This window comes from Rhodococcus sp. IEGM 1307 (assembly GCF_030056915.1).
GTDB lineage: Bacteria > Actinomycetota > Actinomycetes > Mycobacteriales > Mycobacteriaceae > Rhodococcus_F > Rhodococcus_F opacus_D.
The window spans coordinates 57,163-160,948 of the sequence record NZ_JASHKW010000025.1; the positions used below are offsets into that span (position 1 = coordinate 57,163).

86 protein-coding genes and 7 pseudogenes (1 of these 93 cut by a window edge) are annotated in these 103,786 nt (G+C 62.8%); 51 read left to right on the top strand and 42 right to left on the bottom strand.

The features are described from left to right. On the bottom strand, positions 1-734 hold the 5' portion of the coding sequence (locus QM841_RS35685; protein ID WP_283335603.1) for an SRPBCC family protein. 70 nt of this gene lie to the left of the window's left edge; 734 of the gene's 804 nt are visible here — the first part of the coding sequence; it begins with the start codon at positions 732-734; its stop codon lies off the left edge, out of view. Positions 735-937: 203 nt separating this feature from the next. On the opposite strand from QM841_RS35685, the gene QM841_RS35690 reads away from it, so the two are divergent. Then, positions 938-1,402 (top strand): acyl-CoA thioesterase, encoded by a 465-nt coding sequence (locus QM841_RS35690; RefSeq protein WP_283335604.1) that lies wholly within the window; start codon positions 938-940, stop codon positions 1,400-1,402. Positions 1,403-1,463: 61 nt separating this feature from the next. Here QM841_RS35690 and QM841_RS35695 read toward each other — a convergent pair whose 3' ends face one another. Next, positions 1,464-3,011 carry a solute symporter family protein gene (locus tag QM841_RS35695; protein ID WP_283335605.1) on the bottom strand — a complete coding sequence of 516 codons (1,548 nt, stop codon included), beginning with the start codon at positions 3,009-3,011 and terminating at the stop codon, positions 1,464-1,466. Between the two features lie 8 nt (positions 3,012-3,019). Beyond that, positions 3,020-3,370 carry a DUF485 domain-containing protein gene (locus QM841_RS35700; protein WP_283335606.1) on the bottom strand — a complete coding sequence of 117 codons (351 nt, stop codon included), beginning with the start codon at positions 3,368-3,370 and terminating at the stop codon, positions 3,020-3,022. Between the two features lie 109 nt (positions 3,371-3,479). Between QM841_RS35700 and QM841_RS35705 the strand changes: the two are divergent. From QM841_RS35705 to moaC, 7 genes and pseudogenes are all read left to right on the top strand, one after another. Then, a pseudogene (locus QM841_RS35705) lies at positions 3,480-3,942 on the top strand (primary-amine oxidase); the annotation flags it as partial. Positions 3,943-4,368: 426 nt separating this feature from the next. Then, entirely contained in the window at positions 4,369-5,037 is a 669-nt protein-coding gene (locus QM841_RS35715) for a TetR/AcrR family transcriptional regulator (protein ID WP_283335607.1), read from the top strand. Between the two features lie 95 nt (positions 5,038-5,132). After that, the gene (locus QM841_RS35720; RefSeq protein ID WP_283335692.1) at positions 5,133-6,683 is read left to right on the top strand and encodes a class I adenylate-forming enzyme family protein; all 1,551 of its coding nucleotides are present in this window, start codon (positions 5,133-5,135) and stop codon (positions 6,681-6,683) included. Positions 6,684-6,759: 76 nt separating this feature from the next. Continuing rightward, positions 6,760-7,872 carry an alcohol dehydrogenase catalytic domain-containing protein gene (locus QM841_RS35725; protein ID WP_283335608.1) on the top strand — a complete coding sequence of 371 codons (1,113 nt, stop codon included), beginning with the start codon at positions 6,760-6,762 and terminating at the stop codon, positions 7,870-7,872. 7 nt (positions 7,873-7,879) lie between these two features. Next, positions 7,880-9,358 carry an NAD-dependent succinate-semialdehyde dehydrogenase gene (locus QM841_RS35730; protein ID WP_283335609.1) on the top strand — a complete coding sequence of 493 codons (1,479 nt, stop codon included), beginning with the start codon at positions 7,880-7,882 and terminating at the stop codon, positions 9,356-9,358. Positions 9,359-9,531: 173 nt separating this feature from the next. Then, entirely contained in the window at positions 9,532-10,662 is a 1,131-nt protein-coding gene (locus QM841_RS35735; protein WP_283335610.1) for an XdhC family protein, read from the top strand. A gap of 458 nt (positions 10,663-11,120) precedes the next feature. Next, positions 11,121-11,600 (top strand): annotated as a pseudogene (gene moaC / locus QM841_RS35740) (cyclic pyranopterin monophosphate synthase MoaC); the annotation flags it as partial. A 366-nt stretch (positions 11,601-11,966) separates the two neighbouring features. Here the strand turns inward: moaC and QM841_RS35745 are convergent. Next, positions 11,967-12,554 carry a TetR/AcrR family transcriptional regulator gene (locus QM841_RS35745; protein ID WP_283335611.1) on the bottom strand — a complete coding sequence of 196 codons (588 nt, stop codon included), beginning with the start codon at positions 12,552-12,554 and terminating at the stop codon, positions 11,967-11,969. A gap of 288 nt (positions 12,555-12,842) precedes the next feature. Next, on the bottom strand, positions 12,843-13,388 hold the full coding sequence (locus QM841_RS35750) for an adenylate kinase (protein WP_283335612.1): 546 nt from the start codon (positions 13,386-13,388) through the stop codon (positions 12,843-12,845). Positions 13,389-13,991: 603 nt separating this feature from the next. On the opposite strand from QM841_RS35750, the gene QM841_RS35755 reads away from it, so the two are divergent. Beyond that, the gene (locus QM841_RS35755; RefSeq protein ID WP_283335613.1) at positions 13,992-14,579 is read left to right on the top strand and encodes a hypothetical protein; all 588 of its coding nucleotides are present in this window, start codon (positions 13,992-13,994) and stop codon (positions 14,577-14,579) included. A gap of 276 nt (positions 14,580-14,855) precedes the next feature. Here QM841_RS35755 and QM841_RS35760 read toward each other — a convergent pair. From QM841_RS35760 to QM841_RS35785, 6 genes and pseudogenes are all read right to left on the bottom strand, one after another. After that, a pseudogene (locus QM841_RS35760) lies at positions 14,856-15,014 on the bottom strand (IS256 family transposase); the annotation flags it as partial. 869 nt (positions 15,015-15,883) lie between these two features. Next, positions 15,884-16,960 (bottom strand): maleylacetate reductase, encoded by a 1,077-nt coding sequence (locus QM841_RS35765; protein ID WP_283335614.1) that lies wholly within the window; start codon positions 16,958-16,960, stop codon positions 15,884-15,886. Next, positions 16,957-17,847: a dioxygenase family protein gene (locus QM841_RS35770; protein ID WP_283335615.1), complete on the bottom strand. Its 891-nt coding sequence runs from the start codon at positions 17,845-17,847 to the stop codon at positions 16,957-16,959. The genes QM841_RS35765 and QM841_RS35770 overlap by 4 nt, the downstream gene beginning before the upstream one ends. A gap of 106 nt (positions 17,848-17,953) precedes the next feature. After that, a complete protein-coding gene (locus QM841_RS35775; protein ID WP_283335616.1) occupies positions 17,954-18,565 on the bottom strand; it encodes a nuclear transport factor 2 family protein in 612 nt (203 codons plus the stop codon). A 175-nt stretch (positions 18,566-18,740) separates the two neighbouring features. Continuing rightward, positions 18,741-19,793 carry a Gfo/Idh/MocA family protein gene (locus tag QM841_RS35780; RefSeq protein ID WP_283335617.1) on the bottom strand — a complete coding sequence of 351 codons (1,053 nt, stop codon included), beginning with the start codon at positions 19,791-19,793 and terminating at the stop codon, positions 18,741-18,743. A 129-nt stretch (positions 19,794-19,922) separates the two neighbouring features. Further along, complete coding sequence (locus QM841_RS35785) at positions 19,923-20,780, bottom strand: sugar phosphate isomerase/epimerase family protein (protein WP_283335618.1); 858 nt, start codon at positions 20,778-20,780, stop codon at positions 19,923-19,925. Between the two features lie 165 nt (positions 20,781-20,945). Between QM841_RS35785 and QM841_RS35790 the strand changes: the two genes are divergently transcribed. Then, positions 20,946-21,740 carry an IclR family transcriptional regulator gene (locus tag QM841_RS35790; RefSeq protein ID WP_283335619.1) on the top strand — a complete coding sequence of 265 codons (795 nt, stop codon included), beginning with the start codon at positions 20,946-20,948 and terminating at the stop codon, positions 21,738-21,740. Positions 21,741-21,816: 76 nt separating this feature from the next. On the opposite strand, the gene QM841_RS35795 is transcribed toward QM841_RS35790, so the two are convergent. Next, complete coding sequence (locus QM841_RS35795; protein ID WP_283335620.1) at positions 21,817-22,737, bottom strand: sugar phosphate isomerase/epimerase family protein; 921 nt, start codon at positions 22,735-22,737, stop codon at positions 21,817-21,819. Positions 22,738-22,870: 133 nt separating this feature from the next. Between QM841_RS35795 and QM841_RS35800 the strand changes: the two genes are divergently transcribed. Both QM841_RS35800 and QM841_RS35805 read left to right on the top strand, forming a co-directional pair. Further along, entirely contained in the window at positions 22,871-24,298 is a 1,428-nt protein-coding gene (locus QM841_RS35800; RefSeq protein ID WP_283335621.1) for an MFS transporter, read from the top strand. Next, positions 24,291-25,148: an alpha/beta fold hydrolase gene (locus QM841_RS35805; protein ID WP_283335622.1), complete on the top strand. Its 858-nt coding sequence runs from the start codon at positions 24,291-24,293 to the stop codon at positions 25,146-25,148. The genes QM841_RS35800 and QM841_RS35805 overlap by 8 nt, the downstream gene beginning before the upstream one ends. A gap of 204 nt (positions 25,149-25,352) precedes the next feature. On the opposite strand, the gene QM841_RS35810 is transcribed toward QM841_RS35805, so the two are convergent. Next, positions 25,353-26,249: an alpha/beta fold hydrolase gene (locus QM841_RS35810; protein WP_283335624.1), complete on the bottom strand. Its 897-nt coding sequence runs from the start codon at positions 26,247-26,249 to the stop codon at positions 25,353-25,355. 150 nt (positions 26,250-26,399) lie between these two features. Then, entirely contained in the window at positions 26,400-27,233 is an 834-nt protein-coding gene (locus QM841_RS35815) for a shikimate dehydrogenase family protein (protein ID WP_283335625.1), read from the bottom strand. A 205-nt stretch (positions 27,234-27,438) separates the two neighbouring features. Between QM841_RS35815 and QM841_RS35820 the strand changes: the two genes are divergently transcribed. After that, positions 27,439-28,308 (top strand): alpha/beta fold hydrolase, encoded by an 870-nt coding sequence (locus QM841_RS35820; protein ID WP_283335627.1) that lies wholly within the window; start codon positions 27,439-27,441, stop codon positions 28,306-28,308. On the opposite strand, the gene QM841_RS35825 is transcribed toward QM841_RS35820, so the two are convergent. From QM841_RS35825 to QM841_RS35850, 6 genes are all read right to left on the bottom strand, one after another. Further along, on the bottom strand, positions 28,295-28,510 hold the full coding sequence (locus QM841_RS35825) for a hypothetical protein (protein WP_283335628.1): 216 nt from the start codon (positions 28,508-28,510) through the stop codon (positions 28,295-28,297). The two genes, QM841_RS35820 and QM841_RS35825, sit on opposite strands and share 14 nt — an antisense overlap. Before the next feature lie 856 nt (positions 28,511-29,366). Then, on the bottom strand, positions 29,367-30,122 hold the full coding sequence (locus tag QM841_RS35830; protein WP_241031749.1) for a GntR family transcriptional regulator: 756 nt from the start codon (positions 30,120-30,122) through the stop codon (positions 29,367-29,369). 349 nt (positions 30,123-30,471) lie between these two features. Beyond that, entirely contained in the window at positions 30,472-31,638 is a 1,167-nt protein-coding gene (locus QM841_RS35835; RefSeq protein ID WP_283335629.1) for a CaiB/BaiF CoA transferase family protein, read from the bottom strand. Between the two features lies 1 nt (position 31,639). Then, positions 31,640-32,791 (bottom strand): zinc-binding dehydrogenase, encoded by a 1,152-nt coding sequence (locus tag QM841_RS35840; protein WP_095869774.1) that lies wholly within the window; start codon positions 32,789-32,791, stop codon positions 31,640-31,642. Between the two features lie 21 nt (positions 32,792-32,812). After that, entirely contained in the window at positions 32,813-34,330 is a 1,518-nt protein-coding gene (locus QM841_RS35845) for an aldehyde dehydrogenase (protein ID WP_167117959.1), read from the bottom strand. A 111-nt stretch (positions 34,331-34,441) separates the two neighbouring features. Continuing rightward, the gene (locus tag QM841_RS35850; RefSeq protein ID WP_283335630.1) at positions 34,442-35,812 is read right to left on the bottom strand and encodes an MmgE/PrpD family protein; all 1,371 of its coding nucleotides are present in this window, start codon (positions 35,810-35,812) and stop codon (positions 34,442-34,444) included. A 548-nt stretch (positions 35,813-36,360) separates the two neighbouring features. On the opposite strand from QM841_RS35850, the gene QM841_RS35855 reads away from it, so the two are divergent. The 3 genes from QM841_RS35855 (at position 36,361) to QM841_RS35865 (ending at position 39,765) form a co-directional block, all read left to right on the top strand. Continuing rightward, positions 36,361-37,647, top strand: a complete 1,287-nt coding sequence (locus QM841_RS35855) for an MFS transporter (protein ID WP_095869771.1) — start codon at positions 36,361-36,363, stop codon at positions 37,645-37,647. 15 nt (positions 37,648-37,662) lie between these two features. Next, the gene (locus tag QM841_RS35860; protein ID WP_283335693.1) at positions 37,663-38,403 is read left to right on the top strand and encodes a GntR family transcriptional regulator; all 741 of its coding nucleotides are present in this window, start codon (positions 37,663-37,665) and stop codon (positions 38,401-38,403) included. Between the two features lie 102 nt (positions 38,404-38,505). Beyond that, on the top strand, positions 38,506-39,765 hold the full coding sequence (locus tag QM841_RS35865) for an MFS transporter (protein WP_283335631.1): 1,260 nt from the start codon (positions 38,506-38,508) through the stop codon (positions 39,763-39,765). 5 nt (positions 39,766-39,770) lie between these two features. Here the strand turns inward: QM841_RS35865 and QM841_RS35870 are convergent, their stop codons facing one another. Further along, a complete protein-coding gene (locus QM841_RS35870; protein WP_283335632.1) occupies positions 39,771-43,247 on the bottom strand; it encodes a serine/threonine-protein kinase in 3,477 nt (1,158 codons plus the stop codon). A 238-nt stretch (positions 43,248-43,485) separates the two neighbouring features. Here QM841_RS35870 and alr point away from each other — a divergent pair, with 238 nt between their 5' ends. After that, a complete protein-coding gene (gene alr / locus QM841_RS35875; protein WP_283335633.1) occupies positions 43,486-44,679 on the top strand; it encodes an alanine racemase in 1,194 nt (397 codons plus the stop codon). A gap of 43 nt (positions 44,680-44,722) precedes the next feature. Here the strand turns inward: alr and QM841_RS35880 are convergent, their stop codons facing one another. From QM841_RS35880 to QM841_RS35890, 3 genes are all read right to left on the bottom strand, one after another. After that, entirely contained in the window at positions 44,723-46,165 is a 1,443-nt protein-coding gene (locus tag QM841_RS35880; protein WP_283335634.1) for an MFS transporter, read from the bottom strand. Between the two features lie 105 nt (positions 46,166-46,270). Next, positions 46,271-47,050 (bottom strand): alpha/beta fold hydrolase, encoded by a 780-nt coding sequence (locus QM841_RS35885; protein ID WP_283335635.1) that lies wholly within the window; start codon positions 47,048-47,050, stop codon positions 46,271-46,273. A 126-nt stretch (positions 47,051-47,176) separates the two neighbouring features. Beyond that, the gene (locus tag QM841_RS35890; protein WP_283335636.1) at positions 47,177-48,496 is read right to left on the bottom strand and encodes an MFS transporter; all 1,320 of its coding nucleotides are present in this window, start codon (positions 48,494-48,496) and stop codon (positions 47,177-47,179) included. Positions 48,497-48,844: 348 nt separating this feature from the next. On the opposite strand from QM841_RS35890, the gene QM841_RS35895 reads away from it, so the two are divergent. Next, entirely contained in the window at positions 48,845-49,174 is a 330-nt protein-coding gene (locus QM841_RS35895; protein WP_283335637.1) for a helix-turn-helix domain-containing protein, read from the top strand. Between the two features lie 94 nt (positions 49,175-49,268). Here the strand turns inward: QM841_RS35895 and QM841_RS35900 are convergent, their stop codons facing one another. Then, positions 49,269-49,904, bottom strand: a complete 636-nt coding sequence (locus tag QM841_RS35900) for a GntR family transcriptional regulator (protein ID WP_283335638.1) — start codon at positions 49,902-49,904, stop codon at positions 49,269-49,271. Positions 49,905-50,270: 366 nt separating this feature from the next. Here QM841_RS35900 and QM841_RS35905 point away from each other — a divergent pair, with 366 nt between their 5' ends. From QM841_RS35905 to QM841_RS35980, 16 genes are all read left to right on the top strand, one after another. Beyond that, the gene (locus QM841_RS35905) at positions 50,271-51,773 is read left to right on the top strand and encodes an aldehyde dehydrogenase family protein (protein ID WP_283335640.1); all 1,503 of its coding nucleotides are present in this window, start codon (positions 50,271-50,273) and stop codon (positions 51,771-51,773) included. Between the two features lie 26 nt (positions 51,774-51,799). Continuing rightward, positions 51,800-52,912 carry an NDMA-dependent alcohol dehydrogenase gene (locus tag QM841_RS35910; protein ID WP_283335641.1) on the top strand — a complete coding sequence of 371 codons (1,113 nt, stop codon included), beginning with the start codon at positions 51,800-51,802 and terminating at the stop codon, positions 52,910-52,912. A gap of 322 nt (positions 52,913-53,234) precedes the next feature. Further along, the gene (locus QM841_RS35915) at positions 53,235-54,299 is read left to right on the top strand and encodes a thiolase family protein (RefSeq protein WP_283335642.1); all 1,065 of its coding nucleotides are present in this window, start codon (positions 53,235-53,237) and stop codon (positions 54,297-54,299) included. After that, positions 54,296-54,700 (top strand): Zn-ribbon domain-containing OB-fold protein, encoded by a 405-nt coding sequence (locus QM841_RS35920; protein ID WP_283335644.1) that lies wholly within the window; start codon positions 54,296-54,298, stop codon positions 54,698-54,700. Before QM841_RS35915 ends, QM841_RS35920 begins: the two co-directional genes overlap by 4 nt. Then, positions 54,697-55,830 carry a CaiB/BaiF CoA transferase family protein gene (locus tag QM841_RS35925; protein ID WP_283335645.1) on the top strand — a complete coding sequence of 378 codons (1,134 nt, stop codon included), beginning with the start codon at positions 54,697-54,699 and terminating at the stop codon, positions 55,828-55,830. The genes QM841_RS35920 and QM841_RS35925 overlap by 4 nt, the downstream gene beginning before the upstream one ends. Further along, positions 55,830-56,765 (top strand): SMP-30/gluconolactonase/LRE family protein, encoded by a 936-nt coding sequence (locus tag QM841_RS35930; protein WP_283335646.1) that lies wholly within the window; start codon positions 55,830-55,832, stop codon positions 56,763-56,765. The genes QM841_RS35925 and QM841_RS35930 overlap by 1 nt, the downstream gene beginning before the upstream one ends. Then, positions 56,762-58,438, top strand: a complete 1,677-nt coding sequence (locus QM841_RS35935; RefSeq protein ID WP_283335647.1) for an AMP-binding protein — start codon at positions 56,762-56,764, stop codon at positions 58,436-58,438. The genes QM841_RS35930 and QM841_RS35935 overlap by 4 nt, the downstream gene beginning before the upstream one ends. Positions 58,439-58,443: 5 nt before the next feature. Continuing rightward, a complete protein-coding gene (locus QM841_RS35940) occupies positions 58,444-59,610 on the top strand; it encodes an acyl-CoA dehydrogenase family protein (RefSeq protein ID WP_283335648.1) in 1,167 nt (388 codons plus the stop codon). Between the two features lie 3 nt (positions 59,611-59,613). Beyond that, a complete protein-coding gene (locus QM841_RS35945; protein ID WP_283335650.1) occupies positions 59,614-60,006 on the top strand; it encodes a Zn-ribbon domain-containing OB-fold protein in 393 nt (130 codons plus the stop codon). Then, positions 60,003-61,148: a thiolase family protein gene (locus tag QM841_RS35950; protein ID WP_283335651.1), complete on the top strand. Its 1,146-nt coding sequence runs from the start codon at positions 60,003-60,005 to the stop codon at positions 61,146-61,148. Before QM841_RS35945 ends, QM841_RS35950 begins: the two co-directional genes overlap by 4 nt. After that, a complete protein-coding gene (locus QM841_RS35955) occupies positions 61,145-61,642 on the top strand; it encodes a hypothetical protein (RefSeq protein ID WP_283335652.1) in 498 nt (165 codons plus the stop codon). The genes QM841_RS35950 and QM841_RS35955 overlap by 4 nt, the downstream gene beginning before the upstream one ends. Next, positions 61,639-62,433 carry an SDR family oxidoreductase gene (locus QM841_RS35960; protein WP_283335653.1) on the top strand — a complete coding sequence of 265 codons (795 nt, stop codon included), beginning with the start codon at positions 61,639-61,641 and terminating at the stop codon, positions 62,431-62,433. Before QM841_RS35955 ends, QM841_RS35960 begins: the two co-directional genes overlap by 4 nt. 216 nt (positions 62,434-62,649) lie before the next feature. Continuing rightward, positions 62,650-63,144 carry a nuclear transport factor 2 family protein gene (locus QM841_RS35965; protein ID WP_283335654.1) on the top strand — a complete coding sequence of 165 codons (495 nt, stop codon included), beginning with the start codon at positions 62,650-62,652 and terminating at the stop codon, positions 63,142-63,144. A gap of 26 nt (positions 63,145-63,170) precedes the next feature. Then, complete coding sequence (locus QM841_RS35970; protein WP_283335655.1) at positions 63,171-63,929, top strand: SDR family NAD(P)-dependent oxidoreductase; 759 nt, start codon at positions 63,171-63,173, stop codon at positions 63,927-63,929. A 303-nt stretch (positions 63,930-64,232) separates the two neighbouring features. Beyond that, positions 64,233-65,000 carry an SDR family NAD(P)-dependent oxidoreductase gene (locus QM841_RS35975; RefSeq protein WP_157951383.1) on the top strand — a complete coding sequence of 256 codons (768 nt, stop codon included), beginning with the start codon at positions 64,233-64,235 and terminating at the stop codon, positions 64,998-65,000. A gap of 334 nt (positions 65,001-65,334) precedes the next feature. Then, entirely contained in the window at positions 65,335-66,042 is a 708-nt protein-coding gene (locus QM841_RS35980) for an IS5 family transposase (RefSeq protein ID WP_198602132.1), read from the top strand. On the opposite strand, the gene QM841_RS35985 is transcribed toward QM841_RS35980, so the two are convergent. The 6 genes from QM841_RS35985 to QM841_RS36010 all read right to left on the bottom strand — a co-directional run bounded on the left by QM841_RS35985 (position 65,994) and on the right by QM841_RS36010 (position 77,807). Beyond that, the gene (locus QM841_RS35985) at positions 65,994-66,329 is read right to left on the bottom strand and encodes an amidase family protein (RefSeq protein ID WP_502943311.1); all 336 of its coding nucleotides are present in this window, start codon (positions 66,327-66,329) and stop codon (positions 65,994-65,996) included. The two genes, QM841_RS35980 and QM841_RS35985, sit on opposite strands and share 49 nt — an antisense overlap. A gap of 550 nt (positions 66,330-66,879) precedes the next feature. Beyond that, positions 66,880-70,167 carry a protein kinase domain-containing protein gene (locus QM841_RS35990; protein ID WP_283335656.1) on the bottom strand — a complete coding sequence of 1,096 codons (3,288 nt, stop codon included), beginning with the start codon at positions 70,165-70,167 and terminating at the stop codon, positions 66,880-66,882. A gap of 1,964 nt (positions 70,168-72,131) precedes the next feature. Continuing rightward, a complete protein-coding gene (locus tag QM841_RS35995; protein WP_283335657.1) occupies positions 72,132-74,450 on the bottom strand; it encodes a hydantoinase B/oxoprolinase family protein in 2,319 nt (772 codons plus the stop codon). A gap of 21 nt (positions 74,451-74,471) precedes the next feature. Further along, entirely contained in the window at positions 74,472-76,574 is a 2,103-nt protein-coding gene (locus QM841_RS36000; RefSeq protein ID WP_283335658.1) for a hydantoinase/oxoprolinase family protein, read from the bottom strand. Between the two features lie 398 nt (positions 76,575-76,972). Next, positions 76,973-77,116: a hypothetical protein gene (locus QM841_RS36005; RefSeq protein WP_283335659.1), complete on the bottom strand. Its 144-nt coding sequence runs from the start codon at positions 77,114-77,116 to the stop codon at positions 76,973-76,975. Between the two features lie 223 nt (positions 77,117-77,339). Next, a complete protein-coding gene (locus QM841_RS36010; RefSeq protein ID WP_105417721.1) occupies positions 77,340-77,807 on the bottom strand; it encodes a MaoC/PaaZ C-terminal domain-containing protein in 468 nt (155 codons plus the stop codon). Positions 77,808-78,050: 243 nt separating this feature from the next. Here QM841_RS36010 and QM841_RS36015 point away from each other — a divergent pair, with 243 nt between their 5' ends. After that, the gene (locus QM841_RS36015; protein WP_283335660.1) at positions 78,051-79,709 is read left to right on the top strand and encodes a (2,3-dihydroxybenzoyl)adenylate synthase; all 1,659 of its coding nucleotides are present in this window, start codon (positions 78,051-78,053) and stop codon (positions 79,707-79,709) included. Positions 79,710-79,793: 84 nt separating this feature from the next. Here QM841_RS36015 and QM841_RS36020 read toward each other — a convergent pair whose 3' ends face one another. Continuing rightward, entirely contained in the window at positions 79,794-80,354 is a 561-nt protein-coding gene (locus QM841_RS36020) for a TetR/AcrR family transcriptional regulator (protein WP_105417725.1), read from the bottom strand. A gap of 180 nt (positions 80,355-80,534) precedes the next feature. Between QM841_RS36020 and QM841_RS36025 the strand changes: the two genes are divergently transcribed. The 6 genes from QM841_RS36025 (at position 80,535) to QM841_RS36050 (ending at position 86,933) form a co-directional block, all read left to right on the top strand. After that, a complete protein-coding gene (locus tag QM841_RS36025) occupies positions 80,535-81,728 on the top strand; it encodes a cytochrome P450 (protein WP_283335661.1) in 1,194 nt (397 codons plus the stop codon). A 1-nt stretch (position 81,729) separates the two neighbouring features. After that, positions 81,730-81,966 carry a ferredoxin gene (locus tag QM841_RS36030; RefSeq protein WP_283335662.1) on the top strand — a complete coding sequence of 79 codons (237 nt, stop codon included), beginning with the start codon at positions 81,730-81,732 and terminating at the stop codon, positions 81,964-81,966. After that, entirely contained in the window at positions 81,956-83,161 is a 1,206-nt protein-coding gene (locus QM841_RS36035; protein WP_283335663.1) for an NAD(P)/FAD-dependent oxidoreductase, read from the top strand. Before QM841_RS36030 ends, QM841_RS36035 begins: the two co-directional genes overlap by 11 nt. Before the next feature lie 208 nt (positions 83,162-83,369). Then, entirely contained in the window at positions 83,370-84,167 is a 798-nt protein-coding gene (locus QM841_RS36040) for an SDR family NAD(P)-dependent oxidoreductase (RefSeq protein ID WP_283335665.1), read from the top strand. 34 nt (positions 84,168-84,201) lie between these two features. Further along, complete coding sequence (locus QM841_RS36045; RefSeq protein WP_283335667.1) at positions 84,202-85,659, top strand: aldehyde dehydrogenase; 1,458 nt, start codon at positions 84,202-84,204, stop codon at positions 85,657-85,659. Positions 85,660-85,688: 29 nt separating this feature from the next. After that, complete coding sequence (locus QM841_RS36050) at positions 85,689-86,933, top strand: flavin-dependent oxidoreductase (protein WP_283335669.1); 1,245 nt, start codon at positions 85,689-85,691, stop codon at positions 86,931-86,933. Between the two features lie 803 nt (positions 86,934-87,736). Here the strand turns inward: QM841_RS36050 and QM841_RS36055 are convergent. Both QM841_RS36055 and QM841_RS36060 read right to left on the bottom strand, forming a co-directional pair. Then, complete coding sequence (locus QM841_RS36055) at positions 87,737-88,456, bottom strand: TetR/AcrR family transcriptional regulator (protein ID WP_283335670.1); 720 nt, start codon at positions 88,454-88,456, stop codon at positions 87,737-87,739. Positions 88,457-88,465: 9 nt separating this feature from the next. Continuing rightward, positions 88,466-89,791: an MFS transporter gene (locus QM841_RS36060; RefSeq protein WP_283335671.1), complete on the bottom strand. Its 1,326-nt coding sequence runs from the start codon at positions 89,789-89,791 to the stop codon at positions 88,466-88,468. Between the two features lie 190 nt (positions 89,792-89,981). Here QM841_RS36060 and QM841_RS36065 point away from each other — a divergent pair, with 190 nt between their 5' ends. The 5 genes from QM841_RS36065 (at position 89,982) to QM841_RS36085 (ending at position 93,540) form a co-directional block, all read left to right on the top strand. Beyond that, complete coding sequence (locus QM841_RS36065; protein ID WP_283335673.1) at positions 89,982-90,734, top strand: maleate cis-trans isomerase family protein; 753 nt, start codon at positions 89,982-89,984, stop codon at positions 90,732-90,734. A 25-nt stretch (positions 90,735-90,759) separates the two neighbouring features. Then, positions 90,760-91,440 (top strand): VOC family protein, encoded by a 681-nt coding sequence (locus tag QM841_RS36070; protein ID WP_283335675.1) that lies wholly within the window; start codon positions 90,760-90,762, stop codon positions 91,438-91,440. Next, positions 91,437-91,691: a hypothetical protein gene (locus tag QM841_RS36075; protein ID WP_105417745.1), complete on the top strand. Its 255-nt coding sequence runs from the start codon at positions 91,437-91,439 to the stop codon at positions 91,689-91,691. The genes QM841_RS36070 and QM841_RS36075 overlap by 4 nt, the downstream gene beginning before the upstream one ends. Further along, complete coding sequence (locus QM841_RS36080) at positions 91,688-92,920, top strand: alpha/beta hydrolase (protein ID WP_105417747.1); 1,233 nt, start codon at positions 91,688-91,690, stop codon at positions 92,918-92,920. Before QM841_RS36075 ends, QM841_RS36080 begins: the two co-directional genes overlap by 4 nt. A 479-nt stretch (positions 92,921-93,399) precedes the next feature. Next, positions 93,400-93,540: a hypothetical protein gene (locus QM841_RS36085; protein ID WP_283335678.1), complete on the top strand. Its 141-nt coding sequence runs from the start codon at positions 93,400-93,402 to the stop codon at positions 93,538-93,540. Positions 93,541-94,049: 509 nt separating this feature from the next. Here the strand turns inward: QM841_RS36085 and QM841_RS36090 are convergent. From QM841_RS36090 to QM841_RS36100, 3 genes and pseudogenes are all read right to left on the bottom strand, one after another. Further along, positions 94,050-94,366, bottom strand: a pseudogene (locus tag QM841_RS36090) (MFS transporter); the annotation flags it as partial. Between the two features lie 81 nt (positions 94,367-94,447). Next, on the bottom strand, positions 94,448-95,647 hold the full coding sequence (locus tag QM841_RS36095) for an acetyl-CoA C-acyltransferase (RefSeq protein ID WP_105417749.1): 1,200 nt from the start codon (positions 95,645-95,647) through the stop codon (positions 94,448-94,450). Continuing rightward, entirely contained in the window at positions 95,644-96,570 is a 927-nt protein-coding gene (locus QM841_RS36100; RefSeq protein WP_105417751.1) for an SDR family NAD(P)-dependent oxidoreductase, read from the bottom strand. Before QM841_RS36100 ends, QM841_RS36095 begins: the two co-directional genes overlap by 4 nt. 178 nt (positions 96,571-96,748) lie before the next feature. Here QM841_RS36100 and QM841_RS36105 point away from each other — a divergent pair, with 178 nt between their 5' ends. Both QM841_RS36105 and QM841_RS36110 read left to right on the top strand, forming a co-directional pair. Continuing rightward, positions 96,749-97,384 (top strand): TetR family transcriptional regulator, encoded by a 636-nt coding sequence (locus tag QM841_RS36105; protein ID WP_241962025.1) that lies wholly within the window; start codon positions 96,749-96,751, stop codon positions 97,382-97,384. Between the two features lie 966 nt (positions 97,385-98,350). After that, positions 98,351-98,509 (top strand): annotated as a pseudogene (locus QM841_RS36110) (SDR family oxidoreductase); the annotation flags it as partial. Between the two features lie 466 nt (positions 98,510-98,975). On the opposite strand, the gene QM841_RS36115 reads toward QM841_RS36110, so the two are convergent. The 4 genes from QM841_RS36115 to QM841_RS36130 all read right to left on the bottom strand — a co-directional run bounded on the left by QM841_RS36115 (position 98,976) and on the right by QM841_RS36130 (position 101,774). Further along, the gene (locus QM841_RS36115; RefSeq protein ID WP_283335682.1) at positions 98,976-99,272 is read right to left on the bottom strand and encodes a hypothetical protein; all 297 of its coding nucleotides are present in this window, start codon (positions 99,270-99,272) and stop codon (positions 98,976-98,978) included. A gap of 44 nt (positions 99,273-99,316) precedes the next feature. Continuing rightward, complete coding sequence (locus QM841_RS36120) at positions 99,317-99,739, bottom strand: organic hydroperoxide resistance protein (protein WP_105417757.1); 423 nt, start codon at positions 99,737-99,739, stop codon at positions 99,317-99,319. 77 nt (positions 99,740-99,816) lie between these two features. Then, positions 99,817-101,205, bottom strand: coding sequence for a mycothione reductase (gene mtr, locus QM841_RS36125; RefSeq protein WP_105417759.1), 1,389 nt, complete (start codon positions 101,203-101,205; stop codon positions 99,817-99,819). Then, a complete protein-coding gene (locus QM841_RS36130) occupies positions 101,202-101,774 on the bottom strand; it encodes a DUF308 domain-containing protein (RefSeq protein ID WP_283335684.1) in 573 nt (190 codons plus the stop codon). Before QM841_RS36130 ends, mtr begins: the two co-directional genes overlap by 4 nt. A 134-nt stretch (positions 101,775-101,908) precedes the next feature. Between QM841_RS36130 and QM841_RS36135 the strand changes: the two genes are divergently transcribed. From QM841_RS36135 to QM841_RS36145, 3 genes and pseudogenes are all read left to right on the top strand, one after another. Next, positions 101,909-102,499, top strand: coding sequence for a TetR/AcrR family transcriptional regulator (locus tag QM841_RS36135; protein WP_105417763.1), 591 nt, complete (start codon positions 101,909-101,911; stop codon positions 102,497-102,499). A 223-nt stretch (positions 102,500-102,722) separates the two neighbouring features. Next, positions 102,723-102,905 (top strand): annotated as a pseudogene (locus QM841_RS36140) (IS21 family transposase); the annotation flags it as partial. Continuing rightward, positions 102,881-103,063, top strand: a pseudogene (locus tag QM841_RS36145) (IS3 family transposase); the annotation flags it as partial. The pseudogenes QM841_RS36140 and QM841_RS36145, both read left to right, overlap by 25 nt. 98 nt (positions 103,064-103,161) lie before the next feature. On the opposite strand, the gene cofC reads toward QM841_RS36145, so the two are convergent. Beyond that, the coding region (gene cofC / locus QM841_RS36150; protein ID WP_283335685.1) for a 2-phospho-L-lactate guanylyltransferase at positions 103,162-103,786 on the bottom strand (625 nt) is incomplete at its 5' end.

Consider the following 103,786-nt stretch of genomic DNA (forward strand, 5'->3'; position numbering starts at 1 on the left):
TCGTCCCGACTCGCGGAGGGAGCCGGGAAGACGAGGTTGATCACCAGGGGAACACCCGAACTGATCCCGGTGTATCCGCCGGAATGGGCGGACTGGCCCGTGTAGCGAGCACCTGCCCCGCGTCCCCGCCGTGTGAGCGCGAAGATGAGGGCGAGCACCGCGGCCAGCGCTCCGGCTCCCGGCAGCGCGTATTTCATGACCGTGCTGCCCATGCTCCCCATGACGTCGAGCGGCTCGACATCGTCGATCGAGGTGGGTTTGGTCGGGGTCGCGGCGGTTCCATCCACGCCACTGCGCGCGATCTCCGCTTCGAGGTTCTTCACGAACTGGCCGAGAATCTTGTTCGAGACGTCGGCGATTACACCGCGGCCGAAGTTCGCAGCACGGCCGGACAGGGCCAGGTCGGTCAACACGTGAACTGCGGTGCCGCTCCCCTGCTCGGACAGGGTCGCCGTGATCGTTGCCTTGGCGTTACCTTGCCCACCGACATCCTTGCCCTCGGCCTCGATGACGGCGCGCCGGTTGGTTTGGTCCTTCTCGGCGAATCGACCTGCGCCTTTGTATTGGGCGGAGACCGGGCCCACCTTGATCTTCACAGCTCCCTCGAACGCGTCACCGTCCAGGCTGAGAACGGCTGCGCCAGGAAGGCAGGGAATGACACGGCCGAGGTCGAGGAGGACATCCCATGTCTGCGCTACGGGCAGATCGACCGTGAATGTGTTTGTTAGTTCCACAGAAACCATCCTAACTAATAATCGTTAGTAGTAACGTACGGTTGTAGGAGGCCGCTGTCAATGTCCGATCCGGCTCGGGTCAGAAGTTGTTATACATCAGCGTGCCAACCATCAGATTCGCTGTCGAACAGCGTCTTTCAGAATTCATCTGAGAGAGGATCGCCGGGCATGACAGCCGCGGCGTCCAGCCAAAGGAGGAGAATATGGTGAGCACCGCTTCAGTCGGTATCGCTCGCGGAGCTACTGTCGGCGACTTCGTTGCGCGACGGCCTACCACGACGAGGTGGTCGGACAACGACATGTACGGCCACTTGAACAACGCGGTGTACTACCAGTTGTTCGATGCCGCCATCAACGGGTGGATCATGAACGAGACCTCGATCGACCCCCTTACGGCTGAGGCACTTGGGGTGGTAGTGGAGTCGGGGTGCCAATACTTCAGTCAACTGTCTTTTCCCCAGACGTTGCTCGTGGGCCTTCGTATCAGCAAACTCGGGCGCTCGAGCGTCACCTATGACCTCGCCATTTTCCCCGAGAAGGCAGCCGATACCGATCCAATCGCTGCCCGCGGCCGGTGGGTCCACGTCTACGTCGACCGGTCGTCACGCCGACCGGTCCCCATCCCCGCGCATCTCCGGCAACTCTTTGAGACCGTTACGACCGACTAGCGCATATGTGGGTGGTGCCGCCCCCTGCGGCAGCACCACCCACATATTTCCGCTCCTGCGGTCAGGAGGTCTCGGCGCCGAGGCCCACCTGAGATCGCACCGTCAATTCCGTGAATGCGACGTCTTGCCGCGGGTCCGGCTTGCTGATCATTGCGCCGATCCAACATGCGACGAAGCCGAGCGGAATGGTCACGAGCACGGGGAAGGTCAGAGGGAAGGGTGCTTCCGCGGCTCCCCCTGGCCAGACCTGGGGGCCGAGGACGATCAGGACCACCGACGAAATAAGTCCCACGGTGATGCCGGCGACCGCGCCCCCGGTGTTGAACCGTTTCCACGCCAGGCTGAGGGCCAGGGCGGGGAAGTTCGCGCTGGCAGCGATCGAGAGCGCCAGACCAACCAACAGCGCAACGTTGATGCCGGAGCCGAGAAGGATCGTCAGCACGATCGCCACGGCTCCCACGCCGGCGGCGGCAACTCGTGCGACGATCGTGCCCTCTCGCTCGGTCGGTGTCCGCCGTTTGACCACGTTGAACCATAGGTCGTGCGAGAGTGCGCCCGAGGCCGAGAGAACCAGTCCGGCCACGACTGCGAGGATGGTTGCGAATGCAACGGCACTGACGAGTGCGATGAAGACATCTCCGCCGAAGCTCCCTTCACCACCGCCGAGATGCTGTGCCAGCAGGGGTGCCGTCAGATTCCCTCCGGCAGTGGCCTTCTCCGAACCGAGCGGGAGGATAGCGCGGGCGCCGTAGCCGATGATCGACGTCATGATGAAGAAGACTCCGATTACCCCCACTGCCCAACCCACCGATCGGCGAGCGGCACGGGCGTCCGGGACGGTGAAGAATCGAATGAGAATGTGTGGCAGGGCGGCGGTTCCGATCGCGTAGGCGACGGCCGACGACAAGGTATTCAGCGGATTCGCACTCGATCCACCAGGAGCAAGGTAGGCATCACCGTTCGGGTGGTTGTCGGCAGCGGCCTGAAAGAGGCCAATGGGATTGAAGTTGAATTTCCACAACACGCCCACGCACATCGCCCCACCGACGACGAGCAGCAGTGCCGCCTTGATGATCTGCACCCAGGTCGTGGCAAGCATTCCACCGAAAACCACGTAGACGAGCATCGCGACGCCGGTGATGATGACCGCGGGCGTGAAGCTCAGACCCGTGAGCGCGCGAATGAGAACCCCTGCCCCTACCAACTGGGCAATCAGATAGAACACCACGACGACCAAAGTTGCAGATGACGTGGCCGCGCGCACGGGGCGCTTACTGAAACGGAACGAGAGAACATCGGCGATCGTGAACTGTCCTGCGTTGCGCATCTTCTCGGCGAAGAGCAGCAGAATCAGCAGGAAGGAGAAGATCGCCGCAGTTGCAAGGACCCAGCCGTCGAACCCGGTCAGAAAGATCAGACCGGTGAAGCCCAGGAAGGTCGCGGCGGACATGAGATCGCCGGAAATGGCGAATCCATTCTGCACCCCCGTCACCGATCGCCCCGCGGCATAGAAGTCGGACTGAGTGCTCGTGCGCCGCGACGCCCAGAAGGTGACCGCGACCGTGATGAGCAAGACAGCGGCGAAGAACAGCAATCTTGTGACATTCATGTTGAGTGTCAGTCCTTTCCGGACGAAATCGCCTCGAGCGCACTCGCCTCGAGCGGTGCAAACGTACGGGTGGAGGTCCGCAAGTAGGCGGCGGTCACAATCCACACCATGCCGAACTGCGACAGGCCGAGGACGTAGGCGACGGTCAGGCCCGGCGCGATGAACGTGCCCATGAAGGAGTGGGCATATGCGGTCAGCAGGATAAAGGTTCCAAACCACACCGCCGAGGCGATGAGGGCGTTGCGCACGAACACTGACCTACGCCTGACCAGTTCACCGAAAGCCTGCGAAGCGGCGACCGCTTGGACCTCGGAAGATATGGGTGTCGGCGTCGCAGTGGGGGGATCTTCGACGGTCATCAGCTTCTCTCTCACGGGGGACTTGTCACCAGATAAACTAACTAAAATAAGTTAGTATCTTTTTGTGACCCTCTCACGTCAAGTCCGTTTGCCGGCCGCGACGGTCAGGCCGGTCCTGGACGAGGAGTTCGAACTCGTCGAACAGGTGCTGGCCGCCGACGAACGCTGCCTCGCCGCGCTCGCCGCCCGCGGACTCGACGTCGCCGACGTCCGGGTCGCTCCCCTCTCGGCCGGTGTCCTCGACTACCCCGGCGAGACGGGCACGCGGATCCTCCGGGGGCTCGCGTTCCGCCAGGACCACCCGAAGGATCACGCCTGGGCCCACCCGATCGACGGGCTCGTCGGATTCGTCGACGTCATGAACCGGACCGTCACCGACGTTCTCGACCTCGCGCCGTCCCGATCCCCGAGGAGTCGAACAACTTCGACGACCTCGCCGCCACCGGCCCCTGCGCACCACCCAGAAGCCCATCGAGATCACCCAGCCCGAGGGACCCAGCTTCGTCGTCGACGGCAACCGCGGCGACCGGGAGAAGTGGTCGTTCCGCGTCGGCTTCGACGCCCGCGAGGGTTGGTCGGACCCGAGCCCATGAACAGTTCGGTTCCGATCGCGCCGCCGATGGCGATGAGCTGGATATATGTCGGTTTGATAGGGCGCGTGACAAGTGCTGGGGTTCGTTGTCGACCATGTTGTCGTCGACAACGCCCGTCGGCGGAGGGATCGAAAGTGCCACAAATGTCTCCTTTGATGAGCGGCTGTAGGGCCCGCGGTGAACGCCGTCCGGCTCCGGGTAGCGGTATTGACGACAAGGTCGCCGGTATCCGCATTTGTCTCGCCGCCCAATAAAGGGATCAGGCCCAAGGAAATTCGTGTTGAGCGTCCGTTTCCGAACGGAATCGCATCGACTGCAACCGTTCTCAGGCTGTGCAATCAACGCAGATGGTGTCGGTCACGATCCCCCACACCGAAGCTAACTATTATGAGTTAGTATCGTCAGGTGACCGCCCTCACGTCAAGCCCGTCGCGATCCGACCTGCTCGGCGACCACCTTCGGGATGGCCGTGATGAAGTCACGCCCGGCGGACGACGCGCGAGCCCATTGACCCGCGCTGACATCGTCGATGCGGCGTTGACCCATTTCGCCGACCGCGGTTTCCACGGCACCTCGCTGAAAGACGTCGCCCACTCGCTGCACATCCGTCCCCCGAGTCTCTATCACCACATAGAGTCGAAGGCCTCGCTTCTGGCCGAGATCGTGCTGACCACGCTCGATCATGTCGCGGACGACTTCGAGACTGCAGTTGCAGACACGGAGGATCCAATAGACAAGATTCGGCGCGCCGTAGCTGCCTACGCCCGGCGCCACGCCACACACCCCCGTGAGACACGGGTGGTCAATCAGGAATCCAGACACCTCGAGCCGGGCGACTACGCAGTCGCACGTCTCGCGAGACAGGACCACGAACATCGCTTCCGCAGCATCATCAGTCACGGCGTGGCCACAGGCGCCTTCGATGTCGACTGCCCCAGGCTTGCCTCGTTCGCCATTCGCGAGATGTGCGTGTCGATCGCCCGGTGGTTCCGCCCAGATGGCGAGCTCACCCCCTCGGATGTTGCCGACCTGTACAGCCGCCAGGCCGTCGCTCTTTTGCGCGTTCCCCGGTAGAGGATGCGGCTGCCCCCTTTTGCTATAACGCGATCTGGAATACGCTAACTAACAATAATTAGCCCACTATCGGAGGAATCGTGCTTCACACCGATGTGATCGTCCCCGTACCCCAGCTGTTGGCCAAACATGCTCAGGAACGGCCGGAGAAGGCCGCATTCCGTGACGGGAACCGTACGGTGACGTTCGCCGAACTCGACACACGCACATTCCGGCTTGCCGGCCATCTCCTCGACGAAGGCCTCGAAACCGGGGACCGATTGCTGATGTACCTCGACAACTGCGTGGAAGTCGTGGAGGGCTATCTCGCCGCGCCTCGCGCGGGCACCGTGACAGTCTGCGCGAACCCCAGCGGAACTGCACCCGAGTTCGCCCACATTCTGCGTGACTCGGGGGCCGTTGCCGTTCTCACCGATGCCGCGCGGGTCAACACCGTATTGGAACTGATGGAGCAGTCGACGACCGTGAAGCTGGTCATCGTCGCTGGCGACACACCTCAGGGGCTACCGGCCAGCAGCCGTGCACGAGTGGTTCACTACGACGACCTCATCGATTCCGCACCGCGCACCGGCGCACCGGACAGCGCGGAACTCGATACGTGGTGCTGGATGCTCTACACCTCCGGCACCACGGGGCGGCCGAAAGGGGTCCACCTCACCCAACGCAGCTGCCTGTGGGTAGTAGGCGCCTGCTGGATCCCGATCGCCGGCCTTAGCGCGGATGATGTGGTGTTCTCAGCGCTGCCACTGTTTCATTCGTATGCCCTGAGCCTGTGCGTCCTCGCGGTCGTCGCCACCGGCGCGACCGAACAGATCACGCCCAAGTTCTCCCCAGGTGACACCCTGCGCATCCTCAAAGAGGAGGGGGTCACCTTCTTCCCCGGCGTTCCCACGATGTTCCGGTATCTGATGAACGCCTCGCACGATGCCACGCTCGACGCGCCCTCACTGCGGCTGTGTGTGTCCGCCGGCGCCTTGATGCCGTCCGCCCTGAACGAGTCGTTCGAACACTTCGCATCAGTGCCCCTCCTTGATGGCTACGGCATCACCGAAACATCGACGATGGTCACGATGAATTCATCCACCGGAGGTCGGGTACTCGGCTCGTGTGGTCTTCCCCTTCCCGGCCTGACCGTACGGCTGATCGATCCCGCCACAGAAACGGACGCTGCGCCTTTCGAGGAAGGCGAGATCTGGGTACAGGGTTCCAACGTCATGTTGGGATACCACAATCTCCCCGACGCCACAGCAGAGGTGCTCACGGACGGCTGGTACCACACCGGGGATCTCGCACGCCGCGACGAGAATGGATTCCTTCGCATCAGCGGTCGACTCAAGGAGCTCATCATCCGGGGTGGCGAGAATATCTACCCCTCCGAGATCGAGGACATTCTGATGGAATCCGGTGCGGTCGCCGACGCGGCAGTAGTCGCCAAGCCGCACGACGAGCTCGGCGAAGTCCCGATTGCATTCGTCGTCGCCGCAGAAGGCCACACGATCGACGAAGATGCCCTTCGCGACCGGTGCCGTGCCGCACTGTCCTATTTCAAGGTTCCGGAGGAGTTCATTACCGTAGCGGAAATTCCCCGCACCGGATCAGGAAAGATTCAACGCCACCAGCTGCACAGACCTGAACACGCGATTTGAGAGTCTGCGCCATACGCGTCAATCGGAGCCCTGTATCGATTTACAGGCCCGATCTCGTTTTTCTGGAAGGATTTTCATGAAAATTCGTGGAGCAGTCCTCGAGTCTGCGGGCCGCGAGCGGCCGTACGCCACGTCACGGCCGATCTCGATCGCCGAACTGGATCTCGATCCACCCGGACCAGGTGAGGTCTTGGTCCGCATCGAGGCTGCCGGGATATGTCATTCGGATCTGTCGGTCGTCGACGGGAACCGACCACGCCCCACTCCGATGTTGCTCGGCCACGAGGCCGCCGGCCGGATCGAGCAGGTCGGTACGGGTGTCGACTCCCTCGACGTGGGCCAGCGGGTGGTGATGGCCTTCCTCCCCCGCTGCAACGAGTGCGCCGAATGCAAGACCGATGGCAAGTTGCCCTGCCAGCCCGGCAGCGTCGCCAATAACGCCGGAACTCTCCTCACCGGCGGGATCCGGCTTCATCGAGACGGCCAGGACGTCAACCACCACCTGGGAGTCTCCGGGTTCGCCAGTCACGCCGTCGTCGATCAGCATTCGGTCGTTCCGGTCGGTGACGACGTACCTGCGGAGATCGCCGCCGTCTTGGGGTGCGCGGTCTTGACGGGCGGAGGAGCGGTCATCAACGCGGGAAAGCCCGAGCCGGGAGAGACGGTCATGGTCGTCGGTCTCGGCGGCGTCGGGATGGCAGCCCTGATCACCGCGATCTCCCTCGGCAAGGGCGAGGTGATCGGTGTTGACTCCATGCCTGAAAAATTAGATGTTGCGCGTAGAATCGGCGCCACTGCCACTTATTCACCACAAGAAGTCGCGCAGCTGGGCATACAAGCACCGGTCGTCATCGAGGCCGCCGGACACCCGCGTGCGTTCGAAACCGCGATCGCTGCGACCGCGCCAGGCGGTACAACCGTCACGGTCGGCCTGCCCGCACCGGATGCGAGATCGGAAATCTCGCCGCTGGGTCTGGTTGCAGGCGCCCGCACGGTCATCGGTAGCTACCTAGGCTCAGCAGTTCCCTCACGGGACATCCCGATTTATGCCCAACTATGGCGCGAAGGCAAACTTCCGGTCGAGACGTTGATTTCTTCTCGGATCCCTTTGTCCGACATCAATACCGCTATGGACCAACTCGCGGACGGAAAGGCCATCCGCCAAGTCATCGTCTTCGACGACAAGTGAGGAACCCTTGACCAGCACGCAAACTCTCCACGACAGCCTGCTCGACTCGATCCGGACCGGACTCTACATCGGCGGCCGATGGCGCGAGGCCTCGAATCAGAACACCTTCCCGGTCCACAACCCGGCAACCGGGGAGGTACTAACCTCGGTCGCCGACGCCACCGTGAACGATGGTGCTGACGCACTGAGCGCAGCAGCTGAAGCTCAAAAGTCCTGGGCCCGCACCTCTCCCCGCGACCGAGGAGAACTACTGCGGGCAGCTTTCGCCGCAGTAACCGCACGTGCCGACGATTTCGCACTTCTCATGACACTGGAAATGGGCAAGCCTCTCGCAGAGGCTCGCGGTGAAGTGTCCTACGGTGCGGAATTTCTGCGGTGGTTCTCCGAGGAGGCAGTCCGAATCGCCGGACGATACGCGCCCGCTCCTGACGGAAAGACTCGCCTGTTGGTGCACAAACGCCCCGTCGGGCCATGCTTGTTCATCACCCCGTGGAATTTCCCTCTGGCCATGGCTACACGCAAGATCGCGCCGGCGATCGCCGCTGGCTGCACGATGGTCGTCAAGCCCGCCACCTTGACACCACTGACCACACTGCTGTTCGCGCAAATCCTCGAAGAGGTCGGTCTCCCGGCAGGGGTGCTGAATGTCATCCCGACCTCCAAGGCCGGTTCCGTGACCGGTCCGCTCATCGCGGACCCTCGCCTGCGGAAACTGTCGTTCACCGGATCAACCGAGGTGGGACGCCAGCTCCTGAAAGCGTCCGCGGACCAGGTGCTGAGGACGTCGATGGAGCTCGGCGGCAACGCACCGTTCCTCGTGTTCGAAGACGCCGATGTCGATGCGGCCGTGGACGGAGCTTTGCTTGCGAAATTGCGGAATATGGGCGAAGCGTGCACGGCCGCGAACCGTTTCATCGTTCATCACGCGGTCGCAGAAGAGTTCGCGCGCAAGCTGTCCCAGAAGATGGCGGCGCTGACGGTCGCACCCGGCACAGACCCGGACTCCCAGATTGGCCCTTTGATTGACGAGGAATCGCGAACCAAAGTGCACGAACTCGTACTCGATGCAGTTCATACCGGCGCCTCCATCGAGACCGGCGGGAACGTGCCAGCCGGGTCGGGCTATTTCTACCCCCCGACCGTACTGACAGGTGTCGGTCCTACTGCTCGAATCCTCGACGAAGAGGTATTCGGGCCCGTGGCTCCCATCGTGACCTTCACCGAGGAGCAGGAAGCTGTAGAGCTCGCCAACAGCACCGAGTACGGTTTGGTCGCCTACGTATATACACGGGACACCGCGCGCACTCTCCGGATGAGCGAAGAGATCGAATCCGGAATGCTCGGAATCAATGTCGGTGTGGTCTCCAACCCGGCGGCCCCCTTCGGAGGTGTGAAGCAATCCGGTTTGGGCCGTGAAGGCGGAATCGAGGGTATCGAGGAGTACCTCGAAACACGCTACGTCGGTATCGCCGACCCGTACGCCTGAGTCGACGGCCGGAGCCGACAATCCACAAATCCGAGAAGTACGGATTGTCGGCTCCAACTCGGCTCGTACCATCTGTCCCCATTTCCGCGAGCTGGTGATGGTTCTGTCACACCCCGTTGCCTCGCGATTTCCAGCGTGGATGCTACGTCCCTCGCCAATACACGGAGGTGCTTGTGCGCGACATCATCGATCAGCTGGTTGCCTGGCACACCGAGGGCGTCTCCTACGCCGTGGCGACGGTAATTCGTACCTTCGACAGCGCACCCCGCCAGGCCGGCGCTGCGATGGCCGTGTCGGAGCACGGCGCCATCGTAGGAAGCGTCTCAGGTGGCTGCGTCGAATCGGCGATCGTCGAAATCGCCGGTGAAGTGATCAGCACCGGAGTCCCATCCCACGATCGGTTCGGCGTGTCCGATGACGACGCATTCGCGGTGGGTCTCACATGTGGTGGAACCATCGACGTATTCGTCGTCAAGTACACCCCCACGATGGGTCGAAGGGTTTGTAGCGCACAGGCAGCGCTCCGGAGCGGACAACCTTTCTCGCTGGGCACCATCCTCTCCGATGAGCGCTCGGAGCTACTGTTGTTCGACGGCACCGAACTGGTCGGCAGCACTGGGTCCGCACCGTCTGATCATGGCGCGACGACCCACATGGCCGGGCTTCTCGCGGCCGGCATCGATACCGTCGTTCACGTCGGCGGCCAAATGAATGGGTGCGGAAATGAGGTCGATCTGTTCGTTCACAGCTTCGCCCCACCCCCACGCATGATCGTCTTCGGCGCAATCGACTTCGCACGGGCGCTGGTGCAGGTAGGGAAACTGATGGGCTACCACGTAACCTTGTGCGACGCGCGAGCAGTGTTCGCCACGCGCGAGCGGTTCCCCGAAGCCGACGAGATCGTGGTGCAATGGCCGCATCGCTATCTCGAGAACCAGAGATTGGACAGCCGCTCCGTCCTTTGTGTTCTCACCCACGATTCCAAGTTCGACGTACCGTTACTCCTTCAAGCCCTCCGACTTCCCGTTTCCTACGTGGGGGCGATGGGATCCCGACGCACCTGCACACACCGCGAACTGGAGCTACGCAATGCCGGTCTCACCGACGCCGAACTCGGGCAACTGCACGCTCCAATTGGCCTCGATATCGGCGGCCGAACACCGATGGAGACCGCAATCTCGATTGCCGCCGAGATAGTGGCGTCTCGGGAGAATCGGTCTGGGAGTTCGTTGCGCGGCAATGACTTACCGATTCATGCGATCGGACAAACCACCGATTCGACCCTCACCGCGCCGATCCAGTAGTCGCATAGGCGACAAACAGACTACCTCTCAACGATGCCCAACCTAGCACCTTCGTCCAAACTGAACTGCTGGCCAGGGCCCTTCGCTCCCGGTATGGCATAGCGGAGTGACGCCGGTCTTCCACCTCACGGAGTTTTCAATGACACCACCCCGACTACCCCATCCGGTCAGGGATGACCGTGCCAGTCATGTCCGGTCGGCGGAGAGGTTCGTCGAGCAGTTTCAGCCGATGTGCGCTGCGCGCAGGCCGGCCGATCCGCACGGATGGGCGAGTGTCCCCGTCTCAGCACAGATCTGGGGCAGACTCTCGATGGCGCCGACCACACCGACGCGCTCCTTGGCCCGCATATTCACAGTTACGCTGGGAATGCCCACGCACTCCGCGGGCGCAGCCGAGTGTGGGGTCGTCAGGAACGGCGCTGCGCGTCCCCATCGCCCCCTCGCACGCGGTCGATGCCGTGCATAACCTCAGCCACCTCGACAGTGAGGGTCGCGCCTGCATGGTCGACGTCAGCGCGAAGTCGGGCACCAACCGAATCGCGGTAGCCACAGGGCAATTGGTCACCACACCGGAGGTGGTCGCGCTAGTCCGTGCCGACCACCTTCCCAAGGGCGACGTTCTCGCGACGGCCCGAATCGCCGGCATCTCCGGCGCCAAGAGGACCTCCGAACTGATCCCGCTCTGCCACCAGTTGGCGTTGTCTTCTGTGAAGGTGGAATTCGAGTTCACCGACACGGCGATCACGATCGAGGCGACAGCGAAAACTACGGGACCCACGGGAGTCGAAATGGAGGCGCTCTTTGCCGTCGCCGTCGCAGGCCTGACTCTGCACGATATGGTGAAGGCCGTCGATCCGGCTGCCGCCCTCGAATACGTCCGTCTCGTCGCGAAGGACGGTGGCACGAGCGGCCACTGGACGCGAGAGACTCCAGGCACGCTACACGCCGCTGATCCCGAACAGGAAACAGGCGGTCCCGCACGTGCCCCGCTCCGCGAAATGCGGAGCGGGGCATTTCCATTGCCGCTATGCGGATATCGGCCCGCTAGCAACCGTCAGTGACAGACATTTGACGGCGTAAGCCGCTGCCCGTCGAGCGGCGCTCGCTCGGGCCGGTGCAGCGATTCACCAGGTCTGTTGCTCAGTGGCTGTTGTCGTCAGCGACCGAAGATTTCGATCGAGAGGGCTGCGTCGGTGGTTCCAGGACGATCTCCGCGGCTCTGTGTCGGTTGGCGCGGCGCAGGCGGCGACGTCCCATGTGTCATCGCCCGGAAAGGATCACCTGACGTGTGGTGCGGGAGGCGATCAGTTCGGCCTACCCCGGCCCGAGGTCGCCGCCCCGACAATCTGGAGTGCGTAGTCGCTGTATTGCCGGGCAACATCCTCGGCAGTGAGCGGGCCATCTTCCCTGAACCACCGTGCCACGGATACACACATTTCACGGATCGCGAAGGACGCTACCTTGGCGGACTCAACTGAGAACACACCCTCGTCCAACCCATCGACGATTAGCTGCCGAAATCCGTGTTCATGTTGACGACGAATTCGCTGGGCCACCGATCGGTCCGGTTCATCCAAGTGCACGGTGTCCTGGTTCACAACCAGCGCTTCTCTTCGGTGCGTTGCGTGGCGGAGCGCGTAGACGGTTGTAGCGGCCCGCAGTCTTTCGATCGGCTCGTCATTTTCCGCCATGACCTGGTCGAAGTCGAGGACGACCTGGTCCAGCGTATCGAGGACGATCTGACTGAGCAGTGCTCCCTTGGAATCGATGTGGTTGTACAAACTTGGCGTGCGAATACCCAGCTTCTCGGCAATTTCCTTCAAGGAGGTTCCGTGGTAACCGCGCTGGGCAAACAAGGTCAGAGCGGCATCACGCACGTCTGCCTTCGTCACGGGAGGGACAGCGGCCGAGCGCCTATCTACATGCGTCTTCATGAGCTCACCATCTCGAATCCATTCGCTTCGCTACATACCTACAGAGCCACTTCGTGTGAAGCATCCAATAACGAATCATAGTTAGTTCCCCCGCGAGCTGCCCGCAACTAGTCGTGTCACCTTCGACACGCACGTTCCCGCCATCTCGAATGCAGGCGAACCGGCGGACCGCCAACGGCGCCGCCATTAGGTCGACGATCTTACTAGCTGCCGGTCCGGGCCGCGTCGGCCCGGACCGGAAGCACGCTATCGCCCCAGCGCGTCAAGCACTCGATGATGCACCTCGTCGACTTCCCCTACCGCGTCGATTGGGACGATCTGATCGGCATAGTGGTTGAGCAACGGCGCCGTTTCGGCCTCGTAGACCCGGAGACGATTTGCGATGACCTCCTCCATGTCGTCCGCGCGGCCACGTGCGAGCATCCTGCCGGTCAGAACATCGCCAGCAACGACGAAGGACAGAACTTTGTCGAGCTTCTCGCCGCGTGCGGCCAGGATGACCGAAAGAGCCTCCGCTTGTTCGAGGGTGCGAGGGAAGCCATCTAGCAAAAACCCCTCGGAGGAGTCGGACTCACTCAAACGGTGCTGCACCATTTGGACCGTGAGATCGCTGGGCACCAGCTCCCCTGCATCGAGATAGCTTCGGGTGCGGATCCCCAGTGCCGTGGCCTCCGCGATGTTCGCCCGGAACAGGTCGCCCGTCGAAATATGAGGCACATCTAACTTTTCCGACAAAAGCTTCGCTTGAGTACCCTTACCAGCACCAGGTGGACCAAGCAGGACGAGCTTCATTTCCACACCCTTTCGTGAAGGAACATATTCCGAACGACTCGCTTGAGGACTCGCCTCTCAACTTCGCGACAGAGCAAGGACCAGGCTTACTATCGATAGTTAGTATACCCCAGACGGGGCTGAGGGCCTCCACTCGTGGGTTCTAGGAAGCCGCCGTGAACCATCACCAGCTCCAAAGCTACGACGTTCACCGCTACAGACGGACCATTCTGCAGGCCGCCGACACGGGTGTCGATAGCGACCGCGCTTATTGAAGCGATCCAGAGCTCACGAGAAAGCACCATGCGACCAGAGGTCTCTCAAGCGCGTAGCGGAAATGTCGATTGCTGCCGGGCTGTTGCCGCAGTGGTAATCCAACATAGATCGGGCCGATGAGTGCCGGTAGGCCGAAATGCCGCTCTCTGGTCCTGCTTTTGACGCGGGACGTGGTCGCGGGCGAGCGCAGCCCCGGAACACAGCCGCGTAGGCGGTCGTAAACCTGGTCAATCAGCGGAACCTATTCGTGTTTCAGTGGACCTGCGGCCCTAGAGCGCCGCCTACCCCGTCGGCCGGGCGGAAATGCCCGATGGCCACGGCCCCAACAGAACCCCGCCAGTGGCTGGCATGGCCGCCGCCAGCTACCTGACGACCACTCTCGCTCCGCACGCGGCCGACCTCGCCGACCGCCTTCGTGAGACCGAGTCAGCGGAGCTGATGCGACCGCACCTGGTCGATAACTGCATCGCATCGCTCGAACCCGTGCACCTCTACCAGGACGTTCAATGTCAGCCGTTGCTGCAGCTGTCGTATCACGCGGTGGAACGCCGCTCGCCCGGGGATGCGACCCCGCACAACACTCTGCTGACGATCAACTGGAAAGCCATCGCGCGGCAAGCCGGCTACCGACAGAAGCTGCAGTCATTGTTGACACACTTTCGTCACCCCGCAGACGACACCCCGGCGACGGGCGGAACAGCCAACCCCTGGGCGCGAAACACTGCCCCGGTGAGCAAAGGCCACGCGGTAAGGGGCACGTGCATGGACACTCCCACAGGGCCGAATGGAAGCCAACGCCCTGGTCCGCTTCGTCCGAACGGCCGCGATCACACGGTTGCGGCCATGTCCGTTATGCGGGTCAGTGAGCTGTGTCGGCCACCCGAACACTACGGTGACGGTCTCGTCCACGCTCGCGTGGCCCACTGGAGCGGGTGATGTGTCTGTTCTGGCAGCGCCGTCCGGTCATCGCCAGCGTTGCACTGGAACTCGCCGGACCGGATTCTGAGGCGCCTCTTCACCGCGGCAGCCACCACCAATCATCTCGGCCACTGCGGTAGGGCTTCCGGTCAAGTTCACCTGGTAGGGCTGATGCTGCCCGTCCAAGTCTGTCGGTTCGTTGTTGACGACGCGTGTCTGCTCACCGCGTCAGGTTGACGACGCAGGTGTCGAGAGCCTGGACGACTTCGTCACCCGGGGAGATTTCAGGGGGCGGTGCCGGCCCGCTACCTGGCGTTTCTCATAGCCGAAGTACTCATCCATCTCCGCTCCCAGAGCGGTTTCGAGCACGTTCGCCGCGAGCCGGTTGAGCAGCCCGTTCGGTCCGACCAGTTCCACACCTTCAGCCTTGGCCTGCGCGATCAGGTGCGTCAACGGTTTCTGCCACCATGATCATGGGCCATCGCGCTGCTTCGGATGCAAGGGTCAGGGCGGCACCGGCCCGGGTGGAACCACCGAGCAGCATGCCTGTGTCAACACCATCCTCACAGCGATCCAACACTCGATCCTGCCTTCGCGCTGGCGAGAAGGAAATGCCGACATCTGGTCATTCAGGGCCGGCGAAACTTGATGGGAGCGTGGCAATCTGTTGGGCGCGCAGCGTCGAGTACACCAGGGCGGCGGCCTCCGGGGTTGCATCACCCATGAACGATTCGTGGAATATCTCGGCAGGCGGCGTCACTATGTTGTCGTGCGACGCGGCGGCCAATGTGCTGAACAATTCACCGAATTCCGACGGTACCTCGTCGAGAAGTGAGCACCCCGCGCTTGGGACGAACGCGCTCCAGAAAACGATCTGTTTTCAGCCGGGAGGCCAGACGCGGTGCGACGCCTGCAGCGACGAATCCACCCCAACTATGGGCAATCAGCGTTACACCGCTGCGGTCGGTTCGTTTCAACGTGGTCGACGAGAGAGTCGACGCAGTCGGCGAGGGGTGACGTCGCGGGGGTCGTCGTCGATACCCAGTCCTGGACTTGTCGGCGCACTTGCCCTGTGACCGGCCGCGCGCAGGCGGGCGGCGACCGGTTGCCATGACCATCCTCCGTGCCATGTGCCGTGGACAGGAACCAATTCTTCGGACACAGCCAGTGCGTGGTCCATGTTCGAACCCCTTATCGTCGTGAAATGAGGTGGATGTTGCCCCGCTGGGATGGTGGTAGCACTATTCGCGACGCTCTGAGGACCGATCTGATCCGATGCGTACGAAGATACGCGATTCGAGGATCATCGGATGCGGTTTCCTTTAAGGATTTCTTTTAGGAGGAGTTCCAAAGAATGCGCCCGAGACAATCGACCGAATGGATTCGGCCGTAACTGGTCGCGGATTCGAATATGGATTGGCGGTGGCTTTGGAGACCACCAATTCGATATTGCCACCACTCATTCCCAGGTCCTGGAGTGACGTCGAGGATCCAATCTGTTGGCTGAGCGAATAGATCAGAGCGGCGGGATCGTCCGCGCCCACCGCACGTGACAGAATGTCCCGGGCACGCGGGGCGCCATCGAGATTGTAGGACAGTACATGCGGGAGGACTATCGCGTGTACCTCCGAGTGCGGGAGGTCGAATGTGCCTCCGATTATGTGACAGAGTTTGTGGTGCAATGACATGCTCGTAGCGCCCAAGCAGGCACCCGATAGCCACGCACCGTACAGAAGCTCGGCTCTGGCTGCTTTATCTGTCGGGTTCGTAGCTACCGCTGGCAACGCTTTGGTCAGTGCTCTTGCTGCTTCACCGGCCATCATCTCGATGATTGGTGATCCGTCTGGGGCATACAGCGCTTCTGCGGCGTGTGCCAGGGCGTTGAGCCCGCTCGAGACAGACAGTGACGCCGGGAGTGTAAGGGTCAAATCGGGATCGTAGATGACGGTGCGTGGCAGCACTTTCACATCTCGCCCCGTTGTCTTGTCGCCGTGATCGGTGATCCCCCAGATTGGTGTCATCTCGGATCCGGCGTACGTCGTGGGGATGGCGAGTATGGGAAGTCCCGTTTCCAATGCGAGCGCCTTGCCCAAGCCGACAGAGGAGCCACCACCAACGACGACCGCACCGTCGATCTCATGGGTGTTTACATACTCACAGGCGGCGGCGGCGACTGACCTCGGGACGTGCATCGTCGCATGTGGATACACCGAGTGCGCTCGATGTCCGCACAGATCGGCGACCGCGTTTCCGGTTGCCTGTTGTGGTGGTGTGCAGATTACGATGACGCGAGACAGCTGGAGGCGGTCGAGCTCGGCCGGCAATTCGCTCAAGCGGCCGCTTCCAAATATCACCCGCGACGGTTGAGATGTGTGGACGAAAGCGTCGGGTGTGCTCATGCGGTAACCCGCGCGGTATCGGCGACGGTGTTGAGTACTATGTCGAACTCGATCAGGTCGAAGGGGTTTGCGACCCCGTAGTGCTGCGCCAGTGGGGCATCATCGACCTGTTGCACGGCGCGTACGAGACTTTCCTTCACTCCGAAGACGGTGTCGTCGTCGAGGTAGGGGCTGCCCTCGATGAAGAGATGTGTGGTCACCGGCGAGTAACCCTCAGCCCCGCTGATGAAGTGAATGTGGGCCGGCCGATAGGGATGGCGGTGGCTGGCGCGCAGCAGGTTTCCGACCGGACCGTCCGCCGGAATCGGATAATACTTGGGAATGATGGTGCGAAACCAGAACGCTCCCTCGTCGTCGGCGGTGAAGAGTCCACGAAGGTTGCGCTCGGGTATCAGGTCCGGCAGTTGGATGTCGTAGAACCCTGCGTCGTCTGCTTGCCACACGTCGACCACCGCGCCCGGTATCGTGGACGAGTCCACAGACCGTACTTTCCCTCTGACCACGCACCTCTTGGCGTCGCCGGCCAGAGCGATATCCGACCCCAGCTCTAGTTCGGGTGAGTCAACGACATGGAACGGACCGAGCACCGTCGATTCGGTTGCACCGACGGGTTTCCGATTGTTGATTGCGTCCACCAGCATGGAGACTCCCAGCACGTCGGACAGGAGAATGAACTCTTGCCGTATGCCGTCGCACATGTGCCCGACATCGGTTAAGAAGTCGATACCCTGCTCCCATTCATGTTGCGTCGGTTCGATTTCCCTGACGAAGTTGTGCAGGTGAACGGTCAAACTGGTCAAGACCGCTTTGAGCCGATCATCCGGTGTCTCGGAGAAGCTCCGTACAACCGCATCGGTTGCGGTGGTCTCGGAGAAGTCGGTTGCCATCGGTTGCCTTTCGTATGGGGACAGCAGGATCGACCGTCACCCTTTCAATCGCAGATGACTCGATCAGGTGACTCCATGCTGGGATGAGTCTGTTTACGCGCGATGATCAGAGCGGAACGCCCGGTGTGTCTGCACCCTCCAACCATGCTCGGCCTTCCGCGTACAGGGTGTCCGTGGCTTCACCGGTCAGCCCGGGCAGGCCTTGTTTGACGTCGAATCCGGACGCAGTCTGCAGGTATGCGAGATGCCGATAACCCACGGGGAACGATGTCAGCAGCTCCGTATCGAGTGCGACGGAAGCTGCTGGATCGACCAGATTCAGTCTGTCCGTTTCGTACACAGGCTGACGACGCACAATTTTCCAATCGTGCTCGCGCTTAGCGAAGAAGTCGTAGAACCGGCCAGTGCAGACCACATCTGCCTGGACGCCGTGCACGCTTGCCCGCTGGTTGATTGTCATCTTCGTCTGCGCAATGGCACGGTCCCCCCGAACGTCGATCGACGTGCCGCCGAGGAAGTGGAGAATGCGAACACCGTTCTCGAAGCCCTTGCGGCTCACTGCGATGAAATCCGTTGCCGATCCTTGGAACCATGTGGCGGTCATGTACCCGTCGTCGTCCCACACCGTGGCAAACCTGTCCCAATCGCCGGAATCGCGCCACACAGCCCAATTCTCGATGACATCGCGGATCGCAAGGGCACTGTCTCGATCTGACATAGCAAGACCTTTCACTTCAACTCATCTGGACGTTGTCTCGATGGTGCCGGTGTAGCGGGGGTGCGTCATAGGAACTCGTGCCACTGAGCGGTCAAGTCCGCGAAACACCGGGTCGGTTGGTGCGGTGGAATCTTCAGTCGACTGCGCGACTGTCTGCGGGTGATTCGTCGCAGGGTCAAGGTTGGACTCGGATCAGCTCACCGGTTGCAGCCGACCGATGGGCGGACTCGATAATCTTCAGAGTCGCCGCTGCATCGTCGACTGTCACCATGGGCTCGGACTGGCCTCGTGCAACGTCAATGAAGTGACGAAGTTGTCTGGTGTACGAATCCCCACCCGTCGTGGCGTGAAAGCGGCGCGAAAGCGGGTGAGTCCAATTGGATTCACCATCATGGTAGTAGTGACCCAGCTGCGGGAAGGCCAACGATCCGTCAGTTCCGGCGATGGAATAGCAGGCCGTGTCCGGATTGAAGGGAAACTGTGGATCGTCCTGTGTCGATTGATCCCAGCCCCATGGCGCGACAACCGAGTCCGATGCGATGAAGGTGCCTATCGCCCCATTGTCAAAGCTGACGATGACTGCTGCGGTATCCTCGACTTCGTATCCTCGAATAGTGTTGCTGGCGATAGCTTGGATAGTGGTTACCTCCCCGACCAGGTGGCGCATAAGGTCCAAGTCGTGTACGAGATTGATGAGCATCACGCCCGCGCCGGCCGTGCGGTGCCAGGATTGCTCGAAATAGTCGGCTGATTTCTTCGTCAACCACATTCCATTGACGGCGACAATTCGACCGAGTTCTCCCGCCGAGATCATGCCACGCGCGGCCGCGACCGCTGGATGGTGTCGGCGGTGATGACCAACAAGAATCACACCGTCGCTCGCCTTGACGGCCAATGACAGCATCGAAGCCTCGTCCGCCGAAACCGCGACTGGTTTTTCGAGTAGGGCGGGAATGCCGGCTTCGATCGCCGCTAGCGCTGTCGGGACATGTTCGACGTTGGGGTTTGCGATGATCACAGCGTCGACGTCCGGTGCGGCGAGCAGGTCGTGGTAGTCGGTATAGCTGGGTACTTCGGTGGTTTCGGCGAGGGTCGTCGTGAAAGGGTCTGCGATTCCGACCAACGTTGCGTTCTGTTCGCGGGCGATGAATTCGGCATGCTTGGTACCCATGACACCGGCTCCAATGATTCCTATGCGCAGTGGGTGTGGGTTCATCGGTGTACTCATCTCTGTAATTGCCTTTTGACTTTTTTGGGTGCTGGCGCGAAGGTGGTCTGGACCGTCAGGTGGGTTGACCGACATGGACCTCGGACCTGATGTCCTACGAGCGGCGGAACGTACTTCCAGAGATGACATTCATTGAGTGCGTGCCACTCCGGCGAACTGCCCATTGCGGGTGACCCAGCCTGCAGCGTCCAGTGTTGCAAGCGTCGAAAACATGATCTCTTCGGCCACCACCGGAAGCGGAAGTGACTCCAAGGCATCTGATATGGGTTCGATCGATAAAGGAGGGAGTACGTCGACCGCGGTGCCGATACCCCGGAGAAAGCCCACAATATCCAGCGTGCCCCGTCCCGGATAGGTACGAAGATGGCGTGCTTCGCGCGCCAGAGATACCCCATGGCGTGTCGAAACGTCCGACAGCTGCACGCCGGCTATTTTCGCGAGCCGCGCCGTCGACAGATCCGACACTTCTCCGCCAGACCGGAAGAAGTGCACGACATCGAGCACTACGCGCGCATTTGCAGCACCTGCGGCGTCGACGAGGGTCAGCGCCTCTGTCAAGTTGCGTACGCGACTGTAGGGCATGAATTCGACCGCGACAGGGACGTAGGAGAGCCTGGTGCACACCGCAGCGAAATCGTCCTCGATTCGCCGCAGATCGCCGTTGAAGGCTGCGACGTGCACGCGGTCAGGCTGGAGGACCTCACTCAAGTCTTCGACCAAGGAGTTGGCGTGGCGAGTCGGGCCCTCTTCGCCTAGTCGCACGAGTTCCAACTCGGCAACACGCAATCCTGCATCGTCGACACGTCCGCGCAACTGGTCGAGGCCGATACCACGCTCGAGCGCTGCAACACATTGGCCGACGGTCAATCCGATACCGGTGAATCCACTTCCCGCAGCTGCGGCGAGAATTTGAGGAAACGGGCGGTCACGAAAACAGATCGCTCCCATCGACAAATGCGCGGGGGTATGGACGTCGGTGCTTTTCATAGTCGACACGCTAAGTGCAGGAAGCGGAAGGATCCAGCTCTGGTCGCCACTCAGCGGCGAGATCGGGACAAATGACGTAGCATGTTCTGCGTAGGACTGGCTCTAACCGGTGCATTAACTCGCCGACGGCGCGGGGAGTGATTCACTCAGTGGCACCATTGGAGTGTGGTCCGTGCTCGTTCTTTGTTGATCGCGATCACTTATGAGGTAGATGTGGCAGGAAATGTTGGGACACCGGGTAGTAGCGTGGCGAGCAGGTTGCTTTCAATACTGGCTTGCTTCGACACAGCGAATCCTGAACTCACGATGTCCGAAATCTCGCAAAGAGTGGGCCTGCCGACGACTACTACTCGGCGACTGCTCGTCGAGTTGACCGAATGGGGTGGACTCGATCGTCTTGTCGACAACCGCTACCGAATCGGGGTCCGATTGTGGAAAATCGGCGCTTTGGCCCCACAGCAGCGGGGTCTCCGAGAGGCGGCTTTGCCCCTGATGCACGATCTGTGGGCCGCCACCAGTGAGAACGTCCAACTCGTCGTACTGGACGGTTGCGAAGCTCTGTGCATCGAAAAAATCTCCGCAACTACTTCTGTTGCCAACCGTACCGAGGTCGGCGGGCGGCTCCCGCTCCACGCTACCGCTGTGGGTAAATGCCTTCTCGCAAACTCACCTCGCGATTTGTTATTGGAGGTGATCGACCGAGGGTTGACCAAGCAAACTCGGTACACGATCACCGAACCCGGGCGTCTGGCGGCCGTTCTACGAGAGGTGCGCCGCACGGGTGTGGCGTCATCGCAGGAAGAGATGACATTGGGCGTCGTCTCCGCGGCATCACCGATCATCGCCAATGGAGGGGTCCTGATGGGTGCGCTGGGAGTCGTCGCCCACTCGACGAAACAACTGAACCGCCTCGGACCAGCCGTTCGGACCGCGGCACTCGGCATCTCGCGAGTGGCGTGATGAGACTGCGATAGCTTGCTGTACGTCCCGGACCGCACCTGATCGCCGGCGAAGCGACCCCCGAGCACGGCTCGGGTCAGATCGACGCCACCAGCGTCCTAGTGGCCTCCCTCAACCTGATAGCAGCGTCCGCGAACGACAAGCTGGCCAGTTCGAGATTCGGCGTCTCGACCGACAGCGGCAGATTCACCGGTAGCGATGCGAGCAATCGTCGAAGATCCAGTTCCCCTTCACCTGGAACCATTCGCGCCGATCTGGCCTCGTAGCGCAGCGCGTCGATGCCAGTCGGCCCTAGTGCTGGTCCGTCACTGATCTGCACGTACGGCAAGCGGGACTCGGGGATCGTCGCGAGGACGTCGAACTCGGCGCCCGCGCGGAAGAATTGAAGCGAATCGATCAAGATACTGACGTTGTCACGTCCGACCGACTCGGCCAGGGCCACGGCATCGAACAAGGTTGGGACCGCAGAGTAGGTGATGAACTCCAGGGGCAGCGTCAGTCCGAACCGATCGGCGGCGTCGGCGAGGCGGCCGAATGTATCCGTCAAACGCGGTATATCAAAGTCGTATCCCACTGTCAGTACATAATCGGAACCCATCTCGGCAGCGGCTTCCAAGGCCGGCACCAGAGCCTTCACATCGGTGTCCTCCCGAAGCCATATCGCCTCGAAGTCGAGAATGCTGACGCCGCTGCTCGCGAGATGTTTGACAAATTTCGTGCGCATTGCAGTGTCGCCCACCAGGTCGAAGACCGTCTGGTCTGGATCCGGTGCCACGATCCGTACCCCGCACCGGTCGAACCCTCCAACTGCGGCTGCGTCGACGAGTTCGAACGGGTCGGCCCGCAACATGGTCAGGTGGTGAAGCGAGACAGATCGAACAGCTTGATTTCGGCACATGTGGAACCCACGTTCTCTCAATGTTGCGTTGTGAAGATAGCGGTATTGCACGTTCGAGTATTTTCGCTCCAACCGCTCGATACGAGGCTGCGGTGCCACTCAGTGGCGGTGAGAAGTTCCATTGATGTGATGTCGGCCGCACTGTGAAGGTGTCGGCGAAGTCGGCCACCTACGACGGCACGTGTTCGCGCGGTTGTCAGCCTCAGTTCTCGCTCCTGGAAAGGAACCCGTTGTGGCACTTGCAGCGGAAGTAGTAATTCGCGACGTCATCGATCGCAGCCCCATCAGTTGGTTCCAAAGACGGACTCTAATCCTGTGTTACCTCTGCATCGTCGTCGACGGACTCGAAGTCACGGTCGTGGGTTTCATGTCGGCCGCTCTCAAGGACGATTGGGGCATCAGCACCGCTCAACTTGCACCCGCTGTCACCGCCGGCCTAGTGGGATTGGCGATCGGATCACTTGCCGCCGGCCCCCTCGGCGACCGCTTCGGCCGGCGCACGGTGATCGTGTGGGCCATCGGCGCATTCACAGCGATGACATTCGCAACGGCATTCGCAGACAGCGTCGCTCTCTTCAGCGTGCTGAGGCTTCTCACGGGAGTCGGCCTGGGGGCTTCGATGCCGAACGTGGCGGCCCTCGTGTCGGAAGTCGTGCCCACGGGACGCCGCCGCTCACTGGTTGCGGTGATCTGGTCCGGGTTTCCCACAGGTGCAGCGGCCGGTGCCCTCGTGGTGCCTTTCGTAGTCGAGGCGTTCGGTTGGGAGGTTGCGATATTCCTGTGCGCTGCCATCGCTGCGACGATTTTCCTCGCCATCGCCGGCCTGCTACCGGAGTCCGTGCGATTCCTGGCGAACTCCGGAAGCGATCAAGCAAAGCTCGTGAAGTACTGCAACTACATCGAGCCCAACTCCGTGCATGCCCACAGCGCTTTTTCCCGCGAGACTGTCACACATACTCGCTCCTATCCGATCGGCGCACTTTTCGCATCACGATTGCGGGTAGGAACTGTGGCCATGTGGCTCGGATACATGGCGGTGATGTTCACGATCTATCTGACAAATACGTGGTTGCCCTTCCTATTCAGAGAAGCAGGCTTCGCTACAGGCACGATATCGCTGCTCACAACTCTGCTACAGGTCGGTGGAGCAGTCGGATGTGCCGCGATCGGCTTCATCCAGGACCGAGTCGGTGCGCACGTCACCTTGGTCTGGGCAAGCCTACTGGGCGCGGCAATGGCCATTTCAATCGCGATCTCGCCATCGTCGACACTTCTATTGGCAGCGCTGCTTTTCGTACTCGGAATGTGCACGAACTCCATCTCCACGGGGTACACGGCGATATCGGCGACTTTCTATCCCACCGAGATCAGGTCGACAGGGACCAGTTGGACCGCAGGAATGTCCCGATTTGGCGCAGTAGGCGGAGCAGCGGTCGGAACTACGTTGGCCAGCATGGGCCTAACGTTTCAGCAGGTATTCCTTATGCTTCTCATTCCAATCTCTCTCGGTGCAATCTGCATGGCACTGAAAGGCCTGTACTACCGGAACATCACGGTCGCGACCGATGTCGATGTGCAGGTGCCATCCTCGAAGCCTCCGCGCCTCCCTGCAAATGTAAACCTTGAGAAGAAATATGAAACGGAGCCTGACCATGTCTGAAAACACCTCCGCGAAACTCCACCACGTTTTACACCGTGTCGCACCCGATGTGTCACTACACGCCGTTGTGGCAGGTGCAGGGCCAGCTGTGTTCCTTCTCCACGGATTTCCCCAGACGTGGCACGAATGGACTCCCGTGATCGACGAGTTGGCCCAGCACCACACCGTGGTGGCAGTAGATCTGAAGGGCGCCGGCAACTCGTCCAAGCCCCTCATTGGATACGACAAGGTCACCATGGCAGCGGAATTGGACGGTCTACGGCAGGCGCTGGGATTCGAAACCGTACAGGTAGTCGGCCACGACATCGGCGGAATGGTCGCCTACGCCTGGGCTGCCACACATCGAGATACCGTCACGCGTCTGGCAATTTTCGATGTACCGATTCCGGGCGCAGAACTGTGGGACACAATCTACGCCGACCCGACGGTCTGGCATTTCGCATTCCATCAAAACCGTGACCTACCGGAGTTCCTGATCTCGGGACGGGAGTACGGATACGTCGAGTCTTTCCTCCGGAATCGCGCTACCAATCACGGTGCATTCACTGATCGAGATGTCGAGTTGTACGCCCGCGCGTTCGCCCAGCCCGGAGCCATCCGTAGCACGCTTGAGTGGTACCGCGCATTCGAGCGAGACGCCGAAGACAACCGCAAGTTCAAACAAGAGCCTCTCACCATTCCAGTCCTCGCGTTGGGCGGAGAAAACCGGTGGGGTCCAAAGATCGTAGACATGGTGTCCGAGTTCGGCAGTAACGTCACCGGAGGCTCGATCCCGGATTGTGGACATTGGGTTGTAGAAGAACGCCCCGACGCGGTTTTGGCCGCGCTCGCGAACTTCCTCGACCGTTGACCTTGGTCCCTCCGTTGCTCGCGGCGGTCGAATCCGCCATCGGACCGGGGGATGCACAGCGGCGGCCTGGAAGAGCAACGAACGACGAATCCGGCACCGGACGCGCGCCGGCCATTGCGAAATGACCTCCGCACCAGATGCCGCTCTGCGGCATCTGGTGCGGAGGTCAGCTTTGTCGTCTACGTGCAGTGACTCGCTCGCCTCCTACGCTTCGGCTCTCGCAAAAAACATCCGCAGGACCGAGGCCAGCTGATGAGGATTCTCTTCCGGCGGATAGTGACCTGCGCGTTCGATCATCGCCGAGGTTACGTTCGTGGCCACCTTGGACATCGTCGAGACCGAATGACCCGACTGACCGCGCTCACCCTCCACCGCTAGCACAGGCAGACTGAGTTTCGTGCGCCCGAGCTCACGATTGTCCGATCGGTCCTGAGGAAGGGCGCGATAGTGCGCGAACGTGCTTCTCAGTCCGCCAGGTTGTCCCAATGATCGTGCGTACTGATCCAGGGCATCGACCTCCACCGAAGTCGGATCTACTACTCCGACGGTACTGCGGCGCATCCAGTAGTCGATGAGCAGACGTTCACGACCGCGAACAAGTTCTTCAGCGATATCACCGGACATATTGAATCCGAAGTGCCAGCTTCCACCGTTGGAAACATCCATCAGTTCTTCTTGCCCGAACGCTGGAAGGCTACTTTCGATGAACGTCAAGGACCGTACTTCGTCCGGCCATTGAGCAGCGTACGGGTACGCCACGGCTCCACCGACATCGTGCCCAACGATATGAACCGGGCCGAGGCCCAAATGTTCGACCAACTGGCGAACATCGTGAGCTACGGTCTTCTTGTCATAGCCGCCCACAGGCCGAGACGTGTCACCGAACCCCCTCAAATCGGGTGCTATGACGTCGTATTGGCCAGCAAGGAGCGGGATGACTTTACGCCAGGCAAACCAGGTCTGTGGCCACCCATGCAGCAGAACAACGGGTTCTCCGCGTCCAGAGCGTACATAGTGAAGTTTCAGGTCGTCCAAGTAGATACTGTCGTGCTGCACCCCCGCATCACCGTTGATCTCTGGACGGCAATCGTCGTTCGTCAAATCTATTCCTTTCCGATGTCATGAACGTTGCTGAAAACTATCGAACGAAACTGGCGAAGGTAGTGACCTATCGACTGTCGCAGGCGAATGCACGGTCACCCTGGTCGAGGGAGCCGTCGAACCGCGCGATCCGGAGCCAGCGGCCACTACTCAGTGGCTGTTACTCGAGCTCAGCCTCCAATCACCCGGGGGAAGATCGAAGAACTCCGCTTGCAGGGGGATCTGCGCCTCGGCCATCTGGAGTCCACCCTGGACCGGACAACCGAGCGCGGTAGCCGCAAGTAGCAGTCGAGTGTCCGCTGGTTTCGTGACGACATCCGCTACCGCGAGGTCCGAGGTCGCCCCATCTAGGTCGATCGGAAGTGGATCTTCTGGGCGCATCCCAGCAGGACTGGCGTTCACCACGAGGTCGTACCCCTTTGCCGTAGGGTCCACAGATTTCGATGCGACGCCGTGCGCTCCAAGCCTCGCGGCGAGCGCACGGGCGCGTGAGGCATTTACGTCTGACACATAGACCTCGCTGGCACCAGCTTCACCCAGTGCGAGCGCTATCGCAGCACCGACACCCCCCGAACCGACGACAAGCACACGCTGACCGCGAACCGGCCGAATTCGGTCCTCGTAGGCTGCCAAGAATCCACCGCCGTCCAACATGTCACCGATCCACCCGCCCTGTCCGTCCGGACGAATCGAGTTGACCGCACCGATGGCATGAGCGCGTGCTGTCGCGACGGTCACGAGCTCGAGGGCTTCGATCTTGTGCGGAACAGTCACAATGAGGCCCTCAAGGTTCTTCCAACCTCGAGCGCCGTCGAGAAAGGTCTTCAGATCCGCTGGACGAACATGCATAGGTATACACACGATGTCGAAACCGTTCTTGCTGCAAAACTCGCTCCACAGGGACGGCGCTAGAACTTGTTCGATCGGGTCACCCACTATCCCCAGCACACGGGTGTTACCTGTTGGGAAACTATTTCGGGCCATGCAATCTCCATCTTCGGGGTCCGATCACTGTGCTTCGAATGGTCCATCCAGTCCGCCGTGTCTACTAGGGACAGCCGCCACTCAGTGGCTTGTCGACTACTGTGCTCGAGGCCGTCTTGTGGTTACGTGCACCTGTAGCTTTCGACTAGCGCGGATGATGAGTCCGATCCGGATACGTCCGCACGACATACAGCAGGAGAAACTAATGTCGGATCTTCTACGGACGGAGTATGTCGAACTCGAAGATGTAAGGCTGGCGTACGTGGTCACGGGCGATGCTCCGGAGGCCGTGGTGCTCCTTCATGGCTGGCCGCAGACCTCGAGGTGTTGGCGTCATGTGATTCCCGCGCTCGCCGATCACTACACGGTGATCGCACCGGACCTGCGTGGGTATGGCAAGTCCGTAGGCAAATCGAATGCGCGATTCGACAAACGCTCCACCGCTGAAGACCTGGGCGCCCTCATCGACCACTTGGGGTTCGACAGAGCCCATGTTGCCGCGCACGACCGCGGAGCCAGGGTCGCTCATCGTTGGGCGATCGATCGCCCTGATCAAGTGTCGAAGCTGGCGCTGCTAGATATCCTCCCAACCCGGGAAGTGATGCGAAGCTTCGACCTGCACTTGGCAAAAACATTGTGGCATTGGCTGTTTCACCTTCAAGATGAGATCCCCGAGATTCTGTTGAAGGATCGCGCTGAACCATACCTGCGGGCATTCATGGGCGACGCCATGCGCAAAGGTGCGATCGACGAGGAGACGTTCGCGCACTACGTCAACGCGTTCGAAGACCCCGTGCAGATGCACGCTTCGTTGGAGGACTACCGCTCCAGCTTCGGAGTAGACCTTACAGCCGACGAACTGGACTTCGAGCACGGTAAACTGCTCGACGTTCCGCTACTGATCCTGTGGGGCGCAGACGGTCCTCTACGGTCGAAGCCGGTGCTCGATGTATGGCGACGGTATGCCACGTCGCGCGTATCTGGACGTTCATTGACGAACTGCGAGCACTACCTACCCGAGGAACAACCATCCGAGGTGGCCGCCGAGGTAGCCACGTTCTTCATGCATCGCTGATCCTCCCGCAGGTTCTGGACCGACGGGCGGAACCCCCTGCGCCCGTGTCGCCGTCGTCACCGGCGCCTCCAGCGGAATCGGCGAAGCCACCGACGAACGACTCGCCCCTCGGCGCCAAGTCACCCTCCTCGCCTTCCTCACCGCCGTCCCTAAACACGTCAACCTCACCGAAATCACCATCCTCACCGCCGTCCCTAGCCATCTAACCCACCCACACCACCGTTCCCGCCCCCTGGCAACCCGAGGGCGGGAACGGTTCCCACTTGATCACAGAGGGACGAACACGACGTCGGTCTCCAATCCCCTTCGTGAAATCTCATTCCGGGGTGCCTCGAGGCGGGCCGACAACGTCTGCCCGGCGCCGACCCACATCCTTCCGTCAGGGCACTCAGCACGTACCCACAGCGCTCAATAGCCATGAGGTGACCACTGCAGTCGATTCAACTACTCGTCGTAGTGCTCGGAACGGGCATCATCTTCACCGTGTGGGGCGCTCGGACACGGCTGGTCCAACCAGCGCACTGCCGCTCAGTGGCTGCCTACGGCGTTTGAACCCGACTGTTGCTGCTTTCGCAGTTGCCACCCGAGTGGGTCCTCGTCCTGTTCCTTCCTGCGATCTCTTACTCTAGTAAGCGACGAGGCCTCCTACATCGCTGGCCGCACCCTGCCAGTGGACGCTGGCCAGACCGCACCGACGGAGCACCACAGTGGGAAATGATCCCTGCTGCCGCCAGGAGGCGCTTCACGGGACCTCGGCGCCGGAATCTTGTCGGCCACGCATGGAAGCCGCGACATGCCACGCAAGTAGCGCGAGCTGAGAAGGTCGATCGACACTACATGCGGGTGGACGATATGCAGGTGGACGGCCACGGCGAAGTGCTGACGATGTCCGAATCTCTCGCACCGATCGTGGAATAGTTCCGCATCGCCGCCGGCGAACATCTCGGCTGGGACGAGTACCGGACCGCCATGGCCTCGGAGTCCAAGGCCTTGAGAAATGAGTAGCTCGCCGCCGTGCTCTGCAACGGCCGCGAGCTACACTTTTCACTTCTTCGTGCTCAGGCTCCTCGCCGCCGCAATTCCATGCGGTACGAGTATCGGCGCGGATTGAAGTGAGAGGACGTGAACTCGACGAATTTCCCGTCCGCGTCGTAGTAGAGACGCTCGATTAGCAGTATGGCGTCTCCTGCTTGACATCCGATCAGTTCGGCTTCGTACTCCGGGGCGTTCATGGCGGTGATCTCTTGCCGTGCGCCCATGATCGGCTTGGTGAGCAGTTTTTCTGCCGCCCCGATCACGGTTCCCTCGCCGACCGACGGGACCCCCTCCGCGGCCAGTTTCGCACCGAGGTCGGGTTCGACGTAGTGGCGCGTCAGGACAAAGGGGATCCCCTCAAAGGAACGGCGAACGGTGGCCTTGCTGACCTCGATGTACGGCAATTCCAATCGGGACGCGATGGAGGGCTCGACGACGACCGTGAATGGTTCGATCACCTCGGTGTTCGTGTCGGGCCAGACGATGATTTCGTCGAGGGATCCGATCGAGCGGACGTAGCGGCCCCGGGTGTCCTGTTGGCGGCCGCTCACATAGGTTCCGCTGCCTTGCACGCGGTAGATCAGCCCGTCGGAGAGCAGTATCTGCAGGGCTTCGCGCACCGTGTGGCGGCTGACGTTGTGGACCGACTGCAGCACGCTTTCGGTGGGCATCTTTCGTCCGACCGAGTAGACACCGGCCTCGATGTCGGTCCGCAACTTCTCGGCCAGCACTTTGTACGCTGGGACACCACGCTCCGCGGGAGCTACCTTGTTCGTCACCACGGGCCCCTCCTTCTCCCTGATGCGGTCGGCAGGGTTCCATCCACCACACTAGTGCTCGTCCGGATGAATCTTCAACGGGGGCCGCTCCGCATTGGTGATCTACTGCGAAACCAGAGCATTCGTGGCCACAGAGTCCATCTCGACATCTGTAGCTCGAAAATTGATACTGATCAATCGAGTATGGAGGTGTGACCGTTTGCGATCACACCTCCATACTCAGTCCGTCCGGCGCCGGAGTCAGGCCGCCGACGGACTTCCGTCACCAGAACACGGCCGCGATACGGATGTCGGGCTTATCGCGGCGGTACTGGTGTCCCCGCCGCCGCCTGCATGTCGGCGGGGTGCGTCAGGCGGTGGTCGGTTCCACCTCCGTAAGCAGTTCGTCGTTGTGCTCGCCGAGCTGGGGCGCGGAGTCGGTGCGCGGTTCGTCGTAGGTGTCGGTGAGGAACGGTGTCCGGATCATCCGACGGCGACCGGCATGCGGATCGTCGATCTCGAGGAACATGCGACGCGCGTCGAGGTGTTGGCACTGGTAGAGCTCGTCGATGGTCTGGGTTTCTCCGGCGGGAAGCCCATGCGCGGCGAAGTGCTCGACGATCTCGCGGCGGGTGCGGGACCGTGTCCACCGTTCGGCTTCTGGGCGGATCACCGATGCGAAGTTCTCGGCCCGGTGAACGACGGAGTCCAGCAGCGGATGGTCGAGCAGGTCGGGCCGCTCGATTGCCACACACAGCCGCCGCCACATCTCATGGGTGGGCAGAATCAGTGCAACATAACCGTCCTCGGCTTCGAGAGCGCCGAGTGGCGAATACCGATCCACCCCGCGCACTCGATGCTCGCCCGTGAAATCCCACAGCATGAGTTCGCGTTCGAGCAGGGACGCCACCGAGTCGTACATGCTCTGATCGACGAACGTACCCGTACCGGACTGGTGACGGCCCTCAAGAGCGGCGAGCACGCTGACGGTGGCATGCACGGCAGTGAAGACGTCCGCGAAACCGGTCACCGTCGGCAACGGCGGGCCCCCCGGTTCTCCGGTCACCGCCATCAGCCCACCAATCGCCTGGATTGCGGTGTCGAAGGCCGGCCGTTCGGCGAATTCACCCCGATGTGTCGACAACCTCCCGTATCCGCTGATGGCGCAGTAGATCAGGCGTGGATTGATCTCCTTGAGCGCGTCGTATCCCACTCCCATGCGGTCGACTGCCCCGGGGCGAAGGTTCTCTACGACGACGTCGGCGGTCGCCGCCAAAGCCAGGTACCGTGCTCGGTCACTCTCCGCGCTCAAGTCCAGGGTGACGGACTTCTTGTTGCGGTTGTAGCTCAGGAACCCGCCGCTCATGGACCCGGTCTCGGTCTGCTCGAGCGGATCATAGATTCTGCGCGGATCGCCGCCGTCGGGCCGCTCGATCTTGATGACCTCCGCGCCCAGGTCGGCCAGCATCATCGCACAGTAGGGGGCGGCGATGTACTGGCCCATCTCGAGCACACGAATGCCGTCGAGGGGCCTCACGTCAGATTCCTTCGGTTCCGTGCGGGACGAGCATCGGCTTGATGTCCTCTTGCGCCCGCATACGCGTCAGCGCCTCGGTGGCCTGGTCGAGCCGGTACCGGTTCGGGACCAGTGCACCGAAGTCGTACTTGCCGTGCGTGTTCTTCATGAATTCGAGTGCCTTGCGGTACTCGGCGATGTGTCCGGACCAGGTCCCCATGATGGTCAGCTGCTGTCGGGTGATGAAGCCGGGCCGGACCGGGACTTCCTTGCCGGGGCCGTCGATCTGGCCGGTGACCATGTAGCGGCCGCCTTCTTTGATCATTCCCAAGCCTTCCGGGAATGCGGTGCGTGCGCCGGAGAATTCGAAGACGACTTCGGCGCCGTGGCCGCCGAGCAGGTCGCGGACCGCGGCGATTCGGTCTTCGGGTTCGGGGTGTTCGGCGACGGAGACGAGGTCGGTGGCGCCGTATTGCTTGGCGATGGCCAGGCGGTTGTCGGGGGCGCCGATGGTGATGATTCGCCCGGCGCCGAGGTGATCGGCGAGGGCGGTCGCGAACAGACCGAGCGGGCCGGCGCCCTGGATGACGACGGTTTCCCAGGGGTTCATCTTGCCGATGCGCTCGAAGGAGTGCACGACCGTTCGCAATGCGCAGCTGGCCGCTGATGCCCAGGAGGTTTCCACCTCGTCCGGCACGCGCACTCGTCCCGAGTTGGGGAAGACGTAGGCGTATTCGGCGAAGCCGCCGACCAGATACGGGGGACGTTCGCAGTTGGTGAACATGTAGTACTGGCGGTTGGTGCACAGGGTGGGCTGGTTGTCGAACCGGCAGTGCTCGCACTGGTTGCATGAGGCGTGGGTGAAGCAGATGCGATCGCCGATCTCGAGCGGTGTACCGAAGGTGTCCCGCTCGGCGCCGTCACCGAATGCGATTACCCGGCCGACCATTTCGTGTCCGGGGATGACGGGCAGATCCAGCGCTTGGCTGCCGCCGAGGGAGCCGTCCCACAGGTGCAGGTCCGATCCGCACACCGTCGCGGCTTCGATTCGGACCAGGAGTGCGCCCGGTTCGAGGGTCTGAGGCACTGGAATTTCGCGGATCTCGAGCGGCTCGCTGTGCTTGGTGAGCACCGCCGCCCGGCTGGTCTTGGGGATGTCGAAGGTGGTAGTCATCAGTTTGTTCTCCTCGTGGGCTCAGCCGAGTTTGAAGGGGTCGCGGCTTTCGCCGGTGAGTTCGACCCAGATGGATTTGGTCTGCAGGTACGCGTCGAGGCCTTCTATGCCGTTTTCGCGGCCGATGCCGCTCTGGCCGAAGCCGCCGTAGGGGACGTTGTTGGCGAGCACACGGTAGGAGTTGACCCAGATCGTGCCGGCCTCGAGGCGGTGCGCCACGCGGTGTGCGCGTTGGATGTCTTTGGTCCACACCGCCGCGGCGAGTCCGTAGGTCGTGTCGTTGCCGATCTGGACCGCCTCCTCTTCCGAGGTGAAGGTGATGACCGACAGCACCGGTCCGAAGATTTCTTCCCGTGCCACGCGCATCGAATTGTCGACGCCGCTGAGGATGGTGGGCTGGAAGAAGTACCCGTCGGCCAGGTCGGTGTCTTGCGGACGCTCTCCGCCGCACACCACCGTGGCGCCTTCGCTGACTCCGAGGTCGACGTAGTAGCGAACCTTCTCGAGTTGCTCGGCGAAGGCGATGGGGCCCATTTCGGTTTCGATGTCGAGCGGATCACCCATCTTGATCTGGGGTGCGCGCTGGGCGAGCCGTTCGACGACGGCGTCGCGGATCGATTCGTGGACCAGCAACCGACTTCCTGCGATGCAGGTCTGACCGGTGGCGGCGAAGATTCCTGCCATCACCCCGTTGACGGCCGCATCGATGTCGGCGTCGGGGAAGATGATGTTCGGGGACTTGCCGCCGAGTTCGAGGGTGACCTCCGCGATGTGGTCGGCGGCGCTCTTCATGACCGCGATTCCGGTGGCAGTCGATCCGGTGAAGGTGACTTTGTCCACCCCGGGTTCGGCGGTCAGCGCGGCTCCAGTGGCTCCGGCGCCGGTGACGACGTTGAACACTCCAGGCGGGAAACCGGCTTCATCAACGAGTTTCGCGAACTCGAGGGTGGACGACGGCGTCTGCTCGGCCGGCTTGGCGACAAATGTGCATCCCGCGGCCAGGGCGGGCGCGAGCTTGCTCGCCAGCAGGAACAGCGGGCTGTTCCAGGGCAAGATTGCGGCGACCACGCCGATCGGCTCGCGGCGGGTGTAGGTGAAGAAGTTCGTCTGGGGCGCGGAGATGGTGTCACCGAAAATCTTGTCGGCAGCGCCGGCGAAGAATTCGTAGGTCGCCGGTAGCCCGGCCATCTGGCCGCGTGTCTCGCGGATGACCTTGCCGTTGTCGGTGGTCTCGATGCGCGCGAGCTCCTCTGCTTGGGGCTCGATCAGCGCCGCCAACCTGCGGATCAGGACACCTCGCTGCGCCGCGGACATCGATCCCCACGGCCCGGACAGCGCCCGGCGTGCGGCCTCGACGGCCTTCTTCACGTCGGCCGGTCCAGCGAGTGGTGCAGTGGCCCAGGCCTGCCCGTTGTACGGGTTGACGGTCTCGAAAACCTCACCGGAAATCGCATCGACCCATTCGCCGTCGATGTACATCTTTCGGTGTTGGAGTTCGCTGTTTCGTCTCTCGGCGGTGGCAACGACGTTCTCGGTCATAGTGCTCTTTCTCGTTTCACGGCCGGACCGAGTGCCCGGCACTGTCAATTGGGGCCGCGGTATCGGCTTCGAGGTACCGCGCACATCAAGGAGGATGTGGGGATGCTGTCCTCACGTTCCGACGGAGATTCCCGCCAGTGCCGACCGGATCAACGGGTCGACGGAGGACGCCTGCGGCAACGTGGCCACGCTGTCGACCAGGGTCTCCAATTCCTCTGCCACCAGCGGAATCTCGGTGGCGAGGCGTTCGGCATTGCGGACGACGCCGTCCATGTGCCACGACAGCATCGCATCAGAGTCCTCGATGGCGTCGTGGACCGTGGTGTTGTCGATCTGGGTCACGGTGGCGTGTGCGGTTTTCGCTGAGCGTCCCGGCTCGGCGACGAGGTCGATCTTGCCGATGAGGTCGAGCACCTGGGGATCGGTGAACTGTTGCAGCAGGTCGTAGGTGATGTCGCCTTGGACGAGACCGGTCGCGAAGGCGAATCTGGCGCTCATGAGTGTCTGTGAGGTGCTGGCGAAGGGCCCCCGCGAGGGCATGCCCGGATAGGTGGCTTCGCGTTCGTTCATCCGCAGCCGGATCGACGCGACCTCGTCGGCGCGGAGACCGGACTCGCGCAGCCGCACCGCGAGCATGGCCGGCGCCTGATTGAACGCACACACCGGGTACGGCTTGAAGGTGACGTCGAGGATGTTCCAGGACCGGCCGAGGTCACGGGCGAGTGTTTCCGCTGCCTCCCGCGATCGCGAGAAGCAGTCGAGGAATCCTGCTTCGGCCTCAAACGCCGTCCGGGACCCCGCGACACCGGTTTCGGCGAGTTGCGCTGCCATCAGCCCGCTCGTCGCCGCGATCCCCGACTGGAAATGCCACTCGTCGGTTCCCGCACCGAACGATTCGGACGTGCCGCCCGAGATCGATGCGGCGATCGCCAGTGCGGAGGTCATGCGTTCGCCGCTCAGGCCGCGGATCCGCCCGACGGCAGCGGCGGCAGCCACCGGCCCGAAGACCGCCGTCGCACGAAAGGGCGGGGTGGTCAGGTCCGTGAGCGGCCCCGACAGTGCAATACCCACCTCGTAACCCGCGACCACCGCCGCCAGCAGGGTCCGGCCGTCGACAGCGCTGGACTCTGCGGCCGCCAGGGCTGCGGGGATGACGCTCACTCCCGGATGAAAAGTACCGTGTGTGTCTTCCTGCGCCCGGGCATGCAGATGCACTCCGTTGATGAAGGCCGCCGTCGAGGCCGGATGCCATTGCCCGGTCACCAGCGAGCGGGCGTATCCCTCCAGGTTCGGAGGCGAACTCACTCCAGGGCTGGCCTGCTCGGCCTGTCGACCGAAGCCGGCCGCAGACCCGGCCATCCCCACCGCCAACGCGTGGATGAGGCACCCTGTCGTCCGCTCGACGACCGATTGTGGAAGCGCATCGACCTCCAGACCTGCGGCGAAGACACCGAGTCGTTCGGCGATCGTGCTGCCAGACATGCGCACTTCCCTTCCATGATTCGTGGACACGTCAGTTGCGGTTCCTGTGGGAGCCGCCCACGGACGCGGATCCGATCCCCGCCGTCGCCACAATTTGTCCGTATGACTTGAGACACTATTGCGAAGTCTTACATCTGTCAATCATGACGCGAATGGAAACCGACCCCTTCCCATTTCCGCCCATGGACTAGACGCCAGTGGGCATTCAATTGCCAGTTCACAGCATTTTCATCGGCCAGTTCCCGCCCAGCGGCCGGCGCGCAACTTGTGAGGGGTTGACGCAAGCACCGACCCTGACTAGCTTCAAGTCATCCGTACAACTGTGGCTTACTTCACTGCGAGCTGCCAGGCGGAGGATCATGGGCGCGCCACAAGACCGATCAGATTCCCGCAGGACCAAATTCACGTCGTGGCGAAAGAAGTCCACGACGCTTCCCGAGGAGACCTCGATGACGAACCCACCCCCTGTATCGCCGTTACCCCCCACGATTGCGGGAGATGCACCGACGACTGATGCGCTGACCTCATCGGGGACGCTGGCACCCCACGTGTCTCGACGCGTGGCCGTCGCCGCGGGCATCGGCCACTTCCTCGAGTGGTTCGACTTCGCGGTGTACGGGTTTCTGGCCGCGACCATCGGGGCGCTGTTCTTTCCGTCCGGGAACGCCACTACGTCGCTGTTGGCCTCCCTCGCCGTTTTCGGCGTCGCGTTCCTCTTTCGTCCGCTCGGGGGGCTGCTGATCGGGGCTTTCGGCGATCGCGCCGGTCGCCGTGCGGCGCTCTCACTCGCAATCGTCGTCATGGGTATCTGCACCATCGGCATCGGCATCCTGCCGACCTACGCCACGATCGGCCTTGCCGCTCCCGCTCTTCTGGTGCTCCTTCGGTGCGCCCAAGGATTCTCCGCGGGTGGCGAGTATGCCGGCGCAGCTGCCTTCCTCGTCGAATATGCACCGGCCCGCCGACGCGGGCTGTGGAGCAGTGTGGTCTCCGCCGGCGCCGGCATCGGGGTCATGGCCGGGGGTGCGGTGACCTTGCTGCTGACCACCCTGCTGTCCGACGACCAGATGACGACCTGGGGTTGGCGCGTCCCCTTCCTCGTCGCCGGTCCGCTGGCCGTCCTCGGCCTCTACGTCCGGCTCCGGCTCGAGGACACTCCCGTATTCCAGGAGCTCCAGCGCGCTCACGAGGTCGAGCACGCCCCCCTGCGCAACGCCGGCAAGCACAGCCGATCCGGAATCCTCCTGGTGTTCGTCTGCACCGCGGTGACCGGCCTCGGCTTCTACTACCTCGCAACCTTCGTGGTCACCTTCCTCACTGTCGAGGTCCACATGACCAAGACCGCCGCCCTCGAACTCGCGGTGCTCGGGTTGCTCATCTACTCGCTCATGTGTCCCGTGGCAGGGATGATCGGCGACCGCATCGGTCGCCGACGCACGATGCTGCTCGGCGCCGGTGGCATTGCTCTGACCGCCGTCCCCTGCTTCGTTCTGCTCTCGACCGGCACCTGGTACCTCGCCCTGATCGGCCTGGTGATTTTCGCGGCCTTCGAGGCCCTGGCCAATGTCATGCTCGGCGTTCTCATGGTCGAGCTCTTCCCGGCCCGACTGCGGGTGACGGGTAGCTCGATCGGCTTCAACGTCGCGCAGGCCCTCATCGGCGGGCCCGGCCCGTTCATCGCCACCGCCATCGCAGCTGCGGCAGCGCTCATCGTCGCCCCCGCTCTCTACCTGGTCGCGATTGCAGCACTGTCGTTCGTGCTTCTGCTGCGGTATCTGCCCGAGACCCGCGGGGTGTCGCTGTTCAGCGAGGAAGCACCCTCCGCAAGGAAATGACAGACAGGCGTGATTGTGGAGACGCATTCGTATCTCAGGCGTCCCGCGTACCGGCTCGTCGCCGAACAACTTCGGCGGCGAGCCGAACGCGGTGAGTACGCCGTGGGAGACAAGCTGCCCACCGAAGACCAGCTTCGGCAGAGTTTCGGCGTCAGCAGACACACAATCCGGCAAGCGATCAGTCACCTGGTCGAGGAGGGCATGGTGCACCGCGTCCAGGGCAGCGGCACGTACTTGATTGGGCACGAGACGAACTCAGGTCGCTACCAGCGTGCAATCGGATCGCTCGACGAAATCATGAGCTGGCCCGGCACCACCACCCGGTTACTCGAGCCTTTCCGACGGGGAGTGAGCGAGCCCGCGATCGCCCGCCACCTCGGCGCGGATATCTCAGACGTCCGCTGCGCACTCGTCCAACGCTGCTACAACCATGCGCCTTTCGCCTTGACCCGGCACTACATGGTTTCCTCATTGGCGGACAACGTGATCGAGCGGGGACTGTGGGAGACCGACAGCACGATCATTCAATCGGCAGAGCGATTACTACCCGAGAGCATCGTCTCCGCAACTCAGAATATCCACGCCACCCAAGCCGAAGAGGCGGAGAGCGAACTGATCGGATGCTCGGCAGGAGACGCCGTCTTACTCATCGAGCGGCTCTACCACGACGCCGGGGGGCGGCCGGTCGAGTTCACCACCTCGCGACTCAATCCCCGCCGCTACAGCTACCGGATGGACCTGCGCCGGAGCCGCTGATGCGGGCCCACGATCCGTGCCCGGTGTGCTACTGGGCCACCACGAAGCGATAGGCGCGACCATCACACGGTTCACCCATCGGGAACGCACGAAGGAGGCGGTGTGGGCCTACAGCCGAACACCGACATCGGTCCGATCAACGTAGTCCGGGATCGATATGCCCCGTCCGGACGAGTAATCGTCATTCTCACCGCTGCGGCCATCACCGCTGTGGGACAGATGTACTCGGTACTGGCGCTACTTCCGCAGATGGCCGCTACCTTCGGTGTCGACCCTGCGCACGTGACGGCAACCTCCACTGTGTTCGGCGTCGCCTATGCTCTCGGCTTCCTCGCCGCGGGGCCGCTGGCGTCGCGGTTCGGGCCGCATACCGTGATGTCTTGCGGCCTGTTCGCCGCCGCGGTCACCACCCTGCTGGCAGCGCTGCCGTCTACGCTCCTTCTGGAGTTGATCGCTCGCGCGGGGCAGGGCTGCGCAGCCGCCGCCTTCGCCCCGGCCGCGTTCACGTATATCGCCGAGAGCATCGATCCGCGCCACCGCCTACTCGCTTTGAGCTGCTTGACCAGCGGTTTTCTCGCCGCTGCGGCGGTCGTTCCCGTCGCTGCGCAGATGATCGCCGCTGCAGCTGGCTGGCGCGCGGTCTTTGTGGTGGGCGCAGGCGCGCTCGTGGTGGCAACCGTGGCAGTTGCTGTGTTGGTTCCGAGGGCGCGGCCCAGGGACCACCCCTGTGGTACGCGGCTTTTCGGAGTTCTGGTGACGATTCTGGGCAGGTGGCGGTTGGTCGCGCTGTTTGGTGCTGCAGCCACTTTCCTCGGTGCGTATGTCAGCGTCTTCACCACCATCTCGCTGGTGGGGCCGCCTTCAATTGCCGGAAATCCCGAGGCCCTGCAGGTGCTGCGATTGGCCACCGTGCCGGCGCTGCTCGTCATTCCATTTCTGGGTCGGGTGCTGAGGCGGTGCCGACCGGCCCGCCGGGGCGCGGCGGCGATGGGTGTGGCGGCGATGTCTGCGGGCGGATCGGTTCTGTCAGATTCCCTGGTTGCCTTGTCGATCACGGTGCTGGTGCTCGTGGCGGCCATTGCCATTACGGCCTCGGCCATCGTCGAATCACTTCTGGCGCAGGTACGTCCGGAGGAAACGGGCGGCGCAACGGCACTGTACGGATCATTTACCTTCCTCGGTGCCAGCGCCGGTCCGGCGCTCGCTTCGGGGGTCAGTCCGTGGGGATTTGGCATCGGCATGCTTACGGCGGCCATATGGCTCGCCATCGGGGCGGGCCTGATCCTCTTCTCTGCCGCGGGAACCGTGGCCCGGCGGTCCGTTCAACACAACACCGACGATGCGGTGTCACCCCTGCGGTAGGGGGCTTACGGCAGGCCGGCATCAGCCGCGAGCGCCGCCAACAAGAAGTCGCGGGGCACGTCCGACGATTGCGGCGGATGAGTTGGTGGATCGTCGGTGTCGACGATGTGTTGGAGGGTGTCCATGACGTGTTCGCCCCCGTCGGCGAGGAACCGCACCAACCCGGCCTGCGAGCAGCGGGCTACCACCTCGGTGAGCACCTTTCCGGCTTCTTCGCTGCGGCCGGATGCGGCGAGGCAGCCGGCCAGCAGTCGGCGGGCCCGCAGCGCGGCCCGGTGGCGTTCGCTGTCCGCGAGGCGCTCTGCCCACTCTCTGGCCCACTGGCATGCGAGGTCGGTATTCGCCGGGGATCCGGTTCGCACCAATCCTCGGATTGCCGCCTCCTCCCGGTACTGCGCGATCGCCTCGTCGAGACCGGACACTTGCTCGGCGCGTTCGGCATAGGTGAGGTCCGCAGGTTGTGCATCTGAGGACGGCAGGACGAGATCCAGGCGCGCCGCTTCGTTGACGATGGCGCTGTGGAGCCTCGGCAGCTGCATCTGCGTGGAGAATCGTGCGCCCTCGTCCAGCCGTTGAACCGCCGCCGAACGGTCACCGCGAATCGCTTTGATTCGGGCTCCGACGACGTACCGGGTGATCTTCAAGTCGACGGCCCCCGCGTGTGGCCCGAGGTCGTATCCGTCGTCGAGCAGTCGCTCGGCCTCGACGATCTGACCCTTCTCGTACAGAACTTCACCGAGCAGGCCCCCGGCCAGCCGAGCTGTGTACGACCGACGCCCATCCACTTGCTGAGCGATCTTCATCGCGGTTCGGAAACTCGATTCCGCCAAGCTCACGTCGAGTTGCTCGAAGGCGGCTATACCCACCCAACAGTGTCCGTGCACCGAGTTGTACGGCCCGTTGTTCCGCTGGTGATACGTTGCGGCCCATTGCTGAAGGGCATAGGCGGCGCGATAGTCCGCTTGGCAGATTGCGGCGAACGTCGCGACGTTCGCCGCGACGGATACGACCCACGGCCTGAGGTCATCGGGTCGATCGAGACACGGACGCACCAAGTCGTCGATGCGAGAGGCGCGGTCGGCGCGCAATTCCACGACTGCTCTGACCACCGACGCTTCGGCGGCCAGCGCGGGGGTGTCCGGGTCGCTGCGGTGGGTGAGCGCGGTATCGACGCGGTCGAGTGCCTGCAGAGCCGGGTCGGGGTTGTAGAGCAGGATGTTCGACCAGGCGGCGGCGAGCTGCAGCCGCGGATTCGATACCGCGCTGTCGATCGGCAGCTTGTCGACGAGTCCACGCAACGTCGACATCTGCGAATGCTCGAGCAGATACGTCCCGTCGCGTTCGATCAGTTCCACCGCACCGGTCGTATCGCCGGCACGCAGTGCGTGATCGACCGCTTCGCTGAGGAAGTGGTGCTCGGCGAACCAGGTGGAGGCGGAGCGATGCAACTGCGCCGATCGTCCGGGAAAGTCGGTGTCGAGGCGGCCGCGTAGGAATTCGGCGAACATGTGGTGGTAGCGGAACCAGTGTCCTTCGTCGTCGACTCGGCGCAGGAACAGGTCGCGTTCTTCGATCAGCTCGAGCATCGCCTGGCCGCGTCGCACGTCGGTCAGGGTGGAGGCGAGGTCGGCGCAGATGCGGTCGGGAATGGCGGTGGCCAGCAGAAATGCGCGTGTGTCCGTGTCGATGGAGTCGAGGACGTTCTCGGCGAGGAAATCTCCGATCGCTTGGTGGCGGCCCGAGAGGTGTTCGATGAAACCGGCGGGGTCCGCGGACGAGCGCAGAGATAGCGACGCCAGCTGGATGGCGGCGGCCCACCCGTCGGTCGACCTCGCCAGGTTGGCGATGTCACTTGTCGCCAGGTCCACTCCCGATGTTTCGGTGAGGAAGGTGCGTGTTTCTTCTTCGTCGAATCGCAGTACTGCCGAATCGATCTCGACCAGTTCGTCGAGAACGCGCATTCGGCTCATCGGCAGTCCTGTTTTGCTGCGACTGGTCACGATGACCTGGATGTGGTGGCACCCGTTGTCCAGTAGGTACGTCAGCGTCGCCACACTCGAGGGATCCGAGACCCGATGCCAGTCGTCGACGACGAGGGCCAGGTGTTGGTCCTGACCGTGCAGTGTGTTGATCAGCGTTGTCAGCACGTGCGGGCATGCGTGGTCACCGTGTGCTTCGAAGGTGTCCCGCAAGTCGGTCGCCACGGCCGGCAATGCGGTGGTGACGGCTTCGATGAGATGCGCGAGGAACCACAGCGGATTGTTGTCGTCTCGGTCGACGGTCAACCATGCGGTGGCGATGCCCTCGTCGGCGAGCTGACGGAGCCACTGTGCCGCCGTGGTGCTTTTTCCGTAGCCGGTGGGTGCGTGAATCACGGCCAGGCGCCGCCGTCGATCGGTGTGGAGAGCCTGCATCAGGCGGGCACGGGGGACCAGGGTGCGGCTCGGTGGTGGTGGTCGGAATCTGGTGGCGGGCGTGGGAGGTGCCGAATACCGACCGGAGGGTGTCGGCGTCCGCGAGTGCGGTGACGGGGATTGGAAACCGGATGCTGATGAATGGTGTTCCGGGTCGGCGCTCAATTCTGGTGCGATCCCCTCGGGTGCGCTGCTCTCGGAGTTGTGGTGGACGCGGCGTAACTGGTCCGCAAATTCGGCTGCCGCGCGGGGACGGTTGCCGCGATCGCGGTCCATGGCATGCTCGATCGCAGTGCAGAGTTCCTCGGGGATGTCTCCCCGCACGTCACGTAGCAAGGGACCGGTCGGATTTGTGATGCGCCGGAACTGAGCGATCAGAGGCTCACCGCTGCGCCGTTCGAAGGCCGCGTGTCCGGTGAGCGCGCTGAACAGGGTCGCTCCGAGGCTATAGATGTCGCCGGCTGGGCTGGGGGGATGCCCGAGCAGCACGTCGGGGTCGGTGTAGGCGGGTGATCCGGTCACGACACCGGCCGTGGTCTCGAATCCGCCGGTGATGCGGGCGATGCCGAAATCTGTCAGCTGCGGCTCTCCGAAGGTGTCGATCAAGATGTTCGCGGGTTTGATGTCTCGGTGCAGGATGGATTGCTGGTGGGCGGCCTCGAGCGCGTCGGCCACCTTGATCCCGAGGTGCAGGACACGGGTCCAGGAAATCGGACCCGACTCGATCAGTGCCTGGAGGGAGCCCGGCTCGTGGTAGTGCATGACGATGTACGGTTGGCCGGCGCCCGTCGTTCCGACGCAATAAATCGTGACTATGTTGGGGTGCCCGGACAGGCGTCCCATTGCTTTTTGCTCACGGAGAAAGCGGGCCACGCCTTCCGAGTCGTGATAGGTGGTGAGCACCTTGACCGCGACGACGCGATCGAGAGTCCGCTCTTCGCAGCGGTACACCATCCCGAAGCCGCCCCGTCCGATCTCGGTGGCGCACTCAAATCCCTCCGCCGCCAGCTCCGTGGCGATGTCTGGAGTCTGGTCGCGCTGTGTTGCCCCCGGATCGGTCTCGGCCATCTATCACCTCGGACCGGCATCTGGTGCCTTGAATCGGCTCATCACCCACCTCGCCTACTGAATCGAGGATAATCTGGCAGTCGACCGAACTGGGCTGAACGTGGTCAAATTACATGCCCGATGACCGAGGTTGTGGCCGAGTAAGGTGTCAGGCAGAATTCGCAGCCTCGTCCGAGGCACTCTATCCTCCCCACCCCTGTATAGGTGGGCGCTTGCCATTGAATCGAGGGCCAGAACCGTGTCAGCCTTCCACTCGGAGACCGATGTCGCTCCCGGCGCCGGATCTCTGGAGGGCCGTCGACCGGTGATCGAGGCCTGTGTGAACCTGGACGCCACCTCCCGGAACACGAGGGCCCTGGCCGCTCGGGCCGGGACGGCGTCGTTGATGGCGGTAGTCGAGGCCAACGCGTACGGCCACGGTGCGGTGCCGGTCGCGGTCACCGCCTTGGCGGCTGGGGCGCGGGAACTGGGGGTTCGGACGATCGATGAAGGGTGCGCACTTCGCCGGGCCGGTATCGGCGCCCCGATCCTGGCGTTCGCGCCGGTACGTGGGTACGGGGAGGACTGCCTCGACGCGGGAATCCGAACCGGCGTCGCCGTAACGGTGGAATCCGCCGATCAGGTGGCGGCCGTGAGGGCGGCGGCACGGTGCGGGACAACTGCGACGGTCCAGGTGGCCGTCGACTGCGGACGTCCCCCCCAGCGGGTCCCGCACTGGGCAGATCTGATCCGGTCGCTACGCGCGGCTCAATCGGAGGGGACGGTGCACGTTCGCGGCATCTACTCGTCGACCGGCGACGACACGAATGCCGACGCTGTGGTGGATCGAGACCGCGCCCATTTTCTCGAGTACTTACGGTTCGCACGCGCAGCCGGGGTGACCTTCGAATCCGCCCATCTCGCCGGCGCGCAGGCGCTGCGTCGCAGTGACTTACGCTTCGACCTGGTCCGCGCCGATCTCGGTCTGTACGGCGTCGCGCCAACAGGTTCTGCCCTCGAAGCGGAACTGGTTCCGGCCCTGACGTTGTCGGCGGAGGTGGCGCTGGTGAAGAAGATCGCGGCGGGCGACGGGGTCTCGTACGGGTTCCGGTGGGTGGCAGGGAGGGACTGTTCGATCGCATTGCTGCCTGTGGGGTACGCGGACGGGATTCCGCGTGCGCTGGGTGGCCGTATGTCGGTGCTGCTGGGCGGCAGGTGGCGCCCTCAGGTCGGGCGGGTGTGCATGGATCAGATACTGGTCTACCTCGGGACCGACACCGATGTCGTGGAAGGAGATCGCGCCGTGTTGTTCGGGGGAACCGCCGGCAGCACCGCGGGTGCGCAGCGGTGGGCTCACGCGCTCGGGACGACGCCCGCCGAGATTCTCGGCGGACTGCGTGGTCGGATCGAGTGGCGTTATGTCGGTGGCGCGCCGGGCACCCCTGGCGCATAGCTCCACGGACGCGCCGCCCGCGGAGCTATGCGCATCCTCGGAACTATTCGTGAGTGCCGGTCAGTTGTCGTGACGCACCGAGTCGGGGTTCCCGGTCGGTATCTGCCGGTCGCTGCTCGGCATCGTCGATCGCGCATGGTCGCCTGCTGAGCGCGATCGTCGAGACGGCCCCAGCCACGCTCCAGAGTGTGAGCCAGGTACAGATCAGCCAGGTGGAGTGTGTCCAACTGTAGAACAGCGTCGCCATGAACGGGGCGGTGCCACCGATGACACTAACTGACAGCGCCTGACTCAACGCGACGCCGCTGAACCGGACATCGACACCGAATCGCTCCGCAAGGAACGCCGGCTGCGGAGCTTGCAGTGCCGAATGCACCACCGCCAGCATGAAGGTGATACCCAAGAACGCGGCCCAGCCCGACCCGGTATTCATCAGCCCGAACAACACGAAACCTCCGAACAGAGCGGTGACGCACCCGGCGAGAATAACGGCACGGCGTGAGAACCGATCACTCAGATGACCGGATACCGGCAGGCTAATCAGATAGACGATCGATGCGGCGAGCAACGCATTGAGCATCGTGGTGCGGCTAATGTCCAAGACTGTGGTGCCGTAGGAGACGGCATAGGTGGAAACCAGATAGAACAGTATCCCTCCAGGAGCGATAACGCCCGCAGCCAGAGCGACTTCCCGCCATTGATTGCGCAGCAGTGAGTTCACCGGGGTGCTTTGCTGGGCCGATGCGGACTGCAGTGCGGTGAAGTCCGGAGTTTCCTCGACTCCGAGACGAATGAACATCGAGATGGCGAAGAGGATGCCGCTGAGCAGGAACGGGATCCTCCATCCCCAGGTGTCGAAAGCGTCGCCGGAAATGTGGTCACTGACCGTGATGGCGATGGTCGACAACAGGAGTCCACCGGGCACCCCCATTTGGACGGTGCTGCCATACAGCCCGCGCCGGTACGGGGGTGAATGCTCGACGAGCATCAGAGCGGCTCCACCCCACTCTCCGCCCATCGCGATGCCTTGCACGAAACGGAGGGTGACCAGCAGGAGCGGAGCGAACCAACCGACTTGCTCGAAGGTCGGCAGTACGCCGATCAGAACCGTCGCGGTGCCCATCATCAACAGCGAAAACACGAGCGTCTTGCGCCGACCGACCTTGTCCCCCATTCCGCCGAAAAGAACACTGCCCAACGGCCTGGCCAGGAATCCGACCGCGAAAGTCGCGAAGGAGGCGAGGGTCCCCGCCAGCGGGCTGTATGACGGGAAGAACAAGGGCCCGAACACGAGGGCTGCGGCGGTGCCGTACAGGAAGAAGTCGTAATACTCGAGGGCGGTGCCGGCGAATCCTGCTGCGGTAACCCGCAGCATCTTTGTGGTGGAGCGTTTTTCAGACACGCCCATGATGGTTCCTCCAGATAGAACAGTAAAGGTGAGGGATGGGCCACGGTGACGTGGTCCACGGTGGCTGGAGTCGAGCACTCATGCGGATAGCTCGCCGTCGATCACCAGTTCGGCGCGACGCCGAATGACGAAGCCGCTCGACGGGAGAGCAGGTAATCGACGGATGCTCAAGATCTGCACGGTCTACCACCGCGGTAGGGCATCGAGGAAAGTGGTCAGCGCCGTTGTCACGGCGTCGGGGTTCTCCTCGGTCACCAAGTGACCCGCGCCGGGGATTCGGGCGAAGGCCGATCCCGGTATCCGGGCATGCATCCGTTCGGCTGCGGCGACGTCGATGCCGTTGTCGTCCTCACCGTGCACGATGAGGGTCGGAATCTGTATCTCGGAAAGTCGGGAAAGGCGTTCACTCTTGCCGATCCACGAGTTGTACTCGCCCCATACCGACCGTGACGATCTCGTCCGCCACTTGCGCACCCACCGATCGATCAAGTCGGGACGGTTCGCGATGGCCTTCGAGCCGAAAATGATCGGAACAAAGGTCTGTGCAAAGCTCGCGGAGATCGGGTCTTCGCTCTTCATGGGCCTGAACACTTCGGCGAACTGAGCCTTCTCCTCGCTGGTGTAGGCGTCTGCCATCGTGTCCATCAGGACCAGCCCGGCCAGCCGATCCGGGTGCTTCAGTGCCAGCTCGATCGCCATGAAACCGCCCACCGACATTCCCACCAGTACGAATCGGTCGACTCCGGCTCGGGCAGCCACCTCCAGACAATCGGTGACCAGGGAGTCGAGGTCGTATTCAGTGCCGTATTCCGACGTTCCGGCCCTGCTGGTGTAGGCGACGGTTCGATAGCGATCAGCCAGAGCAGCGGTTTGCTCGGCATACATGGTCCGGTCCAGGAGCGTGCCGTGGCTGAAGAGCACGGCTGGGCCGTGACCCCGGTCTGCGACGTCGAAAACGTTCATCGGTTCTTTCCTTCAGGCCAGTGAGTCGTGTCGCTCGGCCGAATGCCGGTGGGCAGACACGGTGACGTTGCATTCGATGGCAAGGGCATCGGGCTTCGGTTGGTTCCGGTTGTGCAGCAAAGCATGTCAGTGCACCAGGTCCTCGAGGTTGGCGTTGAGCGCCTTCGGCCGTGGGACCATCCACAGGCCGACCAGCGCGATCAGCGGTAGAACGGCACCGAAGACGATAACCAACACATTCCAGCTGTAGATGGTCAGCAGAGGGGCGACGATGAGCGCGAGCGTCCCGTAGCTGGTCCACAACATGCCCGAACCCCATGCTCCACCCGTGCCGCGAATACGCGTGGGGAAGGCTTCCTGGAGAAAATTCGAGGACCCGCCCCAGAGACCGATGGTGATCAAGACGTACACGATGAACCATGGCACGATCGTCGACGGTGTCGCCAGGTACACCATGAAGAGTGCGCATACGGATCCGAGCACCCCGACGGCGGTGAGGGTGTAGTGGGCACCCTTACCCCGTGTGACGAAACTGGCAGCGAGGATGGTGACGATCCCGAGCCAGTTTGCCCAGGTGATTGCCCGGTTGGCCTCGAGGAACGAAATGTCCTTACCCTGTAGGAAGCTCAGTCCGAAGTAGGACATGATGGCGTATTGGGGCACGATGAAGAGGAAGAACAGGGTCACCCCGATGGTGCGGCGACGCATATCGGCCGCCCACAGCTGGGAGAGCACACTTTTCTCCGTCTTGGCGACGTCGATGTGGAACCTGCTCGCCCCAGTTCGACGGGCATGTTGGAGATCCTGGAAGTGCGGTGTTTCCTTGATGACGAAGGAGACGGCGATACCGAAGGCCAAGGGGAGTATGCCGACGATCCAGAACACCGCCCGCCATCCCATGCTGGCGGCGATGTGTTCGGAGAAGAAAGCCGATGATCCGAATCCGATGGCCCACCCCACTGGTACGGTCCCGGTCATCCATCCGCGATGCTTCGCGGGTACCGATTCCGCAATGAGGACGGTAGCCAGTCCCCACGAGACATAACCGATGGTTGCAATCGACCGAAGAATTCCGAATGACGTTGTGTTCCAGGCGAATCCAGTCAGAATAGTGAACGCCGAGCAGATCGCGATAGCCGCTACGAAGAGCGGTTTACGTCCGAATCGGTCCGTCAATGGGCCGATGAGGAACATGGCGATGACACCACAGGTGAAGAATCCGCCTGCATAGATGTATCCGACGGCACTGTCGGAGAAACCCAGGCTTTGTTGGACGAGGGGGTAGCTGGTGGGGAAAATTGCGGCGTCGGCCGCGATGGTCGCATAGCCGAGCACCCCCAGCACCATGACAGCCCAGTGATAGGGCCGCAGCCGATCATCCGCGGCAAGAGTGGTGGTTGGTGGTCTTTCGCGCAAACCGTCGTCGTCAACGGCGATTTCTGTCATGGGGTCTCCTGGTGACGTCAAGGGGGCTCAAGGAGGAGCAAGATCGCGCAGTGGCGTGCGCCACATAGTTTGCGGGTTTTTGCATCACTTATCAAGTCTTCTGCCTTTTCCGGCAAAACATTCCCCGAAGCGCTCACCCAAAATGAGCTTTCACCTGCGCTTATATGGGGACTGGTTTTCCGAACGTGTCACCACGGCATCGTTCGGTAACGATAAATTTGATACATTCGAGGAGCCCCAGCATTGAAAGAGGAGCAAGTGTCGACAACCCTTCCCGATCGTGACCGCTGCCATTCGCGGAACGAGGCAGTTCTCGACGCCTCCGGGTGGCTCGCTGTCCACCGTGCCGTGACCGCATTGCGATCAGATGGGCTGGATGACCGCGCGGCCCGTGGCGCAGCTCTCGACATCCTCGGCCAGCTCATCGCCGTTCCGTGCGACACCGATGACGGGGGCGCTGGAACGCACGGCGCATCATTGAGCGGTCGAGAACGCGACGTGCTCGAGTGCCTGGTCGACGGCTCGTCCAACCGAGAAATCGGACAGCAGCTCTACATTGCCGAGAGCACCGTGCGCTTTCATGTCAGCCACATCCTGCGCAAGCTGGGCACGCGGACACGGGCGGAAGTCATTGCGCTCGTCTTGAACCAGCGGCGATTCGACTACCCGGTTTACTGACAAGGCGGACGCCCGCCAGCGCCAGGGCCATTTCTTCTCGTCGTCGACGGGGAAGTCCGGTGATCCCGGCCACTGACTGGTCTTTCGCCTGCCGTTAGTCGTCGTCGGCGAGGATCCCATCGCGCTTGAGCTTGGCGATCACGTACTCCCCCTCGAACTGAACGTGTTCGCGCGATGCAGCGTCTGCCCCTGCCCCGTCCCCCCGCTCCAAAGCGTCCAGCATCTTCTGGTGACTCCGGTTGGCTTCGGGACTCGCACCGGGGGGTGCCTCGTATACGGCCCGTGGCAGGTTCTTGGCAAGCTGCCGCAGCACCGACAGTAGGCGCCGGCTGCCACCCGTTTGGTTGATGAGGGCGTGGAACTCCCAGTTCAGGTTGTGAAGAAGCTCAGGATCGTCGCTCTTCTGCATGAGTTCGTGCAGCTCGTGCAGCCGTGCAAGTGTTGGCTGGGTGATCCGGGATGCGGCGCGTCGCGATGCGAGCCCCTGCACCATTCCGTAGATCCGGTAGTGATCGTCGATGTCCTCGCGCAGGATGGGAACGACGAAGGAACCACGATGCGGTTCGGAGTCGATCAATCCCTCGGCTTCGAGGGCGATGAGCGCTTCCCGAACCGGCAGGCGACTGACCCCGAGATCTTTGGCGATTTGGTCCTGGGGCACTCGCTGCCCCCGGATCAAAGACCCGTCGAAGATCATCGTCTTGATGTAGTCGACGACCTGACCACTCATGTTCCGCCGCAGGACCTGAGGACGAGCGTCCTCACGTCGGCCACCGTTCCGTGCAGCACTGCTCGGCACATCGATTCCGGCGTCGAACGCTGTCATATCGACTCCCCTTATTTGATCAATCATCAACACTAGAAGTGTAGCGCGGTCCCGCTGGAAGAGCGTTACGCCATCAGCCGACAGCTTCTCCCATCAACAGCGGCATCAGATAAATGGCCCTGAACAGGCCCTTCTTCTGTCTATGTTTCGCCGGGGCGGCGGAAGGGCCGCGTGTCGGACGCGCTGGCGATTGGACGGACTCGACTTGGGCCCCTCGATGACGTAACGTGAGTCACACCTGATGTATCACATATCCATTTGAGAGGCACGATGACAATCACCGCATCGACTGATCACCTTCTGTCCTCCGCTGTCGTCGAGCGTCTGAAGACCGCTCCGCACGTTTTCATCGACGGCGAACGACGCTCAGCGCTCAGCGGAGAGGAGATACCCGTCTTCGACCCGGCAACCGGCCGCCAGATCGCGGTTACGGCCTCCGGAGGAGTGGACGATGTCGCCGCCGCAGTCGATGCCGCCCGGCGCGCGTTCGCCGAGTCTGCCCCGTGGCGGCAGATGAGTCCACTGGACCGCGGACGCATCCTTCATCGCATCGGCGATCTGATCTACCAGCACGCCGACGACTTCGCCCAGCTCGAGGTCCTCGATGCGGGGAAGGTTCTCGGCGCAGCACGAAACATCGATGTCGAGTTCGCCGCGCGGGCGTTCCACTACTACGCCGGCTGGCCCACCAAGATCGTCGGTTCGACCGTCCCGGTGTCTCATCCCAACATTCACGTACGCACCGAACGCGAACCGGTCGGAGTGGTGGGCGCGATCACCGCGTGGAACTTCCCACTTCTGCTGTGCGGTTGGAAGATCGGTCCCGCCTTGGCGTCCGGGTGCACGATGGTCCTCAAGCCTTCCGAGGAAACACCCCTGTCGGCGCTGTGGCTGGCGGAGTTGGCCATCGAGGCCGGACTGCCTCCCGGCGTGCTCAACGTCGTGCCGGGCACAGGCGGCATCGCTGGTCAAGCACTGGTCACCCATCCCGGGGTCAATAAACTCACGTTCACCGGTTCGACGAAGGTCGGCAAGCACATCGCCCGCCAAGCTGCAGACGACGTCAAACGGGTGACCCTGGAACTGGGCGGCAAGTCCGCCAACATCATCCTCCCCGACGCCGATGTGGAGGAGGCGGTGACCGGTTCTGCGGGTGGCATCTTCTGGCACTCCGGCCAGACCTGCAGTGCCCCATCCCGTTTGTTCGTTCACAAGGACATTCACGACGAGGTAGTCGAGCAGCTCACCTCGATCGCAGGGCAGTTGCGGATTGGACACGGAATCGACGAGGGCGTCGACTTCGGGCCCCTCGCCAACGGTGCGCAACTCGAGCGCGTCCAGGGATACGTCCAACGTGCAAAGGTCGAGGGCGCCACGGTCTATCAGCCCGCGCAGGTTCCCGCCGATCTGACCGGACACTTCTACCCCCCGACGATCATCGCCAACGTGACCGACGACATGGAATGTGTCCGCGAGGAGATCTTCGGTCCGGTCCTCGTGGTTCTTGCCTTCGACCACATCGACGAGGTCATCGAACGAGCAAATGCCAGCGACTACGGCTTGGCCGCGGGTATCTGGACGAAGAACGTGAACACCGTCCAGACGATGACACGCAGACTGCAGGCCGGGACCGTCTACGTCAACGGCTGGGGATTGACCGATCCAGCAGCTCCCTTCGGTGGGTTCCACCAGTCCGGCTACGGCCGTGACCTGGGCCCTGACAGCCTCGACGGATACCTGGAAACCAAGTCCGTCTGGACCATGCACAGCTGAAACCCCCTCGAACGATCGGAAGAACAATGAAGACACGCGCTGCCGTACTGACCGCACCCCACGCCCCCTTCGAGATCGTGGATCTGGACATCGACGATCCCGGCCCCGGGGAGGTCATGTTGCGGATGTCTGCGGCCGGACTGTGTCATTCGGATCTGCACATGATGGACGGCGATCTAGCCGTGCGCTATCCGATGGTGGGCGGACACGAAGCGGCGGGCATCGTCGAGAAGGTCGGCCCCGGAGTGAAGAAGGTCGTGGTCGGTGACCATGTGGTCTGCAGCTTCACACCGAGTTGCGGCATCTGCCGGTACTGCTCGACCGGACGCCAGAACCTCTGCGATGCCGGATCCACAATTCTCGAGGGCAGCATGCCGGACGGCACTTTCCGGCTGCACAAGGACGGCACCGACTACAGCGCCTTCTGCATGCTCGGTGCCTTCTCCGAATTCGCCACCGTGTCCGAGTACTCGGTTGTGAAGGTCGACGACTGGCTTCCACTCGACAGCGCGGTGCTCGTCGGGTGCGGCGTCCCGACCGGATGGGGCACCGCAGTCAACGCCGGCAACGTTCGCCCCGGAGACACCACCGTCATTTACGGGATCGGCGGACTGGGCACCAACGCGGTCCAGGGTGCGGTGCACGCCGGAGCGAAGTACGTCGTGTGCGTCGATCCGGTCGAATTCAAGCGAGACACCGCGCTCAAATTCGGAGCGACCCATGTCTTCTCCAGCGCCGAGGAAGCACAGGAAAAGGTCACCGAACTCACCTGGGGCCAGGGCGCCGACCAGGCCCTCGTGCTCATCGGCACTATGGACGAGGAAACCATTACGGCGGCATTCAAGGTGATCGGAAAGGGCTCGACAGTGGTGGTCACGGGCGTGTCCAACGCCGCCAACCTCACTGTCCACGTGTCAGGCCAGGAAATGGTGTTCATGGAGAAGACCATCAAGGGCACTCTGTTCGGGTCGTCGAACCCGCAGTACGACATCGTCCGACTGCTACGACTCTATGATGCAGGTCAGCTCAAGCTCGACGAGCTCATCACCACCCGCTACAAGCTCGACGAGATCAACCAGGGTTATCAGGACTTGCGGGACGGTAAGAACATCCGCGGAATCATCGACTTCTCACTCTGAACGCCGCGCACTCGGCAGCCTTCCGGACTCCTGCGAGGTCGGGAGGCGCCTTGGCTTGCCCGAATCCGGTAAACCCGCCCCACCAATCCCCCAGCAGCACAATGATTCCCGACCGAATCTACGGGATACGCCTTCCCTTGCCAAAGCGCTGCTGGACATGGCAAAGTAAAAGTTGTCCGTACGTATCAGTTATCCAATTGGAGTTTCAGTGCAGGTACACCGTCCCCCATATCGCGCCGCACTTCGCGCGGCCACCGCGGTGGTCGGGGTCGGCACGACCGAATTCGGCAATCTACCGGGTTCCTCCGCCGACGATTTGGCCTTGACCGCACTCGAGGCCGCACTCGCCGACGCCGGATTGACCGCGCGCGACCTCGACGGGTTGATCGTGAACCGGGTGAGCAGTTACGAGACGGTGGCCTCGCGGATGGGAATCGAGCCACGCTGGACGGCGCAGCTGCCGGCAGAGGGACGGATGACCGGCATCGCCATCCAGATGGCGGTACTGGCCATCACGACCGGGATGGCCTCCACCATCGCGCTGGTGTACGGCAACAATGGGCGCTCGGGTGGGCACACCTATGGAGGCGGCGGCGCGAGCGCCAGCGCGGCCGCCGAGGGATACGGCTCCAATCCGGCGCTGACCTTGCCGTACGGGATGACCTCGCCCGGAGCCTTTTACGCGATGATGTTCCAGCGGCACTGTTCGCAGTACGGCACCACCGCCGAACAACTGGCGCAGGTCGCGGTCACCCTGCGAGACCACGCATCGCTGAATCCCCACGCCGTGTTCACAGATCCCATCTCGCGTGAGATCTACCTCGAGTCCCGATTCATCGTCGAACCGCTGAAGATCTACGACTACTGCCTGATCAACGACGGCGGGGTAGCCATGATCCTCACCTCGGCGGACCGGGCCCGCGACTGTGCTCAACCGCCCGTGCATGTCCTGGGGTTCGGACAACAAGGTCAGCTACGCAACTCCGATTTACCCCCGGACGACTTCTGGCGCGAGGCGATCGCCACCGCAGGGCAGCAGGCGTACACAATGGCCGATTGCAGCCGGGCCGACGTCGATGTCCTGATGGCATACGACAACTTCAGCCCCAATGTGCTTTTCACCCTGGAGGGCCTCGGATTCTGTGCACCGGGCGAGTCCGGAGCATGGATCCAAGACGGCCGAATCGGGCTGCGCGGTGAGCTGCCGATCAACACCTCCGGCGGTCATCTGTCGGAAAGCTACATGCAAGGGTGGGCGCTGAACGTCGAGGCCGTCCGCCAGCTGAGGAGAACCTGCGGAGACCGCCAGGTACAGGGTGCGACCATCGCCCAATACCTGTGCGCCGCTCCAGTAGTGACCTCGGTCGTGTACGGAGCGCAGGCATGAACCCCCGCTATCTGTTGACCGCCCACCTCGAGGGGCTGGCCCGCCGCGAGCTGTTGATCAGCACCTGCGCGGCCTGCGGAACCCAGCAGTTCCCCCCGAAAGCGGTCTGCACTCGATGCGGAAGCACGGAGAGCCCCCGGTGGAACCGGGTGAGCGGCGAGGGACAGTTGTGGACGTATGCAACCTTCCACAAGACCTATCTGACCGGTTTCCGCCTACCGAGCCCGTACGTCGTCGCAGTCATCGAACTCGACGAGGGCGCCAAGATCTACGGAAACCTCGCCGGGGTGCCGACGTCCTCCTCGCTCCGGATCGGGCAGCGGGTCCGCGCCGAATTCACCACCACCGACGACGGAGCGTCACACCTGATCTTCGTCCCAGCCGACAAGGAAGGCACATGACCCACACAGCCCACTCCCCCGGCCCGCTCCGTGGACTGCGCGTTGTCGAGATCGCCGCGCTCGGGTCGGCACCGTTCGCCGCGATGATGCTCGCCGACGCCGACGCGGAAGTTCTGCGCATCAACCGGCCCGGCCAAAATACGAAAGATGTCGGCATTCTCGGTCGAGGCCGGGCCGGCGAACTGAGTCTCGATTTGAAGGACCCACACGAACGCGACCGTGCTCTTGATGCCATCGAGCACGCCGACGTGCTCATCGAAGGATTCCGGCCGGGTGTGATGGAACGTCTTGGCCTGGGGCCTGACATCTGCCTGGGACGAAATCCTGCATTGATCTACGCCAGAATGACCGGCTGGGGGCAGGAGGGACCGCTCGCGAATACCGCTGGGCACGATATCAACTATCTCGCGCTGACCGGTGCCCTCCGGTCCATCACCCGCCAGGGGGAAGTTCCCGTTCCGCCGCTCAACCTCGTCGGTGATTACGGCGGCGGCGGGATGCTTCTGGTCACAGGAATACTCGCCGCGCTCTACGAGCGGGTGACGAGCAATGTCGGTCAGGTCGTCGACGCTGCGATGATCGACGGAACCAGCTTGCTGATGAGCGGTATCTGGAATCGGAAGTCCACCGGGAACTGGTCGAGCGAACCCGGCACGAACAGCATCGACAGCGGTTCGCACTTCTACAACGTCTACCGAACCGCAGACGACGCTTTCATGGCCGTGGGCAGTATCGAGCCGCAGTTCTACCAGCGGCTGCTCCGCGGTCTCGGGCTCGCCGACGCCGACCTGCCGGCACAGCAGGACCGGGCGCAGTGGCCGGCCATGAAGGAACAGTTCGCGAGTATCTTCCGGACGAAAACCCGCGAAGAATGGACGGTGGTCTTCGCCGAACTCGACGCGTGCGTATCCCCCGTCCTCACGCTCGACGAGGCGGTGACCGACCCGCACATGCAGTCCCGGAGCACTCTCCTTCGGGAGGATCGCGTCGAACCGGCGCCCGCTCCGCGATACAGCAGAACACCGGGCGCCGCCAGCGGCAGCGAGAGCAAGCCCGCAGAGACCTTGATGACGCGGTGGGCCTCGACCAGCTGCGCGACGGCGGCGACGACCAGAACAGGACAGCACTGATGGCGGCACCCTCGATCATTACCAGAACGGTCGACAACGGCCTGACCCTTGCAGAGAACATCGGCTTTACCGAGGGACCGGTGTGGACCACCGACGGCCGATTGTTCGTCACGAGTGTCAGCCGCGGCGCGCTGTACGAGGCCTTCCTCGACGGTCGCCAGGCTGTGGCGGCCGCCGAAACCGGTGGCGGACCGAACGGCATGACGCTCGGCTACGACGGGCAACTGTGGATCACCCAGAATGGTGGCGACGTGATGCCTACCCGATCACAGCTGCCGGTCTCTCCGTCCATCCAAGTCTGGGACTACCGTGCTTCCACCACGCCGAGCACCATCTCCAGCGGAAATGTAGACGCCCCGTCGGACTGCACGTTCGGGCCGGACGGCGCCCTCTGGTTCACCGACCCGAACGGACACGGCTTCGGCGACGCGGCCCTGCCAGGTCGCGTCTGGAGATACGATCCCGCGGCCGATCACGCAACAGTCGTTCTCGACGACGTCTTCTTCCCCAACGGCATCGCGTTCGGGCCCTACCCGGACCACCTGTACGTCGCCGAGACCGCCCGAAACCGGGTACGCCGCTACCTGGTCACAGCATCGACCGCGACCGTCGATCATGACTTCCCGGAGATCACCGTCCCCACCCCCGACGGCATCACCATCGACGCGCAGGGCGGGCTGTGGGTGGCGGGCAGCAAATCGGGAACCGTCACCTACTTCGACCCGGCCGGGCAAATGCGCGAGCAGTTGGCGATCGGTGAAGGAACGATGCCCACCAGCGTCTGCTTCGCCGGCCCAGCGCTCGACAGTCTCATTGTCACCGTCGCCAAGGGCGGGCGCGTACTCGCCTTCCCCGTCGAGATCCCCGGCTCACCCACCCCGCCCGCAGCGGCCCCACCCGCTTCGTCGCCCGCACAACCCGAGGAACTCCCATGACCGCATCAGCTCCTACCGCACACACCTGGGGGGCATTGCTGCACGAAATGGCCGACCGCTTCCCCACCCGCGCCGCGATCTCGTTCGAAGGCACCGATTTCACCTTCGCCGAGCTCGATCACGAGGTCAGCCGATGGTCGAAGGCACTGCTAGCCATAGGGATCGGCCGCGGTGACTCGATCGCCATCTTGGCAGGTAACCGACCCGAATGGCTGTACACCGCGATGGCCGGGGCCCGGATAGGCGCCGCCGTCGTGCCGATCAACACCTGGTACAAGACCGATGAGCTCTCGTACGCGCTCGACCACGGCGATGTGAAGGCCCTGCTGTTCTTCGACCGGCTGCGCGGCACGGACTATGTGCCCATCGTCGCGGGCACCGTCGCGGCGGCCGCCAAGGAACCCGGCACCGACGGTGTACTCCACGACACGGCATTGCCGGCTTTGCGGCAGGTCGTCGAGCTCGGAGACCACCGCCTCCCGGCTGCGGTACCGCTACACCAGTTCCTCGGGCGCGCAGAGCAGATCAGCGATGCGGTACTGGCCGACGCCGAAGCCGCAGTCGAACCGGACGACCTCGTGTACCTCATCTACACCAGTGGCAGCACGGCGCGACCGAAGTGTGTCGCGCTCGAACACCACCACGCCATCGTCAATACCTTCAACATCGGCGAACGGCAGGCGCTCGACGAGCAGGACCGGTCCTTTCTCGCGACACCGCTGTTCTACGGACTCGGTGTCGTCCAGGCCCTCGGCGCGACCTGGACCCACGGCGCGTGCGTGGTTCTCATGGAGGTGTACGAACCCGGCCGAGCCCTCGAACTGCTCGAACGTGAACGCTGCACCGCCTACTACGGACTGGGCAACATGACCCGGAGCCTCGTCGACCATCCCGACCGCGCTCGCCGCCAACTCAGCCTTCGCAAGGGTGTCCTCGGCCTGAGCAAAGCAGACCGCCAACTCGCCCGCGCCGAACTCGGCCTGACCCTGGGTACCAGCATCTACGGGTTGACCGAGTCCTACGGGTTGTGCGCGCTGACCGATGCCCACGACCCCGTCGAGCGGGCCGAGGGCACCATCGGCCGCCCCCTCCCCGACTGGGACATCCGCATCGCCGACCAGGACACCGACGACCCGCTACCGGCCGGTGAAATCGGACAGATCCTGATCCGCGGACACGTCATGCGCGGGTACTACAAGGATCCTGACCGCAATCGCGAGGTCATGACCACCGACGGCTTCTTCCGCACCGGCGACCTCGGATACATGGACGAGCGCGGGTACCTGCACTTCCACTCCCGGCTCTCGGAGATGATGAAACCCGGCGGCATCAACGTCAGCCCCCTCGAAGTAGAGCTGCTGGTCGGGGAGATCGCCGGCGTCCGCGAAGTGCATGCCGTGGGCATCCCCGACATCGTCCGCGGTGAGGCGATCGTCGTCTTCGTCGACGCCGACCGCGACGACGTCACCCTCGCCCGGATCCAGGACCACATCCGCAGCAAGGCCGCCAAATACAAAGCCCCGCACCATGTGATCTACGGAACCAGCGCCGGCTTCCCGCGGGTCGCCAGCGGGAAGGTGCCCAAGGCCCGGCTACGCGAACTTGCGCTTACCTCACTCGGGCTCGACACCTCCGGGATGCCCACCCCGGCGGCTCCGCTCGCCGACCACTGACACGGATGGACTCTCACGTGAATTTCGACATCCCCGAGGAAGAACAACTCCTCATCCAGACCGTCCGCGACTTCATCGACCGCGATGTGAAGCCTGTCGTGAACGAGATGGAACACCAGAACGAGTACCCCGAGAAATTCATCGAACAGATGAAGCAAATCGGCATCTACGGGCTGGCCGTTCCCGAGGAATTCGGGGGCGCCCCGGTCTCGATGCCGTGCTATGTCCAGGTCACCGAGGAACTCTCACGCGGCTGGATGAGCTTGGCCGGCGCGATGGGCGGTCACACCGTCGTCGCGAAACTGCTCACCACCTTCGGAACCGCCGAGCAGAAGGCCACCTACCTTCCGCGGATGGCCACAGGCGAACTGCGCGCGACCATGGCCCTGACCGAGCCCGGCGGCGGCTCCGACCTCCAGGCGATGCGCACCCATGCACGCCTCGACGGAGACGAATACCTCGTCAACGGTTCGAAGACCTGGATCAGCAATGCACGCCGGTCCGGGCTCATCGCCCTGCTCTGCAAGACAGACCCCCAGGCCACCCCGAAGCACAAGGGCATCTCCATCCTGCTCGTCGAGCACGGCCCCGGTCTGACCGTCTCGCGTGATCTCCCCAAGCTCGGATACAAGGGGGTGGAGACCTGCGAGATCTCCTTCGACAACTTCCGAGTTCCCTCGTCGGCGGTACTCGGCGGCGCCGAGGGACACGGTTTCGCCCAGATGATGAAAGGCCTCGAGACCGGTCGGATCCAGGTCGCCTCCCGCGCCCTTGGTGTTGGCCGCGCCGCGCTCGAAGACGCACTGCACTACGCACAGGATCGACAGTCATTCGGCAAGCCGATCTGGAAGCATCAAGCCATCGGTCACCAACTCGCCGACATGGCAACCAAACTCACCGCCGCACGTCAGCTGACCCTGTTCGCGGCCAGTCGATTCGACGCCGGGCTCCGCGGTGACATGGAGGCGGGAATGGCGAAGTTGTTCGCCTCCGAGGCAGCGATGGAGATCGCATTGTCCGCGTTGCGTATTCACGGCGGATACGGCTACTCGACCGAGTACGACATCGAGCGGTACTTCCGCGACGCCCCCCTGATGATCGTCGGTGAGGGCACGAACGAAATACAGAAGAACGTCATTGCAGCGCAGCTAGTTCAGAGAGGCGGAGTGTAGCCCATGACTTCCACAGGTTCACCACTGAGAAGCGACGTCGTCAGTTTGGAGCCGCAGGGCCTCAAGGGTATCGCCTGCCGAGTGTGCAGCCGACGCTCCTTCCCGGAGCGGCCACTGTGCCCCCATTGCGGGTCTGACGCCGTCGACAACGTCATCCTGGCCGGCCGGGGTCGAGTCACCAGCTGGACCATCGTGCACCAAGCCCCGCCCCCATTGCAGACGCCGTACACCCTGGTGACCGTCGACCTCGACGACGGTGTCCGACTGCTGGGCGCGGCGACAGTTGCCGTCGAGATCGACGACGAAGTAGCCGTCGAGTTGTTCACATTGAAGACCGATTCCTCCGGAGAACCACTGTGGTGGTACCGCTTCCGGGGCACCGAGGAGAACCGATGAGCGAGACCTACATCGCCGGCGCCGGCATGGTGCGATTCGGCAAGTACCCCGTCGACGTCACCTTCGAGAAACTTGCGGTCGGCGCCGCACGCGAAGCGATGTCCGACGCGGGCGTGACCACCAAGGACATCGAATCCGTCTACGTCGGACATGTCTTCGGCGGTCCGGTCGCCGGTCAACGCGTCGCGGCGCAAATGGGCCTCGGCGGCCTTCCCGTCTCCAACCACGAAAACTACTGCGCCAGCGGTGCCACCGCGATCCGCGAAGCCTGGATCGCAATCAAGGCCGGCCTGTACGACATCGTGCTGGTCATCGGTGCGGAGAAGATGACCGACCGTGTCTCCGGTGGGGTCATGCCCGACCCCACGGACCTCGATGCCATCAACGGCCTTGTCATGGCCGCCAATCACGGGATGAGCGCTCGGCGGTACATGTCCGACCACGGTGCCACCCGCGAACAGATTGCCGCGGTGGCCGTGAAAAATCACGCACACTCGGTGCACAACCCATTCGCTCAATACCAGCGGCCGATCAGTTTGCAGGAAGTTGTCGACGCCCGAACCATCGCCGATCCCCTGGGACTGCTCGATTGCAGTCCCATCAGCGACGGTGCCGCCGCGGTAGTGCTGTGCAGTGCTGCCGGACTCGCCAAACTCGGGCGATCATCAGCTCCGCGCATCGCCGGCTGCGCGCTGGTCAGCGGCAAGATCGTCACTGCCGACACCAACCTCAACGACGAGGACGTCTCACGCCGCGCGGGCGAACAGGCCTGGGACATCACCGGATACGGGCCCGAAGACATCGACCTGGTAGAAATGCACGACTGCTTCACGATCGCCGAGATCGTCCGCCTGGAAGGCCTCGGTGTCGTCCCCGTCGGCGAGGGCGGGCGGTGGGCCGAGAACGGTAACACCTCGATCGGAGGCAAACTCCCCGTCAACGCAAGCGGTGGCCTCCTCAGTCGTGGACACCCGGTCGGTGCCACCGGTGTCGCGCAAATCTGCGAGCTCACCTGGCAACTCACTGACCGGGCCGGTCAACGGCAGGTCGACGACGCGAATATCGGGCTTGCATACTGCAAGGGCGGCACCGTCAGCGGCACCGACGGAGGCTCTGTCACGGTACTGCTGGTGACGCGATGACCACCTCGACGTTCACCACGATCGATCTCGCCGACACCACCCATGCCGCCGACGTACCAGCTTCCTCGGTCGTGGTGCTCGTCTACCGCGGCACAGAAAGTGGCCAGACGCTCGATACCGCGGACCTCGAGCAGGCGGTGGCACATCCGCTGATGGCGGCCTTTTCCGCCGTTCAGCATCACTGGACGGCCATCACCGAAGCGCGCCATCGCGGCCGGGTGATCGTCCTTGCCCCGGCGACGGCGGCACTGGGAGACCCACTCAGGCCGTTGGACTGCGCGGTAACCGGGGCTCTGATCAGCTTCGTCCGGTCTGTCGCAATCGAGCTGCAGCGGCACGGCGGCGCCGCGAACGCAGTCTTCTACGACACCGATCCCAACGAACCAGCCGTTACCGAGCTGATCGCGGCGCTCACCGCCGAGCATGCCGCTGCGGTGACCGGTCAAGAAATCTACGCCGCCAACGGCACCGACCTCGGAAGGCTGCACCCATGAGCTCCGACGACCAGAGAGTTGCAGAACGGCCTCGCGTCGCCTTCATCACCGGTGCTGCCGGTGGTATCGGGCGAGGCATCGCCGAACACTTGGCCGGACTCGGATACAGCATCGGCCTCTCCGACATCTCCGAAAGCGCACTGCAAGCAGTGGCGGAGGACATCACCGAGACCACCGGTGTCGCTGTTTCCGTCTTCGCCGCGGACCTCGCCGACCGGGAATCCGTGCAAGCAGCGGTCGATGCCACCGTCTCCCGGCTCGGTGGGCTCGATGTTCTGGTGAACTGTGCGGGGATCCTCAAGGACGCCCGAATCGAGAAGATGGATCCCGCGGTCTTCCGGCAGGTTCTCGATGTCAATCTCATTGGAATGCTGACCACCACTTCCGCCGCATTGCCGGCCCTGCGCAGCTCGGGAACCGGCCGCATCATCTCGCTGACCTCGCGCGCCTGGCTGGGCAACTTCGGTTCCACCAACTACGCCGCCTCCAAGGGCGGGATCGCCGGCGTGAGTAGAAGCCTCTCGCTGAGCCTTGCAACCGATGGCATCACCGTCAACTGCATTGCGCCCGGGTTCATCGAAACCCCGATGTCGAATTCGATGCCCGACGACATCATCGAGCGGGTGCGCCAATCCATCCCGGTCGGTCGAGTGGGGCAGCCCATCGATGTCGCACGCACGGTTGCGTTCCTCGCCGACGCCAACGCCGGTTACCTGACCGGGCAGAGCATCCCGGTATGCGGAGGACGAAGCATCAGCGGCTCGATGAGGAAAGACACCGTTTCGTCATAACAAGACGGGGTAGAGAGTGGCCAGGGCCGAAGTGTTCAGCGAGTCTCCCGAGTGATGACATCGTCTCGCTGCTGCGCATAAACGACGCCCGGCCAGCTAAAGCGAGACGAATGATCACCCGCCACTGCATGCTCGACGAGATTGACGGCAATTACGTCTTGGCGACGGCACGATCGTTCACGGCAATCCAACGACCCTGAGGACACGGAGGAAAAGATGCCGCAAGTTACTGACATTGAAGCCCGAATCGACCGCCTTGAAAGCCAACGTGCCATCGAACGCCTCATCGCGCAGTACGCCCATGCCTTTGACCTGCAAGACATCGACACGCTGCGCGGCATCTGGCACGAAGGCGCCACGCTGAGGCTCGGCGAACCCTTCGGCAACTTCACAGGTGTGGATGCGATCGTAGGCGCGGCCCACCAGCTCTGGTCCCAGAGCCCGCGGATGCATCATTGGATGTCGAACGCTGTGATCGACATCGACGGCGACACTGCCACAGCCACGACCGCGCTCGATTGCTTCGTCACCAACATCGAGTCGGGCCCTACACAGGTGGGCGGTATCTACCACGACCGATTCGAGCGACAAGACGGTCAATGGGGCATGGTCGAGCGTGTCTTCGACCTGCACTACTTCACGCCGATCAAGAGCTGGACGCCGGCGCACGGCAGCGAAACAACTCCGCTGTCGGTGCCTGACCCTCGCTAGTCATACCAAACACGAAAGGCATCAACATGACTACTCCCGTCCAAACAAACGATCTCAGTGACAAAGTCGCAATCGTCACAGGCGCAGCCAGCGGTATTGGGCGAGCCACCGTGGAATTGTTGGTAGAGCGCGGGGTCCGGGTCGTCGCTGAGGACCGCAACGTTGCCGTCGAGGCGCTCGCTAGCCCGAGCGTCGCCCCTCTGGTCGCCGATGTCACCGACGAGGACAGTGCCCACCGTGCCGTTGCGCTCGCCCAGCAGCGATTCGGCGGGCTCGACATTCTGGTCAACAACGCCGGGATCATCATCAACAAAACCGTCGCCGATATGACACTCGACGACTGGAATTCCATTCTCGCGGTCAACGCCACGGGCGCATTTCTGCACTCCCGAGAAGCCGTGCGGGCTATGACGCCGCAGAAGTCGGGTGCGATTGTCAACGTCGGTTCCTACGCGTGCTTCCAGGCTTTTCCCACAATCGCGGCATACGCAGCCTCGAAAGGCGCACTCGCCCAGCTGACTCGAGCACTGTCCCTCGAGGTCATCGAACACGGAATCCGCGTCAACGCCGTCGGGTCGGGCGACGTGATCACCCACATCCTCGATGAGATACACGAAGACGGATCGGGCTTCCTCGCCGAGCACGGCAGCGGGACGCCAATCGGCCGCGCCGCCCAACCACGCGAAATCGCGCAAGTCATCGCATTTCTGGCCTCGGAACAAGCAGCGTATCTCGTGGGATCGATCGTCATGGCCGACGGCGGGATGAGCGTCGCCGCCGGATGATGACAGGTGCGGAAGGGGGCGGGCGCCGCCACGTCGGGTCCGTCGCCGAGAACTTGTTGACCCGGAGCTCGATGACACTGGAACCACCGCCCGATTCGTCGTCGCCGGCGGTATCGGTCCGGCGCTCGCTTAGGCCACGTGCTCGGCCACTGGAGTGCCTACGCAACCGACCGCCGAGGCGCTCCCCGATACGCCCATAGCCAACCCAACTCCAGCTATCTCGACACCGAGGGCAGCCGGTCGCACTCACAGCAGCGCTAGCAACCCTTCCTCGACTCGATCACCCCTATGGGGAGGAATGTCATGAACTCCAGTCCGTCCACAGACACAACTGCCTCGGCGCCCAACCTGGGCGGCGAGACCGCCATCGTGACCGGCGGCAGCCGCGGCATCGGAGCTGCGATCGTCAAAGCGCTTGTAGGTGCCCGAGCGACTGTCGTGATCGCCGGCGGCTCGGAGAAACACGGCCGCGACCTGGCCGCCGACCTAGGCTGCCACTACTTGCCCCACGACGTCAGCTCCGAACAGTCCTGGGAGACACTCCTCTCCCGTGTCCGGGATGACTTGGGCGACGTCACGGTTCTGGTCAACAACGCTGGCGTGCTCGATCCGGGTCACGACATCAGCGAAACTAGCGTAGAGAATTTCGAGCGCCACTACCGCGTCAACCAGCTCGGCGTCTTCCTCGGAATGCGCACAGTGGCAGCAGAGATGAAGCAAAGGGGCTCGGGCTCGATCATCAACCTGTCCTCCATCGGCGGTCACCGCGGCTACGCGAATCAGATCGGCTATTCCACGACCAAGTGGGCGGTACGCGGCATGACAAAATGCGCTGCGGTCGAGCTGGGACCGTATGGGGTGCGCGTAAACTCCGTTGCGCCCGGATTCATCAGCACCACGATGATCGACGTCATGCCAGACGAGCAAATCGATGCAGTCACCCATGCCACTCCGTTGCGGCGGCGTGGCACGGCCGACGAGATCGCGCGGGCAGTTCTGTTTCTCGCATCCTCGGAATGCTCGTTCATGAATGGCACCGAACTGGTCGTTGATGGAGGTTTGTCCCTCTAGCTGTATGAGGCCGCATTACAGTTCTATCGTTAGCGAACAATGGCCTCGGTCACGGTACAGAGACTCGGGTTCCCTCAGCCCGAGCGGCATATGCACAGCGGTGGTCGGGGACGTGAAGCGGCGCCGTCACCGCTGTGTTCCGGTCGCGACGATGCGTCGCCGCAGCTACTGGGTCTCGTAGCCGGACCATGTCATCATCTCCTATCGCGTCGTGCCTGGCGTGCCCACCCCGGTCACCTGCACATCGGAATGCGGTGTGTCCGTCCTCGTCACTGAACGACGCGCATTGGGGGTACGGTAACCACTGCAACCTCGGCCCGGCAACTCCACCGGATTGGGCGGCAGGCCCGAAAAGTACTGCTGCCGAGTTGTTCTGGATGCGATTCTCTACGTGGTTCGCGGTGGGATCGCGGTGGCGGCAGCTGCCGGTGGAGGTCCGCCGGCGTCGACGGTGTACGGGATCTTCGTCCGCTGGGTCCGCGCCGGGGTGTGGCAGCGCATCCACGACGCGCGGCGAGCTCGGCTCCGCGTGCGGGCCGGACGCGACCGGTGCCCGACCGCGGCGATCGTCGACTCACAGACCGTGCCCGCCGCCGACACGGTGCCCGGATCCCGTCGCGAGTGGGACGGGCGGAAACGGACGAATGGGGTCAAGCGGCACATTGCGGTGGATGTCAACGGGCTACTGCTCGCGGTCGTGGTGACCGCCGCCTCGATCCAGGATCGCGACGCCGCGCACCGGCTGCTGGCCGGACTGCGGGGCGGCTTCTCCAGGCTCGTCTGGGGCGACGGCGGCTCCCCTGGGCGACTGCTCGGCTGGGCGAAAAGCGTGCTTGCCCTGCAGATTGAAATCATCGGAAGGATCCCCGGCGCGTGCGGATTCCAGGTGCGGCCCCGGGTTTGGGTAGTCGAGCGCACGTTTGCCTCGATCAACAAGCACCGCCGTTGCGTCCGCGCTTATGAGACCCGACCCGACCACCACGAGGCCGTCATTCACATCGCCATGATCGGCCTCATGACCCGACGCCTCGCACGGACATGACCGAGTTTCCGAATGCTCTCTGCGATCGCCACATCACTACCCAGCCCAATAGGAGACATTCCCGTGGCTATGGCGGCTGCCTCCCCACCACTGGAGCCACCCGATGTACGTACAACGTTGTACGGGTTCAATGTTTTTCCTGAGGCCAGGTTGTCTGTTTCGGTCCAGTAGGAGAACTCCGGATCCTTCGTTTTTCCTATGGGAATGGCTCCAGCGTCTTTCATCCGCCTAACCGAAGTCGCATCGACAGTGGGAACGTGTTCCGTGAAGAGACGTGACCCTCTCATGGTCCGCACGTACGCAGTATCTAACTGCCGGGCAACGAAAGATCCTTACCGCGCTCGAGTTGCCCGAACCGCCCCGGTTTTTCGACTTCGCAGCAGCCGACGCATCAGTCACGCTCCCACCGCAGCGAAGCCTGTAGTAACACGACCCCAACCCGGCCTCTCCGCGTTACCGTTCGTCAACGCGCATTTTCACGGATTCGTGTGCTCATCATCTGTGGAAGGCCGGCCTGACGTCGCGGCGGTACGCGGACAAGTGGATACGCTCAACCCATGCGCAACATCGAAAGCTCGATCACGGTCGGAATCATCGCCGTCTTGCAACAACAGGTCCTTTACACAGCCTCGGGTGATGCCTCCAACGAGCAGAAACCGCACCGGCCTCCGCGCCAGTTTCGGAGGTCAGGACTCCGACTCGACCGGCACCAGGTAAGCCAGCCTCGTTGACCACGCATACTTGCCCGGAGCATCGACCACCGATTCGATGAGAGCGTCGTCGCCGTTCTGTAACTCCCTCGGCCGGCGGCCGGGATGCGTAAAATTTGGTTGATGATCAACGTGGGCGGCTCGTCCGTTCACCCGCGCGACTACCCACGACCCAGGCAGCGACCTGTGTCCGGGAGGTGAAACCCAATTTCGCCAGGATGTGCTCCACATGCCCTTGTGCGGTGCGCGGCGAGATGACGAGGCGGTCGGCGATGGCCTGATTGGTCAGGCCTTCGGCGATCAGGTCGGCGACTTGGTGTTCTCTCTTCGTCAGTCGCGTCGACGCGTCAGTGTCGTGTGTGGAGGTGCTGGGCGGATCCTCGTGGAGGGCGTAGGCGATGGCCGCATCGAGGCCGAGCTGTTCGCCTTTGCGGTGAGCCGCTCCGAATGCTTTGTCCCCGAGTTCCTGCCGGGCCTTTCTTTCGACGTTCTGGTGGTAGGCGATCAGATGGGAATGAATGATCGCAGTACCTCCCATCGAACGCGCCACTCCGTCAGCCGCGCCCATCAGGACAGTTGCCCGCTGTGCGTCGTGCACTTCGCAAGTAATCCAGGCCAGCGCCTCCAGGCACGAAGCTGCGCTGCGCGGACTGTGAACTTGCCGGGAAAGGACCAACGATTGCTTGAGAAGCCGGACCGCACGATCGGCATCACCCTGCTGCCACACGACAACCCCCAAGGCCCACAGCGCGAGCGACCGGTACATCTTCTCGCCGTGCGTTTCCGTGATCGCGAGAACACGTTCGAGGCTTTCGATCGCCTGCCCCGGCAAGTCTCTCAACCCATAGGCCACACCCAATGAGAACAGGACGCTAGTTTCGAATGTTCTTTCGTCGCATCCTTTGAACTCCGCGAGCGTGGTTTCCAGTCGCGAGCACGCGCGCGCCAAATCACCACTGAAGAGGGCCTGCATGCCGTCCGCGCCAACAATGAACGCACGCGCCATCGGGTCGCTGGTCTGATCGGCGAGCGTGCGCCCCTCCGCCACGAGCGCCGCTCCGGTTTCGAGATCGCCTTGCACAGAGGCCATTACGCTGGCACCGAAGAGCGCTTGGGCCCACTCGGGAGTGGACTGGCCGGTCTGGCGGGCGAGCAATTGGTCGATCCAGTATCGTCCCTCGCTGTAGAGGCCTTGGGAGTTCCAGAACCAGAACAGTGCGGCGGCGATACGCAGGCCGGCGGCGGGGTCGTCGTCGACGCCGAATTCGAGGGCCTCCCGCAGATTCGCGTGTTCCCGTTTCAGACGGGCGATCCAGTCGAGTTGGCGGGCGCTGATCCACTCGGCCTCCGCATCCAGCGCCAACGCCTCGTACCAATCCCGGTGCCTGCGACGCAATGCCACAGCCTCACCGGTCTGCTCGAGTTTCTCGAAGCCGTACTCGCGGAGGGTCTCGAGCATCCGGAACCGCACCACCGACCCGTGATCCTCCCGGATCAGGATCGACTTCTCCACCAAAGATGTCAGCGTGTCGAGCAACTCGCCCGGCTCCAGCCCCTCGCCGCACACCTGCTCTGCGGCGTCGAGTTCGAAGCTTCCCGCGAACACCGCCAGCCGCCCCCATACCAGTTGTTCACCGGCGGAGCACAACTCGAAACTCCAGTCGAAACACAACCGCAGCGTCTGCTGCCGCGTCGGCGCACCCCGGCTGCCGCGGGTCAGCAGGGCATAGCGGTCGGTCAGCCGCCCCAGGATCTGCTCGGGCGACATCGCCCGCAACCGGGCCGCCGCCAATTCGATCGTCAGCGGCAACCCGTCGAGCCGGTGGCAGATCCCCGCCACCGCCGCCGCGTTGTCCTCGGTGAGCGCGAATCCGGGAACGGCGGCAGCGGCGCGTTCGGCGAACAGGGTGACCGCATCGTATTTGGGTAACCCCCGCAGCGAGGGCTTCCGCTCGGGATCCGGGACGGCCAGCGGGGGAACCCGGAGTACCGCCTCCCCTCCGATGTTGAGGGGTTCACGACTGGTGGCCAGCATCCGCAACCGCGGACAGGTATGTAACATGGGGACGGCGAGTTCGACGACCGCGTCCACCACGTGCTCGCAATTGTCGAGAACCAACAGCACCTCCCGCGATGCGAGGAACTCGATCAAAACCTCCCGCAGCGTCCTCGCCGAGTGGTCCCGCACTCCGACAGCGGCGGCCACCGCATCGATTAGCGACGACCCGTCACGCAGTTCACCCAACTCGACCAGGCGCACACCGTCGGAGTAGTCGCGCTGCACCGCGGCCGCGACCCTCATCGCCAGCCGCGTCTTGCCGACACCGCCGATCCCGGTCAACGTCACCAGCCTCGACCCGGCCAGCAAATTATTCGCCTCGGTCAATTCGTGCCGTCGACCGACGAAACTAGTCAATTCTAGAGGGAGACTTCCCGTCGCGCCCACTGTGGAGAGCGTCGACGAACCTCGTCCGCCGCGCGAGATCGATGGGTCTCGGTTCCCCTGCACATCGGCTTCCACACGGAGCGCCATCTCGTCGTCCGGGAAGCCATGACCGCGTTGCAGGGCTCGCAGCTGTTCCCCGAAGTCGGCAGCGGCGCCCGGGCGCTGACCGGGCTCGCGGGCCATCGCGCGGGCGATCGTATCGGACACGTCGTCGGGGATCCCGTGCTCACGCAGATCGGGCACCTCCTGCGTGGTGATCCGCAGGAACTGCGCGACCACCTGCTCACCGCTGCGACGTTCGAACGCGGCATGCCCGGTCAGGGCACTGAACAGAGTGGCACCGAGCCCGTAGACATCGGCCGCCGGACTCGCCGGATCACCCCCGAGCACCTCCGGCGCGGTGTACGCCGGCGACCCGGTGACCGCGCCGGTGGCGGTCTCGAAGCCACCGGTGATATGCGCGATACCGAAATCTGCCAACTGCGGCTCGCCGTAATCGGTGAGCAGGATGTTCGCCGGTTTGACGTCCCGGTGCAGGATGCCGAGCCGGTGCGCCGACTCCACCGCGCCGGCCATCTTCACCCCCACCCGAAGAACCTGATCCAGTGGCAGCGGACCGCCCTTGCGGACTCGGGCCTCCAGTGAATCCTGCGAGTGGTACGGCATCACGATGTACGGAAGTCCGCTGTCGGTGGCGCCGACCTGCAGAATGTTGACAATATTCGGGTGCCCGGTCAGCTGGCCCATCGCCCGCTGCTCCCTAAAGAATCGGGCCCGGTTCGCCTCGTCGAGGTCCACGGTGAGCACCTTCACCGCTACCGTGCGATCCAGGCCCTCCTGGGCGCAGCGGTAGACGACACCGAAACCGCCGCGGCCGATCTCTTGGACATCGTCGAATCCCGCGTCTGCCAGTTCGGCGGCCGGGGACGGCGGGTACCGCTGCGTGTCGAGCGGATCACCTTCACCCATCGAACGGTCTACTCACCCCGTCGAGTCAAGGTTCCCACGTACTGGCCCACGACGGCACGACCAGCGCAGATACCACCGTGGACTCACCGCTCCATGGCGTGTCATCAAGGATATCGCTGAGACGAGTCATGAACCTGAGATACCTAGAGGAGACGCGTAGAATCTTCGGCGAAATCTCTTTCAGCTGATCCGCCCGGAAGCACTCCAAAGACAAAATCCGCGCCAACCCTGTCATTGACGTCTATTTGTATTGAGACTCCAAGCTGCAGGCACTATTTGCACGTCGGATGCGTCGTCTTGTAGACGAAATCGACAAGCGCGCCGGGGCTCTCCTCATGGTCCCAACCCCAGTCCCCGGCTCGCGCCGGTGAGTCCAACAATCGCTCGCAGGCACCGGACACATCGACCTCTGCCAACTGTAGGCCCGGTTAGGCCGGACGCAGAGCTAATCAGCGGCCTTCACAGATCCTGCAGGACTGGCGGCGGATCCCACAGGATCCCCCTCCAACCATCCAATTGATCGGAGAAATTCTGTGTTGTGGTGTCCGTCAGCGGCCTGTGATCTCTCGTCGGCAATGCGGTCATTGTGCACTTCTTCGAGTGCAGGGGCGGGCCATCATCGTCTCGGTGTCGGGGCAGGACGCCGAGCCCGTGGTAGCGGCGCCCTCCGGTCCTGCGGTCAAAGTGCCGCAGGAATCAACCGGCACGTCAGTTCGGAGGTGGGTCAATGATTGATCCTCGACGGTTACGGGTGCTACGTGCGCTCGCCGACCGCGGCACGGTAACTGCCGCTGAAACGGCGCTGAACCTCTCTCGGCTGTGTCGCAGCAACTGATGGCACTCGAGTCTGAGGTTGGCCAGGAACTGCTGCACGACACGGACACGGCAGGAGGGTACGACTGACTTCGGCCGGTGAGTTGCTAGCCCGGCATTCGGACGCGGTGCTCGCGGAGCTCAACCGGGCTGATGCCAGCATGGCGGCGCACGCCCAGGGCACGATCGGCACCGTAGGAATCGCCGCCTTCGCCTCGTCGGTCATTCATGTGGTCGGCCCGGTCGTTGACTGCACTGTGCTCGGGTACGCCCTCTCATCGTGAACGTCCGGGAGGCCGAGGGCGGGGCCAGCATGTCGCTATTGCTGGATGGCGCGATCGACGTCGCCGTAGCTGTCGGCTACCTGGCGTGGGATGTTGTGCTGGCGGCGAGCCAGCAAGCCAGTTTCACGCCCCGAATTTCACACGTCTCCGACGACTTCCACGCCGAGGCCGCGTTAGCCTCAGTGCCTTTCGGGCGGGTGGCGCACACCATTAGTCGAGATCAACTGCGGCGGGGCCGGCTGGAGTCGAATGGTGGGGTACGAGGACGCGGCCGCCCCACCGTGATGTCGCACTCGACGGGTGGTGCGCTCCGAGACCCACACACCGCGCGGCACATGAATCGACCGAGTCGCTGTAGTCGGCGCCGTTACGATCGGTGATGGCGGGGAACGCCATCACGAGGCAACGAGCGGGGGAACACGCATGTCTGGAGATTAACTCGGAACCGGCTGGTACCTCCGCCGCGCCACCTACCCGTCCCCGAACCCAGTGGTGGCGCTGCTCGACCTCAACCCGAACACGTTGCATATAACCACCGCACCTCTCGCCGACCGTGGCATCACCGCGGCCGCGCATACCGGCAGCGTCCTCGCCCCACTTCCCACGGACATCGGCGTGTTCGACTCCGTGTCCACGAACTTCGTGCTGCACTGCGTGCCCGGTACCTGGGCGGAGAAGGGCCGCGCGTTCGCGCATATCGTCCCGGTCACGGCCGACGACGGGGTTACTTCGGCTCGACCATGCGCGCCACACGCATCGAGTCGTGCATCCGTCGGAGTCTGTTGCCCATTGCATTTGAGGCCGAGAGCCACATTCGCTTACGCCGGGCCCCACAAGTTGTGCCGGACCCGACGCAAAGGCCGCGCGTCAGAACGAGACGTAGCGGTCCAGGTCCAGTACGTTGTCCGTGTGCGTTGATGGCACCACACCTGAGTAAATGGCGGTGTAGCAGTTCGGACAGCTCAATTGGCGGAAAACGACCTCCGCGTCCACATAATTCTCGGGATGTGCGGTCACGTGGGGTCCGGCGAGAGCGCTGGGGCCTTCGAAGAAAGCAACGTTGAGGGTCTCGTCCGTGCGGGGGTCCCCGAGCTCGTGTCCACAGTGTGCGCATGCCACTACATGAATGCCGCCCGATTCGATGGCGACCAGGTTGTCGTCAATTCGTTTGCCAGTTCCCGGCGCATGGCTCTTCCCCGAGCCGTTCGCAGGGGCGATGGATCGTGCTTTCCGCTCCGCCCGGAGTTCGGTTCTTCGCGCATCGGTGGCGGCAAGATCTACGTCCCCGTCGTTGATCAACACACCGTAGGACTGCGCGGCCCCTTCGAGGGTGACCTTGCCTTCGGCGAGGTCGTGGGCCACCAGATGTGGATCACGTAGCAGTGGGTCTCCATAGCCGCCGCCACTCTGCCAATGCATGTAGAGCAGATCGCCGGGTGCGATGAGGGTCTCCCCGTAGCATGGCTGAAGCTCGTGCTCGCCCCTCAGTGCATCCAGGCTGAACGGCACCTCACGCTGGGCGAACCCCTCCTTGACGCCGGTGTTGCGGGCAACTATGCCGACCGCAGTGTTGCCCGGGTAGCCGCCCGCCAGGCCGCCGTTCTGCGAAACGCCCTTGCCTGCCGAGGCGACAACGAGTCCGACCGGCACTTCGGTGCCGTAGGGGATGAAAGCGGCGGAACCGCTCAGTCCGCCTCGCTGCCGGCCTGGTCCCCCTGTGTCGGGTTCTTCTCGCCGCCACAGTGTCATCAATGGGTACAGATACTCGGTCATTTCAACATCGGGGAGACGACCCATGGGGATGCAGAACACTCCGCCGGTGTCCATGCCATCCACCTTGGGGCGCGCGCCGTAGCCCGCTGCTACCACGTCCATGACGATGTTGAGGAATGGCACAGGAACCTCCCCCCTCTGATCGAGTCCGGCCATTACCGCGGTGTCATGCGTGCCGCAGCAGGCGGCTTGCACCCTATCGCGAAACTCGACGGTCCGGTCCATCATCTGGCTGAGGCATTCAGCGACTAATTGCCCTAGCGCCCACGCTGGCCCGATTGGTGCGCGACTGACTGCAGCCGGGTAGGTGGCGTTGACGATAGAGCCTTCCTCGGCGATCAAGTCGAAGCAGCGCATCAGCCCACCGGCGGACCACGGAATGTCGTCGGCGAGCATCGGCATGATCGCGAGCATTGCGCCGCCGCGCAGGCCGGCGTAGGTGCAGTTGATGACACCGGCCTGTTCGTCGGTACCGGTGAAGTCGAAGGTCAGATGATCATCGAGCTTTGTCATCTTCAGCTTGATCTTGTGTACACCGCGATCGCCCTCGTGTGACTGATCCTGATATCCGGACGTTGACCACGTTCCGTCGGGGAGACTCTTGAGCTTGCCGCGAAGGCGACCCTCGGCATCGTTCATCATCCGTTTCATCACGGCCTTCACCGTGTCCGCGCCATAGTGCTCGATGACCTCAAGCAGTCGCTTTCGACCAACAGTGTTGGCGCCGACTTTGGCGCGAAGATCGAGGCTGACCAGCTGTGGGACGCGAGAACGGCGTACCCAGGCGTCGGCCACGTCCTCCTGGACCTCGAAGTCGCGCACCACCTTGATGGGCGGGGTCGGGAGGGCTTCGGAGAAGACGTCCGTCGCAGACGGGCTGAAGGATCCCAGACCCACACCACCGAGGTCGGGTTCGTGACAGATTGCCGACGTCCAGCCGAACAGCTGGCCCTCATGGAAAATCGGTTGGAAGACGATCACGTCATTCTGGTGCAGACCGCCGCCGACCCACGGGTCGTTCGCAAGGAACATGTCGCCCTTGTTGATACCGGGGTTCTTCACCCTGTTCTGCAAGGTCCAGTAGATCGCAAGGTCGATAGCTCCAGCCAGCATGCAGTTGTACAAACCGACCTGAACTTCCTGGCCCACCTCGTCGCAAATGGCAAAGTCGAAATCGTTTGCGTCGGTGACGATCGGCGATCCTGACATGCGCTTGAGGGTCTCACCCATCTCGTTGGTCACCGACCACAGACGGTGGCGGATCACCTCGTACGTGAGCGGGTCGAGGTCGTCGATCTGCTTCTGCGTGACCGTGTGAACGGGCAGCGTCCCGTCGAGGCTTTCGATCAGCACTTCTGGGTCGATCGGCCGGCTCGAGAAGCGCTCGGATCCGGGGATTGTCGTTGCTGACATTTCGTTTCCTCAGTTCTGGATTCAGTCGCGAGTGATGATGTGAAGGTTGCCGAGGCGGTCGACGGTGCCGCTCATCTTTGGCGGAACAACCACAGTCGTGGTCTGCACCTCGATAACCGCAGGGCCAGCGACCACATGGTCCGCCCGCAGCTTGCGGTAGTCGTAAATCGGGGTCTCCACGAAGCCGATCTGAGCGTCGAGACATACCCGACGTGTAGCGACCTGCGCGTCTCTGGGGTCGCTGTCCGAAGCCTTCTCAAGTTCAGGCATATGAGGATCGAACGGAAGCACGCCCGTAGCCTGTACACGAAGGGTGATCGACTGGATGCCTGCTGCCGAGAAGCCAGTCCCTTCCCCGTACAAGCTCGCGTACTTACGCTCGAACTCGTTCATCGCATCCACCATGTCAGCCTCCGTCAGCCCACCCGAGGGGACTGTGACACTGACCTCCGCGAGCTGAGCGGTATATCGCAAGTCCATCTCACGGAAATACAGGATCTCCTTGAAAGAGAGCCCCTGACGGTCGAGTGCTTCGCTGAGTCGCTTCTCGAGGTCTTCGAAGTGCTTCTGGGTTGCGGATGGGGAGACGGGCATCTGTCCTGGATCGGAAAGCTCCTGTGCCAGTACCACGTCCGACGCCGCGAGGCCGAAAGCGGAGAATCCGGAGGCGACCGGACCGAGCGGCACGACTACCTCCCGGATGTCGACCTCAGCCGCGTAGCCCGCACAATAGGCAGGGCCGGCGCCGCCGAAGGCATACAGCACGAAGTCGCGAGGATCGTGCCCAGCTTCGACCACGGTCTTGCGTAGCAGGTCGCCGGTCTGAGCGTTCTGGATCGCGTAAATTGCCGCTGCTGCATCTTCGACTGAGAGTCCGAGTGGCTCGGCAATGTGGGACCGAATCGCTTCGCGCGAGGCCTCGACGTCGAGCTTCTTGCGTCCGCCGACAAGGCCTGTCTCCGGAAGAATGCCTAGTACGAGATTGGCGTCGGTATTGGTCGGCTCCACGCCGCCGGCCCCGTAGCAGGCGGGGCCGGGAACAGACTGCGCCGAACGTGGGCCAACTTGCAGGTTCCCGCCTCGATCGATCCAGGCGATGGCGCCGCCACCGGATCCGATGGCGTGAACCTCGAGGGTAGGCACGTTGATCGGGTGGTGATTGATGATGGTCTGGCTGGTCCGGACGGGCTCACCGTCGACCACAAGCCCAACGAGGAACGTGGTTCCACCCACGTCAGTCGAAATTATGTTCTTGTGGCCGAGCTGTTGGCCCAGGTTCACAGCACCAACGACACCGCCAGTGAGCACCGAGCCAATGGTGCTGATGGCTGTCGCGGGAGCCTCCGCGGCGGCGATGGCGCCACCGTTGCTCTGCATGACCAGCAGGGGGCCCCGCAAGCCGGCATCTGCAAGGCGGGATTCCAGCTCGCCGAGGTAGTCACGCAGTCCAGGACCGATCTGGGCGCTCATAATCGTGGTCGAAGAGCGAGAAAATTCCCGGATGCGAGGGCTCACCTCATGGGAGAGAGCCACGAAGACATCCGGGTCGATCTCGTGAATGATGTCGCGAACCCGAAGCTCGTGCACCGGATTACGGAACGACCACAGCAAAGAGACTGCGATAGAACGAATATCCTGACCGAGAACGTCTTCCACTGAGTTCCGCACGGACTGCTCATCGAGCTCGATGACCACGTTTCCTGCGTGATCAACCCGCTCGGTAATCTCGAAGGCTTGACTCTTGGGAATGAGATGGGTCTTGGTTTGGCCCATGACGTTTTGCAGCTCGTGCGGAGCTGAGCCGAGATAGCGACCCTCGACGTTCATGATGTAGATCGAGTCGCGGTGCCCCACGGTTGTCAGGAAGCCGACGTCGGGGACATTGCCCATGACCAAAGCATTGAGCGAAGAAGTCGTTCCATGCGCGATGTGGTGGGTCTTGCCGAGCATGACCTCGACTGGTTCGCCAAGGTTCTCGGCCAGCTGAACGATGACATCCATGACGCCCTGCGAGTAGTCCGGCGGGGTGGAAGGGGTTTTAGCAGCAACAATCGATCCGTTGCCGTCATCGAGGACCGCATCGGTAAAAGTGCCACCAACGTCTACTCCAATGACGTAGGCCATTGATACTCCCTGTCTGTACAAGCTCGAAGTTTGCTATCGATGTGATCCACAACATAGTAAGAACTTACGCACTTGTCAATGTGTAAACACAAACGTCAAACTTGGAGATGGGCTCGCGGACTCGGCACCGCGGCACGGCTCCGCCAACGAGGGCGGGTCATGCTGACGTAGGAGAACGATCTGGAGTACATGCCCTACGCAAACGAGGTTGGTCGGTCTCGGCGACTCGGAAGTAGTCCCGCCGCTTTTATCTGTGTCCCGGCGATGAGACGGGTGGAGGTAGGACGTCCCTGACCAACAGGCACCGGCGCCGGGCCATCCATTAGGGGCGGCACCGGTGCCTGCCGATCAGTCGACGAACGAAAGCTGTCCGGTCGAGGGACCAAACTTACAGCTTGTCACCGGTCGAGGCACCCATCATGGGCACCGTCGTCGTCCACGTCCTCCGACATATCGAACAGCACATAGGTCGCTCTCGGGGCGAGAAAGTAGTCCACGAAGGCGAGGAACGGACCGGCGAAAATCCTGAAAAGTGTTGTCATTGCTTCCTAAGACAGAAGTGGAATCCGCAGTTCGGAGAATCCGTAATGGGCCGCGGAGAACTACAGGACGAGGCGACGGCCTTCCCCTCGGTGCTTGTGGAGTGCCTCCGATGTGCAGATGATTCGTGCACAGATCCAAGTGGTGCGCGGTCTGGTCCTTTCTCCTTGGCTGAGTGGGCCAAACCAAACGGGGTCCACTCTTCAGCGGCCGGCGGTTGTATGACTACTCGCCGCCCGGGGATTCGACCGCAAGGCTCCGAGGTCGGCGGAACATGTAAAATTCATGAGTCGACGTAAGGATGACTGCGCCTTCGTTGGCGAGCGTCTTGCTCACCGTGATCAGTGCCCTCGTGTCGTCGCGCATGTCGATGCTGTCGATGACCAGCGAACCGTGCAGTGTCATGCCGGGCCGGGCCGGGGCACGGAAGCTGACGTCGGAGATCCGGCGGCCAGCCAGAATCGCCCAATGTCGGTATACGTTCAGTATCGCGAGCCGTTGCAGGATGGCCATGGAATACAGACCGCTGGCGATCGTCCCTCCAAAGTGCCCGACCCCGGCCTGTTCATCGTGAATGTCGTGCGGATCCCATTGCCGCGAGAATTCGAGGACTTCATCCATCGTGACGGCGTAGCTTCCCAGGTCATAGGCGGTACCCGCTACTACGTCCTCGGCGTAAACAACTTTGTCCACCAGTGGCCACCCTTTCGTGCGTGTCACTCAACGGTTTTGGTCGCATGGGTGCTTCCATACCGAACCGCTCGCCTTGTTGAGTACGCCCCGAGCGAGCACGAGATCTGTCGACGGCATCGCACAGCTTCCGTGCGAGCAGTTGAAGTGTACCCGACTTTAGTGTCGAACCTTTGACTCAAGTGTTTCCCTGTTTTAGGCTCGTCTCCCGCATTCATCTCAAGCGAAGCGCAAAATAGGAGTGCAGTGATCGACTGGGCAAACCGGCTCTCGCCGTATCCACCGGACATGGTTGACCGATATCGAGCGCTCGGCCTGTGGGGCGACTTCCCACTGGCGCGTGAATTCCACGAGGTGGCTCGACGACACCCGGCTCGCATCGCCGTCGTCACCGAGGAAAGTTCGTTGACATATGCAGAACTCGACGAGCTCACAGACCGCCTGGCGATGGGCCTGCGCGATCACGGCCTGGAGTCCGGTGGACGGGTCATCGTGCAGCTCACGAACCGGATCAAGACAGTGGTCGCGTGGTACGGCATGCTCAAAGCCGGACTCATCCCAGTGTGCACGCTTGCCGCTCACCGTGCACACGAGATCGGCTCGATCAGCCGCAAAATCGAGGCCGTCGCCCATTTGGTCGAGCACAGTGCGTCCGGCTTCGACATGGTTGCCTTCGCTGTCGAGCAGACCCAGGGGCACCCCACTATGCGCCACGTACTGACGCTTGACGCCGACGCGGGCGCCGCGGGTACTCGCCTCGAGGATCTCATCGAGCAGTCAGATCCGGCACAGTCGCGCCGCGTCGTGGAATCCCTGCAGCAGCACATCGATCCTGATGAAATAGTGACCTTCCAACTGTCAGGGGGCACAACGGGCGTGCCAAAAATAATTCCGCGACTTCACGCGGAGTACTGGTACAACGCGAAGGCATATGCCGCCGTCCGCCACTGGGACGAGAACTCACGCGTCGCCCACCTGATACCGATCATCCATAATGCAGGCATCACCTGCGGTGTCCACGCGGCGCACTCCGTTGGCGGAACGCTCGTGCTGGCCACGGCGAGCCTCGATCAAGCGCTACCCGTCATGATCCGCGAAAGAGCCACGGCGATCCTGATCGGCCACGCTCACTTCGGAATGGTCGCGCACCCGTTGTTCGACGAGACCGCGGGGACACTCGAGCAGGTACTCCTCTCCGGAGCCAAAGTTCCAGAAAAGGTCTTTGACGCTTTCGAGAGTCGGGGCGTGCAGGTCGGTCAAAAGTTCGGGATGGGTGAAGGGCTGTTCACCACGACGGACTTCGGCTTGCCACGCGAACTGCGATTGACATCAGTCGGCCTACCGATCTCCGACGAAGACGAGTTCAGGGTCATCGACCCAGGCACGTTGGTCGAACTCCCCGACGGAGAGGCGGGCGAACTTATATGCCGCGGTCCGTACACAATTCGGGGCTACTTCGACGCGCCAGAGATCAACCAGACGAGTTTCACCAGCGATGGCTTTTACCGGACCGGCGATCTCGTGAAAGTCGTCGTCATCGGCGGCCGTCGCACCATCGCGATGGAGGGACGCATCAAGGATTTGGTCAATCGGGGCGGCGAGAAGATCAGTGCCGAAGAAATAGAGGGGCTTTTGGTGAAGCACCCGCGGATCTCATCGGCCGCGGTGGTCGCGATGCCAGACGATCGGCTGGGAGAGAGAGCATGCGCCTATTTGATCGCGCAGGGTCAGCCCTTGAGCGTCGCAGAGGTGCAAGAACACTTACAGAATCTTGGTGTCGCGAAGTTCAAGTGGCCCGAGCGTCTGGAGTGGATCGGTGAAATGCCAAGGACACCCGTAGGAAAATTGGACAAAAATCGGCTGCGCCAGGACATTCTCGTCAAACTGCAGGGCCCTCCCAACTAAGACGAGGGTTGCGAGCTGGAGTGGTCCGGAGTTCGCCGCTGCGGGTAACGCTCCCCTGCAATCTATGCCACGGAACATCGCACTTCACTGGGTCGGAGTTCGCGGGCCCAGATTTCGCGGCTCTGGCCTTGCACCCCGCAGCGCTGTATCGACCAACTGTTGGGTCGCGGCTGCCGACAACGGCTCGCCCGTGACCAGCAGGCGGAAGTAGAGCGGTCCGGTCAGCATGTCAATCAGCAGGTCGTGGTCTACGTCGGCTCGAATATCTCCTTCTTCGGTGGCCTCAGCGAGTAGGCGACGCGTCAGTTCGAAAAGTGGCCGCAGGAATCGCTGCCGAAACGCGTGGGCCATCTGGGGGTCGTGCTGGGCGTCTCCGAGCAGGCCAGCGACGACCGCACCGTTGGGTCCCCCTAGGAATTCGGTGGCAATTCGCAGCTGTCGGCGCAGGCTTTCGATCGCAGGGCCATCATCGACGAACCAGCCGACCGGGTCCCGCTCTTCGAGGAGTGCGTCCATGGCGACGTCGGCGCGATTGTTCCACCAGCGGTAGATAGTGCCCTTGCCCACGCCGCTTCGTTCTGCGATCGAGTCGACGGTGAGCCGGGCAAACCCCACCTCCTGCAACAGCGCCTTGGTCGCTTCCATGACGGACTGGCGCACTCGTTCTCTCGGACCACGACGTCCGATTGCGGTGTTGGCGTCGGCACTCGAAGCAACATTCGGAATATTCACAGAGACAGACTACGGCCCAAAAACTAGACGATCCGTATCGTTCTGTTGTATCGTGATGCGTGTCACGCACCAAGCGCTCGAAAGGACTTTCAAATGCAGGCAGCGACGAAGTGCCCGTTCGATCATCACGCGATCAACGACGTCGAGACGGTGTGGGGAACGTACGAAGGCCTGCGCGAACAGGGCGTGGTGTTCTCGCCGGAGCACGGTGGCTTCTATGTGCTGTCGAAGCATGAGCACGTTCTTTCGGCGCTCCGCGACCCCGACACCTTCGCCTCTGGCCAGGGCACCCGAATCCCTGCCATCGGTGATGGGCTGATCATCCCACTCGACACCGACCCGCCCCGCCATACCGAATACCGCGCACTGATCAGCGAACGAATCACACCTGACTCGGTGCGCGGCATGGTTGGTGCGCTGCGGGGACTGATCGAAGGGCTCGTAGACGATTTCTATGCCAAGGGCGGTGGTGACTGGGTCACTGAAGTGGGCCTTCCACTTCCACTCAATGTCTTGGTACATGTCGTCGGGTTCACTCCGGAGACGGTCACTCACTTCCGCGATCTGACCGAGGAGTCATGGAAAGTCATTTCCGAAACGGATCTGCTGGAAGCCCGCGCCGGTCTTCAAGACCTCGTTCGCGGAGAAGTTCAGAGGCACAGAGAAACCCGGCCCGACGACTACATCACGTGGTTGCTCGACAAGGAGGTCGACGGTCGACCGATCGCCGACGATGAGCTGGAAAGGATCCTTCTCGCCTTCGCGGTTGCCGGTCATGAGACCACGATGAACGCCTCGGGTTCGATGCTCCGCTACTTGGCCGACGACCCGGCTCGACAGACTCGTCTGCGCGAGCAGCCGGAACTGATCCCTGCGTTCGTCGAAGAGGTTCTCCGCTACAGCTCCCCCGTGCAGTGCATTGGTCGCTTCGTAACCCGTGACGTCGAAGTGGGTGGGATTAACATTCCTGCCGGCTCCCGCGTCCTTCTTGTCTATGCGGGAGCCAATCGCGATCTGGAGAGGTTCGATCGCGCCGACGAGTTCGACGTCGACCGAAGCGCTGCAGGCCATCTCGCGTTTGGATTCGGTCGCCACCAGTGCCCAGGAGCTTTGCTGGCACGTACCGAACTGCGTTTGATACTCGAAAAGCTCATCACTCTGCCGGAGGTCGAGTACGCCGGCGATCCCGACTTCGGAGCCCTGGGCGGTGGCACGATGAACGGTCCCGTGTCCCTCCCACTGCGCTTCGCTGCGAACCTGTCCCCGAACGAAAGAGGAGTTGCCTGACATGGCAGATCAGATCACCGTTTCTTCGCCCACCGAGGTGCTCGAGCTCGATCTCGACAAGTGCAACGGGTACGGCAACTGCGTGCTCGCTGCGCCCGAGATGTTCGAGCTCGACTTGACTTCCAATCTGCCCATTCTCCTCAAAGACGAATGGGCAGATGATGAGCGAGCAACATTAACCGCGGCCGTTGCTGACTGTCCGGCTGCCGCACTCCGGCTACGTAAGCGTGAAGGCTGACGTGAGCCCTACCTCGACATCCAACCGCGTAATCGCTATTGCTGGCGCCTCGGTGGCCGGCGTGCGTTGCGCCACCGCGCTTCGAGACCAGGGCTTTCAGGGCGAGTTGGTCTTGCTTGATTCGGAGGAAGGGTCGCCCTACGACAAGCCCCAGCTCTCCAAGCGCATCCATACTGGCGATGAACTGAATTTGATCGTTGAGAAATCCGTCCTGGTCGAGCGGGGAATCACATTCTGCCCCGGTGTTACTGCTACGGGACTGGACGTGGATGCCCGGGTCCTGGAGACCTCGCAAGGTTCGGTCACATTCGATGAGTTGATCATTGCCACTGGTTGCAGGCCAAAGCCACTCCCGCACCCACTTCCCGCACGGGCGGGTTACGTACGCACCCGGCAGGATTGGGAGCGACTGAAGGATGCAGTGCAACGTGGTGGCCACCTACTTGTCGTGGGCGGGGGCTTTCTGGGACTGGAGGCCGCGGCTGCTGCCACCTGTCTCGGAATGAAGGTCACGGTCGTGGACGTGGCGCCCCGAATTCTGACCCGAGGCATTCCGGAGGCGGCGGCAGCGGTGATCGCTAGTAGGCATGCCGCGGAAGGGGTAGATTTTCGCCTGAGTGAGCAGAATCCGATGCTGGATGGAGATGACCACCTGGTTTGGATCGATGGCACACAGGGGCACTACGCGCTCGCATCGATCGGTGCTGTGCCCAACGTGGAATGGTTGGCTGGCTCTAGGCTCACGATCGATGACGGGGTGGTCTGCGGCGACGGTTTGGCGGTGGCTCCCGGGGTTTGGGCCGTTGGTGATTGCGCACGATGGGTCAACCCCCGCTACGACCGACTCGAGCGTCATGAGCACTGGACGACCGCAGTCAGACATGCTCAACACGTGGCGAAGTCGATCGTCACTGGCACATCCGCGCCGATGGTAGAAGTGCCCTACGTGTGGTCCGACCAGTTCGATCTGAAGATTCAATCCGTCGGCCGGATTGGCACAGAGGAACTCCATTTTGTCTCCGAATCCGGCGGGCACGTCGTAGTTTCTGCAACGGACGACAGGGTGAGCGGCGTGACCACCATCAACGCCCAAGCGCTGTGCCTCAAATCAAGGCAGCTCTTGAAAACCGATGATCCTGCTGTCCACCGAGTGATCGACACCCTCGGACTGGCAGACTTCACACACGTCAGCTGACCGAACCGCACCCCACCTCCCCGACACGTCCGGGTAGTGGAGGGACACGAATGAGGCAACCCACGACCACATCAACATAGTTCACCTTCGCGAGCAGCCGAATCTGATTCCAGGCGTTCGTCGAAGACGTTCTCCTCCAAGGCGTTCCCGTGCGGTGCATGGGCCGCCGTGGTTTACCCAGTAGCAAATCGAGAGGGACAGGGCGACGATGCAAGAGATCGACTTCACGAACTTGGGCCTGCCGCAGGGCACAAAGATAGCAATCATCGGCGGACACGGCGGCATCGGCGCAGCGATGACCTCGCGGGCCCGCGAGGCTGGTGCAGACGTCATCGCATTCGACACCCCGTCGGCTATCTCGGAACGCGGCGAGATCCCCGGTGTGCTCAACCTGGAGATCGACGTGCTCTACGAGACCTCTGTCTCAGACGCCGCCAAAGCGGTTCAGAAGCAGTGGGGAGAAGTCGACGCCGTCGTCTACGTCAGCGGCATCGGTGACGCGGACACACCAACGCTCGATTACTCGGTTGAGCGGTGGGACAAAGTGCAGGCTGTCAATCTGCGCGGCGCATTCTTGGCAACTCAGTCATTTGCGCCACTGCTCAATCGGGGTACTGGAACGCTGACCTTCATCGGCTCGACGGTCGCTATCCAGCCGCCGCCGGGGCTGGGCGCCTACAGTGCCTCTAAGGCCGGCGTCGTCGCCTTCGCCAAGTCGGTCGCCAAAGAACTCGCACCGGACATCCGTGTGAACGTCGTCTCCCCGGGCATCACCGAAACCGCATTCCTTGCGGGCGGGTCCGGGCAGGGCTTGGGAGGCCAGCCCATCTCGGGCGAGAGCTGGTTCGGGGACGAGGCCTATCAGAAGCGTCTCGCGATGATCTTGCAGGGCCGCCTGGCCAATCCCGACGACATAGTTGCGCCCACCCTGTTCCTGATGGGCGCCGGCGCCCGCTACATAACTGGTCAGACCATTCATGTAAACGGCGGACTTTACCTGCCCTGAACCCGCTTCACAATCGAATCACCGAGGGAGAGCAATGGAGACGTTCAAAATGCGGATCGGCGCCGATTGGTGCGAGGCCGCTTCCGGAGAATGGATCAGCACCGAGAACCCCTACACGGGTGAGGAGTGGGCACGCATCCCGCGTGGTGGTGAAGCGGACGCGGATGCGGCCGTTGAAGCCGCCCATCAAGCGGGACAGGGCGAATGGAAAACGCTGACCGCAACTCAGCGCGGTCGGTTGCTATACCAGTTTGCCCGACTCATCCGCGAGAAGGGGCAGCGATTGGCCGACCTCGAGGTCACCGACATCGGCAGACGCCGGAAAGAAGCCCTGGGGGTGGTCGATCACCTCGCCAGTTATTACGAGTACTACGCAGGCCTGGCCGACAAGATTGAGGGCTCCGTCACTCCGTTCGACAAACCAGGATTCCTGCACTACACCGTTCACGAGCCTATGGGCGTTGTGGTTTGCATCGTTCCGTGGAACGGGCCGCTGTTGCTCGCGAGCATGAAGATCGCGCCCGCTCTCGCTGCCGGGTGCACCGTCGTCGTGAAGCCGTCCGAATTCGCCTCAGCCTCGATCATTCACCTCGCTGAGCTGGCCGAAGAGGCCGGCTTCCCGCCAGGCGTCTTCAACGTGGTGACGGGGTACGGAAAAGAGATCGGCGACACCTTGACCTCGCATCCGTTGGTCCGCAAGGTCGCTTTCACTGGCGGACACGTTGGCGGGCGTGCAGTGGCACAGTCCGCTGCCCAAGGGTTCAAGCACATCACGTTGGAACTTGGGGGGAAGTCGCCGAACATCGTCTTCGAAGACGCGGACCAGGACGAGGCTCTCGCTGGCGTCAGCATGGCCATCTTCAACACCTCCGGGCAGGCTTGCCTTGCGGGTTCACGACTGCTGGTACAGCGATCAATCGCGGACTCCTTCGTAGAGAAGCTGGCCGACCACATGCGTAAGGCCAAACTCGGGGACCCCACAGATCTCGACACCGACATCGGCCCAATCGCCACGAGACCACAGTTCGACAGCGTGCTCAACCATTTGCGCATCGCGAAGAAAGAGGGCGCCACAGCTGTCTTGGGTGGCGACCGGGACAGGCTGACCGGCGGAGAAGACGGGTTGTTTGTCGAGCCGACCATTTTCACCAATGTCACAAGCGACATGCGCATCGCGCGCGAAGAGGTCTTCGGTCCAGTACTCGTCGTCATCCCGTTCGACACGGATGAGGAGGCCGTGCAGATCGCGAACGACACCAGCTTCGGACTCGCTGCCGGCCTATGGACGTCCAGTTTAGAACGCGCGCTAGAGATCCCCCGACAGTTGCAAGCTGGCACGGTATGGGTCAACACATACCGCACCGTAAGCGTGATGGCCCCGTTCGGCGGCTTCAAAGACTCGGGCATTGGTCGCGAGAACGGGCGAGCAGCGGTCGAGGATTACCTCGAAACGAAGAGCATTGTCATCCGACCTAGCACCAGCACCGTCTGAAGAAGCACACCGGACAGGAGAGAATGAGGATGAAGGTACTGATCAGCGGTGGTGGCATTGGGGGTCTTGCACTTGCCTTGTCGCTGCACCAGCGCCTCGACGACGTCGAGGTCCACGTATACGAAGCAGCGTCTACGTTCAAGCCTCTGGGGCTAGGGATAAATTTGATGCCGCATGCCACCCGAGTGCTATCGCAGCTAGGCCTGGGCGAGCAGCTGACCGAGCTAGCAGTCGAAGCGCAGGAGTTTGCCTTCTACACCTCGCAAGGCCAGCACATCTACAGCGAACCCACCGGGTTGCGCGCCGGCCACGCGTACCCGCATCTCTCCATCCATCGGGTCGACCTGCATCACGTTCTGTACCACACGGTCGTCGACCGTATCGGCGCGGACCGAATTCACACCGATCGCAGGCTCGTGGATCTCGCACAGGACGACAACTCTGTCACAGCCGAATTCGCCGATCACACCGGTAAACCGATAGATACCGCGACTGGCGATGTACTCATCGGCGCAGACGGCCTACACTCCGCAGCGCGTAAGAAGTTCTATCCATATGAGGACGCCCCGGTCTTTCACGGCATCAACATGTGGCGCGGTGTCACGCTGGCGAAGCCGTTTCTCACCGGGGCCAGCGCCACCCGGATCGGTGCGCTTCGTAGGACCGGCAAGCTCACGGTCTACCCGATGCGCGACGACATCGACGGCGAGGGTACGCAGCTTATCAACTGGGTCGCTGAGATCGTCACGGACAAAGCTTCCCCGACGGATTGGAGCGCCCCGGGAAGAGTCGACGACTTCATCCAATTTTTCGAGGACTGGAAGTTCGACTGGCTCGATTGCGACGCGCTGCTCCGCAACGCCGAGAGCATCCTGTCTTATCCGATGGTCGACCGAGACCCCCTGGAACGGTGGACTTTCGGTCGGGTAACCCTGCTTGGAGACGCCGCCCACCCAATGTACCCACGTGGCGGAAACGGCGCCGCTCAAGCCATCCTTGATGCGGAGGCTCTCGCCGGTCATCTATCTCAACAACGCGACCCGAAAGCAGCTCTCGCAGACTACGAGAAAGAGCGCCTGCCTATCGTCAACAATATTGTGCTCACAAACCGGGCCAGCCCGCCTGACGTTCTCATCGAGACCGTAGAAGAACGGACCGGCGGCGCCATCTTCGAACGTATCGAGGACGTCATCTCGATTGAGGAAATCACAGCAATCAGCATGGGCTACCAAAAGGTGGCCGGGTACGACACTGCGACCGTGGCCAGCAAATAGCTTGCACCCGCCCGGTTCCAACCGGGGGGTGCGGTTCGGTCAGCTGACGGTGTGAATAATGTAGTTTCCTCTGTGCCAATCCGGCCGACGGATTGAATCTTCATATCGAACTGGTCGGACCACACGTAGGGCACTTCTACCATCGGCGAGATGTGCCGGTGACGATCGACTTCGTTACGTGTTGAGCATGTCTGACTGCGGTCGTCCAGTGCTCATGGCACTCGAGTTGGGTTGAATCATCGCGCGCAATCACCAACCGGCCCAAACCCCGGGAGCCACCGCCGAATCGCCGTCACAAGATTGCCGCTTGGTCACAGGCATCACCGGCGTGCTTGGTCGACGCGGGGCCGCAAGGGGAAGGTCAGAACTCTCCGGACTGCATTGGGGCACACGCACCGACTCCGAGACGAGTCATTCGGATGCGGTACCCGCGTCTCTGTCGGCCGTGGTGACCTCGGTGGTGGGATTTGACGGTTCTTCCTCTGGCGTAGGTTCACGACGATGCGGTGCTCGGCCTGCATCCCACAGCGGATGCAGGACTCTGCATCGATCGACAGGTTCGCCGGCTGCAAGTACCTTCAGTGAGCGGGTCGCCCAGTCCACTGCTGCGCACTGCACTCTCCGAACGCCGGCGAAGTGTTGTCGTTCAAATGTTGGGTCCCCGCGCACTATTTCAATCTTCCGACACTGACCACGGGGTGCTGCCAAACCACGTGGCGTAGTGCTCAGCAGGTTTCGGCCTGGACTAGTCTGCATGCCTCAGACACCGAGCGATCCCCCGGAAATGCGCACCCTGCGAGACCTCAAGACCGGAGCGTCTTTTCCAACCGGTCAAGATTGCTGCGAATTGCCTTGATAGCGTCGTGCGGGCCTTCGATGGCTCGTCCTCCACTGGGGTCGAGGAGGCCGGCTAACGCTGTGTCGGCGAACTGTGTGCAGATGGCATCGAGGCTGTCGTTACCGTCAGGGTTGAACCACCAAGAGACCCAGTTGACCATGCCGAGGATGCCGAGTGCGGCGACACGGGCGTCGACCGCACGGAAAGAGCCGTCAGCGACGCCGCGCTCGATCGCGGTGGCGAGCGAGCGAAGGACTGCACGGCGGCTCTCGGCGTACACGGCGGCGACGGGGTCGGGAAGATCGGCCTCGGAACGAATTATAAGGCGGAAGCGAACTGCGTGGTCCCCTTGGCGCCGCGCCAGTGACGCTACGATCTCGCGGAGTTTTGTGGAGGAGTCGAAGTCGGTGCGGCGGGTGATCGCATCGATCGTTGCGGCTGAGTCCTCGATGATTTCGGCGATCAGCCTGGCAAGAAGATCGTCTTTGCTGCTCACATAGTGGTACAGCGCCGGTCGGGTCAGTCCGACGGCGTCGGCGATGTCCTGAAACTTCGTGCCGGCAAATCCGCGTTCGGCGAACAGTCGGGTCGCATGACTGTAGATCTCCTGTTCTACCAGGCTGCGGCGGACGGTGGCGCCCCCGCGAGGGCCCGGTGCGGTCGAGTCAGGTTCTGTTGCGCTCATGGACACACGTTATCGAGTCGCGCTCGGGTCGACCGCCGCGTGCCGCAAACGTAGCGGGGTATCGGCTCGACGGGGTATCCAGATGATGAAGGCGGCTCCGATCGCTGCTGGAATCGCAAAGGCGTGGAACTGCCACGACGGGCTCAGGTCAGCAATCACCATGGCGCCATAGGTGGGGCCGAGGATGCCGCCGATTCTGCCGACGCCCAGCACGATGCCGAGTGCGGCGGCCCTCAGATCCGCGGGATAATAGCTGCCCACGTAGGCGTTTATCAAGATTTGGGTTCCGTTTGTGCCCAGGCCGGCGATCGCGACGAGGGCGACCATGACCAGAGTCGACGGTTTCGCAGCGAGAAGTGATAGCGAGCCGGCGGCGCCGAGAAAGGCTGCGACGATGACCGGCTTGAATCCGATCCGGTCGGCGATTGGGGAGGCAAGCAGAGTGCCTGCGGTAGCGCCGATATTGAGAACGAGTAGGAAGGCAAGCGAGGAGGAAACACCGTAACCAGCTTTGATCATGAGCGACGGAAGCCATGCGTTAGCGCCGAATAGCACCAACAGACAGAAGAAGACCGCCGCGCTGAACAACAGCGTCGAAATGAGGTGGCGAGACGTCACTAGGGCGCGGACGGTCTCGAGGCCGGCGCCCCGCGCGGCGGTGCGCGGCGTGATTACCGGAAGCGGGATGTCAAGACGCTCTGCGGTGCGTCGAGCTTCGTCGTGACGCCCGCGCACGGATAGATAGGTGAGGGACTCTGGCAGTCGAAGCCACAGCATCGGCACGATGATCAGGGCGGGAAGGGCACCGATGGCGAACATCAGGCGAAAACCATAGTTCGGGGCGATCCAGGTCCCGAGAAGGCTTGCGAGTATGCCGCCCAGGCCAACGCCCGCAAAGACGATGGCGGTGTTGAGTCCGCGGCGTGAAGCAGGCGAGTACTCGATGACCATGGCGACAGCGGTGGGCAGCAGGCTGCCGGCGCCGACACCGACGAGGAACCGGAAGGCTCCGAGCTGTCCGGGAGAACCGGCTGCGGCGGCTGCCAGCATTGCGATCGAGAACAGAAAGACGCTGCCGATGAGCACACGGCGGCGTCCGACGCGGTCGTTGAGGACCGCGGCGCCCAGGGCACCGAACAGCATGCCCAGCACTGCCAGTGAGCCGATGTGACCGGCGTCCTCAGGAGTGAGGGACCATGACGAATACGTCAGCAAGGACGGCACGACGGTGCCGTACATGATGATGTCGTAACCCTCGAGCATCAGGACCAGGAACGCGAGGACTAACACGATTCGCGGTGCACGATCGATGGTGGTCTCCGTGGAGGTGGGCATCCGGAACTCTTTCGCGTCGGGTGACTATTGGGGCACTAACGTAACTGAAAATTGACAGTTTCGTTCATATTTTGACACAGACGTGAGGGATGCAGGCACAAGCCGAGTGGCTACGACTACCAAGATTGACGTTTGTGTTGACATATTGTCACATACGTTTAAGGTGGCTGGAGTCGAAAGGATTCCTCACTTGAAGCACGTACGCGTGGGACTAGTGGTCCCCAGCTCTAACGTCACTGTCGAGACCGAGATGCCAGCGTTGCTGGCACGGCATGCTGAGGCGACGTTCTCCTTCCACGCCAGTCGTATGCGACTGGCGACGGTGTCGCCCGCGCATCTGGCTGCAATGAATGCACAGCGTGAACGCTGCATCTTGGAGCTCGGAGACGCCGATCCTGATGTGATCCTCTATGCCTGCCTCGTCGCTCTCATGGCGGCTGGACCGGGTGAACATCAGCGGGTCGAGAGCCTCGTTGCAGAGCAACTCGCGACGGGTGGCTCCGAGGCCAAAGTTCGCTCGAGCGCCGGCGCACTCGTGGAGGGCCTTCGCGCCCTGGGCGCCAGTCGCATCGCGCTAGTCACGCCGTACATGCGACCGCTGGCGGAGAAGGTTGTCGACTACCTCGAGGCGGAGGGTTTCGATGTCGCCGACTGGCGTGCGCTCGAGGTCGAGAACAATCTCGAGGTCGGCTGCATCCCCGGTGACCGCGTGATGGAGGCTGCTCGATCTCTCGATCTCGACGGAGTTGACGCGCTGGTTATTTCAGCTTGCGTCCAGATGCCTTCGCTCCCGTTGGTTCAGGCGGCCGAGGATGAGCTGGGACTGCCCGTCCTCTCTGCGGCCACGGCGGGAGCGTACAGCATTTTGCGCGCCGCGGGTCTTCCGATCGATATCCCAGATGCCGGCTCGCTTTTGCACGCCGACTCCTCTATCCATCCCTGAACTCCCCGACGGAAAGGAACTTCTCATGAGCCAGCTCGATGATCAGCATCTGGTTCGCGGCGTCGACCATGCCGCGTTCCCGACCTTCGACCCGGTCGGTACCGTCCACTTCTACCGCGACACGCTCGGGTTTCCCGTCGTTCACTCGATTTGCGCAGCTGGTTGGGGCTCTGACGACCATCCCGACTTCATTCACTTCTTCTTCGATATCGGAGGAGGAGACCGGGTGGCGTTCTTCTACTACTTCGGTCTCGAGCCACTCTCCGAGGGCTCCAAGGGTGACGTGTACGCGAGTTTCGGTGATGACACACCCGATTGGTTTGTCCGTTCGCGCCACCTTGCGCTCCATGTTGATTCCGAGGAGCACATGCTCGAATATCGCCGCCGCCTAGACGACAGCAAGTGGCCGGTCGAGATGCAGATCCAACACGAGACCATCGAGTCGATCTACACGCACGATCCCAACGGTTACATGGTCGAGATCACCCGCGCGCTGCGTCCGGTTACGCCTCAAGAGGACTTGGACGCCAACCTGACCATCAACGCACTCGTCGACATCGCGAACGAACCGGGTGCAGGGATGGACGCACTTTTGGTGCGGAAGGCGGAGCTGATTGTTCAACGCGCCGAAGAGTGGGAGCGCGAGCAGGCCGAGGTACCGGCCACTGCGCTCGAGGCGTCACCGAAGGGTCCGGTGCACGCATGAACGGGCGTCGGCGACTGTTCATACTCGATGTACCCGAGAACGAGGCGATCGCCAGCGTCGCCCGCGATTTACCGAACGTCGAGGTCAACAAAATTGGACCTTACTTCGTGGTCGAATCGGACGTACCGGTCTCGATCGACCGTCGGGCGACCGGAGTACGTCACGCGGTTTGGTACAGCTGCGTCGCAGGTCTCGCAGGCTGGCGTATTGTTCAGTGGGACAAGGACGCGCTGCGCGTCGGCGAGCGATGAGCAGGGCTGCCCAGGGCCTCGGGGCGGGACGATACGTCGACCCGATCGGCGCCCCCGAGGCCGTCACGACAACGGTTCACCAACTCACAACGACGGACGGCGCTTCGGTTGCGGGAGTTTTACGCGTTCCGCAAGGTGCCCGAGTCGTCGTGACCATCATGCACCCGCGTCAGGACGTCACTCATCACGCGCTTGTCCCATATCTCTTGACTGCCGGCCACGCTGTATGGACGCAGGGCTCTCGGTCCCCGAATAACGACTTGAGCCTGATCCACGAGCAAGCAATTCTCGACCTTGCCGCCGGCATGAGCTTCATACGCCGCCACGGTTTCGACACGATTCTGTCGCTTGGGCATTCCGGCGGCGCGACGCTCGCGGCGTTCTACTGTCAGCAGGCAGCACTCGCGCCGAGCAGCCGGTTGACCGCGACACCGTCGGGACGGCCTGTGCCACTGGCCGATGCGGAAATGCCGCTGCCCGATGGGGTGATGTTCTTGGCCCCTCATCCGGGGCAGGGCCAGCTACTCCAGCGCGTGATCGACCCCTCAGTCATCGATGAGTCCGACCCGCGATCGATCGACCCGGCGCTCGACCCCTTCGACCCGCGTAACGGCTTCCGTGATGCGCCGAACTCGAGCGACTATGCGCCTGAGTTCGTTGCGCGCTATCGCAAGGCTCAGGTTGCACGAATTCGGCGCATCGACGCCGCTGCCGCTGTGATAATAAAAGAGTCGCAGGCAGCCAACAGGGCCTTCAAAACAGATGGAAATCCCCGAAACCGCCGGGCCGCACTCGCCCCGCGACTGATCTTGGTGCACCGCACTGACGCTGACCTTCGCAATGTCGATCTGTCACTCGACCCGAACCGCCGGCCCTACGGGTCCCTGTTCGGTCGGCGACCTGATCTCACGAATTCAGGACTGGTCGGTTTCGGACGACTCTCAACCGCGGAGGCTTGGATGTCGACGTGGAGCGCCACAACTACCAACGCCGATTTCGCAGCATGCGCCCCGGGCGTGACAGTGCCGACACTGCTGCTGGAGTTCAGTGGCGACCAAGCATCTTTCCCCGCCGACATTGCACACTTTGCTAGCCTCCTCGGGGCGTCCGACCTCGAGATCGACCAGATCGACGGGACCCACTTCGGCGGACCAATCACCGAAGGTTCGCCGACAGGCAACGAACTCGCTGGCGCCCGTATACAACTGTGGGTGTCCGCGCGCTTCTGAAAACGACATCCCAGCAACGCGAGTGTCAAGCAGCAGTCTTCTCGGCGTGATGTGACCACGCGATCGTTTCGTCGTAGCGGGTACGGGTTCTGAGGCATCCGTGCAAGATGCCGACGAGCCGGTTGGCGAGCTGCCGCAGGACCGAGCCCGCGGTCGCGTAGTTTGTCGTAGTAGGCGCGGGCGCCGGGAGAAGCCTGCAGGGCCGAGTACGCCTGCGAGTTCAGCGCATCGACGAGCCGATCATTATGGACGCACCGCACTGCGACAACCTTCTTCTTGCCGGAGGCGCGGGTGATCGGACTGGTGGCGGCATAGTTCTTAGGCCTTCGCGGTGGCATACCGTTCAGGGTCGTCGCCGAACTCACCGAGGACCCTGGCGCCGAGCAGCAGTCCCATCCCCAGCTGGGACAGAACGGTCTCAGCGTCCGGGTGCCGGCCAAGAGTGCAACGACCTGCACACTTGATCTCGGTGTTCAGCGTTGTCAGAATCGCACGGCGGAGTGGGTGGTGGCCGCGTAGGCGGCGGTGATCGCCGCCGCCCGGCCCAGCTGCTCACCTCGCAGGGCTACCTGGATCCGATCGGTCTTGGGCTCGATGTCGCGGCGGCGGGCGTTCCGTAGCGCCGCGGTGATCTGACCGCGTGTCAGTCGCGCCGCCGAGGCCGGGTCGGGCGCCTGCCCAGCAGCTCGAGGGCATCGAGGTCGGGTCGGGCGCCTTGCCGAGCAGTTCGGGGGCATCGACGGCGTCGAGGTCGTCGAACGCTTCCAACGCGGCCGGGAAGTACTCGCCGATCGCCACCTCGGCCTCATCAGCCTCGTCGCCGAGCTGCCCCCGATTAGCGCATGCAACCGTGCGATCCCGACCACTCCTTACGGAAGCCGCGCCTTGCTCAGCTTGCGCCCAGCGGATCCATCAGCTCGACCTCGTGATGGTCCTGAGCCCACTCGTCTCCGACAATCAGCGATGGGAAGTTGCCTGCCCTGCAGGTGCGGCAGCACTCCGCGCCAGATGGTGGTCACCGCGGCCGCGAAGGTGACCCGGGCCGTTTCAATCGTCTCGGCGAGTTGCGCGGGTCGCATCGCCCCCCGGCAGGGCCCGGCGAGCTCCCGACATCATGGCCGGATAACTGCTCGCCCTGGACGAACATCATCAACGCCGACAGGATTCCCCAGGTGATGGTGATCCGGGCGATCCATTTGCGCGGTTCGACCCGGTACATGATCAGGTTGCTCGGAATTTCGAGGAAGGCGTAGCTGATGAAGAAGATGCCGGCGCCGAGACCGAATGCGGCGGCACAGATGGGTCTTGGCCAGAGCGTCGTTTGGTGCAGTCGATGTAGGCCATAAAGTACGCCGCGCACATCACCGACAGCAGCCGCAGCACCGCCTTGCGGGTGGCGCGCTTGTGCACCTCGTCGGCTGCTGCGAGCACAGAATCGATGCTCATGTGATTTCCTTCGGGTTGTTGCAAAGAGATTTGGGGTGGATCGGAGCGATCGGCTCGGTGCAGTGTCGGGGTCGCGGGGAATCAGTGCACTTCGAACAGGCCGGCGGCGCCCATGCCGCCGCCGATGCACATCGTCACCACGACGTAGCGGGACCCGCGGCGGCGTCCTTCGAGGAGTGCGTGTCCGACCATGCGTGCGCCCGACATTCCGTAGGGGTGGCCGATGGAGATCGCTCCGCCGTTGACATTGACCTTCTCGGGGTCGAGACCGAGGAGGTCGCGGCAGTACAGGGCCTGAGACGCGAACGCCTCGTTCAATTCCCACAGGTCGATGTCGTCGACCGAAAGACCGTGTTGGGTCAGAAGTTTCGGGATCGCGAAGATTGGTCCGATGCCCATCTCCTCCGGTGAGCAGCCGGCGACCGCGATGCCTCGGTACGTTCCGAGCGGTGCGAGAGAGCGGCGCGATGCTTCGGCCGCGTCCATCAGCACCACGGCGGCGGCACCGTCGGACAGCTGCGAGGCATTTCCGGCAGTGATCGAGGACTGCGCAGAGACCGTGCCGTCGGGAAGGACGGGGCGCAGCGCCGACAGTCCCTCGATCGTGGTCGACGGGCGATTGCCTTCGTCCGCGTCGAGCACGAAGTCCACCGATCGCGGTTCACCGGTTTCGGTGTCCACGACGATTCGGGTTCCGGCGAAGGGAACGATCTCCTCGTGAAAGAGGCCGTGGTCCTGCGCGGCGGCGGTGCGCTGTTGTGAGAGCAGCGCGAAACGGTCCTGGGCTTCCCGGCTGATGCGGTAACGGTCGGCGACGATCTCGGCGGTCTCGAGCATGGGCATGTAGGTGGCGGGGAGTTTCTGGGTCAGCCAATCGTCGGCTTCCCGGTGCCGGTTCTTGTGCTCGTTCTGGACCAGGGAAATCGATTCGACCCCGCCGCCGATGGTGACCGTCATGCCGTCGACGATGATCTGCTTGGCTGCGGTGGCGATTGCCATCAGGCCGGACGAGCATTGCCGGTCGATGGTCATTCCGGGCACCGTGACCGAAAGGTCCGCGCGCAGCGCGGCCTGGCGCGCCACGTTGAACCCGGTGGCACCTTCGGGCATTGCGCAGCCGAGGATGACATCTTCGACCTCGGCCCCGTCGAGAACGGCCCTGGCCAATGCCCCGGTGATCGCGTGCGCGGCCAGGTGTGGTCCGGATGTGTCGTTGAATGCCCCTCGGAACGCTTTGCCGATCGGCGTGCGCGCGGTGGAGACGATGACTGCTTCCCTCATCGGCCCACTCCCGAGCTCAGGTCCGCGCCGGCGGCGATGGCGACGTAGCGGCCGGTCTGCTCGAACGCGGATTCGGTGATCACCGAGGAGGACATGTCGCTGATCTCGGACCACCGTTCGGCGATCACCTCCGGGGAGCGGACATCCTCGGGCAGGTACACCCCGGCCGACTCCTCCATCCGGGCCACGGCGAAGACGCCGGCACCGGCAGCGAGGATTGTCTTGGTCGGGGCGTCCTCGGAGACCAGGTACAGCGCCCCGGGAGAGATCGATTCCGGAGTCAGCGCTGCCAGTGCTTCGTCGTCGATGAGGTCCTCGGTCATCCGGGTGGCGGCCGTCGGAGCGAGGGCGTTGACCCGAATGCCTTTGCGGGCACCCTCGATCGAGAGGACGTTCATCAGCCCGACCACTCCGGACTTGGCGGCGCCGTAGTTGGACTGGCCGAAGTTGCCGTAGATGCCCGAGGCGGACGTCGTCATCAGGATGCGGCCGTATCCCTGCTCGACCATGTGCGGCCAAACCGCCTTGGTGCAGTGCACCGAGCCCATCAGGTGCACGTCGAGGACCTTCCGGAAGTCGTCGAGGTCTACCTTGGCGAACGACTTGTCGCGCAGGATGCCGGCATTGTTGATCAAGATGTCGACCCGCCCCCACCGTGCGATCGCCTGGCGCACCATGTCCTCGACCTCGGCGACGTCGGTGACATCGCAACGATGCGCGAACGCCTTCCCGCCACGCTGCTCGATCTCGGTGACCACTCGCGCTGCCGGACCGTCGTCCACACCGCCACCGGTGACCGACCCTCCCATGTCGTTGACCACGACCTTCGCGCCGCGTTCGGCGAGCGCGAGGGCATGCGCACGGCCGAGACCGCCACCCGCGCCCGTCACGATGGCGACCTTGCCGGAAAAGTTGATGTGCATACGGAAATAGCCTTCCACCAGGGATACTACCGAGTATTATCGAGGGTCATAATAGCTGTCAATCGTGCGCGACACCGCGATGCCGAGAACGAGGTGCGCCACCCGGGGAAACTCCGTGGTGCCTCGCCGGGAGCGGTGTCCTGATGATCGCGCCACCCGAACGAAGTTGGAGAGAACTGTGAGCGCGAGCGCCGAACTGGAACCGGACGTCAAGGGGCGGATTCTCGATGCCGCGGCGGACGCCTTCATGCTCCGTGGGTTCGCGAACACCACCATCGATGACATCGCAGACGATGTCGGTGCCACGAAGGGCCTGATCTACTACCACTTCCGGTCGAAGTTCGACATCTTCCTCGCGGTGTACGAGGACGGCATGCGCCGGGTACGGGAGCGGGTCGAACCGTACGTGGGCGCACCCGGGACCGGACGCCAGCGACTCGTGGCGATGTCGATCGCTCACGTGGAGAACCTGATGATCGATCTCGGATACCACCACGTGGTCCACCAAGGAGTACGCGATCAGGCATCAACCGCGCTGAAGGTCCGACAGCGTGACGCGCTGGCCGCCCTCAACGAACTCAGACGTGACTACGAAGGCATGTTCCACCACGTCATCACCGAGGGAATCGCGGACGGCTCCCTACGCAACGTCGACGATGCACTCGCCACCCGAACCCTGCTGAGCAACCTCAATGCCGTCGACGTCTGGTACCGAAAGATCGAGGGACAGACCGAAGAGGACGTCCACAACCTGGCCAGTCAAGTAGTGGACATCCTGATCGGCGGAATTGCCGCAACACCAGTGGAAAACTGATCTCACGGATCCAATTCGACGCTAGTCATTCCTCCAAAGACTCCAGGAATAATTCCATAGACGGAGTTCAACCTACGGCGCGCCAACTAGCCCGTGAAGGTTTGCCCTGTTGTGACCCGACACGCCGGCAGTTTGCCGGGACTGCGGGATGGGGTTCCCCGTGGTTTGAGACCTCCCCTGCAGGGCGGCCCCGGAGGGCCCACCTCCATCACCAGCACGACACCGCAACTTTCGGCCCGATCCTCTACATCGCAACCTCCAGGTGCGTTCGTGGCGCACGTTTTTCGTCATACTCGTCCATAGGGGCCTCCTACGCTGTGATGGAAACTTGAGACCCAGCATTCGCCGGGAACCACCTGGAGCGGGAGGCCCCGCCCCTACATCAAGGGTGTCCACTCCAAGGGGGCAGCCTCACCCCGCGCGGCGACCCGGAACTGGCCGACGCCGACCTCAGCCCGCACATCCTGCGCCACAGCAAGGCCATGCTACCTCTACGAGGCCGGCGTCCCGCTGCCCTACATCCGCGACATCCTCGGACACGTCGACCTGGCCACCACCGAAATCTACGCACGCGCCTCCACCGAGGCCAAACGCAAAGCCCTCGAAGCCACCTACACCGAAATCGTCACCGACGAGCTACCCGAATGGAACCACGACACCGGACTCCCGTTGGCAATGAACACTTCCGAAGTAATCACTCGGCTTTTGTCGGATTCCGTTATACAGCAACCTAACCCGTGACCCAGCGCACAGCGCGTGGGTGAACGGCATCGGCCGTCAGGGAATCCTGACGACCGTCCTCGGGCTTGCCGTCAGGGCAGGAGATCAGGCCTGGGGCAATACGACGAGTCTTGATATGCAGGGTTGCCAGTAGCGTTGGATCGGCCTGTTCAGTTGTTCGATCCTTCGTTGGACTCGTGACCGAATGGAGGAGCGACACATAGAAATCTCCCAGTGCCCAAATACCCTGAGGTGGCCGCGAACGTGGCGAGCAATCTGTTGCCCGTCGGTCTCATCGACGCCCAAGACGTGAGCAATGCGGTCCTCCTCCTGGCGTCCGACGCCAGCCGGTACATCACCGGCTTGCAGATGACAGTCGACGCGGGCTTCACCTCCAAAGTTTAGTCAACTCTCGACGGTAGAGATGCAGGAGTAGAAGGCGTCTCCACCGTCGCCGTCACGGATCCGGTTCCGGTGGTGCCCGAGTCAGTTCCCCTGCCTCGATGCAGTTCGAACTCAAGGTGCGAACTGACTGAGGTCTACTGCACAAGGCGTTCGGAATCAAGCCGGGCTGATGACGACAATCCACGCCGACAACAAACCAGCGTCGCTACGACGCCCCGCACGGCGACATCCGTCGGACCGTGCCGCTCTGTTCACGTTTCGAACCGCCTTGTGGAGGACTCGCAGCGCATGGGCTCGCGGACACCGCCCGACCGCTCATCGGTGACGTCGTCATTGCAAGGTGCACGAACTGCAAGGCTGTGAACGATCGGGCTTGTAGATGTGGGCCGTCGTTCTTCGTAACTGGACCGGCAGTGCCATTCGTTGCTGTGTCTGGTCCTGCCTCGCCATGAATCTTCCGAGCACATTACCTATCCGCGCGGTCGGCGCGGTGAGCGTCGGCGCGGTCCTGTCTCGTCCGCTCCGCCTGGGCGAGTCTTTCTGCGCGCCTGTCGTCGATGTGGATGGCGATGCGGGCTTGAATGCACTGGCTCGGAGTGTTGAGGTCGGTGACCGTACCCTCGTCCGCCACCACCGAGCAGTACGCACCGCGTTCGGCGCCGGGATGTATCACGGTGTCGGCACCCGCGGCCGCGACGCTGCCAAATCCGGCGACAGCGATCGTGGAGCCCAGAATGGAGGTTCGAATGATGTTGCGATGCATGCTATTTTCCGATCTTCGGGACATGATAAAGCGGGTGGGATTTTTCAGTCGTCGGTGACGCTGATGGTGACGTCGATGTTGCCGCGGGTCGCGTTGGAGTAGGGGCAGACCTGGTGGGCCTTGTCCACGAGGGACTGAGCCTCGCCGCGGCCGAGGTTCGGCAGGGTCACATCGAGGGTGACTTCGAGCCCGAAGCCGCCGGCGTCGTTGGGGCCGATTCCGACGCGTGCGCCGACGGCGGAGTCGGTGATGTCGGCCTTGTCGGCACGCGCGACCATCTGCAGGGCGGAGTGGAAGCAGGCTGCGTAGCCGGCGGCGAAGAGCTGTTCTGGGTTGGTGCCGTCGCCGCTGCCGCCCATTGCTTCTGGGATGGCGAGGTCGAGATCGAGGCGGCCGTCGGAGGTGCGGGAGTGGCCGCTGCGGCCGTCTCCGGTGGCGAGCGCTTCAGCGGTGTAGAGAGCGTTCATGAGAGTCCTACTTTCCTGGTTGTGAAATGTTGTGTGAAGTGAAAATCTTTTGCTGCCCCGAACGGTCCTCGGCTGGTTTAGATGTCGAGTCCGAGGAGGGCGTTTTCGACGACTTCAGGTAGTCCGGGGTGGATCCAGTACTGTCCGCGGGCCATGTCGGTGGCGTTGGTACCCAGGCTCATTGCTTGAATGAGTGGTTGGATGAGGGTGGGGGCTTGTTCGCCGATGATGTGTGCGCCGAGGAGTTTTCCGGTTCTTCTTTGGGCGATGATTTTGCAGAATCCTTCGCGGTCTTCCATGGCCCAGCCGTAGGCGACGTCGCTGTAGTTCTGTATTTTGACCGCGATGTCGAGGCCGGCGTCGCGGGCTTGCGTTTCGGTCATGCCTACCTGCGCGATTTGTGGGTGGGTGAAGACGGCGGCGGGCACGAAACGGTGGTCGAAGGCCTGCAGCGTCGCGGGGTTATTCCACGCGTGGGTGAGCAGGTTCTCTCGGATCACACGGGCTTCGTGGTTGGCGACGTGTTTGAGCTGGAACTTGGAGGACACGTCGCCGAGTGCGTAGACACCTTCGGCGGTGGTGCGTCCGAATTCGTCGACGACGATCCGGCCGTGGTGGTCGAGCTCGATTCCGCCGGCCTGTGCGCCGATGCGGTCACCGTTGGGGGTGCGGCCGACAGCGACGAGCAGTGCATCGCCCAGTACGCGGGTTCCGTCTGGTAGTGCCAGGCCGTCCTGTCCGTCTTCCGATATCGCGATCGGGGCGTCGGTATTGAGGCGTACATCCCAGTTCTTCTGTGCCAGTGCGGTGAACCTGTCGGAGATGTCGGTGTCGAGGTTTCGCAGGAGGCCGTCCTTGCGGGCGACGATGGACACCTTCGTTCCCAGTGCGGAGAACACGTGGGCGAATTCGGCTGCGATATAGCCGGATCCGAGAATGACGAGATGGCGGGGTTGTGCCGGCAGGCGCATGATGTCGTCGTTGGTGTGGAACGGGACGCCGCTGCCCAAGACCTGCTGGGGTATCACCGGTCGGGACCCGGCGGCCACAACGATCTGGTCGGCGGTGACGATCTCGCCGGTGCCGGTGGCGATGGTTTTCAGGCCTACGAAGCTTGCGTGACCAGAGAACAGTGTGACGTTGCCGCTGCCGGTTTCCCGGTAGTTCCTCCCGCCGACCGAGAGTGGGTCGAGCCGGTCGAAGACTCGGCCGACGATGTCTGTCCACCGCACGGTCGGGGTGGTGGTGTCGATGCCGTAGCGGGCCGAGTCACGGATGGTCTGTGCGACCTCGGCAGCGTAGACGAACATCTTGGTGGGGATGCAGCCGACGTTGAGGCATGTGCCTCCGAACTGCGCGCCCTCCTCGAACAGTGCCACTGACATGCCGGCGAATCGCTCGTCGGGGATCGAATTGCCGGATCCCGAACCGATGATCGCGACATCGAAGTGCTTGTCGCCACTCATGACAACGTGCCGGTCTTGCCTAGGAGCATGCTCACTCGGATGGCCGAGACGAGGAAGAAGAGTCCGCCGAGGACGGCGTAGCCGCCGATGCTGGCGATGTTGTCGGCGCCCTGCAGTGCCTGTGCCAGGAACGACAGGCCGGCCAAGACCGAGATGCCACCGCTGAGCATTTGCGGGATCTGACCGCCGGCGTGGCGGCGTTGCACGGCGGTGACGAGCTGGGTGATTCCCGATATGGCCGCCCACGCTCCCCATACTCCGAGGGCTGCGGCGATGGACATCGTCGAGGCGACCCCCACTGCGATGGCGACGATGACGCTGACGGCCACGTTGATCGTCTCGGTCACCCGCGGCGCCGACGCCCGGCCCTCGGAACGAAGCTGCCAGTACACGGCTCCGGCGTCGACGAACGGGTAGATCACCAGCAGGATCGTCAGCAGCGGCCCGAGGTGGGGCTTGGAGGTGATCAGGATCAGAGCCCATGCCAGGGCGAAGGCGAAGCGGAGGAAGTAGATGCCGCGCAGCGAGGCGAGGAGCTGTGCCGGCGAACGCGTGATGGAGGTGGTCATCGTGAGTCTTCTTTCGTCGAGAGTGTGAAGGGTCGGTGGCTCGATGCTCAGGTAGAGTTACTAGTACGTCTACTTGACGGAACTATAAGTTGATAGCAGCGAAAGCGCAACCAGCTCGACATTCAGGAGACCCGATGCCCGCCGACACCACGGACCAGGCGCCACGCACCTCGGCGCCGTCCACAAGAGACAAAATCCTCACCACTGCAGGTGAGCTGTTCTACGCCTACGGAATTCGGGCAACGAGCGCCGACCGCATAATCGAGCAGGTCGGCATCACAAAGGTGACCTTCTATCGCCATTTCCGCACCAAGAGCGATCTCGTGGTCGCCTACCTGAAGCAGAAGGCAGCCGGCGAACGCGCATGGATAGAATACGTGCACCGCCAGGGCGATCCAGTGGGATCGTTGCGCACACTCGCCACCGACATCGGGGCCGCGAGTTGCAGCCCCGGCTTCCGGGGCTGTGCGTTCATCAACGCTGCCGCGGAGTTCTCCGACCCCGACGACCCGGTCCGCATCGTCGTCGACGAACACCGCCGGTGGATGCTCGGCACATTCGCCGACATTGCCGCCGAAGCCGAGATGAGCGAGATCGATTCCACGGCAAGGCAGTTGATGCTTCTGCGGGACGGGGCGATGGTGAACGGCTACCTCGGCACACCCTCCACCGTCGCCGAATCACTCGGCGCGGCATTCGCCGCCATCATCACCACCCAGCGGTAAAGTTAGTCACACCCCCACCGACCCACCGCGCCGACCGGTCGATCGGGTAGTTCGTGTTCTCGAATGGTGACGGATCTCGTGAAGCCAGCGAAGACAAGCGGGCAGTCACAGCTAACGGAGTCCTACGCCACACCGAGCCTGCGTTTCCGAGCTTAGCGGCAAGCCGACGCTGAACTGTGGGCATGACCGTATGCGGGCCCACCCCGACACTGCTCGATGCACACGACCGGTCTACCTGCCCCCGGATCCGGCCTCGCGCACCACGTACCTGCCCGGGGAGATCGCCCAGTGCGATTTCTGGTTCCCGCCGATCACCCTGCCGGTCGATCACGGGCAATCGCGGACGCCGACAAAGCTCCCGGTCTTGACGATGACCTGTGGTTCTTCGCGTTGCTGCAACGCAATGTCCTCGACCGTCGCCGCTGGAGCAGCCGTGAGGAACTACGGTTGGCGATCGTCGGGTGGATCGAGACGACCTACCACCGGCGGCGCCGGCAACGCGGTCTCGGTCGACTGACACCCGTCGAATATGAGACGCTCCATCAGACTGCACACGCGGCCTGAAACTACACACCCCGTGTGTCAACCAGGGTGGGGGCAGTCCCAAACTGGCGTAGAGCCCGAATCAGCCCATGGCATGCTCGCAGACGGAGTTCGGCTCGCTAAACGCGCAGCGGCCAACGATTCAGCACTTTGTGGGTCTCTACACCTAGCCTAAGTGATTGCCGATGATCCAAGTCGTCAAGGACATCTACGTCGGCACGTAACTCGGGCACTCGCAGGTCAAGTGCGGCGAGTCCTGCATCGCTGTGCGCCCGGGCTGAGTTTGGACCGAAACGGTGCACCATCATGTCCGCCGACGTCGCTGTCACACACGTTGTGCCCTCACCGGCAGAGTCAATCAAAAAGGCCCGCTTGTGTTCGTGCGCAGCGAGGAACAACGCATCGAAAGCACCTGAAGTCGCATAGGGCAAATCGGGGAGGACAACCGCCACAGGCCCCATATGGCGCACTTTTTGCAACTGCGCAACACCGAGATCTATCGCCGCCGCGAGACCGGTTTCGCCATCCGCCACGATCTCACATCGCCTCCGAACACATCGACGAATAGTTTCATCGCCCGACACCACAACGATCCGATCCACCGCTGCACTACCTTCGAGCGCGGCGATCGTGTCAAGGAAGAAAGCAAGCGCGATTTGTGAGCGCAGTGCATCCGAATCCGTAAGAAGGCGGCTCTTAGCCGTGTTCAGGGATCTGATAGGCACTACGACCGCGTAGCGATCG

Bases quoted from the DNA above. Each gene is read 5' to 3' on its own strand.
- QM841_RS35815 (WP_283335625.1), bottom strand. From the start codon at position 27,233: ATGGCCCGAAATAGTTTCCCAACAGGTAACACCCGTGTGCTGGGGATA.
- QM841_RS36030 (WP_283335662.1), top strand. From the start codon at position 81,730: ATGGCAGATCAGATCACCGTTTCTTCGCCCACCGAGGTGCTCGAGCTC.
- QM841_RS36075 (WP_105417745.1), top strand. From the start codon at position 91,437: ATGAACGGGCGTCGGCGACTGTTCATACTCGATGTACCCGAGAACGAG.
- QM841_RS36040 (WP_283335665.1), top strand. From the start codon at position 83,370: ATGCAAGAGATCGACTTCACGAACTTGGGCCTGCCGCAGGGCACAAAG.
- QM841_RS35840 (WP_095869774.1), bottom strand. From the start codon at position 32,791: ATGACTACCACCTTCGACATCCCCAAGACCAGCCGGGCGGCGGTGCTC.
- QM841_RS35940 (WP_283335648.1), top strand. From the start codon at position 58,444: ATGGACTCTCACGTGAATTTCGACATCCCCGAGGAAGAACAACTCCTC.
- QM841_RS36080 (WP_105417747.1), top strand. From the start codon at position 91,688: ATGAGCAGGGCTGCCCAGGGCCTCGGGGCGGGACGATACGTCGACCCG.
- QM841_RS35990 (WP_283335656.1), bottom strand. From the start codon at position 70,167: ATGGGTGAAGGTGATCCGCTCGACACGCAGCGGTACCCGCCGTCCCCG.
- QM841_RS36050 (WP_283335669.1), top strand. From the start codon at position 85,689: ATGAAGGTACTGATCAGCGGTGGTGGCATTGGGGGTCTTGCACTTGCC.
- QM841_RS35690 (WP_283335604.1), top strand. From the start codon at position 938: ATGGTGAGCACCGCTTCAGTCGGTATCGCTCGCGGAGCTACTGTCGGC.
- QM841_RS35970 (WP_283335655.1), top strand. From the start codon at position 63,171: ATGACTACTCCCGTCCAAACAAACGATCTCAGTGACAAAGTCGCAATC.
- QM841_RS35820 (WP_283335627.1), top strand. From the start codon at position 27,439: ATGTCGGATCTTCTACGGACGGAGTATGTCGAACTCGAAGATGTAAGG.
- QM841_RS36130 (WP_283335684.1), bottom strand. From the start codon at position 101,774: ATGACCACCTCCATCACGCGTTCGCCGGCACAGCTCCTCGCCTCGCTG.
- QM841_RS35945 (WP_283335650.1), top strand. From the start codon at position 59,614: ATGACTTCCACAGGTTCACCACTGAGAAGCGACGTCGTCAGTTTGGAG.
- QM841_RS36000 (WP_283335658.1), bottom strand. From the start codon at position 76,574: ATGGCCTACGTCATTGGAGTAGACGTTGGTGGCACTTTTACCGATGCG.
- QM841_RS35960 (WP_283335653.1), top strand. From the start codon at position 61,639: ATGAGCTCCGACGACCAGAGAGTTGCAGAACGGCCTCGCGTCGCCTTC.
- QM841_RS35725 (WP_283335608.1), top strand. From the start codon at position 6,760: ATGAAAATTCGTGGAGCAGTCCTCGAGTCTGCGGGCCGCGAGCGGCCG.
- QM841_RS35775 (WP_283335616.1), bottom strand. From the start codon at position 18,565: ATGTCAGATCGAGACAGTGCCCTTGCGATCCGCGATGTCATCGAGAAT.
- QM841_RS35965 (WP_283335654.1), top strand. From the start codon at position 62,650: ATGCCGCAAGTTACTGACATTGAAGCCCGAATCGACCGCCTTGAAAGC.
- QM841_RS35850 (WP_283335630.1), bottom strand. From the start codon at position 35,812: ATGTCTGGCAGCACGATCGCCGAACGACTCGGTGTCTTCGCCGCAGGT.
- QM841_RS36115 (WP_283335682.1), bottom strand. From the start codon at position 99,272: ATGCATCGCAACATCATTCGAACCTCCATTCTGGGCTCCACGATCGCT.
- QM841_RS36020 (WP_105417725.1), bottom strand. From the start codon at position 80,354: ATGGAAGCGACCAAGGCGCTGTTGCAGGAGGTGGGGTTTGCCCGGCTC.
- QM841_RS35920 (WP_283335644.1), top strand. From the start codon at position 54,296: ATGAACCCCCGCTATCTGTTGACCGCCCACCTCGAGGGGCTGGCCCGC.
- QM841_RS35805 (WP_283335622.1), top strand. From the start codon at position 24,291: ATGTCTGAAAACACCTCCGCGAAACTCCACCACGTTTTACACCGTGTC.
- QM841_RS35950 (WP_283335651.1), top strand. From the start codon at position 60,003: ATGAGCGAGACCTACATCGCCGGCGCCGGCATGGTGCGATTCGGCAAG.
- QM841_RS35935 (WP_283335647.1), top strand. From the start codon at position 56,762: ATGACCGCATCAGCTCCTACCGCACACACCTGGGGGGCATTGCTGCAC.
- QM841_RS35885 (WP_283335635.1), bottom strand. From the start codon at position 47,050: ATGAACGTTTTCGACGTCGCAGACCGGGGTCACGGCCCAGCCGTGCTC.
- QM841_RS36005 (WP_283335659.1), bottom strand. From the start codon at position 77,116: ATGACAACACTTTTCAGGATTTTCGCCGGTCCGTTCCTCGCCTTCGTG.
- QM841_RS35900 (WP_283335638.1), bottom strand. From the start codon at position 49,904: ATGAGTGGTCAGGTCGTCGACTACATCAAGACGATGATCTTCGACGGG.
- QM841_RS35925 (WP_283335645.1), top strand. From the start codon at position 54,697: ATGACCCACACAGCCCACTCCCCCGGCCCGCTCCGTGGACTGCGCGTT.
- QM841_RS35750 (WP_283335612.1), bottom strand. From the start codon at position 13,388: ATGAAGCTCGTCCTGCTTGGTCCACCTGGTGCTGGTAAGGGTACTCAA.
- QM841_RS35700 (WP_283335606.1), bottom strand. From the start codon at position 3,370: ATGACCGTCGAAGATCCCCCCACTGCGACGCCGACACCCATATCTTCC.
- QM841_RS35905 (WP_283335640.1), top strand. From the start codon at position 50,271: ATGACAATCACCGCATCGACTGATCACCTTCTGTCCTCCGCTGTCGTC.
- QM841_RS36120 (WP_105417757.1), bottom strand. From the start codon at position 99,739: ATGAACGCTCTCTACACCGCTGAAGCGCTCGCCACCGGAGACGGCCGC.
- QM841_RS35910 (WP_283335641.1), top strand. From the start codon at position 51,800: ATGAAGACACGCGCTGCCGTACTGACCGCACCCCACGCCCCCTTCGAG.
- QM841_RS36135 (WP_105417763.1), top strand. From the start codon at position 101,909: ATGCCCGCCGACACCACGGACCAGGCGCCACGCACCTCGGCGCCGTCC.
- QM841_RS35825 (WP_283335628.1), bottom strand. From the start codon at position 28,510: ATGGCTAGGGACGGCGGTGAGGATGGTGATTTCGGTGAGGTTGACGTG.
- mtr (WP_105417759.1), bottom strand. From the start codon at position 101,205: ATGAGTGGCGACAAGCACTTCGATGTCGCGATCATCGGTTCGGGATCC.
- QM841_RS36070 (WP_283335675.1), top strand. From the start codon at position 90,760: ATGAGCCAGCTCGATGATCAGCATCTGGTTCGCGGCGTCGACCATGCC.
- QM841_RS35765 (WP_283335614.1), bottom strand. From the start codon at position 16,960: ATGAGCACACCCGACGCTTTCGTCCACACATCTCAACCGTCGCGGGTG.
- QM841_RS35785 (WP_283335618.1), bottom strand. From the start codon at position 20,780: ATGAAAAGCACCGACGTCCATACCCCCGCGCATTTGTCGATGGGAGCG.
- QM841_RS35755 (WP_283335613.1), top strand. From the start codon at position 13,992: ATGGCCGCCGCCAGCTACCTGACGACCACTCTCGCTCCGCACGCGGCC.
- QM841_RS35975 (WP_157951383.1), top strand. From the start codon at position 64,233: ATGAACTCCAGTCCGTCCACAGACACAACTGCCTCGGCGCCCAACCTG.
- QM841_RS35955 (WP_283335652.1), top strand. From the start codon at position 61,145: ATGACCACCTCGACGTTCACCACGATCGATCTCGCCGACACCACCCAT.
- QM841_RS35695 (WP_283335605.1), bottom strand. From the start codon at position 3,011: ATGAATGTCACAAGATTGCTGTTCTTCGCCGCTGTCTTGCTCATCACG.
- QM841_RS36095 (WP_105417749.1), bottom strand. From the start codon at position 95,647: ATGAGGGAAGCAGTCATCGTCTCCACCGCGCGCACGCCGATCGGCAAA.
- QM841_RS36100 (WP_105417751.1), bottom strand. From the start codon at position 96,570: ATGCACATCAACTTTTCCGGCAAGGTCGCCATCGTGACGGGCGCGGGT.
- QM841_RS36055 (WP_283335670.1), bottom strand. From the start codon at position 88,456: ATGAGCGCAACAGAACCTGACTCGACCGCACCGGGCCCTCGCGGGGGC.
- QM841_RS35985 (WP_502943311.1), bottom strand. From the start codon at position 66,329: ATGAGAGGGTCACGTCTCTTCACGGAACACGTTCCCACTGTCGATGCG.
- QM841_RS35780 (WP_283335617.1), bottom strand. From the start codon at position 19,793: ATGAGTACACCGATGAACCCACACCCACTGCGCATAGGAATCATTGGA.
- QM841_RS36045 (WP_283335667.1), top strand. From the start codon at position 84,202: ATGGAGACGTTCAAAATGCGGATCGGCGCCGATTGGTGCGAGGCCGCT.
- QM841_RS35890 (WP_283335636.1), bottom strand. From the start codon at position 48,496: ATGACAGAAATCGCCGTTGACGACGACGGTTTGCGCGAAAGACCACCA.
- QM841_RS36060 (WP_283335671.1), bottom strand. From the start codon at position 89,791: ATGCCCACCTCCACGGAGACCACCATCGATCGTGCACCGCGAATCGTG.
- QM841_RS35930 (WP_283335646.1), top strand. From the start codon at position 55,830: ATGGCGGCACCCTCGATCATTACCAGAACGGTCGACAACGGCCTGACC.
- QM841_RS35770 (WP_283335615.1), bottom strand. From the start codon at position 17,847: ATGGCAACCGACTTCTCCGAGACCACCGCAACCGATGCGGTTGTACGG.
- QM841_RS35995 (WP_283335657.1), bottom strand. From the start codon at position 74,450: ATGTCAGCAACGACAATCCCCGGATCCGAGCGCTTCTCGAGCCGGCCG.
- QM841_RS36025 (WP_283335661.1), top strand. From the start codon at position 80,535: ATGCAGGCAGCGACGAAGTGCCCGTTCGATCATCACGCGATCAACGAC.
- QM841_RS35870 (WP_283335632.1), bottom strand. From the start codon at position 43,247: ATGGCCGAGACCGATCCGGGGGCAACACAGCGCGACCAGACTCCAGAC.
- QM841_RS35845 (WP_167117959.1), bottom strand. From the start codon at position 34,330: ATGACCGAGAACGTCGTTGCCACCGCCGAGAGACGAAACAGCGAACTC.